The organism is Bacteroides sp. K03 (assembly GCF_019734355.1).
Classification (GTDB): Bacteria; Bacteroidota; Bacteroidia; order Bacteroidales; family Bacteroidaceae; genus Bacteroides; species Bacteroides nordii.
In genome coordinates this window covers 1-115,343 of the sequence record NZ_JAASHC010000005.1, presented here as the reverse complement: position 1 = coordinate 115,343, position 115,343 = coordinate 1, and the positions used below count along the sequence as shown (strand labels likewise).

General features: G+C 42.1%; 73 protein-coding genes and 2 pseudogenes (1 of these 75 running past the window's edge). 44 read left to right on the top strand and 31 right to left on the bottom strand.

The window, feature by feature from the left end:
* The 3 genes from HCG69_RS05970 to HCG69_RS05960 all read left to right on the top strand — a co-directional run.
* Positions 1 to 763 carry the 3' end of a sensor histidine kinase gene (locus tag HCG69_RS05970; RefSeq protein WP_221649287.1) on the top strand. It extends 1,280 nt beyond the left edge of the window, so 763 of the gene's 2,043 nt are visible here — the last part of the coding sequence; its start codon lies beyond the left edge, outside the window; its stop codon occupies positions 761 to 763.
* A gap of 128 nt (positions 764 to 891) precedes the next feature.
* Positions 892 to 3,402, top strand: a complete 2,511-nt coding sequence (locus HCG69_RS05965) for an AsmA-like C-terminal region-containing protein (protein ID WP_221649286.1) — start codon at positions 892 to 894, stop codon at positions 3,400 to 3,402.
* A gap of 170 nt (positions 3,403 to 3,572) precedes the next feature.
* Entirely contained in the window at positions 3,573 to 4,187 is a 615-nt protein-coding gene (locus HCG69_RS05960) for an L-threonylcarbamoyladenylate synthase (protein WP_196039631.1), read from the top strand.
* Between the two features lie 80 nt (positions 4,188 to 4,267).
* Here HCG69_RS05960 and nagB read toward each other — a convergent pair whose 3' ends face one another.
* The 5 genes from nagB to HCG69_RS05935 all read right to left on the bottom strand — a co-directional run bounded on the left by nagB (position 4,268) and on the right by HCG69_RS05935 (position 9,158).
* Positions 4,268 to 5,080, bottom strand: coding sequence for a glucosamine-6-phosphate deaminase (gene nagB / locus HCG69_RS05955; RefSeq protein WP_195349152.1), 813 nt, complete (start codon positions 5,078 to 5,080; stop codon positions 4,268 to 4,270).
* Between the two features lie 158 nt (positions 5,081 to 5,238).
* Entirely contained in the window at positions 5,239 to 6,432 is a 1,194-nt protein-coding gene (locus HCG69_RS05950; protein ID WP_221649285.1) for an FprA family A-type flavoprotein, read from the bottom strand.
* A gap of 132 nt (positions 6,433 to 6,564) precedes the next feature.
* Positions 6,565 to 7,539, bottom strand: coding sequence for a TIGR01212 family radical SAM protein (locus HCG69_RS05945; RefSeq protein ID WP_221649284.1), 975 nt, complete (start codon positions 7,537 to 7,539; stop codon positions 6,565 to 6,567).
* Positions 7,540 to 7,586: 47 nt separating this feature from the next.
* On the bottom strand, positions 7,587 to 8,411 hold the full coding sequence (locus tag HCG69_RS05940; protein WP_221649283.1) for a LytTR family DNA-binding domain-containing protein: 825 nt from the start codon (positions 8,409 to 8,411) through the stop codon (positions 7,587 to 7,589).
* Positions 8,412 to 8,420: 9 nt separating this feature from the next.
* On the bottom strand, positions 8,421 to 9,158 hold the full coding sequence (locus HCG69_RS05935) for a LiaI-LiaF-like domain-containing protein (RefSeq protein ID WP_221649282.1): 738 nt from the start codon (positions 9,156 to 9,158) through the stop codon (positions 8,421 to 8,423).
* Positions 9,159 to 9,753: 595 nt separating this feature from the next.
* On the opposite strand from HCG69_RS05935, the gene HCG69_RS05930 reads away from it, so the two are divergent.
* The 3 genes from HCG69_RS05930 to HCG69_RS05920 all read left to right on the top strand — a co-directional run bounded on the left by HCG69_RS05930 (position 9,754) and on the right by HCG69_RS05920 (position 14,197).
* Entirely contained in the window at positions 9,754 to 11,964 is a 2,211-nt protein-coding gene (locus HCG69_RS05930) for a S9 family peptidase (RefSeq protein ID WP_221649281.1), read from the top strand.
* Positions 11,965 to 12,169: 205 nt separating this feature from the next.
* Positions 12,170 to 13,012, top strand: a complete 843-nt coding sequence (gene lipA / locus HCG69_RS05925) for a lipoyl synthase (protein WP_255585471.1) — start codon at positions 12,170 to 12,172, stop codon at positions 13,010 to 13,012.
* A gap of 66 nt (positions 13,013 to 13,078) precedes the next feature.
* Entirely contained in the window at positions 13,079 to 14,197 is a 1,119-nt protein-coding gene (locus HCG69_RS05920; RefSeq protein WP_221649280.1) for a hypothetical protein, read from the top strand.
* Here HCG69_RS05920 and HCG69_RS05915 read toward each other — a convergent pair.
* The 3 genes from HCG69_RS05915 to HCG69_RS05905 form a co-directional block, all read right to left on the bottom strand.
* Positions 14,163 to 14,867, bottom strand: a complete 705-nt coding sequence (locus HCG69_RS05915) for an SAM-dependent methyltransferase (protein WP_221649279.1) — start codon at positions 14,865 to 14,867, stop codon at positions 14,163 to 14,165. The two genes, HCG69_RS05920 and HCG69_RS05915, sit on opposite strands and share 35 nt — an antisense overlap.
* A 125-nt stretch (positions 14,868 to 14,992) precedes the next feature.
* Positions 14,993 to 16,000: a gliding motility lipoprotein GldB gene (locus tag HCG69_RS05910; RefSeq protein WP_221649342.1), complete on the bottom strand. Its 1,008-nt coding sequence runs from the start codon at positions 15,998 to 16,000 to the stop codon at positions 14,993 to 14,995.
* A 24-nt stretch (positions 16,001 to 16,024) separates the two neighbouring features.
* Complete coding sequence (locus tag HCG69_RS05905; RefSeq protein WP_002559373.1) at positions 16,025 to 16,882, bottom strand: enoyl-ACP reductase; 858 nt, start codon at positions 16,880 to 16,882, stop codon at positions 16,025 to 16,027.
* A gap of 327 nt (positions 16,883 to 17,209) precedes the next feature.
* On the opposite strand from HCG69_RS05905, the gene HCG69_RS05900 reads away from it, so the two are divergent.
* The 5 genes from HCG69_RS05900 to HCG69_RS05880 all read left to right on the top strand — a co-directional run bounded on the left by HCG69_RS05900 (position 17,210) and on the right by HCG69_RS05880 (position 23,717).
* Positions 17,210 to 18,820: a glycoside hydrolase family 28 protein gene (locus HCG69_RS05900; RefSeq protein ID WP_221649278.1), complete on the top strand. Its 1,611-nt coding sequence runs from the start codon at positions 17,210 to 17,212 to the stop codon at positions 18,818 to 18,820.
* Positions 18,821 to 19,027: 207 nt separating this feature from the next.
* Positions 19,028 to 20,248 (top strand): DUF4861 domain-containing protein, encoded by a 1,221-nt coding sequence (locus HCG69_RS05895; protein ID WP_221649277.1) that lies wholly within the window; start codon positions 19,028 to 19,030, stop codon positions 20,246 to 20,248.
* Between the two features lie 114 nt (positions 20,249 to 20,362).
* Complete coding sequence (locus tag HCG69_RS05890) at positions 20,363 to 21,064, top strand: hypothetical protein (RefSeq protein ID WP_221649276.1); 702 nt, start codon at positions 20,363 to 20,365, stop codon at positions 21,062 to 21,064.
* A gap of 196 nt (positions 21,065 to 21,260) precedes the next feature.
* Positions 21,261 to 22,937 carry a glycoside hydrolase 43 family protein gene (locus HCG69_RS05885; protein ID WP_221649275.1) on the top strand — a complete coding sequence of 559 codons (1,677 nt, stop codon included), beginning with the start codon at positions 21,261 to 21,263 and terminating at the stop codon, positions 22,935 to 22,937.
* A 126-nt stretch (positions 22,938 to 23,063) separates the two neighbouring features.
* Positions 23,064 to 23,717 carry an HAD family hydrolase gene (locus tag HCG69_RS05880; RefSeq protein ID WP_221649274.1) on the top strand — a complete coding sequence of 218 codons (654 nt, stop codon included), beginning with the start codon at positions 23,064 to 23,066 and terminating at the stop codon, positions 23,715 to 23,717.
* Between the two features lie 93 nt (positions 23,718 to 23,810).
* Here HCG69_RS05880 and HCG69_RS05875 read toward each other — a convergent pair whose 3' ends face one another.
* On the bottom strand, positions 23,811 to 24,716 hold the full coding sequence (locus tag HCG69_RS05875; protein WP_221649273.1) for an alpha/beta hydrolase: 906 nt from the start codon (positions 24,714 to 24,716) through the stop codon (positions 23,811 to 23,813).
* Between the two features lie 159 nt (positions 24,717 to 24,875).
* Here HCG69_RS05875 and HCG69_RS05870 point away from each other — a divergent pair, with 159 nt between their 5' ends.
* From HCG69_RS05870 to HCG69_RS05840, 7 genes are all read left to right on the top strand, one after another.
* Positions 24,876 to 26,177 (top strand): acetylxylan esterase, encoded by a 1,302-nt coding sequence (locus tag HCG69_RS05870; RefSeq protein WP_221649272.1) that lies wholly within the window; start codon positions 24,876 to 24,878, stop codon positions 26,175 to 26,177.
* Positions 26,178 to 26,336: 159 nt separating this feature from the next.
* Positions 26,337 to 29,633, top strand: a complete 3,297-nt coding sequence (locus HCG69_RS05865; protein WP_221649271.1) for a TonB-dependent receptor — start codon at positions 26,337 to 26,339, stop codon at positions 29,631 to 29,633.
* Positions 29,634 to 29,647: 14 nt separating this feature from the next.
* Positions 29,648 to 31,537 carry a RagB/SusD family nutrient uptake outer membrane protein gene (locus tag HCG69_RS05860; RefSeq protein ID WP_221649270.1) on the top strand — a complete coding sequence of 630 codons (1,890 nt, stop codon included), beginning with the start codon at positions 29,648 to 29,650 and terminating at the stop codon, positions 31,535 to 31,537.
* Between the two features lie 22 nt (positions 31,538 to 31,559).
* The gene (locus HCG69_RS05855; protein WP_221649269.1) at positions 31,560 to 33,248 is read left to right on the top strand and encodes a DUF5123 domain-containing protein; all 1,689 of its coding nucleotides are present in this window, start codon (positions 31,560 to 31,562) and stop codon (positions 33,246 to 33,248) included.
* 206 nt (positions 33,249 to 33,454) lie between these two features.
* Complete coding sequence (locus HCG69_RS05850) at positions 33,455 to 35,941, top strand: tetratricopeptide repeat protein (RefSeq protein ID WP_221649268.1); 2,487 nt, start codon at positions 33,455 to 33,457, stop codon at positions 35,939 to 35,941.
* Positions 35,942 to 35,993: 52 nt separating this feature from the next.
* A complete protein-coding gene (locus tag HCG69_RS05845; protein ID WP_221649267.1) occupies positions 35,994 to 37,760 on the top strand; it encodes an HSP90 family protein in 1,767 nt (588 codons plus the stop codon).
* Between the two features lie 9 nt (positions 37,761 to 37,769).
* The gene (locus tag HCG69_RS05840; protein WP_221649266.1) at positions 37,770 to 38,828 is read left to right on the top strand and encodes a hypothetical protein; all 1,059 of its coding nucleotides are present in this window, start codon (positions 37,770 to 37,772) and stop codon (positions 38,826 to 38,828) included.
* 221 nt (positions 38,829 to 39,049) lie between these two features.
* Here the strand turns inward: HCG69_RS05840 and HCG69_RS05835 are convergent, their stop codons facing one another.
* Positions 39,050 to 40,579, bottom strand: coding sequence for a glycoside hydrolase family 28 protein (locus HCG69_RS05835; protein WP_221649265.1), 1,530 nt, complete (start codon positions 40,577 to 40,579; stop codon positions 39,050 to 39,052).
* A 204-nt stretch (positions 40,580 to 40,783) separates the two neighbouring features.
* Here HCG69_RS05835 and HCG69_RS05830 point away from each other — a divergent pair, with 204 nt between their 5' ends.
* Entirely contained in the window at positions 40,784 to 45,154 is a 4,371-nt protein-coding gene (locus HCG69_RS05830; RefSeq protein WP_221649264.1) for a hybrid sensor histidine kinase/response regulator transcription factor, read from the top strand.
* 137 nt (positions 45,155 to 45,291) lie between these two features.
* The gene (xyl3A, locus tag HCG69_RS05825; protein ID WP_221649263.1) at positions 45,292 to 47,895 is read left to right on the top strand and encodes a xylan 1,4-beta-xylosidase; all 2,604 of its coding nucleotides are present in this window, start codon (positions 45,292 to 45,294) and stop codon (positions 47,893 to 47,895) included.
* Between the two features lie 361 nt (positions 47,896 to 48,256).
* On the opposite strand, the gene HCG69_RS05820 is transcribed toward xyl3A, so the two are convergent.
* Both HCG69_RS05820 and HCG69_RS05815 read right to left on the bottom strand, forming a co-directional pair.
* The gene (locus tag HCG69_RS05820) at positions 48,257 to 48,595 is read right to left on the bottom strand and encodes a hypothetical protein (RefSeq protein WP_221649262.1); all 339 of its coding nucleotides are present in this window, start codon (positions 48,593 to 48,595) and stop codon (positions 48,257 to 48,259) included.
* On the bottom strand, positions 48,592 to 48,864 hold the full coding sequence (locus HCG69_RS05815; protein ID WP_221649261.1) for a hypothetical protein: 273 nt from the start codon (positions 48,862 to 48,864) through the stop codon (positions 48,592 to 48,594). The genes HCG69_RS05820 and HCG69_RS05815 overlap by 4 nt, the downstream gene beginning before the upstream one ends.
* A 520-nt stretch (positions 48,865 to 49,384) precedes the next feature.
* Here HCG69_RS05815 and HCG69_RS05810 point away from each other — a divergent pair.
* Complete coding sequence (locus HCG69_RS05810) at positions 49,385 to 50,293, top strand: Rpn family recombination-promoting nuclease/putative transposase (RefSeq protein ID WP_221649260.1); 909 nt, start codon at positions 49,385 to 49,387, stop codon at positions 50,291 to 50,293.
* A gap of 302 nt (positions 50,294 to 50,595) precedes the next feature.
* Here HCG69_RS05810 and HCG69_RS05805 read toward each other — a convergent pair whose 3' ends face one another.
* The 10 genes from HCG69_RS05805 to HCG69_RS05760 form a co-directional block, all read right to left on the bottom strand.
* The gene (locus tag HCG69_RS05805; RefSeq protein ID WP_221649259.1) at positions 50,596 to 53,925 is read right to left on the bottom strand and encodes a pectinesterase family protein; all 3,330 of its coding nucleotides are present in this window, start codon (positions 53,923 to 53,925) and stop codon (positions 50,596 to 50,598) included.
* A gap of 228 nt (positions 53,926 to 54,153) precedes the next feature.
* Positions 54,154 to 55,728, bottom strand: coding sequence for a polysaccharide lyase family 1 protein (locus HCG69_RS05800; protein ID WP_221649258.1), 1,575 nt, complete (start codon positions 55,726 to 55,728; stop codon positions 54,154 to 54,156).
* A gap of 21 nt (positions 55,729 to 55,749) precedes the next feature.
* The gene (locus HCG69_RS05795; protein ID WP_221649257.1) at positions 55,750 to 57,396 is read right to left on the bottom strand and encodes a DUF5123 domain-containing protein; all 1,647 of its coding nucleotides are present in this window, start codon (positions 57,394 to 57,396) and stop codon (positions 55,750 to 55,752) included.
* Positions 57,397 to 57,416: 20 nt separating this feature from the next.
* Positions 57,417 to 59,441, bottom strand: a complete 2,025-nt coding sequence (locus HCG69_RS05790) for a RagB/SusD family nutrient uptake outer membrane protein (protein ID WP_221649256.1) — start codon at positions 59,439 to 59,441, stop codon at positions 57,417 to 57,419.
* A gap of 12 nt (positions 59,442 to 59,453) precedes the next feature.
* A complete protein-coding gene (locus HCG69_RS05785; protein WP_255585466.1) occupies positions 59,454 to 62,654 on the bottom strand; it encodes a TonB-dependent receptor in 3,201 nt (1,066 codons plus the stop codon).
* Positions 62,655 to 63,272: 618 nt separating this feature from the next.
* Complete coding sequence (locus tag HCG69_RS05780; RefSeq protein ID WP_221649254.1) at positions 63,273 to 64,931, bottom strand: LA_2272 family surface repeat-containing protein; 1,659 nt, start codon at positions 64,929 to 64,931, stop codon at positions 63,273 to 63,275.
* Between the two features lie 14 nt (positions 64,932 to 64,945).
* Entirely contained in the window at positions 64,946 to 69,439 is a 4,494-nt protein-coding gene (locus tag HCG69_RS05775) for a two-component regulator propeller domain-containing protein (RefSeq protein ID WP_221649253.1), read from the bottom strand.
* A 151-nt stretch (positions 69,440 to 69,590) separates the two neighbouring features.
* A complete protein-coding gene (locus HCG69_RS05770; RefSeq protein WP_221649347.1) occupies positions 69,591 to 69,788 on the bottom strand; it encodes a hypothetical protein in 198 nt (65 codons plus the stop codon).
* A gap of 47 nt (positions 69,789 to 69,835) precedes the next feature.
* Positions 69,836 to 70,987, bottom strand: a complete 1,152-nt coding sequence (locus tag HCG69_RS05765; RefSeq protein WP_221649252.1) for a dienelactone hydrolase family protein — start codon at positions 70,985 to 70,987, stop codon at positions 69,836 to 69,838.
* A gap of 15 nt (positions 70,988 to 71,002) precedes the next feature.
* Positions 71,003 to 72,730 carry a pectinesterase family protein gene (locus tag HCG69_RS05760; RefSeq protein ID WP_221649251.1) on the bottom strand — a complete coding sequence of 576 codons (1,728 nt, stop codon included), beginning with the start codon at positions 72,728 to 72,730 and terminating at the stop codon, positions 71,003 to 71,005.
* 121 nt (positions 72,731 to 72,851) lie between these two features.
* Between HCG69_RS05760 and HCG69_RS05755 the strand changes: the two genes are divergently transcribed.
* Positions 72,852 to 73,193 (top strand): cupin domain-containing protein, encoded by a 342-nt coding sequence (locus tag HCG69_RS05755; RefSeq protein WP_221649250.1) that lies wholly within the window; start codon positions 72,852 to 72,854, stop codon positions 73,191 to 73,193.
* Positions 73,194 to 73,500: 307 nt separating this feature from the next.
* On the opposite strand, the gene HCG69_RS05750 is transcribed toward HCG69_RS05755, so the two are convergent.
* Together HCG69_RS05750 and HCG69_RS05745 are read right to left on the bottom strand one after the other, a co-directional pair.
* Positions 73,501 to 74,457: a pectinesterase family protein gene (locus HCG69_RS05750; RefSeq protein WP_221649249.1), complete on the bottom strand. Its 957-nt coding sequence runs from the start codon at positions 74,455 to 74,457 to the stop codon at positions 73,501 to 73,503.
* On the bottom strand, positions 74,454 to 75,656 hold the full coding sequence (locus HCG69_RS05745; protein ID WP_221649248.1) for a glycoside hydrolase family 105 protein: 1,203 nt from the start codon (positions 75,654 to 75,656) through the stop codon (positions 74,454 to 74,456). Before HCG69_RS05745 ends, HCG69_RS05750 begins: the two co-directional genes overlap by 4 nt.
* A 287-nt stretch (positions 75,657 to 75,943) precedes the next feature.
* On the opposite strand from HCG69_RS05745, the gene HCG69_RS05740 reads away from it, so the two are divergent.
* The 3 genes and pseudogenes from HCG69_RS05740 to HCG69_RS20830 form a co-directional block, all read left to right on the top strand.
* Positions 75,944 to 77,458: an MFS transporter gene (locus HCG69_RS05740; RefSeq protein ID WP_221649247.1), complete on the top strand. Its 1,515-nt coding sequence runs from the start codon at positions 75,944 to 75,946 to the stop codon at positions 77,456 to 77,458.
* A gap of 85 nt (positions 77,459 to 77,543) precedes the next feature.
* Positions 77,544 to 80,256: pseudogene (locus tag HCG69_RS05735) on the top strand (AAA domain-containing protein); the annotation flags it as partial.
* 134 nt (positions 80,257 to 80,390) lie between these two features.
* A pseudogene (locus HCG69_RS20830) lies at positions 80,391 to 81,014 on the top strand (DEAD/DEAH box helicase); the annotation flags it as partial.
* A gap of 306 nt (positions 81,015 to 81,320) precedes the next feature.
* On the opposite strand, the gene HCG69_RS05730 reads toward HCG69_RS20830, so the two are convergent.
* Positions 81,321 to 82,178, bottom strand: a complete 858-nt coding sequence (locus tag HCG69_RS05730; protein WP_221649245.1) for a GyrI-like domain-containing protein — start codon at positions 82,176 to 82,178, stop codon at positions 81,321 to 81,323.
* Between the two features lie 112 nt (positions 82,179 to 82,290).
* On the opposite strand from HCG69_RS05730, the gene HCG69_RS05725 reads away from it, so the two are divergent.
* The gene (locus HCG69_RS05725; protein WP_221649244.1) at positions 82,291 to 82,980 is read left to right on the top strand and encodes an HAD family hydrolase; all 690 of its coding nucleotides are present in this window, start codon (positions 82,291 to 82,293) and stop codon (positions 82,978 to 82,980) included.
* A gap of 82 nt (positions 82,981 to 83,062) precedes the next feature.
* Here HCG69_RS05725 and tatC read toward each other — a convergent pair whose 3' ends face one another.
* The 4 genes from tatC to HCG69_RS05705 form a co-directional block, all read right to left on the bottom strand.
* Positions 83,063 to 83,848, bottom strand: a complete 786-nt coding sequence (gene tatC / locus HCG69_RS05720; RefSeq protein ID WP_195349371.1) for a twin-arginine translocase subunit TatC — start codon at positions 83,846 to 83,848, stop codon at positions 83,063 to 83,065.
* A gap of 2 nt (positions 83,849 to 83,850) precedes the next feature.
* Complete coding sequence (locus tag HCG69_RS05715; RefSeq protein WP_002559342.1) at positions 83,851 to 84,081, bottom strand: twin-arginine translocase TatA/TatE family subunit; 231 nt, start codon at positions 84,079 to 84,081, stop codon at positions 83,851 to 83,853.
* Positions 84,082 to 84,257: 176 nt separating this feature from the next.
* On the bottom strand, positions 84,258 to 86,795 hold the full coding sequence (locus tag HCG69_RS05710; RefSeq protein WP_221649243.1) for a bifunctional UDP-N-acetylmuramoyl-tripeptide:D-alanyl-D-alanine ligase/alanine racemase: 2,538 nt from the start codon (positions 86,793 to 86,795) through the stop codon (positions 84,258 to 84,260).
* Positions 86,796 to 86,923: 128 nt separating this feature from the next.
* Positions 86,924 to 87,877, bottom strand: coding sequence for a GSCFA domain-containing protein (locus tag HCG69_RS05705; protein WP_221649242.1), 954 nt, complete (start codon positions 87,875 to 87,877; stop codon positions 86,924 to 86,926).
* A 240-nt stretch (positions 87,878 to 88,117) separates the two neighbouring features.
* On the opposite strand from HCG69_RS05705, the gene HCG69_RS05700 reads away from it, so the two are divergent.
* From HCG69_RS05700 to HCG69_RS05625, 16 genes are all read left to right on the top strand, one after another.
* A complete protein-coding gene (locus HCG69_RS05700) occupies positions 88,118 to 88,771 on the top strand; it encodes a DUF4840 domain-containing protein (RefSeq protein ID WP_221649241.1) in 654 nt (217 codons plus the stop codon).
* A gap of 1,105 nt (positions 88,772 to 89,876) precedes the next feature.
* Entirely contained in the window at positions 89,877 to 91,838 is a 1,962-nt protein-coding gene (gene dxs, locus HCG69_RS05695; RefSeq protein ID WP_221649240.1) for a 1-deoxy-D-xylulose-5-phosphate synthase, read from the top strand.
* Positions 91,807 to 91,977 (top strand): hypothetical protein, encoded by a 171-nt coding sequence (locus HCG69_RS05690; protein WP_221649239.1) that lies wholly within the window; start codon positions 91,807 to 91,809, stop codon positions 91,975 to 91,977. The genes dxs and HCG69_RS05690 overlap by 32 nt, the downstream gene beginning before the upstream one ends.
* Before the next feature lie 56 nt (positions 91,978 to 92,033).
* On the top strand, positions 92,034 to 93,374 hold the full coding sequence (gene trkA, locus HCG69_RS05685; RefSeq protein ID WP_221649238.1) for a Trk system potassium transporter TrkA: 1,341 nt from the start codon (positions 92,034 to 92,036) through the stop codon (positions 93,372 to 93,374).
* 99 nt (positions 93,375 to 93,473) lie between these two features.
* Positions 93,474 to 94,925, top strand: coding sequence for a TrkH family potassium uptake protein (locus tag HCG69_RS05680; RefSeq protein WP_221649237.1), 1,452 nt, complete (start codon positions 93,474 to 93,476; stop codon positions 94,923 to 94,925).
* A 249-nt stretch (positions 94,926 to 95,174) separates the two neighbouring features.
* Positions 95,175 to 95,549, top strand: a complete 375-nt coding sequence (locus HCG69_RS05675; protein ID WP_221649236.1) for a hypothetical protein — start codon at positions 95,175 to 95,177, stop codon at positions 95,547 to 95,549.
* Positions 95,550 to 95,697: 148 nt separating this feature from the next.
* Positions 95,698 to 96,048, top strand: a complete 351-nt coding sequence (locus tag HCG69_RS05670; RefSeq protein ID WP_221649235.1) for an NADH-quinone oxidoreductase subunit A — start codon at positions 95,698 to 95,700, stop codon at positions 96,046 to 96,048.
* The gene (locus HCG69_RS05665) at positions 96,039 to 96,626 is read left to right on the top strand and encodes an NADH-quinone oxidoreductase subunit B (protein ID WP_002559332.1); all 588 of its coding nucleotides are present in this window, start codon (positions 96,039 to 96,041) and stop codon (positions 96,624 to 96,626) included. Before HCG69_RS05670 ends, HCG69_RS05665 begins: the two co-directional genes overlap by 10 nt.
* 97 nt (positions 96,627 to 96,723) lie before the next feature.
* The gene (locus tag HCG69_RS05660) at positions 96,724 to 98,316 is read left to right on the top strand and encodes an NADH-quinone oxidoreductase subunit D (protein ID WP_221649234.1); all 1,593 of its coding nucleotides are present in this window, start codon (positions 96,724 to 96,726) and stop codon (positions 98,314 to 98,316) included.
* Between the two features lie 137 nt (positions 98,317 to 98,453).
* Entirely contained in the window at positions 98,454 to 99,530 is a 1,077-nt protein-coding gene (gene nuoH, locus HCG69_RS05655; protein ID WP_002559330.1) for an NADH-quinone oxidoreductase subunit NuoH, read from the top strand.
* A gap of 65 nt (positions 99,531 to 99,595) precedes the next feature.
* The gene (locus HCG69_RS05650) at positions 99,596 to 100,066 is read left to right on the top strand and encodes a 4Fe-4S binding protein (protein ID WP_002559329.1); all 471 of its coding nucleotides are present in this window, start codon (positions 99,596 to 99,598) and stop codon (positions 100,064 to 100,066) included.
* Between the two features lie 92 nt (positions 100,067 to 100,158).
* Complete coding sequence (locus tag HCG69_RS05645; RefSeq protein WP_221649233.1) at positions 100,159 to 100,671, top strand: NADH-quinone oxidoreductase subunit J; 513 nt, start codon at positions 100,159 to 100,161, stop codon at positions 100,669 to 100,671.
* A gap of 153 nt (positions 100,672 to 100,824) precedes the next feature.
* Positions 100,825 to 101,133, top strand: coding sequence for an NADH-quinone oxidoreductase subunit NuoK (gene nuoK / locus HCG69_RS05640; RefSeq protein WP_025818955.1), 309 nt, complete (start codon positions 100,825 to 100,827; stop codon positions 101,131 to 101,133).
* Positions 101,134 to 101,179: 46 nt separating this feature from the next.
* Positions 101,180 to 103,108, top strand: a complete 1,929-nt coding sequence (nuoL, locus tag HCG69_RS05635) for an NADH-quinone oxidoreductase subunit L (protein ID WP_221649232.1) — start codon at positions 101,180 to 101,182, stop codon at positions 103,106 to 103,108.
* Between the two features lie 97 nt (positions 103,109 to 103,205).
* Entirely contained in the window at positions 103,206 to 104,690 is a 1,485-nt protein-coding gene (locus HCG69_RS05630; protein ID WP_221649231.1) for a NuoM family protein, read from the top strand.
* A gap of 41 nt (positions 104,691 to 104,731) precedes the next feature.
* Positions 104,732 to 106,174, top strand: coding sequence for an NADH-quinone oxidoreductase subunit N (locus HCG69_RS05625; protein ID WP_221649230.1), 1,443 nt, complete (start codon positions 104,732 to 104,734; stop codon positions 106,172 to 106,174).
* A gap of 207 nt (positions 106,175 to 106,381) precedes the next feature.
* Here the strand turns inward: HCG69_RS05625 and HCG69_RS05620 are convergent, their stop codons facing one another.
* Positions 106,382 to 109,198 carry an ATP-binding protein gene (locus tag HCG69_RS05620; protein ID WP_221649229.1) on the bottom strand — a complete coding sequence of 939 codons (2,817 nt, stop codon included), beginning with the start codon at positions 109,196 to 109,198 and terminating at the stop codon, positions 106,382 to 106,384.
* A gap of 217 nt (positions 109,199 to 109,415) precedes the next feature.
* Here HCG69_RS05620 and HCG69_RS05615 point away from each other — a divergent pair, with 217 nt between their 5' ends.
* Together HCG69_RS05615 and HCG69_RS05610 are read left to right on the top strand one after the other, a co-directional pair.
* Positions 109,416 to 112,214, top strand: coding sequence for a TonB-dependent receptor (locus HCG69_RS05615; RefSeq protein ID WP_221649228.1), 2,799 nt, complete (start codon positions 109,416 to 109,418; stop codon positions 112,212 to 112,214).
* Between the two features lie 25 nt (positions 112,215 to 112,239).
* A complete protein-coding gene (locus HCG69_RS05610) occupies positions 112,240 to 113,751 on the top strand; it encodes a hypothetical protein (RefSeq protein ID WP_221649227.1) in 1,512 nt (503 codons plus the stop codon).
* A 197-nt stretch (positions 113,752 to 113,948) separates the two neighbouring features.
* Here HCG69_RS05610 and HCG69_RS05605 read toward each other — a convergent pair whose 3' ends face one another.
* Complete coding sequence (locus HCG69_RS05605) at positions 113,949 to 115,151, bottom strand: AGE family epimerase/isomerase (RefSeq protein WP_221649226.1); 1,203 nt, start codon at positions 115,149 to 115,151, stop codon at positions 113,949 to 113,951.
* Positions 115,152 to 115,343: the final 192 nt, after the last annotated feature.

Sequence of the window (115,343 nt, the reverse complement as noted above, 5' to 3'; positions counted from 1 at the left end):
TCATCGTTCACGTCAAAAGATGAATGCTCATTTATTGCAAATTGCAGAACTAAAACAACAGGAAGCAGATTTAATGATCGAACTCCAAAAATCCAAACTGGAAGAAAAAGAAAACGAGTTTCAAACCATTCTCAATGAATCCAAACAACGTCATGTACAATCTTATCTTGAAGGTCTGGAGGCAGAACGGGAACGACTGGCAACCGAACTTCACGATGATGTATGTAACAATCTTATGGCGCTTGAAATACAAATACGGGCACAGTATAAAGAGCAAGAGGGTGCAACACCAACGATAGTAGAGACGCTGACAGAAATTCGCAATCGGGTCCGTACAGTTTCACATGAACTGATGCCTCCCACATTTCAATATGCAACACTGGACGAAATGCTGGAAGATTTCATAACTCACCTCAATCTGCCTGAAAAAACAAAAGCTGAGTACCGATCAACTCCGGGCACGGATTGGAACAATATCCCTTCAGAGATTGGTTTTGAATTCTACAGAATAACCCAGGAAGCTATTAACAATGCAATAAAATACGCTTCGGCCCACAAAATATCAGTAGAACTGAAACTTGAAGATCATCAACTCTCTATTACAATAGAAGATGACGGTAAAGGATTCGATACTGAAAAGAAAACAAAAGGAATCGGGTTGCATACCATAGCACAGCGTATCCAATCTATCAAGGGTACGTTTGAATTGACATCTCACACAGGCGTCGGTACGAAGATAGTAGCAAAAATCTCGCTTGCATAGATACAATACAGTTTTTCTCCATCTCAAATTTATCAGTCTGTGACTTAAATTCATAAGTCACAGACTGATAAATGAAAAAAAATCAGTAGCTTTGCTATCTCAATACGTTTAATCAAAAACCTGCAAATATGAAAAAAGGTCTGAAAATTACAGCAATCACATTAGGAGTACTCCTGCTGCTGATGCTTATTCTTCCTTTTGCTTTCCGCGGTAAGATAGAAAGCATAGTAAAAACAGAAGGAAATAAAATGCTTAATGCACAGTTTGATTTCCGTAGTCTGGATATTAGTCTGTTTCGTAATTTCCCCAAGGCATCAGTTACTCTTAATGATTTCTGGTTGCGCGGTGTTGGTGAATTTGAAAAAGACACTCTCGTACAAGCGGGTGAAGTAACAGCCGCTATCAACCTTTTCTCTCTTTTCGGAGATAGCGGTTATGACATTTCTAAAGTACAGATAACAGACACCCGGCTACACGCCATTGTACTTGCAGATGGCCGGCCCAATTGGGACGTAATGAAGCCCGATAGTACAGTTACCGATACCGCAGAAGAGCCAAGCAGTTCTCCGTTTAAGATACAACTTCAACAGTTTGTCATCAAAAATATGAATCTCATATACGATGACCGTCAGGCAAATATGTATGCAGATATCCGTAATCTGAATGCACTTTGCTCCGGAGACCTGGGAAGCGATCGTACAACCTTACAATTGGAAGCAGAAACGGAAGCGCTTACCTATAAGATGAACGGCATCCCCTTCCTTTCTAATGCCAATATTTATGCGAAAATGGATGTAGATGCCGATCTTGCCAACAATAAATATACATTGAAAGAGAATGAATTCCGGTTGAATGCCATCAAAGCAGGTATCGATGGTTGGGTAGCCCTGAAAGATCCTGCCATAGATATGGACCTTAAACTGAACACCAACGAAGTAGGGTTCAAAGAAATTCTATCTCTGATCCCTGCCATTTATGCCAAAGATTTTGAAGGCTTAAAGACAGAGGGTATTGCCACACTTTCTGCCGACATAAAAGGTACGATGGCAGGTGACAGCATTGTACCCCAGTTCAATGTAGCAATGACAGTGAAAGACGCCATGTTCCGTTATCCTTCTCTCCCGGCAGGTGTAGATCAGATTAACATCAATGCAGAAATTAAAAATCCGGGAGGAGCTATTGACCTCACCACAGTGAGTATTCGCCCGTTTAGTTTCCGACTTGCCGGAAACCCATTCAGTGTGACAGCCGAGATAAAAACACCGATCAGTGATCCGGACTTTCATGCTGAAGCAAAAGGAGTACTCAATCTGGGCATGATCAAACAGGTATACCCATTGGAGGATATGGAACTAAACGGTACTATCAATGCAGACATGCAGCTCGCCGGAAAAATGTCGTACATCGAAAAAGAACAGTATGAACGTGTACAGGCTTCCGGAACAATCGGACTCACCTCAATGAAACTGAAGATGAAGGATATGCCGGATATAGATATCCACAAGTCACTCTTTACTTTCACTCCCAAGTACCTGCAACTAAGCGAAACAACTGTCAATATCGGTAAGAACGATCTGACTGCTGATAGCCGTTTTGAAAACTATCTGGGTTACGCACTGAAAGGAACAACATTGAAAGGGACGCTCAATATCCGCTCCAATCATCTTAACCTGAATGATTTCATGACAGCCACAGCAGATACCGTTACACAGGTGACAACTGCTCCGGCAGATAGTATAAGTGGTATCATTGAAGTGCCCCGTAATATTGATTTCCAAATGGATGCCAATCTGAAAGAGGTACTGTTTGATAAGATGGCTTTCACTAATATGAACGGAAAGTTGGTCGTTAAAGACGGGAAAGTGGATATGAAGAATCTTTCTATGAACACGATGGGTGGCAATGTGGTTATGAACGGCTATTACTCTACGGCTGATGTTAAAAAGCCGGAGATGAATGCAGGATTCAAACTCAATGGATTGAGCTTTGCCCAGACATACAAAGAGCTTGATATGGTGCAACAACTCGCACCTATCTTCGAAAATCTAAAAGGAAACTTCTCCGGTAGTATGAAGGTACAAACCATCCTGGATGCCGCTATGAGTCCTGTACTCGAAACAATGCAGGGTAACGGAAGCCTTTCTACCAAAGACCTCAGTCTGAGCGGAGTAAAGGTGATTGACCAAATAGCCGAAGCCGTGAATAAACCGGATTTGAAGGAGATGAAGGTTAAAGATATGACGTTGGATTTCACCATCAAAGACGGACGAGTGGCAACACAGCCATTTGACATCAAACTGGGCGACTATGTAATGAACCTCTCCGGAAGTACAGGATTGGATCAGACAATAGACTATTCTGGTAAAATCAAACTGCCCGCTTCTGCAGGTGACCTTGCCAAGTTAACAACACTCGACCTGAAAATCGGAGGATCGTTTACTTCACCCAAAGTGTCTATTGACACTAAGAGTATGGCAAACCAGGCGGTAGAAGCCGTAGCTGATAAAGCAATCAGTGAGTTAGGAAAGAAATTGGGACTGGACTCTGCCGCTACAAATAATAAAGAGGACCTGAAAGAGGCAGTAAAAGAAAAAGCTGCTGAAAAAGCACTGGACTTTTTAAAGAAAAAACTAAAATAGTGGTTAGTGATTAGTGATTAGTGGTTAGTGATTAGTGATTAGTGATTAGTGCCATGCGGTGTAGTGACATAACTCACTAATCACCATTGATTCTTCCACTATTCACTTATCACTAATCACTAACCACTTATCACTAACCACTTATCACTAACCACTAACCACTACTTATCATGCTTCTGAAACTTTACGAAAAGAATAATAATCCACAGGACCTGCAACAGGTGGTGGATATTTTGAATGATGGCGGCCTCATCATCTATCCTACCGATACGATGTATGCAATTGGTTGTCATGGATTGAAAGAGCGTGCCATTGAACGTATTTGCCGTATCAAAGAGATTGATCCGCGTAAGAATAATCTTTCTATTATCTGTTATGATCTGAGCAGTATCAGTGAATACGCGAAAGTTGATAATAATACGTTCAAACTGATGAAACGTAATTTGCCCGGACCATTCACCTTTATTCTGAACGGAACAAACCGGCTTCCCAAGATCTTTCGAAACAGGAAAGAAGTAGGTATCCGTATGCCGGATAACAATATCATTCGTGAGATAGCCCGCTTGCTTGATGCACCGATTATGACAACGACTCTACCGCACGAAGCACATGAAGACCTGGAATATGCAACAGATCCGGAACTGATAGATGAAAAGTTCGGAGAGATAGTAGACCTCGTGATTGACGGAGGAATAGGAGGAATAGAACCGTCAACAGTAGTTAGTTGTACAGAAGGAAGTCCAGAAATAATCCGGCAGGCCAAAGGAATACTGGAAGAGAATTAAAGCTGGAATACTAAAAATTAAAGCTGCGCAGTGGATAAATAATTCCTACTGCGCAGCTTTTAATTTTTAACTTCTAAATCTTATTTAATCAAAGATTTTGCATCCAGATGATCGGCTTCGATATCTTTAAAGTAGCGATATGTTCCTACTTTCAGTTCTTCTGTAGCAGCATCGTCACAAACGATGATACCTTTCTCATGCATCTGTAATGCACTGATTGTCCACATCTGAGTGATAGCTCCCTCTACTGCGTGATACAACGCACGAGCTTTGTTATGACCATTCACGATAATCATTACTTCTTTTGCAGACAATACAGTCCCTACACCTACCGTCAAAGCAGTCTTAGGCACTTTATTGATATCGTTGTCAAAGAAGCGTGAATTAGCAATGATTGTATCTGTAGTCAACGTTTTCTGACGGGTACGTGAAGTCAGTGATGATCCCGGCTCATTGAATGCAATGTGTCCATCCGGTCCGATACCACCCATAAAAAGATCTATACCACCATATGACTTTATTTTCTCTTCATAACGGGCACATTCAGCATCCAGGTCAGCAGCGTTTCCATTAAGGATATTCGTGTTTTCCGGTTTGATATCAATATGACTGAAGAAATTATTCCACATGAAAGAGTAGTAACTTTCCGGATGTTCTTTCGGCAATCCTACATATTCGTCCATATTGAAAGTGACTACATTCTCAAAAGAAACAATACCTTTCTTATTCAAATCAATAAGTCCTTTGTACATACCCAGAGGAGAAGAACCTGTAGGACATCCCAATACGAATGGTTTCTCTGCTGTAGGATTGGCTGCCTTAATTTTAGCGGCAACATAATGTGCTGCCCATGAAGAAACGGACTGATAGTCCGGCTGAATAATTAATCTCATAAGTTTATATTTTTAATCGGTTAGTAATAATGTTATAGGGTTATGGAGTTACAGGATTGCAGGGTGGTAAATAGACAGAAGGGTTAAATTGCTAATTTATAACTCTACAACTCCATAACCTTATAGCCTTACAACTTTATAACTCTATAATTCCTCCCTTAGTTCTTCTTTAAACGTTCCGCCATTGCCCGTGCCAGATTTTCACACTGCGCGTAGGTAATGTCTCTCATTGCCTGTTTCATCTCTACCGGATCTCCCACTACTTCAAACTTGCTCTTTTCAGCAAATTCAGCCATACGCTTCACGGCAGCACCTGCCCAGGTAAAAGAACCAAACAGACCAAGATAACGCCCTTTCAGCTCGCGTATCAATATCTTCGAAAGTAAAGACTCTATTTCCGGGAATATCTGGTTACTATATGTCGGTGAACCAATGATTAATCCTTTATATTTAAAGATATCTGCCAGAATATAAGACGCATTGGTCTTGCTTACGTTATGCATCACGATATTTTTAATACCTTGTGCCGATAGTTCCGCAGCAATAGCTTCGGCCATTTGCTCGGTATTGCCGTACATACTTCCATAGGCAATGACCACACCCTCATCGGCATCATAACGACTCAGCTTATCATAAACACCTATTACCTTCGGAATGTTATCAGTCCACACCGGACCATGAGTAGAGCAAATTACAGAGATAGGCAGTCCGCCCAGTTTTTGCAAAGCCTTTTGTACGGGGTTACCATATTTTCCCACTATATTAGAATAGTAACGCACCATTTCATCCCAATAATGATCCGTATTAATACGGGTATCAAGGAAGCCACCGTCCAAGGTACCAAAGCAACCAAATCCATCTCCGGAGAAAAGAATACCATCTGTTTCGTCAAAAGTCATCATTGTCTCCGGCCAATGCACCATTGGAGTGAGATAAAAACGAAGTTTGTGTTTTCCAAGCGCAAGGAAGTCACCATCTTTCACCAGATATTGTTCACCTGTTACCCCATAGAAGCCCTCAATCATTCCGAAGGTTTGCTTATTGCCTACAATTACGATATCAGGATAATGTTGTTTGATCAGCCGGATGGAGCCCGAATGATCCGGTTCCATATGATTTATAATTAAGTAGTTAATAGGACGGTCACCAATTACTTGCTTTATTTTATGAAGAAAAACCTCAAAATAGCAGATATCTACTGTATCGACCAAAGCTACCATTTCATCATCAATCAGATAAGAGTTATATGAAACTCCGTATGGCAGCGGCCACATCCCCTCAAAGAGATGTTTGTTACGGTCGTTTACTCCTACATAGTGGACGTTTCCTTTAATTCTTGTTTTCTGTTCCATCTTAAAATTAATGTTTAATGATTAACGATTAATGATTAATGTTTAATGATTAATGTTTAATGATCAATGTTTAATGATCAATGGGCTGTACTATTATGTACATGGCATTGATCATCAAACATTAATCATTATTTATCGATCATTATTCATTCTGTCCTGCAAAGATACTTTTTTTTTCGTAACTCCGTATCTCTTGCCTTGATATGCCCCCCTTTCTTTCATTCTTTTTTGAACTCGGGCTGTAAATTCATAATTTTTTAATCCCCAGTCGGGAGCTATTAGTAATTCACGGGGAGATTGTGAGACGAAGCGCTCTATGACAAGATCGGGACGCAGATGTTCTACATAATCTATTACAAGATCTATATATTCGTTCACATCATTAAAAAGGTGGAAATCAGAAGGGTTTTGTTCATATTCGTGAGCCATACGCGTACCACGGATCAACTGTAGCTGATGCATTTTCAAAGTGGTAAGCGGTAATTCCGAAAGCACGCCGGCTTGCGCCACAATAGCATCATGAGACTCTCCCGGGAGTCCTAAAATCACATGCCCGCCAGTAAGAATACCACAACCGGCTGTACGTTGTACCGCCTCCACAGTAGTGGCATAAGTATGCCCCCGGTTGATGCGCCTCAGCGTTTCATCACAAGTAGTTTCAATGCCGTACTCCACAAGAAGAAAAGTCTGGCGGTTGAGTGTTTCAAGATAACGAAGAAGATCCTCCGGCATACAATCCGGACGAGTGCCGATGACAAGTCCTACCACCCCGTCAACACTCAGTGCCTCTTCATATTTCCGCTTTAAACTTTCGAGTCCGGCATAAGTGTTGGTGTATGCTTGGAAATAGGCAAGGTATTTCATCGAAGGATATTTATGGGCAAAGAACTGTTTCCCCTCTTCTAACTGTACGGAAACCGTTTTTTCGGTCCGGCAGTATTCCGGATTAAACGTTTGATTGTTGCAATACGTGCAACCTCCCTGCCCCTTGGTTCCATCCCGATTGGGGCAGGTAAAACCGGCATTCAGGGATATTTTCTGTACTTTATAAGGGAAATAACGCCTCAGAAACTGCGGAAATTCGTTGTATAAAGGTTGCTCAGTCATATGCTTCGTTGCTTAGAGAGAACAAACATAAGAAAATCCAGGGAATACTACAAGTCTAATCGTGTTTTCAGCAGCTTATAACCGGAAAGGCTCACCCGGAGTTTATCTCCGTTCTTTAGCAGCAATCTGTAAGTCTCTTTCCCGAAAAGTTCTACACGTAGTATTTGCGTCACGTTTACGATGGTAGATCGATGTACCCGTACGAATTGGGTTGCAGGCAGATGTTTTTCAAGATACTTCATTGTCAGCTCCTTTACGAACTGCCCTTCAGGAGTAAATAATGTGACATAATCTCCACACGCCTGAACATAAATTAAGTCATTCGTTGCAACCAGATGAATACGCGCTCCATCCTTTACTGTGATGCGATCCAGATACTCTTCCACTGATTGAGAAGAAGTGTCCGCAGCTTCTTCTTCATTTTGCCGGTCTTCAACTTCCGCTATTTCCTCGGCAGGAAGACGAAGTGCCTGCAAGGAGTAATATTTGTACCACATCATTACATTCGTCCAGCACAATGCACCAACCAGTACCCGGAACGGCAGAGTATCGGCAAAAGGCAAATAAGAACTTCCGGCCATCGTCTCGATCCATCCCTGCAAAGCAAATCCGCCAGCCAGCCAAAAGAGTATCGCCAATACTGATACTATTATTTCTGTTTGCACCGATGATACAAAACCGATAACAAACCATGATAAATAAGCCAAGCCACAAAACAGTCCTACTGAAACCGCTCCGTCCACAAGTGCAGACAATAAGCCAACACCGGCATAAGCTGTCAACAGCCATGCCTGTACCCCTATTGCAACTAATACCATCAATAAAACAGGTATCCATCGTCGGGAAGATTCCATTATAGGATGTGCTTGCATCTTCGTTTATCAGCCTTTAATTTCTACTCCTCCGAAAGAGACATTTCCCATTACTACAAGGCTGCGGCTTTGGTCTATATTTACTCCCGGAATACGTTTATCTTCGCAACCTCCCAGAAAAGCATTGGCTTGTAAATCAACCCGCCAGTCGAGAGGCACATAAATTTCTATCCCACCAAAATTACATTCTACTTCAATGTAGGTTTCCCCTTCGGATATATTCGTACGCCGCAAGTCGAGCACAGTCCCACCAAAAGTATTACGGATCGTTGCCCCCTTGAATACCTCATCAAGCACTACCTGCTTTACGCCTCCGAATACATTGTCCGAGCGCACAAAACCATCGGCCGAACTAGTCTGCTTATTACCAAAAGTCTGTTCGCCCCGCGTTTTCCACTCTTTATGACGATTGGGACGATAAAAGAAGAAGATGCCCAAACATACCAATACAACAGGCCAAAGCACTGCACTCGCATTGACGGGCATCCAGGGCAACCACCCCAGACGGGGCATAATGAAACAAAGACCAACCACAAACAAGATCAATCCGGTGAACATCTGACGGCGAAGAATCGAATAGGCACCCAACACAATCAAAAGCATCGGCCAGGATACAACGATACGAAATAAATCATTGGGAATAAATCCCAGATTACGACCCAACAGCATAATTCCGGAGACTATAAAAATGCTGGCCACCAATTGCCTGCCCGTCAATCCCGAAGGAGATGTAGATTTCTTTTCCATAATTCTATTTTCTATTTTAATTCGATGATACGTTTTCGAGCTTTACTATTTGATGTTGCAAAGATAAACTGTTCAGGGACTTTCGGGAACACTTTACCGTTTATTTCCGTCCCAAAATCGATGAATACAGGAGTATATCCGGCGAAACAGGGAAATAAAGAAAGAAATCTGCTCCTCGTTCAGCCAATCTGTTAGGGGAGAATGACAAGATTCACTCGTTCCGGCATACATTCAGCGACGTTCGTTGGTTAGGTCACCGGTGAAGATTCCCTCTCTCACCGGGGAACATTGTTTTAGATGTACATGTAAAGCTACTCCACATGCACATGTCGTACTGCTCCACATGTACATGTCGTACTGCTTTACATGTACATCTAAAACAAAGAAGCACTACGACCTTCAATACATTCGATTACAACTAACCGGACGAAACCTCTAACAGAACACCAATATGCCTTACTATAATAAAATCTGTAAAAGGGAATTAATAAAGATAACGAGTACTGGCGAACGATAGATAAAAAAGTATCCTTTCTTTGACGAATTTCAGTTTATTACTAACTTTGCAGGAATAAGAAGCAAAAACTAAGAAATAATGAAAAAGATAACCCTTACCCTTCTACTTTTCCTTGCTTGCGTGGCAGGTATGGCACAAGGTAGTAAAAAACTCGACCTGAAGGATATAACTTCCGGTAAATATCGTCCGGCAAGCATTCGGAACGTAGTCCCAATGCCCAACGGTGAGCACTACACACAGATGAATGACGAAGGTACCCAAATCACCAAATACTCTTTCAAAACAGGAGAACCTGTAGAAGTAATCTTCGACGTGGCCAAAGCCCGCGAGTGTGATTTCAAACACTTTGACAGTTATCAGTTTTCTCCGGATGGGTCCAAACTGCTTATCGCAACTGAAACAACGCCCATTTACAGGCGTTCATATACAGCCGTACATTACTTATATCCCTTGAAACGTAATGATAAAGGGGTAACGACAAACAACATTATTGAACGGCTTTCTGACGGGGGCCCTCAACAAGCCCCCGTTTTTTCTCCTGATGGAACAATGATTGCTTTTGTACGGGATAACAACATCTTTCTGGTAAAAACACTCTATGGAAACAGTGAGAGCCAGGTGACGGAAGACGGCAAACAGAATGCAGTACTCAATGGCATTCCCGACTGGGTATATGAAGAAGAGTTCGGATTTAACCGGGCACTCGAATTCAGTGCCGACAACTCAATGCTGGCTTTTATCCGTTTTGATGAAACGGAAGTTCCTTCGTACCAGTTCCCACTCTTTGCCGGAGAATCACCGCGCATCAACGGGCTGGAAGATTATCCGGGAGAATACACTTACAAATATCCGAAAGCCGGATATCCGAACTCCAAGGTAGAAGTACGTACTTTCGATATCAAATCAAAAGTAACCCGCACGATGAAGTTGCCATTGGATGCCGACGGATACATCCCTCGTATCCGTTTCACGCAAGACCCTAACAAGCTTGCCATCATGACGCTGAACCGTCATCAGAATCGTTTCGACATGTACTTTGCCGATCCGCGTTCAACTGTTTGCAAACTGGCATTGCGCGATGAATCACCCTATTATATCAGCGAAAACGTATTCGACAATATTCAGTTCTACCCCGAAAACTTCAGTTTCCTCAGCGATAAAGACGGATACCCGCACCTCTATTGGTACAGCATGGGAGGGAACTTGGTAAAGCAAGTGACTAAAGGTGCTCATGAAGTAGAATCGTTTCTGGGATATGACGAGGCCGATGGTAGTTTCTACTTCATCAGCAACGAAGAAAGCCCTATGCAACAAGCTGTTTACAAAATAGACCGTAAAGGTAAAAAGACCAAGCTGTCTCAAAAAGCAGGTATGAACAGTGCTTTGTTCAGCCCCACAATGAAATACTACATCAATACATACACCAACCTTGACACTCCGGCTGTTATCACCTTGAATGACAACGAAGGTAAGACGCTGAAAACATTGGAAGCCAACAATGCACTTAAACAAAAACTGGCACAAGTAGCACTTCCCAAGAAAGAATTCTTCAAGTTTAAGACTTCCCAAGGAGTAGAATTAAACGGCTGGATGATGAAACCGGCAGACTTCTCTGCATCCAAAAAGTATCCGGTACTAATGTATCAGTACAGCGGTCCGGGATCACAACAGGTGTTGGATAACTTCGCCATCAGCTGGGAAACCTATATGGCAAGTTTAGGTTACATCGTTGCTTGTGTAGATGGACGTGGTACCGGTGGACGTGGTACAGAATTTCAAAAAAGTACTTACCTGAACCTGGGTGTAAAAGAGGCCAAAGATCAGGTGGAAGCAGCCAAATATCTGGGTACACTCCCTTATGTGGATAAAAACCGCATTGGCATCTGGGGCTGGAGTTACGGCGGATACATGGCAATAATGAGTATGAGCGAAGGAACTCCGGTATTCAAAGCAGGGGTAGCTGTGGCTGCACCAACCGACTGGAAATTCTATGATACCATCTATACAGAACGCTTTATGCGCACGCCAAAGGAAAACGCAGAAGGATACAAAGCTGCATCTGCTTTTACACGTGCCGATAAACTACACGGTAATCTCCTATTGGTACATGGTATGGCAGATGATAATGTTCATTTCCAGAATTGTGCCGAATATGCCGAACATCTGGTACAACTGGATAAACAATTCGACATGCAGGTCTACACCAATCGTAATCATGGTATTTATGGTGGCAATACCCGCCAACACTTGTACACGAAACTGACCAATTTCTTTTTAAATAACCTATAAAGTAATGAATTATGAGGGTGTCAAAAGCCGGATCAAGCTATCAATATGTAACTTTAGAAACACAGATTAACGCAGATCAGCGCAGATTTAACTTAATCTTTGCGTAAATTAGCGTTAATCCGCGTTCTAATAATGGCTGATTTTACTCTTGACACACCTTCCTAATTCATAAATCATAACTCTCAAACCATAAATCATACATCCAATGAGAAAGCCCGAATGGCTGAAGATAAATATCGGTGCCAATGCACGTTACACAGAAACAAAGCGTATTGTAGAAAGTCACTGTTTGCACACCATTTGTAGCAGTGGCCGTTGTCCGAACATGGGAGAATGCTGGGGAAAAGGTACAGCTACTTTTATGATAGCCGGTGACATCTGCACCCGTAGTTGTAAGTTCTGCAATACACAAACCGGTCGCCCGCTCCCGCTGGATGTCAACGAACCAACGCATGTAGCAGAATCCATCGCACTAATGAAGTTATCGCATGCCGTAGTAACCTCCGTGGATCGTGACGACCTCCCCGACCTTGGAGCTGCCCACTGGGTACGTACCATCACCGAAATAAAAAGAATAAACCCGGAAACAACTCTTGAAGTACTGATACCCGATTTTCAGGGACGGATGGAATTAATAGATCCTATTATTTCGGCGCATCCGGAAATCATTTCACACAATATGGAAACCGTACGACGTATCAGTCCGTTGGTACGCAGTGCAGCCAACTATGATACCAGCCTTAAAGTTATCCACCGGATAGCCAGTAGTAACACTACCGCAAAAAGTGGCATCATGGCAGGGTTGGGAGAAACTCCGGCAGAAGTAGAAGAACTCATGGATGACCTTTTGGCGGCCGGATGTAAAATTCTCACCATCGGACAATACCTGCAACCCAGCCATCGGCACTATCCGGTAGCAGAATACGTCACTCCCGAACAATTTGCCGCATATAAGAAAATCGGACTGGAGAAAGGCTTTGAGCAGGTAGAAAGCGCTCCGCTCGTACGTTCTTCCTATCATGCGGAAAAACATGTGAGCAAATTTTAACTTTCAACCCTCAACTTTAAGCCATATTAGTTTGTTTTATAGGAAACAGACAAAATGTATACTAAAATGAGTCATAAAGGAATATTGTCTTCCGCATTTAACATGTCATTGGGATACATCCCCGTTATCATTTCCATAGTTTTATGCGAATTTATAACGCAAGACACTGCAATCTATATCGGAACAGGTATCGGATTACTTTATTCGTATTGTTCAATGCATCGTAAGGGAGTGCGGATTCCTAACTTTATCCTTTACATTTCTACAGCCACCCTGGTATTACTAACCATAGCAGCGTTAATTCCAGGTGACTATGTTCCTCCCGGCGCTCTGCCAATGACAGTGGAGGTAAGCATTCTTATCCCGATGCTGATTCTTTACCTGCATAAAAAAAGATTCATCAATTATTTCTTGAAAAAGAAAGAGATTTGTTCCAAACGTCTGTTTGCCCAAGGTGCAGAATCAGCCATTGTATCTGCACACATCGTATTGATACTGGGAGTGTTACACTTTATCGCCATTAGTCTGGGAATATTTTTCGTACACCCTCTTGAAAATCCGGCAAAGTGGATCATATTCAATCTCCTTCCTCCCGCCATTTTTGTTTTGGCTATTATCTTCAACCAGATCAGCATCCATTACTTCAATAAGTTGATGGCGCATACCGAATACGTACCCATTGTCAATACTCAGGGAGATGTGATAGGGAAGAGTCCGGCGCTGGAAGCTCTTAATAATAAAAATAGCTATATCAATCCGGTGATACGTATCGCAGTGGCCTCGCACGGAAAACTATTTCTTTGTGAACGCCCTCAAACAGCTACGTTGGATAGAGGTAAAATGGATATTCCAATGGAATGTTACCTCGGCTTCGGAGAATCACTTGCCGAAGGTTGTCGAAGAATTTTACACAATACCTTTCCTGGTATCAACGGATTGAAACCGACATTCAGCATCATGTATCACTTTGAAAATGCCGTGACCAACAGGCTCGTCTATCTTTTTGTTCTTGATATAGAAGATGACTCTATCCTTTGCAATCCGCAATTTAAAGGTGGAAAGCTTTGGCAGTTCCAGCAGATAGAACAAAATTTAGAACGTAACTTCTTCAGTAAATGCTTTGAAGAAGAGTACGAACACTTGAAAGATATTATTGGTATAAGAGAAAAATACAGGGAATTTTAGATAGTTCGGGAACCTTTCCTTTCCATTCTTTCACTGTTTTAGTGCGAATGTATTCGCCTTCACAAGTTATATTGGCAGCAATGCAAAGCCGGGTCTGCGGACGACAGTTCTGCAAAATATCTTCAACCATTTTGTTATTGCGATAAGGCGTCTCAATAAAAAGCTGCGTCTGGTGCTCAGCATAGACACGTTGCTCAAGCATCTTTATTTTCTTTACGCGTTCGGTTGGTTCGATAGGTAAATAGCCATGGAATGCAAAACTTTGTCCATTAAAACCAGAAGCCATCACAGAAAGTATAATCGAGGAAGGTCCTACCAACGGAACTACTTTCAGATTCTTGCGCTGAGCAATGGCAACAACATCCGCCCCCGGATCTGCGACAGCCGGACAACCAGCTTCCGAAATCACTCCCATAGAAGCTCCCCCAATCAACGGTTTCAGATAGCCGGAAATGTCTTCAGGAGAAGTATGCTTATTCAACGTATAAAATGTCAGAGTATCAATATCAATCTCCCGGTCTACTTTCTTCAGAAAGCGACGCGCCGAACGAATATCTTCAACGATAAAATGACGGATATCAAGAATGATTTCTTTATTATAAGAAGGCAATACGGACTCGATAGTAGTATCACCCAAAGTTACAGGAATGAGATAAAGAGCAGTTTCCATGAGAAATAATGAATTAAATAATGTGCCAATATGCTAATATGCCAATGTGCCAATTGGCTGCGCTATATTTAACGAAGATATGCCGAATGGTAATTGGCACATTGGCATATTGGCACATTATTCTATTATTTATAACCTGATTCTTGTAGCATACGATGATAGTCAGTAGTCTCCAGCAATTGCTGTAAGCTGACATCTTTATGCTTTTTCATATACGAAGAAACAATACATGTACCCATCCAGGTACCAATCAATGCCGGAGCATTCTCACCAAAGAAGGCAGTAAACGGTGCAGGTTTCATATACTTACGCACTATCATCGGATCACGTGCATAGAGATGCTGATTTGCCAGCATATACTCCCATACATTCCTTTCGTTCTCCTTGCACCACTTTTCTTCTGCATCGCCATAGCCCATAGCCTCACCTGTAGAACGATATCCCAGTATTTTTTGCACTGCATAATTTATCTTACCAGAATGCAACATCATATCGAGCAGACAACTTCCTTCCTGAAAAGGAAAAGGATACTTACTCATCAGATAGAATACAAAACAATCGGGCACAATGCGGTCAGGTCGCATAGAACGGCACTGATAATCGTAATAAAAACGTTTATATAAAGGATAATCCTCCCCCATATACTTATCCAGACTAATGCCAAGTAAAGTATCCGAAAGAACTACCGATTCATTGAATGCCGAAATTTGTGAATAGACATTTGGGATTTTGATATCGGGAACCTCTTTCTTCAGTCTTTCAAAACCTTTGGTCAACCCTTTCTCTACATCTTCCAGATCAGGGAAACGAGCTTCCACATCTGCCATCAGTCGAAGCAAAGTAGTATCCGAATAAAAAGTCCGAAGCCGCAAAGAAATGGTATCATCATTAACCTGCCCCAACCCAAGAACCTCTTCAATCAAAATCTTGGTAGGCTGACGGTACTCCATATTCATTTTTTGCAGAGCGGAGAAACTATTGGAACGCACATACTCGTTCAGCAGCTTATCATAGCGAACTATGGAAATCCCATTCTCCTCATTATGCAATAGCGTATTCTCCCCCGTACCCATCCGACAGGCTACGGCGAATACACATAATATAATAAAGAGAAGAGGATTTCTTAGTCTTATCATTTTTATAACTTATAATGCTTCTTATCCGTAAATGATATTTCCTTCTTCATCTTTATACTCATCGAGTCCCTTCTCATAAGTAGCCATTGCACGAAGACTCATACCTACACTGGAGAAACCACCATCGTGATAGAGATTTTGCATAGTCACTTTACGAGTAAGATCAGAGAACATTACGATACAGTAGTCAGCACATTCATCAGCAGTAGCATTACCCAATGGAGACATACGATTAGAGAAATCGAAAAGTTTATCCATTCCCTTCACACCCGAACCTGCTGTAGTAAATGTGGGTGACTGGGAAATAGTATTTACACGCACACTATGTTCACGCCCGTAAATATAGCCAAAACTACGGGCGATAGACTCAAGCAGTGCTTTTGCATCCGCCATGTCATTATAACCATAGAATGTACGCTGAGCAGCCACATAACTCAAAGCAAGAATTGAACCATAATCTGCAATAGCGTTCAACTTTTTGGCAGCCTGAATCATTTTATGGAAAGAAACAGCTGATATATCCAACGTTTTCTCCAGCATTCCATAATCAAGATCATCATAAGTACGTTTTTTACGTACATTAGGAGACATGCCTATAGAATGAAGAACGAAATCAATCTGACCGTGCAACACATCCATAGAAGTTTTAAATACATTCTGCAAATCTTCTACACTGGTAGCATCAGCAGGGATAACTTCACAGTTCAATTTTTCGGCCAGAGCGTTTACTTCGCCCATACGTATGGCCATAGGAGTATTTGATAATGTAATAGTTGCACCTTCTTCTACGGCTTTCTCTGCTACCTTCCAGGCAATAGACTGGTCGTTCAGAGCACCGAAGATAATACCTCTTTTTCCTTTCAACAAATTGTAACTCATACCTTTTAAATAGTTAAATTAGGTTGCAAATATAGGAACTTTCTGCATAAAAACACGAGAAGTGTGCAAAGAAAAGCCGAAAATGACAAAAAATCCACCTAAACCAACAGATTGTACACATCTAACGGGATTATCGACTCTATATTTGCACCAGATAATTAAGAGGTTTTTTCATAATATTTATTTAAGGTTAGAATTAGGTTAACATGAATCTTATTATCCATTCCGGTAGATCGCTCGGGAGAGTAGTCTGCCAAAGGATAATAAACCTCTTCGGTTATCAAGTGAAGACAACCCTTAGTATTAATCCATAGAAAGATAATTTAAATGAACACATTAACGAAAAAGCTCCTGCTGTTAACAGCTATATGCCTCCCCCTCTCACAAGGGAATCGGACATGCGCTCAAGAAGGAAATGTAATTGACAACAGTATTTATAAGGATCTCCCTTTTGATATGCCTATTGTAGAGCAACCTGCATTTCCGGACTATACAATAAGCATTGTTGCATTCGGAGCTAAAAATGACGGGAAATTTCTAAACACAAAGGCCATCAATGAAGCAATTAAAGCTGTCAATGCCAAAGGCGGAGGTAAAGTTGTCATTCCGGAGGGATTGTGGCTAACGGGTCCTATCGAACTTCTGAGTAATGTAAACTTATATACAGAACGTAATGCAATGATTCTTTTCACAGATGACTTTGATGCATACCCTATAATAGAAACCTCCTTTGAAGGATTGGAAACACGGCGTTGCCAATCTCCCATCTCGGCACGCAATGCAGAAAACATAGCTATCACAGGATATGGAACATTCGACGGATCGGGAGATAGCTGGAGACCGGTTAAAAGAGACAAACTTACTGCTTCTCAATGGAGTAAGCTTGTCAAATCGGGCGGTGTAACGGACGCAGCCGAAAAGATATGGTATCCAACAGCCGGTGCATTGAAGGGTGCCTTAGCGTGTAAAGACTTCAATGTTCCCGAAGGGATAAACACTGATGAAGAATGGAATGAAATCCGTCCCTGGTTACGCCCGGTACTACTCAATATTGTAAAAAGTAAGAAAGTGTTGCTGGAAGGCGTTACATTCAAGAACTCTCCCAGCTGGTGTCTACATCCATTATCATGCGAACATATCACAATCAATAATGTAAAAGTATTCAATCCCTGGTATTCTCAGAACGGAGATGCACTTGATCTGGAATCCTGTAAGAATGCTCTTATCATCAACAGTTTGTTTGATGCCGGAGATGATGCGATCTGTATCAAATCCGGAAAAGATGAGGACGGTCGCCGCCGCGGAGAACCTTGCCAGAATGTATTAGTAAAAAACAATACAGTACTACACGGGCATGGTGGTTTCGTAGTGGGAAGTGAAATGTCCGGAGGTGTAAAAAATATATACGTAACAGATTGTACTTTCCTAGGTACAGACGTAGGTCTTCGTTTCAAAAGTACCCGTGGGCGTGGTGGAGTAGTAGAAGGAATTTACATCAATAATATTAACATGATTAACATTCCGAATGAACCATTGCTTTTCGATTTGTTCTATGGTGGTAAGGGGCCGGGAGAAGAAACAGAAGAAGAACGTGCAGCAAATACGAAAACAGATTTGCCACCCGTAACCGAAGAGACTCCTGCATTCAAAGATATCCATATTACAAATATTAATTGTAAAGGCTCCGGGCGTGCCATGTTTTTCAATGGGTTACCCGAAATGCCTATCCAGAATATAACAGTGAAAAATGTTGTAATTACAGATGCTGCCGAAGGCGCTGTTATCAGCCAGGCAGATGGCGTGACTTTAGACAACATCTACATCGAAACGCAAAGTAACGGCCCCACACTCCAAATAAAAAATGCAAAGAACATTCGGATAGATGGTAAACTACATAAGCAGGTAGGTGCTCAGGGCACCAATCTAACCCTAAAGTAAAACCACATTTACATAGATTAGATCAAAGCAGACAGTCCTTTTATCATCACTAACAGGGCTGTCTGCTTTTTTTAGCTTACATTTGCAGAGGAGTTCGCCACAGTAAAACTGAGTTTCTATTATTAACAACCAGGCAATTCTCTGTACAACTCTGTGATAAACAAACGACATTGACATTCACTCAACAATAAAACAATAAAGAAAAACATGAAAAGAAACCTTTTTACCGCTTTATTATTTCTATGTTCCTGCCCGTTAGTAGTTCTGGCACAGAGCAATGAAAAGACAATCACAGTAGAAGTGAGTAACCCCTGGAAACAGGCAAAATCTGATGAACCGGTAGTAATCAACCTAAAGGATATCAACCCCGGATTTCGCATTAAATCAGCAACAGTAATAGATGGTACTACAGAAATACCATCACAACTGGATGACCTGAATGGAGATCGCCGCGCAGATGAACTTGCATTTGTTATCGATTTGCCTGCCAAAGGTAAGAGAACACTGAAAATCACCCTGTCATCAGAAAAAAGTAATAAACAATACGAACCACGTGTATATGCAGAAATGATGGTAAGTGATAAAAAAGGAAAGCATGTTCCTGTTCATTCCGTGACTATCCCGGGTACTGCCAACATCTATAACCAGATGCACCACCATGGTCCTGCATTTGAATCGGAACTGGTAGCCTACCGTTTATACTTTGACCATAAACAAACCGTAGATATCTACGGAAAATTCAATAAAGGCTTTGAGATTAAAGAATCACAGTTTTATCCTACCGATGAACAATTGGCACGTGGTTTTGGTGATGATGTACTACGTGTAAGCGGTAGTTGCGGCGTAGGTGCACTAAAGGGTTGGAATGGAAAAAAAGCACTGCACATAGAACCTGTAAGTACACTCACAGAGAGTATCATTGCTTACGGTCCTGTCCGTACTATTGCTGAAATAAAAGTAACCGATTGGCAATATCAAGGTTCTGAATTGAATATGACTACCCGTTACACCCTCTATGCCGGGCACCGCGACATGAAAGTAGAAGCTCTTTTTGAAGAACCTCTGAAGGATGAAATATTCTGCACCGGTGTACAAGACATTGAAGGTTCCGTATCTTATTCTGATCATAAGGGGCTTATCGGTTGCTGGGGTACAGACTGGCCCGTAAATGATACTGTAAAATATGCAAAAGAAACTGTAGGGTTAGCTACTTGCATACCACAGAAATATGTAGTAAAAGAAGTGAAAGACAAACCCAACTATCTCTATACCCTAACAGCCAAAGGAGATAACCATTTCTCATATCACACCACATTTACTTCAATGAAAGAAACATTCGGCTACAAAACTCCGGAAGCATGGTTCGCCTATATTCGTGAGTGGAAAGAAGGGTTGGAACATCCTTGTGTGATCAAAATAAAGCAATAAAAACAAATATTACACCCTATTCGAACAAATATTACCCATTGCGAGAGGTAATACTTCATACTTTTGTACAGTAATAAACAAAGAACATTATTGTATAACTTAAAAATTATTATTATGAAGAAACAATTACTTCTCGCAATGGCTTTCGTAGCTGGCGTATTTACAGCGAATGCACAAGGAACTTATTCTGTAGGAGAACAATTCTTAGATACTGATGGCAATCTTACGGTATCTTCTATTAGTAGCGCCGATTTAGGTAGTATAACGTCTGTACCGGGTGTTACATTAACATTTGGAACCAATACTTATACTATAAAGAAACATGATAATCCATTTAATGAAGTATTCACTGCTCGTTTTGAAGGAGGTAATAATCCTGTCATAGCAGATGGAACAGGATGTCTTTACAAATTCGAGGTAAGTGAAGACGGAGAACTCGATTTAGCATATCAATTAGGTAATGCCAAGAAGATGTATGTTCTTGACAACGGAACAGACCTAACGGAAAATGTAATGGCTGGCTTTCCTTATGAAGTTGCAGAAAAAGTTACAGAAGGAAAAACGATCAAAGTACAAGCTGGACATACTTATTATTTCTTTGGTGCAGGAACTAAGTTAGGATTCTATGGTTTCACATTCCGCAAAGCTACCAGTGGCACAGGTATTTCAGATACAGCAGTTGAAAAACAAGTAATCGCTACAGAATATTATAATGTTCTTGGTATGAGACTGAGCGAACCTGCCAAAGGTTTGAACATTATCAAAAAGATTATGGATGATGGTTCTTCAGAAACAACCAAAGTATACATGGAATAAGTTTCTATTCAAAAATATAACTGCAAGTGCCCTTACCTGTTTAAATGCAAGTAGGGGCATTTTAGTATCTAATTATTCCACATTAATGCACAATAAATCCTCCAAAGCAATCGATTATTCATCACTGCTTTCATCTGGAAGACTTATATTTGTAACCAAGAATTCTATAACATAACTAAATAATAAAAAACAATCCATGAAAAGATTAGCACAGACCTTAGGCCTCTGCCTATTAATGACAACCCCGGCCATAGCACAGAAAAGTTATGTGTCCGAAGTATGGGTTGCAGACCAGGGAAACGGAACATATAAAAATCCAATCCTTTATGCCGATTATTCCGATCCGGATGCCTGCCGTGTAGGAGATGATTTCTATATGACTTCATCCAGCTTCAACTGCCTCCCCGGCCTGCAAATTCTTCATTCAAAGGATCTTGTAAACTGGAACATCATAGGTGCTGCTGTTCCTTACGCCCTCCCTCCCATCGAAACTCCCGAACATCCGGAACATGGCAATCGTGTATGGGCACCAGCCATCCGCCATCATAACGGAGAATTCTATATCTTTTGGGGAGATCCTGATCAAGGTGCATTCATGGTGAAAGCACGTGATCCGAAAGGCCCTTGGAGCGAACCAGTACTTGTAAAAGCAGGAAAAGGTATCATCGACACTTGCCCTTTATGGGATGAAGACGGTAAGGTATACCTCGTACACGCCTATGCAGGAAGTCGTGCCGGACTAAAAAGCGTCATTGCTATCTGTGAACTGAATGCAGATGCTACCAAGGCCATCACACAGTCAAGAATTGTATTTGACGGACATGAAGCCCACGAAACCTGTGAAGGACCTAAATTCTACAAACGAGGTGATTACTATTATATATTCCATCCGGCAGGTGGTGTACCAACAGGTTGGCAGGTTGTTCTTCGTTCTAAAAATGTCTACGGTCCATATGAGTGGAAAACGGTATTAGCACAAGGTAATACTCCGGTCAATGGTCCTCATCAGGGAGCATGGGTAGATACTCCAACGGGAGAAGACTGGTTCCTGCATTTTCAGGATGTAGGTGCATACGGTCGTATCGTACATCTTCAACCGATGAAATGGATAAACGACTGGCCAGTAATCGGTAATGATACAGACGGAGATGGTTGTGGCGAACCCGTACTAACCTATAAAAAACCAAATGTCGGTAAAACCTATCCTATCTGTACACCACAAGAAAGTGACGAATTTAATGAATACACACTTTCTCCACAATGGCAATGGCATGCCAATATCAATGAAAAATGGGCATACTATGCAGGTGATCATGGGTATGTACGTCTTTATTCTTATCCGGTAGTGAATGAGTATAAAAACCTTTGGGATGTAGCCAACTTACTACTACAGAAAACTCCTTCAAATAACTTCACTGCAACAATGAAGCTGACTTTCAAGCCTACAACCAAATACAAAGGTGAACGTACCGGACTTGTAGTTATGGGTCTGGATTATGCCGGATTAATTCTTGAAAACACGGATAAAGGGCTTGTGCTCTCACAGTTAAGTTGCAAGAAAGCAGATAAAGGAACACCGGAAGAAGTAAATGAAGCTATTGATTTACAAAACAACACAGTATATCTGAGAGTTAAATTCAGCAGTGACGGTAAGAAAATCGGTAAAAGTGAAGGTGGACATGACCTTATAGTAATGTGCGACTTCAGTTATAGCACCGATGGTAAAAAATTCCAGAAATTAGGAAAACCATTCCAAGCCAGAGAGGGCAAATGGATCGGAGCTAAAATAGGAACATTCTGCACCCGTCCTGCCTTGGTAACGAATGACGGTGGCTGGGCGGATGTTGACTGGTTCCGTATCACAAAGAGATGAAACGGGAAGCTTTAGAACTATAATAACTGTTTCAAGTAAATGCATTTATGCCTCTGCAAAAAGAAACTATTGCAGGGGCATATTTGTTTTCCTACATTTGCAGAACGATTACTAAAATAAAGAGAAATGAAGAAACTTGTTATATTCGATTTAGACGGAACACTACTAAATACGATCGCCGATCTGGCAAACAGTACGAACCATGCACTTAAAAAATTGGGATATCCTATACATAAAATAGAAGAATACAACTTCATGGTAGGTAACGGAATTAACAAACTCTTTGAGCGTGCCTTACCGGAAGGAGAAAAAACAGAAGAAAATGTACTCCGTGTACGCCAGGAATTCGTACCCTATTATGACAAACACAATGCGGATGAGAGCAAACCATACCCCGGAATTGCAGCCTTATTAGAAGCACTACAGACCCAAGGGATACAGTTGGCAGTTGCGTCCAATAAATATCAGGCAGCTACAGAGAAGCTCGTAGCCCATTATTTTCCAAACATCCGGTTCGTAGCTGTACTGGGACAACGGGATGGAGTGAAAGTAAAACCGGATCCAACAATTGTGGAAGATATCTTGCGAATAGCAAACGTTGAAAAAAAAGAAGTTCTCTATGTCGGAGATTCGGGCGTAGACATGCAGACTGCCATCAACGCAGGAATCACCTCTTGTGGAGTCACCTGGGGATTTCGTCCACGTACAGAATTGGAAAGCTTTCATCCGGATTACATTATAGACAAAGCAGAAGTAGTGAAATCAATGATTAATGATTAATGATTAATGATTAGCGGTTAGTGATTAGCGGTTAGTGATTAGTGATTAGTGCTATGCAGCGTGATTATAACGCAGTCCGCTAATCACTTATCACTAATCACTAATCACTCCCTCCAGCCATTTCTCAACCAGTATGGGCCATTGATTAGTTGTCCCCGGATTATTACGTAAAGCGATACTGTGTCCTCCTTCCGGAAAAATATGCAGAGTTGTTTTCTTTACATCAGCTCGTTTCAGTGCAGTATAGTAGAAAATACTGTTGAGAGAAGAGACAGACCGATCATCAGTAGCATGTACTATAAAAGCCGGTGGAGTCTGATTTGTCACACGTTCATCACAAGAAAACTGATGCAACAATTCCGGTGACGGTTCCTTTCCCAAGAGATTATCCCGACTTCCTTTATGAGCCGTTTCCCCCATTGAAATCACAGGAGAAATAAGTATCGTAAAATTAGGACGGAAAGACTCTTTATCCAGTGCATCTCCTCCAGCCCCCCAATCTTCTGAAAATGTAGAAAGACAAGCCGAAAGATGCCCTCCTGCCGAACACCCCATTACTCCTACCTTATCGACATCAATGCCATAATCTGCCGCATGAAAACGAATGTACCTCATTGCACGTTGTGCATCTTCCAAAGGAGCCTGATAACTCACTATCACATCCGGTGATTGCGGCATACGATGATTGAGAACAAAAGCAGTAACCCCAAACGTATTGAACCATTTAGCCAACTGCCATCCACTAATCTGATAAGCCAGACGTGCATATCCTCCACCTGGAATAATTAACACGGCAGTCTTCTTATTTTCTGCTTTCGAAGGTTCAAAAACATACACTCCAGGTGTACCTACCTGATATACCCGTTCATTAGCAATACTATCTTTCACAGTAATACCTTTACTGTTTGGCATGTTATTATTCCATATAGGATAAAAAGTCTGTGCAACACCTATTTGAAACATTCCTGCCAATAACCAAAAGCATAAGCCTCTTTTCATTTCATTTATACGATTAATAAACTCAGAGTGACAAAGATAGTATAGCTTTTTTATTTCAAGGTAGAATAATTGGTACATATACTCGTAAAAAGAAACATTATTTCTACAAAAAGCTACGCAAACTCCATTAACTTTGTTTCAACATTTAATAATTGTATCATGAACCAGAAAAGCATACTACTCATTCTTACTTTATTGTACTGTCACGTAGCATCTTTCGCTCAAAAGACAAATATCAAAGACTATGTCCATATCGAGATTACTCCCGATCACGACGATTGGACATACCGTACAGGCGAACAGGCATCATTTACTATTCGAGTTATACGTGGAAACATAATGCTCAAAAACATTCCACTCACCTATGAAATAGGTCCCGAAAAACTTCCTCCTAACCAAACAGGAAGTAGCGATCTGAAGAATGGTAGCTTTAAAGTGAAAGCCGGTACAATGAAAACGCCCGGTTTCATCACTTGTCTTTGCCGTACAAAGGTAGATGGTATTATCTACTCCAACTATGTAAATATAGGATTTAGCCCAGAAAAGCTACAAGCAACCACTACACTTCCCGAAGATTTCACCAAGTTCTGGGAACGTGCCAAAGCAGAAACAGCCAGCATACCGATGGAGCCTCTAATTACTCTGTTACCCGAACAATGTACTCCGGAAATAAATGTATACCATATCCGTTTACAACACTATCAGAAAGGAAGTTATCTTTATGGTATCCTCTGTATACCTAAAAAGTCAGGTAGATACCCGGCTGTTCTCCGTGTACCGGGAGCCGGAGTAAAGAAACAACCGGCAGAAATGAAACTTGCAGAAAAAGGAATGATCACCCTTGCCATCGGTATCCATGGCATTCCGCAAACACTACCGGATAACCTGTATGCCGATCTGAGTAAAGGTGCATTAAACAACTATGCCTTCTATAATCTCGATAGTAAAGATCACTATTACTATCGTCGCGTATATACCGGCTGCATACGTGCGCTCGATTTTCTGTGTAGCCTGCCCGAATATGATGGGGAGAACTTAGGTGTCATCGGTGGAAGTCAGGGCGGTGCATTGGCAATGGTTACTGCCGGATTAGACTCCCGAATAAAGGCACTCGTAGCTTTCTATCCTGCTCTTTGTGATGTGACCGGTTATCTTCATGGGCGTGCGGGAGGATGGCCAGCCATGTTTGCCCCTCAAAATCAGGTATTGAACAATAAACCCGAAAAGATTGAAACGTCCCGTTACTATGATGTCGTCAATTTCGCACGCTTTATTCAGGCACCCGGATATTATTCGTGGGGGTATAATGACCCGACCTGTCCTCCTACTTCCACTTTCTCTGCCTACAATGTCATCACTGCTCCCAAGCAGTTGTTCATTGCTCACGATACAGGTCACTGGCGTACAAAAGAGCAGGATATAGTGACCAATAATTGGTTCTGTAAACAGCTGATTAAGTAGTACATTTCGTCTTAAAACAAAAAATACTACCCTAAAAACAAATATTGCACATCTACTAATTCACATCCTCATACTTTTGTAGCGATCAAACTAACGCTCTATATGGGTGTAACTAAGAAAAACAATCATTTTAATAAACTAAAAGTAAACATGCAAAGAATGTCTAACCAAGTGAAAAACATGCGAATCGTGCTGCTTATGTTATTTGCAGCTCTATCGCTCAGCGTTTCCGCGCAAACAATTACTCTCACGGGTAATGTGAAAGATGCGACCGGCGAACCGGTAATCGGAGCCTCCGTCGTAGAAAAAGGAAATACCACCAACGGTACTATCACTGATTTGGATGGAAACTTTAACCTTAAAGTCCCTTCAAAAGCAACATTAGTCATATCTTATATAGGTATGAAAACACAGGAAATCACTCTGAAAGGACAAAGTAAAATTGATGTAACCCTACATGACGATGCACAAGCACTGGATGAAGTAGTCGTTATCGGTTATGGTACAGTAGCCAAAAGAGATCTAACCGGTTCAGTGGCATCTGTAAGTGCAAAACAGCTTGCAGCTGTCCCCGTATCCAGTGCCTCAGAAGCATTACAAGGGAAAATGGCTGGTGTACAAATCACAACTACTGAAGGTTCTCCAGATGCAGAAGTAAGAATTCGTGTTCGTGGAGGTGGTTCGTTATCACAAGATAACTCTCCACTTTATATTGTAGACGGCTTCCCAGTATCTTCAATCTCAGACATTGCACCAACGGATATACAATCTGTTGACGTATTGAAAGATGCTTCTTCTACTGCTATTTATGGAGCTAAAGGAGCAAATGGTGTAATTATCATTACAACAAAGTCTGGTAAAGAAGGGAAAACAGAAGTAAGTTTCGGTGCATCATATGGTATCAGAAATGTGACTAAAATGGTAGATGTACTTAACCCATATGAGTTTGCTCTGTGGCAACATGAAATACAACCGACCAGTTATACTTATGGTACATACGAGGACTTGGAAATCTACAAATCAAAAAAAGGAAATGATTATCAAGAAGAACTGTTCGGTCGTACTGGTAACCAACAAAATTATAATGTTAGTATTAGTGGCGGTAACAAGGATCTAAAATACTCTGTGAGCTATGCACGCAATGACGAAAAATCAATCATGCTTGGTTCCGGATTCACTAAAGATAACTTGAATGCCAAAATCAACTCAACAATCAACAAATGGCTGAGCTTTGACTTTAACGCACGTTTCTCCTATCAAACGATAGACGGACTTGCCGGAGGTGCTGATGCTAACCAATCTAACAAAGCATATTCGGCTGTTGCACGTAGTGCTATTTTCCGACCGGTACCTGCAATTTCTGGTTCAGGTGATGATGATGACGATAATGTTGTATCCTACTATACACCTGTAGAACAAACAAATGCTACTTACAAAAAGCAGTCTCGTTTCCAACAAAACTACAACGCAGGCTTAAATTGGGATCCGTTTAAAGGTTTGAAATTCCGTTCTGAATTCGGCTATGGCTATCGCTACAACAATACAGATCAAGTTTGGGATTATATGGCAACTTCTAATTCCAAATTGGGTATGTCAGGATTCCCACAAGCACAGATGACTCGTGACATTGTCAAGAACTGGCGTATAGCCAACACCGTAAGCTATGACACTAAAAAGTTAATGGATGGTGATATGCGCCTCAACATCATGCTAGGACAAGAGGTAACAAGTAGTCAGAACAACAAAACAACTTACAGTTCTGTAGGATATGAAGTAGGTACGAAGATTGAAGAAATTCTCGCTGCCATGGGAAATGGTACTCCGCAACCCACTAATACCTATATTGGAATCAAAGATAATATGAGTTCTTTCTTTGGTCGTTTTAATGCATCACTGAAAGACAAATACCTTCTCACAGTAACAATGCGTGCTGACGGTTCAAGTCGTTTTACAAAAGGAAATCGTTGGGGATATTTTCCTTCTGCCGCACTCGCATGGAGAGTTAGCGACGAAGCGTGGATGAAAGGTGCAGAGGAGTGGCTTTCTAATCTAAAGTTACGTCTTTCTTATGGTACAGCTGGTAATAACCGGATTGATCCGAAATACATGTATACTACTTACTCATTGAAAAGCGGTGTTAACAACAGTATTTATTTCGATGAAACGTATGGTACGACCAAAATTCTGGAACACGGTGATATCCTGTCCAATCCGTCTTTGAAATGGGAAACGACTTATACAAGAAACATCGGTGTAGACTTCGGATTCTGGAACAACCGTTTATCTGGTGCTGTTGATTTATACTGGAACACTACCAAAGACCTATTAATGCGTACAACTCTTCCGACAGCTACAGGGTATTCTTATCAATATAAGAATTTCGGTCAAACGTCTAATAAAGGAGTTGAACTTACTTTAGATGCAGTATTGGTTGAATCTAAAAACTTCAATCTGAACTTCAACTTTAACATAGCATACAATCGTGGTAAAATCGACTCAATGAAAGGCATGAATGGTTATTATGAATCATCAAGTACATGGTCGGGCAACGATATAGGTTGTAATAATGATTTCTACATTGAAGAAGGTGGCCGCTTAGGAGAAGTATACGGATATGTTTATGATGGTTACTATACTACCAATGATTTATATTATGATACAGCAGACAAAACTTGGAAAACCAGAGATGGTGTAATAAACAGTTCATCCTTGACAGGTGGAAACCTTACATTGGGAGGTATGAAGATTGTAGATCAGCTTACAGTAGATACAGATGGTGACGGCATACCTGATCAAGGTGACGGCGTTATCAACGAAAAAGATAAGGTACGCCTTGGAAATACAATTCATCCAGTAAACGGCGGTTTTGGTCTGAATGGTAACTGGAAGAATTTCGACTTCAACATTTTCTGTAACTATTCCATAGGAGGAAAAGTGATTAATCACACGAAATTGCGTTCCAGCTTCTACAGCGGTTCATCTAACAACTGGAACTTGAATGGTGACTTTACACTGGCAAATCGCTATTCTAATATCGATCCAACTACCGGAGAACGAATGACAGACCGTACTTATATTGATAACTATCTGGCCACAGGTAAGACATTAGAAGATTTGTACGGTTACATGAATGAAGTCAACGCAGGTAAATCACTTTATAACCCTGCAGCAGTTACTACTGCTCCATTGACTCAACTTGCTGTCGAAAACGGATCATTCCTTCGTATCAATACTGTTTCGTTAGGATATACTCTGCCTCAAGTCCTAACAAGTAAATGGTTGATCAAGAATATTCGTTTTTACGTAACAGGATACAACCTCTTTGTATTTACCAAATATAGCGGTGCAGATCCTGAAGTAGATAGTGCAACATCTACTCCTCTTACCCCGGGAGTCGACTATGCCTCTTATCCCAAGAGTCGTTCATTTGTTGGGGGTGTAAATCTTACATTTTAAATAGTATGAATATCATGAATAAAATTTTAAAAACAATCATATTCTGCACCGGAGCTTTTTCACTCGCTTCATGTTCAGACTTCCTGGATCAGACTTCACCTTCGGAAATGACACAGGAGAACGTTTTTCAATCTGCTGTATATACAAAACAAGCTGTTAATAAGATATATGCCGGACTTACCCGCGACCATATGTACGGATGTCGTCTGCCACTGAATTTCAGTACCAACTCGGATATTGAACTGGTAGATGCTACAACAGAAGCGAATATTACCAATACCGGTAACGAACGTGGTAACTGTAATTATTATACATCCGTTGACTGGAATCGTTTACCACAGACCTGGCAGTACATCTACGCTTCTATAGAAAGTGCCAATGAGTGTATCGAAGGTATACGTAATGCAGGAATGCAACCCGAAGTACTCCCCTCACTCGGTGAATCACTGACTTTACGTGCTATGTTATTCTATGACCTGATCAAAAACTATGGTGATGTACCCATGAAAATGGAAACAACCTCTAGTGACGGTTCTAATATTTATTTGTCAAAAACAGATCGTGATGTCATTTATGATTTGTTACTTGCAGATTTGCAAGAGGCTGCTGGTTATCTACCTTGGCAAGGTAGTAGTAGTTATACATCAGAACGTGTAAACAAAGGTTTTGCATTAGGTATGATAGCCCGAATAGCTTTGGCAGAAGCCGGATACTCTATCCGCGAAAGAGCTATACCTGGCTACGAAACCGCAGCTCACAGTGACGGCACCTATCCAACTCAGCGCCCGGGAGCAGAAAAAAGAAAAGCATTATATGAATTGGCTGCCACTGCTCTAAACGAACTGATCGGTTCTGGTCGTCACACGTTAAATCCTTCGTTCGAAAATGAATGGTATCGTTCTAATCAATTGGTTCTCGACCAAGAGTATAGAGAAAATCTTTACGAAGTAGCACATGGTCTGAACTACTCCGGGGAAATGGGATACACAGCTGGTGTACGTATGAACGGAGTTTCCAATTGGGGATTTAACAATTCTTCTGGAAAAGTAAAACTCACCGCTCCCTTCTTTTGGTCATTCGATCCTGAAGATCAGCGTCGTGATGTTACATGTGCTCCTTACGAATATCGTGCAACAGACAATGTATTAGTACAGACATTACAAGGAAATAAGCCTTGGGAGATTTATGTAGGTAAATGGGATTTCAGAAAGATGAGTGATGCGTGGAAATCTATGAACCAGAAAGTTACAGCAAAAACCGGTTATGGAATCAATTGGATTGTTATGCGTTATTCAGATGCTTTGTTAATGTATGCAGAAGTAATGAATGAATTATATGGAGCAGACCAAAAAGGATCATGTGGACTGTCAGCACGTGATGCATTGTATCAAGTACATTCACGCGCTTTCAGTGACAAAACTAAAGCACAGCAATATGTTAACAACTTAAATTCTGGTACAGAATTTTTCGAAGCAGTCGTTCAGGAACGTGCTTGGGAGTTAGCAGGAGAAGGTATCCGTAAATATGATCTGATACGTTGGGGGCTCTTAGCAGAAAAAATAGAGCAAATGCGTAATGATTATGTCAATAAGATTGTTCCTAATGCTCCAGCAAAACTTTGGTATAAAATGGCCGAGAATTCAACTACAGAAATTGATTACAGCAGTATCTGCTGGTATCAGGCTCCTGAAGGAACGGATGAAGAACTAACTGCTGCAGGTTGGCTATCAGTAAGTTATTACGGTGCCGATGCAAAAGAGATGGAAGCGGCAGCTAATATTATCGCTGGAAAATTAATTAGTTCCGGATTGGATGCAACAGTAATAAACCGTCACCTTTTCCCTATTGGTAGAAGTACAATCAGTGATTCAAATGGTACTTTGAGTAACTCCTATGGTTTTTGACTAAATTAAAATGACGAAGAAAATGAATAAATATTTTAATCTATTAATATCAGGAACTATAATGTTCCTGACAATCTCCGTCCTGTTTTCTTGTAAGGATGAAGACGATCTGGATATGACATACAATCGCAACTTCCAACCTATATCACTGGATGTTAGCGCAGAAGCCACAACAGCAGAAATAACATGGAAATCAACTCCTAATACAAGTCACTATGTTCTAGAATTGAGTCTGGACTCATTATATGACGGTTGCAACTCCGAGAATTCATTACTTTTCGGAGAAGACGGCTCTATCAAATCCACTTCTCTATCAGTTGAAAACCTTTATAGTGCAAGTTATTACTTTGTTCGCGTAAAATCTGTAGCAAAGGATGATACCCCCGATTCAAAATGGATGTATTATAAAAAGAATACTTACAGAAGTTTCAAAACAAAGAGTGAGAATATACTGAATGCTGTAGGAACAGATGATAAAGGTGAAGATTTTATTATTTTACGATGGACTATATCTCCTTCGGTAACTCATATTCAATATGCTCCAGTTACCGGAATGGATGAAAATAATAATCCTATATTAGGTGAGGCTAAAACAGTCACATTAAACGATGAGAATATAACAGCAGGAAATGCAACAATCACTGGATTGAAAGCATCTACCAGTTATCAGTTCACGATCTACAATAATGATCATGCCCGTGGTACACGTACAGCAACAACAAGAATCCAAATACCTGAAGCAAACCTAGTTGTTCGCATAAATTCCGGCGCCACCTTAACGCAAGAAATGCTTGATTCCTGGGCAGAAGAAGGTAGTGTTACTGTTAGGTTTGAAGAAGGAGCAGAATATACGTTAGTAGGTGTAGACCCTGCTACTGGTGATCCTGCCGGATTAACAATTCCAAGTAACCTATCTATCACCTTCTTTGGTGCTGAAGGCTCAGAAAAAGCCATTTTAAAAATAGCTAGAGAAATCATCATGGGTGGTACACATGCTTATGTGCGTTTCATAAATTTGACTATTAACGATGGAGGTGCTCAATACTTATTTAATCAGGGAGTAGATGCTACCGCAGCTGAAATCAGTTTTAAAGATTGTGAAATAAATAATTTCACACGCTCTGTAATTCGATTCAAAGATGAAAAATCAATATCCTCCGATCTAGTCTCCTTCGAAAATTGTATAATAGGTAATCAAGGGAGTGGCTCTTATGCATGTATTACTCTAGATTCAAAGGCATACACTGTAAGTAATATTGAATTCACGAATACAACATTCAATACATTACAACATAACTTAATCGCCTTGAATCACAGTAGCCGTGGATTAGCAGCAGTTAATACAATCAATTTCACTAACTGTACATTCTACAATCACATTGGTAGTACAAGGTACTTAGTTGATGCCGGAAACGATTCTCAAGGTCCTACTGTAACTTTACGTAACACTATCTTAGCAAAGACCTTTACAGCTGCTTTAGCAGATGGAATATGGTCATCAACGTCAAGAGGTATCCGTACGAAAGTAGTGAATGTATACGATACATATATTACAGTTGACGGTGTCTTTGGTTCAAATACAATTAAGAATTGCTTGAACTACGCAGGTACCTCTGAGGACCTCTTTACCGATCCTACAAAAGGAAATTTCACAATCAAAGATAGAAACTTCCCAGAAGGCATAGGTGATAAACGTTGGTATACTGAATAAATCTAAAAGAATTAATATACAAAATTAATTATAATAACTCAATCATAGAGCAGCAAGGTTTTCTCCTTACTGCTCTATCTTTTTATTGAGAACATTAATATACACAAAAATATACTTTCCTTTTCTTATAATTTATCACTTTGTTGGGTGCAATCCCATAATATTTGTACATTGCGACGACTAAAAACCTCAAAGACCCAATTATTATGGAAATGAATAAAGAAAATTTCGAAAAACTACTCAACCAGATCAAAGCATCCGGAAAGCCTGCTACCGAATGGTTTGGCAAATATACACACGATATATTAATGCATCCCGATAATTGGTGGGAAGCTCTTGCTATATGTGAATATGCATTAGATAGTAAAGAAGATGAGAAACAAATAGCCGAATTCTTTCACCACATATTTCAGGCCTATGATTGTAATGTAGAGGCAGACCTGAACGACGAAGAATACGCATTCTGGTGGGAAAAGGTACAGGAAACTTGTGACCGTGTAGGTGAGTTTGCAGGTGTAGGACTTGTGCAGAAAGGCTCGCAATATGCCGAAGCACGTTATGGCCTGCGCGATACCAGTAAGTTAGTAGCTTATTACGAAAAAGCTGCTGATATGGGAGACGAGAATGCACAAGCCACTTTTGCCTTTTGGAAATATATGGGTTATTACTGCGAAGCGGACAAAGCTGAAGGTGAACGCCGTTTTGCCACTCTTACCACTCCCGAAGGACTGCATTGGAAGAAATTCTACGAAGCTTGCATCGAGAATTGTGCCGGACATGAAGAAAAAGCATGGGAACTCCGCCAAGAGTTACTGAAGGAACTGCCTGAAGGAGATAAAATGCGTGCCAATATATATGCTATTATTGGCGATGAACTTGATAATGACGAAACAAAAGTTGCCGAGCAAGCTGAGTACTATAAAAAAGCATTAGCTGTAGTACCTAATTTCTATGTTCAGAAAAATCTGGGTACACTCTATTTTAGGAATCCGGAATTAGGGAAAACACAAGAACAAGCTTTCGAGTTATGGGAGGGTGCATGGAAAGCCGGCGTATGGTCAGCAGCCAACTTTTTGGGATATTACTATCAGGAAGAGCCCTGGTTAGATATCCCAAAAGCTATTGAATGGCTGGAAAAAGGAATGCTTTATTGTGAACCGTATTGTGCATATGAACTTGCATTAATCTACCTCTATAATGATGAGTATCAGAATATAGAACGTGGATTATACTGTCTCGAACGATGTGTGGAAGATAATTACATACAGGGAATTGAAAGTCTCGCCATGGTTTACTTTAATGGAGAACTGGTGGAAGAGGATATCGAACGTGCTCACGAACTATTACTGAAAGCTACCGAACTGAATTCCGGAAGTGCTGCATACCGCATCGGATGGATGTATGAACGTGGTATCCTCTCAGAAAATCCTGACTATGAAAAAGCTCTGGAATATTATGAAAAGTCCGCTGCATTGGAAAACAATGATGGATATTGCAGGGCCGCTCTCTATCTGGCAAACGGTTATGCCGGAATAACAGATAAAGCTAAATCCAAAGAGTATTATGAAAAAGCAGCAGCACAAGGTTCTCCTTATGCACTTGTGGAATTAGGTTTCCTCCAGGAGAATGAACAGAACTATGAACAGGCATTCGAATTATTCAATAAAGCTGCCGAACAGGAATATCCTTATGGCATGTACCGTGTGGGCTACTACCTGAGTGAAGGAATAAAAGGTGACGCCCAACCCGAAGAGGGGGCAGCCTGGTACCTCAAAGCTGCCGAAGCCGGTGATACAGATGCTATGTTTGCTATAGGGCGTTGTTATAAAAACGGATATGGTGTGGAAGAAGATCCCGACAAAGCACTCGCCTGGTATCAGAAAGGAGAAGAAAAAGAAGAGCCCCGCTGTATCACAGAACTGGGATTAGCATATGAAAACGGTTACGGTGTAGAAGAAAACCCGCATAAAGCAGTGGAATACATGACCAAAGCCGCCGGACTAAACTATGGGTATGCCCAGTTCAAAATGGGCGATTATTATTTCTATGGTTACGGTCCCTGCCTGGAAGATAACAAACAAGCAGTAGAATGGTACGAAAAAGCAATTGCCAACGGCAATGCACTTGCTATGCTCCGTCTAGGAGAATATTACCTTTACGATTATGACAAGCTAAATGAAAGTGAAAAAGCATTCACCTATTTCAAGCAGGCGGCAGAACAGGAATTCTATAATGAAGGAATGGGTATCTGCTATGAAATGGGCATCGGAGTAGAAGAAAATGAAACGGAGGCCTTCAAGTACTACACCCTTGCCGCAAACAATGGTAATACAATGAGTATGTATCGTACCGGCCTCTGCCATTATAATGGTGTAGGTGTTAAACAAAACCTTCAGGAAGCCTTCCGTTGGTTCAATGACGCTGCCGGAAATGAAAACATTCATGCCTGTTACTATGTAGGTAAAATGCTAATGTATGGCGAAGGATGTACTCCCAATGCAGAAAACGGCTTGCAATGGTTGCAGAAGGCAGCAGAAGCCGGTAGTGACAAAGCCCAGTTTGAGTTGGGAAATGCTTACCTGAGTGGAAATGGTGTAGAAGAGAACGATGAGATCGCCATGGAATGGTTTGAAAAAGCCGCTGAGAACGGAAACGAAAAAGCATTAAAAATAACAGGAAGAAGAAAAAGATGATGAGATTTATGAAGTATGACTTGACTTATAAATCCCATAAATCCTAAAAATCATGGAGAACGAAAATAATAATCTATTCCAGGTCAATCTAAAGGGGATGATTGCCCTGCTATCGGAACATATCTATAGTAACCCCAACACATTTGTCCGCGAACTGCTTCAAAACTGCGTAGATGCTATCACCGCCCTGCACAATATTGACGAAAATTATTCCGGACGTATTGATGTATATCTCAATGACGACGGCTCATTAACTTTCCAGGACAACGGTATCGGACTGAAAGAAGAAGAGGTATACCGCTTTCTGACCGTTATCGGTGAAAGCTCCAAACGAGAGACTCCCGATGCCGACGATTACATTGGTCGTTTTGGTATCGGTTTGCTGTCATGTTTCGTAGTAACCAATGAGATTACAGTAGAAAGTCGTTCGGCAATGGGCAAACAAGCCGTTCGCTGGTGTGGAAAAGTAGATGGGACCTATCAGACAACCCTTCCCGCTGAGGAATGGCCTATCGGTTCACGTGTCATTCTGATCCCGAAAAAAGAATGGAGCCATCTCTTTGAGTACGAAACTTTCAAAAAGATTCTTCAAAACTACGGAGAAGTACTGCCCCACCCTATTTATCTGCATAATCAAGGTAAAGAAGAGTTGGTAAACACCCCTGCTCCCGTCTGGCTGGATCCCAAAGCCACTCGTAAAGAACTTCTTGATCACGGAACCAAAGTATTTCAGTCATCTGCTCTCGACGTCTTCCACATTCATACAGAAAATGGTAAAGTGAACGGAGTACTCTATATACTTCCGTTTCGTACCCAGTTCTCTGTACGCAACTCCCATAAAGTCTATTTAAAACGTATGCTGTTGAGCGAAGATGATTGTAACCTATTACCTCCCTGGGCTTTCTTTATCCGTTGCCTCATCAATGCCGACGGCCTGTTGTCTACCGCTTCAAGAGAGTCTTTTGTCAGTAATGACCAGCTAAAAGATGCACGTAAAGAGATAGGCAACGCCATTAAAGAATATCTGAAAGGACTGATAGAAAACAACCGGGAAATGTTCAACAAGATTCTCGACGTACACTACTTTCATATTAAAGCAATTGCAGCGGAAGACAATGAACTTCTCCGGCTATTTATAGACTACCTACCGTTTGAAACAAGCAAAGGAATGCGCAACTTCGGAAATATTCGTTCTACGGACAACGTTATCCGTTACACCCGTAATCTTGAAGATTTTCGTCAGGTTCGTCGTATTGCAGGTTCGCAAGGTTGGTTGGTCATCAATGCGGCCTATACCTTTGACGAGACATTGCTGAAGAAATCGGCCCGTCTCTTCCCCGAACTGACTCTGGAAGAAGTCTCTCCCGCCCGTTTGCTCGAACAGTTCGCAGAAGTAGAGGCCAGTGCAGAACATATCGATTTTGAAAAGAAAGCCAGCGAGTTATTGAAGCCCTTCGGATGCATCTGCCGTTTAAAGCACTTCACTCCGGCCGATACTCCTGTTATCTTCGTTGCCGAAGAGAAAGAAACCGGTACAAAAGCGGCTAATAATCCGCTGGCAGCCGTATTAGGTGCTATTAACGCGCAAAAACAAACTCCTCCGACGCTGACATTCAATGCCGACAATGAAATGGTACAAACGTTACTGAAAATCAAAGGAGACAACAAACTGTTTCAGCATATCATACATATACTTTACGTACAGGCATTGTTACAAGGCCGCTATCCGGTAAATAGCGAAGAGATGACCCTCTTCAACCATTCACTCAGTGAGCTTATGACTACTAAAATGAATGACTTTATAAACTTCCTAAATTGAGAAAGCATTATGAAATACACCCTCGAAATACAAAAAAGATTACTACAAGTAGAAAATGGTAACCTGTCTCCTCACGAGAAAGTCCTTTTATTGAAAGAAGCTATCCGCATAGCCGATGAGAATGATGATCCACAGTGGGCAGTAGAGATGCGTCTGGACTTGATTTACGAACTGAATCTGCTCTCTCAGGCCGAAGAAGAGATAGCCGTATTCTCCCGTATACTGGACGATTACGAAAACAATAAAGATCTTATCTCTGAAAATGATATCCTTTGGAAATATAAGTGGATATGCGGAGCAGCTTTCGACATACCTGAGGTATCCCAATCACAGATAGATGCTATACTCGAAGATTTTAAAATCCGCACGTTGCGCAACGGATATTCGGCCCGTGCGTACTATCACCTGTTATTCCTGCACTACAACAGAATGCGGCAGTATGATCTGGCTAAAGAATATGCAGACAAAATGCTAAGCGAAAAGTTAGATGATATGATGTGCGAAGCTTGTGAACTGAATCTCCTGTTAGATTACTATCTGGAAACCGGACAATTTGATGAAGCCTATCATCGTGCACAACCGCTTATCAATAAACAAGTCACTTGTTACGAAGCTAATTTAAGAGCATTTCTGAAACTCGCTTATTATGCACAGAAAGCCGGAAAACCAGAAATAGCTTCCGATATGTGTGCCCGTGCAGAAGAGGCATTGGCAGGGCGCGAAAAAGACGAATACCTGCTACTTTACATCGGACAATTTATTACCTATAACTTCATGGTCAATCCGCAACGTGGCTGGGAGTATGCCGAACGTTGTATTCCCTGGAGTCTGAGAACAAGTAAATACAAGAAGTACCGTTTTGGTTGTGACATGACCGAAGCCCTGAAATATGAATCACGCCCGGAAGTAAAGCTGGAGTTACCGGAAGAATTCCCGCTTTATAATGATAGTGGGATATATAATGTAGAAGAATTGCGTACTTATTTCTATAACCAGGCAAAAGAGCTGGCACAACAATATGACGCACGCAATGGGAATAAAGGACATATGGAAAGGTTAGAATATTAATTTAATAATGTGGCAATATGCCAATTGGTATATCGGCATATTGCCACATTATTCACTAAGTAATCGTTCAAAATTATATGATACTATTATTGAAACGCAGAAATTCGCAGATTCACGCAAAGAATATCATCGCTCAAGTATAGCGCAGCTATTTAATCTGCGATCATTTGCGTTTTAATAAAATGCTGCCATAGTATGAATAAAATTTGAAGTAGTACTTATCAATTATTCACCTCATTGTACCCTTTCAAAACTTCACTATCTGATTCTTTCAGAAATTCCTTTACCAATTGCATCCCAAAGCAATTATTAACAACAGTATTCTTCACCTGTTCCAATTCAATTACCGACTGTCCGGGAAGAGATTTCTTTGAACGAACATCGTTCAACATAACCCCGTCACACAGTCTGAATCGAAATGAAGGACCCTTCTTTACTGTAAAATCCACATTATAGAAACGAAGATTCGTAGCCATCTCCGCCTCAAACCCTTCTTCCGCTTCCATATTTATATTCGAGAATGATAGTTCATCTATCGGCATTTCTTCAATACCCTTCACATATCCTACCCGTTTGATACCCGAACCCGTAATATTGCTCAAATGTATATTACGGAATACGGGAGTACGTTCGCTTACAGGTTCCGGCTTGGAATGTTTATCATAAAACAGATCAAAGATAAACGCATTACGCGAAATATTCTTCATCACAATATTGTCTACCCTGATATCTTCTACCACTCCACCACGTCCACGCGAAGCTTTCAAACGGATTCCGGCATCTGTTCCGTCAAAAATACAATTCGATATCACGACCTTTTTCACTCCACCGGACATCTCACTGCCGATAACAACCCCGCCATGCCCGGAGAGCATAATACAGTTGGTAATAGTCAGATTTTCACAAGGTCTTCCGTACTTACGTCCATCTGCATCGCGTCCCGATTTAATGGTAATACAATCATCTCCCACACTAATAAAACAATCAGAGATACGTACATTGCTGCAAGAGGTAGGATTGATACCGTCCGTATTGGGGCCTTTTGGGTTTGCCGAAGGATTTTTGATAGTCACCCCGTGTACTGTGATATTATCACAAAATGCGGGGTTGATAGTCCAGAAAGGAGAATTAATAATTTTCACATTCTCAATCACAATATTAGTACATTCAAAAAACTGGATGAAAGGAGGACGAAACATACGTCGTTCCAATGACGGCTTATAATACTCGGAAACCTCCAGGTCTTTATTAGCATCCACCCACATTTGTTGTAACTTTGTCAGAGAAGGCAGTTTACCGCCATTTTCTTTCAGTGTTTTCTTCGTATCACTTTCCCACGACCACCATTTGAATCCGTTCCCATCGAGCGTCCCTCTCCCGGTAATGGTGAGATTATCTGCACCGTCAGCATAAATCAAAGGAGACAGGGTATTCATCACCGTACCTTCCCAACGAATCCGTACAAACGGAAGATAATCCTCAAAATGATCGGAGAAACGAAGTGTTGCCCCCGATTCTATATTCAGTGTGATATTGCTTTTCATACGTATGGTGGCAGTAAGATATGTACCTGCCGGAAAATAGATTGTTCCACCTCCCTCTGCAGCCGCCTGCTCGATGGATTTATTAATCAAATCCGTACAAGGTTTCACACCGGTGAGGTCAGCCCCCAACTGTTTCATATCAAAAGTACGGGCGCCAGCCATGACAGTAACCCACAACAACAAGATACAAATAGATAATTGTTTCATTGACATACAAGTATTTCTTCATTGGTTTCGCACACAAAGATATGCGCTTATTTTCCCTGTAAGGAGGAATATCCGTGCAACATAGAGGAGACAAGGTGGAAAAAACGTGCAAAAGGTCGTATTTTTCGGTTAATGCGTCTCTCCACCTTCTTTATATAATACGTTTTCACTATTTTTGCTCAATTCATTTCAATCTGTAATAGTATGAAAAAGCACCTGTTATTTTTCTCGTTTCTGATAATCCTCTTCCCACTGACAGCCCAGCCACTCTGTCAGATAGAATACTTCACCGCAAATAACGGATTATCGCAGGGTGTAATCACCGCCATACTACAAGATCAGAAAGGTTTTATGTGGTTCAGTACCTGGAACGGACTGGATAAGTTCGACGGTTACAGCTTCAGGAATTACAAAGCATTTCCGGGAGACGGCTGTATGCTAACCAACAATCGTATCGTCTTTATCACCGAAAGTAAATACGGTAATATCTGGTGCCAGACTTATGATGGGCACATTTTTTTGTTCGATACCAAAGAAGAAAAGTTTATTGACGTATTGCAATCTATTGAGGAAGAAACCAAACATATAAACCTCGTCAAACAATTTTACGTATTATCTAAGGGGGTAACCTGGGTGGTGTGTGACAAGGGATTCAATTTTAGAATAGTAGAAGAGGAACTCTATAAAGAAAAAAGCAACAAAGCAGTGACACTTTACAGTCCTTTCAATCAGGGATTGAAAGGAGAAAACGTTTTCAGCATCTATCAGGATGCCGACGGAGACGAATGGATACTGACCGATAAGGGAGTATCCGTGGTTGGTAGAAAAAAAGCAGACAGTGATTTTCCATTCAACTTTATTAAGGAGGTAAACGGACGGATATATCTGGCCTCTACATCAGGTAAATTGGCTGTCTATGATTCTAAAACGGAAAAAGTGAAGTTTACGGATATCCCCTATTCCCTGCAAACAGTATACGCCCTGACTCCTATCGGAGCCAATACGCTTGCACTTGCCACAGATAACGGACTGATTCTGTTTGATACTCAAGAGAAACAGTTCAGCCAGATCAATCTACAAACACCCACACAACCCTCCAACACTGCACTGTCCGTTTATAAAGACCATACAGGAGAACTTTGGATATTCTCAATAACTCCGGGCATTATACGCATCAATCCCGCTAACGGTGAAAAACAACATCTCGCTACTCCACCGAATGAAGTCGTAAAACACGGACGTGCCAATCGTAATGTTCTTTTCGAGGACCGGGCAGGAGTACTATGGCTCATTCCATACAAGGGAAACTTCAGTTATTACGACCGGAAGACCCAACAACTGAAACCGTTTTATACCGCTCCAGGCGATTCACAATCTGCTTTTACTCCGAACATTCGTTACTACCATGCCGACCGGCAAGGAAACCTCTGGTTTGCCGACACACGGGGGGTGGAACGCATGTCCTTTTTCCCACATTCCTACCAACAAAGCCCCATCGACTTTGGAACAGAAATCCGGTCTTTCCTGTTAGACAGCCGAAAGCGCCTTTGGGTTGCATCGAAAAACAATCACATTCGCGTCTATTCTCCCGAAGGAGAACTACTGGGCTTCGTTTCTCCACAGGGAATTATCAGTCCCAACAAAGTACCATTCTTCAGTAGCGCCTATTGTATGATAGAAGACAAAGACGGAATCATCTGGATCGGAACCAAAGAGGAAGGATTGTTCCGCCTGAAAGCAACCTCCGGAGAACGCTTCACCGTACAACAATTTGTTCATCAACAAGAAGATAAATACAGTTTGAGTAATAACAGTATCTACTCAGTTTATCAGGATAGCCGGGGACGCATCTGGATCGGATGTTTCGGAGGAGGTATCAATCTGCTGACAGAATCACAGAGTGGCGAAATCCGTTTTATCCATAGTAACAATGAACTGAAAAACTTCCCCGGAAGCCATTTTATGAAAGTACGCTGCATCACCGAAGCTCCGGGAGGCATTATCATGGTAGGAACGACCGAAGGATTACTCACTTTCTCTAACAACTTCGAGCAGCCGGAAGAAATTAAATTCTACCGGAACGTACGGATACCGGGTACAGCTACCAGTCTGGGAAGTAATGATGTGATGAATATATACACCGATAGCCGAAAGACAACCTATATAGCAACCTTCACCGGAGGGGTCAGCAAAGCACTTTCTTCCAATCTACTCAGTGACAACATTGAGTTCAAGACTTATACCATCAGAGACGGGCTGGCATCGGACCTTGTACTTTCTATGATAGAAGATCAACAAAAAAATCTTTGGATTGTCTCTGAAAATGCTTTGTCAAGATTCAATCCGGAGCAAGAAACCTTTGAAAATTATGGAAGTAACTTCCTTCAACAAGAGTTCAACTTCTCGGAAGGTGTTCCTGTAACCAATGTCCGGCAGCAACTGGTATTCGGTTCAGACAAAGGTATCATCGAAATACATCCACAGGAAATAAAGAAAAACGATTATGTCCCTTCCATCGTTTTCACCGGTTTGAAAATACAAGGCAGTCAGTCACCTACCGGCATTGACGATCTGGAAGAACTACTCCTGACACCCTCGCAGAGGAATGTTACCTTTCAGTTTGCAGCACTCGATTATGTAGCTCCTCAAGAGATACACTACGCCTATCGGCTGGAAGGGTTGGAGACGGAATGGAATGATGCCGACAAAAACCGTTCGGCAAGTTACATCAATCTGCCGGCAGGAGAATACCGCCTGCAAGTACGTTCTACCAATAGTGACGGCGTATGGGTAAACAATGTACGTACATTAAGCGTAAAAGTATTGCCTACCTTCTGGGAAACTCCCTGGGCGTGGGTACTCTACATTGTGTTATTCATCGCATTTACCAGTACCATTGTTTACATTCTTTTTTATATCTACCGCCTGCGCCATCAGGTAGATATCGAGCAGCAACTTTCGGATATCAAACTCCGGTTCTTCACCGATATATCGCATGAACTACGTACGCCTCTCACCCTCATAGCCAGTCCGGTAACGGAAGTTCTGGAAAACGAACCACTCTCACCAACAGCACGGGGACACCTTACACTCGTACATAAAAACACAGAACGTATGCTCCGTCTGGTCAATCAGATACTGGACTTCCGTAAGATACAGAACAAGAAGATGAAATTACTGGTAGAAGAGAGTGACCTCATCCCGCTTTTACAGAAAGTCATGGAGAGCTTCCGGCTGATTGCCGAAGAAAAACAAATTAAGTACCGGATGGATACCGATATTAAAGGATTGCATATGTGGGTAGACCGTGATAAATTTGAAAAGATATTCTTCAACCTGCTATCTAACGCTTTTAAATATACGCCTGCCGGAAAGTCTGTCATCGTCCGCGTCATTGCAGATAAAGAAAATGTAACCCTGTCCGTAGTAGACGAAGGAATTGGTATTGATCCCAACAAACAAAAATCACTGTTTCAACGATTCGAGACATTGGCACGCTACAACATACTACAGCCCTCATCGGGCATCGGACTATCCTTAGTCAGAGAACTGGTCGAACTGCATCACGGAACAATCGAAGTAGACAGTCAGCCGGATAAAGGAAGCCGGTTCAGTGTAAAGCTACCTCTACGTCGCGAAATATTCGAACAAGATCCTCAGGTAGAATTCATCCTTGAAGACAGTAATTTTTCAACTCCATGCGAAGCGTTACCGGAGCAGCCCACAGAGCCGGAAACGGTTTCTCCGCCTGAGGGAAGTATACCGGATGACAGCGAATCTCTTTCTATCCTCATTGTAGAAGACAACCGGGAACTACGCACTTTCCTGCGGAATATCCTCATAGAAAAATACACCGTAATAGAAGCTACCAATGGGCAGGAAGGCTTTGAACGTGCACTGCAAACCGTACCGGATATCATCATCAGCGATGTCATGATGCCGGTTATGGACGGACTTGATATGGTAAAGAAGATAAAGGCTAACCGGGATATCTGTCATATTCCAATGATTCTATTATCTGCCAAATCATCTTTGGACGACCGCATTGCAGGACTTGAACAAGGCATTGACGACTATATAACGAAGCCATTCAGTGCCACCTATCTCAAAACCCGTATCACATCGCTGCTTCAGCAGCGGCAGTTACTACAAGAGATATACCTGAATAATCTTTCGAAAGAAAAGAGACTACCGGACAAAAACGAATTACTCCCGACACAGCCGCAAGTAACACCTTTCGACGAGCAGTTCATGCAACAGGTAATGCAGTATATAGAAGAACAGATGGATAACTCGGAACTGACCATAGATGATTTTGCTAATAAATTGTTGCTAAGCAGAACCGTATTTTACCGCAAACTGAAATCAATCGTAGGACTGACTCCGGTAGATTTCATTCGTGACATACGTATCAAGCGGGCGGCACAACTCATTGACAGTGGCGAGTTCAATGTATCGCAAGTGGCCTACATGACAGGATTCAGTGATCCGAAATACTTTAGTAAATGTTTCAAAAAACAAATGGGAGTGACTCCAACCGAATATAAGGACAAACAGAAAGTAACGGTTGCATAAGTAGAAAATGGTGGTTACACTTCGTCTGTCCCCCTTTTCTACCAGATATTCCCCCGCTATACGGCCAAAAGCGCGTACTATTGCAAAAGAATATAAACCCTATTACATAAAGTTCATTTAAAACAAAGTAACAGATTATGAAACACCCATTTACCGGCGGCCGTGCCGGAAGAACAGTGGCAATAATCATAGGTATTGGTTTTACTACCCTCCTATCTGCACAGTTGCCTTATCAGAATTCCAACCTGACTCCCGAGCAGAGAGCTACCGACCTTCTACAACGCCTTACTCTTGAAGAAAAAGTATCACTCATGCAAAATGCTTCACCCGCTATTCCCCGGTTAGGAATAAGGCCTTATGAATGGTGGAACGAAGCCCTTCACGGAGTGGCACGTGCCGGACTGGCAACTGTATTTCCGCAAACCATTGGTATGGCAGCCTCATTCAATGACTCATTATTATATAAAGTATTTAATGCTGTATCTGATGAAGCCAGAGCTAAAAACCGGGCCTTCAACGACCGGGAACAGTACAAGCGTTATCAGGGACTGACGATGTGGACGCCCAATGTCAATATCTTCCGTGATCCTCGTTGGGGACGTGGACAAGAGACGTATGGAGAAGACCCCTATCTGGCAAGCCGCATGGGGGTAGCGGTAGTGAAAGGATTGCAAGGTCCGGACACAGCCCGTTATGATAAGCTGCATGCCTGTGCCAAGCACTTTGCCGTACACTCCGGCCCTGAATGGAACCGCCACAGCTTCAATGCCGAAAATATAGCACCACGCGACTTATGGGAAACCTATCTGCCCGCATTCAAAGTACTGGTACAGGAAGCTGATGTAAAAGAGGTCATGTGTGCCTACAATCGTTTTGAAGGCGATCCTTGTTGTGGCAGTAATCGTCTACTGACACAGATACTCCGCAATGACTGGGGCTTTAAAGGTATCATTGTATCCGATTGTGGAGCCATCTCCGACTTTTTCGGGAAGAAGAAACACAATACCCATCCCGATGCTCCCCACGCCTCAGCCGATGCTGTTCTGAACGGAACGGATCTGGAATGTGGCGGCAATTACCGGACACTACCCGAAGCGGTCAAGGCAGGACTTATCAGCGAAGAACAAATAAACACCTCTGTCAAACGATTGCTGAAAGCCCGTTTCGAACTGGGTGAGATGGAAACAGACAATCACCCGTGGGCCCTCCCTTATAGTGTGGTAGATTGTCCCGAACACCGTCAGCTTGCCCTGCAAATGGCACGCGAAACGATGACTCTCCTGCAAAACAAAGACAATCTGTTGCCTCTGGATAAGAAAGTCAAAGTAGCCGTAATAGGTCCGAACGCCAACGACTCAGTAATGCAATGGGGTAATTACAACGGAGTACCTTCAAAAACAGCGACACTACTCTCGGCAATACAAACCAAATTACCCGCTTCGCAAATCTACTATGAACAAGTATGTGGTCTGACGGACGACATCACACTCAGTAGCTTGTTCAATCAATGCAGTGATGACGGCAAACCCGGATTTTCTGCCAGTTACTGGAACAATAAGGAATTCAAAGGCACTCCCGATGCAACTGCTCAACTCTCCACTCCTTTCCGCTTTACCACCTTGGGAGCCACTGCATTTGCTCCGGGAATAGAACTAACCGGTTTTGCTTCCCGCTATCATACCGTTTTCCGTCCTGTTAAGTCGGGAAGTGCCATTTTCCGTGTTCAGACCAACGGCAACATTAAAGCATCCGTGAACGGAGAAGAAGTACTGGACCAGACCAATATCAAGAACCCCGAAAACTTATATACCCTGCAAGTAGAAGCCGGCCAAAGCTATGACATCGACCTGCAATTCACACAAATAAAAGACGGTGCTTACTTCAACTTCGACTTGGTAGAAGAGACTCCCCTAAACCTGAATGCCACACTTGCCCGGTTGAAAGATGCCGACGTGGTCATCTTTGCCGGAGGCATATCACCTCTGCTCGAAGGAGAAGAGATGAAGGTATCGGCACCGGGATTCAAAGGAGGAGACCGTACAGATATCGAATTGCCCGCTGCACAACGCAATGTACTGGCTGCATTAAAAAAAGCAGGTAAGAAGATTGTATTTGTCAACTTCTCCGGTTCGGCTATGGCACTGGCCCCCGAAGCCGGGAACTGTGATGCCATTCTGCAAGCCTGGTATCCGGGACAGGCAGGTGGAACTGCAGTTGCCGATGTATTATTCGGAGACTATAACCCTGCCGGACGATTGCCAATCACCTTCTACAAACATACGGAACAGTTACCCGATTTTGAGGATTACTCTATGCAAGGACGCACTTACCGGTATATGAAAGAAACTCCTCTCTTCCCATTTGGATACGGACTAAGTTATACTACTTTCTCTTATGGTAAAGCCCAAGCAGATAAAAATCTACTGAGCAAAGGAGATAAACTGAACCTCAGCATCCCTGTTAAAAACACCGGGAAGAGAAACGGAGAAGAGATCGTGCAGGTGTATATCCGTCGCCCGGCAGACAAGGAAGGCCCGGCAAAAACACTTCGTGCTTTCAAAAGAGTAGAAATAGCCCAAGGGAAAACAGAAAATGTAATGATAGAATTGCCTTATTCGGCTTTTGAATGGTTTGATGCTACCACCAACACCATGCATCCTCTCAGTGGAATGTATGAGATACTATATGGTAGCAGTTCCAAAGCAGAAGATTTGCATTCCTTACAGGTACGTATACAATAAAATAGCTACTACCATAAATAAAAAGCCAAACGAGGATGTGTCTGATTTTTGAAGTACACTGTATCAGCACATCCTCTTGTTTTCCACAACACCCTCAATCTCAAATTATCAAAACAGGCATTATCTTCTCTATGGGAAATACCCGAAGAACTCTCTTACTACATTCCACAAGTTACAATTCAGTCTTTATAGCATTGATTAACAAGCCATTGAAAACATGCATTCTTTGTATTACAAAAGTACGTACTTAAGTATGTGTTAAATGTACACTTTTATACCCTAAAAGTACGTACTTTATGTATACAAAAGTGTACACTTTTGCATCGACAAAAGCAGAAGTTAAAATTTCCCGTTAACAATGTTAATGGGAAATGATTCTTTTTCCCCGTTTCTCTATCCATATATAAAGCCATTTTAATGGCCTATACTTAAAAAGTCTCTTTGATACAATGGATTTTGCAACAGCTAATTTAGTAACAGTTTCTTTCCCGTATTTTTCTTCATCTGCCCTGGCAAGTTCTAAGGCCGAACATAGCAGACAATAGCCACATTTCAGATTTAAGAAAGAAAGGTCTTTCCAATCTTCCTCAGAGTCTATTTCTTCATAGTAGACTCTCAAGAAATCATAAACATTCCCGGACTTTTCCATATCTGTTTTCATCAGACAGGGACAATCATGAATATCGGAAATCCATTTCATGGCATCTGATATATAGTGGAATGTTTCTTGTCTGAGTTGTCTATCCGTTCAAACAGTTCATGCAGACACATGATGCGAACCGCTTCTTTATCTGCTATTTTACAACACTCTATTTCAGATATTTTTACTCGGAGATTCCGGATTGTTTCATCCTGTCGCTCAATACGTATCCACATCATGGCGATGACAGGCAATAACATAAAGTATAATAGAATAGCTACTATGCCAACGATGTGAAGTTCTCCCGATAAAGAAAAGCTGTGCCTCATATTGTTTGTTTTTAAAGTTAGAAATGGGCACAAAAAAAACGTGCCACACCCAATATTAGCCAACCAGAGGTACAGCAACGAACCACGATACGCCTATATACTGAATGGGCACGCATATTGTTCGTTAAACAACATACATATCCCATTTCAGTTTGAGCGTATCGTTTTGAAAGTTGCTGTTTTCTGGTTGATACCAAACTGAATACTAATAAAAAAGTGATACTTAAATTAAGTATCACTGCAAATATAGCGAAAAGAAAATATACTGCAATAATAAAGAAGTATTTATGTGAGAGTTTTGAATATACTTCACCACAGAGTCTCATGTCGTTTTTTATTAGAAATTGTGGTTCTGTGTTCCCCTGTGGTAAATTTGTAATGGATTTGTTGTAGTGAGTTCAATACATTATTTCTCAAAAGCGATCTGAATTTTGATACGGTTATCCTGAATAAGATTACTTTCATCCACATTATCTAAAAAAAAGTCGTAGCTTTGCAATAACTTAAAAAACAGAATGATATGGTACAGCCGGACAAATACATACGGTTTGATTGGGCAATAAAGAGACTCCTCCGCCAAAAAGCCAACTTTGGTGTGTTAGAAGGTTTTTTAACCGTTTTATTGGGCGAAGAGGTGAAAATCATCGAGTTACTGGAAAGCGAAAGCAATCAGCAGACCAGTGATGATAAATTCAACCGTGTAGACATCAAAGCACGTAACAGCAAGGATGAGATTATCATTGTAGAGATTCAAAACACCCGTGAGCTCTATTATCTGGAACGCATTCTCTATGGAGTAGCAAAAGCGATCACAGAACATATCTCCCTTGGCGAACGCTATTATGAGGTGAAAAAGATTTATTCCATCAGCATCTTGTACTTCGACATCGGTAAAGGAAACGATTATCTGTACCACGGTCAGAACATCTTCACTGGAGTGCATACAGGAGACCGCCTTGAGGTGACCACTAAAGAGAAAGATGCCTTAGTACATAAGCTGCCTGCCGAAGTCTTTCCGGAATACTTCCTGATTCGTGTAAATGAATTCAATAAAGTAGCCGTCACTCCTTTGGAAGAGTGGATTGAATATCTGAAAACAGGATGTATCCGTGCCGATACCAAAGCTCCCGGTCTGGAAGAGGCTCGTGAAAAACTGATCTACTACAATATGTCTAAGGAAGAACGACATGCTTATGATGAACATCTGAGTGCCATGATGATACAAAATGACGTATTGGATGGGGCAAAACTGGAAGGACTCATAGAAGGGCGTGTAGAAGGACGTGTAGAAGGACGTATGGAAGGACGTGTAGAAGGGCGTATGGAAGGGTGTATGGATATGGCACGTAATTTAAAGAAATTAGGAGTCTCTACAGCTATTATCATGGAAAGTTCCGGGTTGTCAGAGCAAGAAATAGAAAAATTATAACCAATATAAAGCTGCCTTTTTACTATAAAGAAGGCGTATACAAATAACAGGTTCTTTTATTCTTCTGATTTAAGATTTGCAAGTGCTCAACTCAATAGTTACAGACTTGAGCACTTGCGAAAGTTAAGAGCCTGTTTAAATTTTCTTCAAATAGGATTTTTCAGCTTCTTTTGAGTTTATTTCCGGTCTATTTTTCCGTTTTTAGTCGTCACATAGCCCGCTATGCTCCTCGTAAAAACGAAAAAATATCCTCAAAAATAACTCTCAAAAGAATGCTGAACAAAATTTAAACAGGCTCTAAGTTATTTATTAAATATTTTCTCAGTATTCACACTGCCGTCGCTCTTATAATGCCGAACGATAGTAATCCCCTTGACCGGAGCCTGTATTTTCAAACCTTCTACTGTGTAATATTCGGTTCTGATAATATCAGTACCTACTAATGTATCTTCAATACCTACACCCGAAGAAGACACACCGCTCAGACCTCCGTATTCATTGACAGCCTGAACTGTATATTTAGCTATCGGATCGTAATCATAGGACGTTTCTGTGGTGAAACCAATAACATTGCCATCTTTGGATATTGCATAACAAATGGCAAAAGGAACAGCCTCCCAGGTTATTTTACCATTCGTAATCTTCACTACCGGAGCTGCACAAGCTTCGGTTCTCAAAACCGGTTGCCATGCATCCTCACCGGTCAGTATGTTCTTCACTGTATATTGGGCAGCTTCTTCGGCAGTCAATACAGCTTTGGAATAACCTTCTACTTTCTTGTCACCATCCATATAATAATAGTAAGTATTGCGGTTGCTCAGGTCTACCGGATTTCCATTCTTATCCATTGTGTTGTATTCGGCCCACAGAGTGGGAAGTCCACCCATTGTCTGATACCAGCCGGTTGCAGGGATAGACACTTCGGCGGTAGTATTGATAAAAACAGTTTTCGGATTATTATGCCAGGGACGGCCCAGCCAGATGGAATAAGTAGAGGGATCACTGACACGGTCAGTAGTAATCTTATTATTCATAAATACATATCCCCACTTCGTAGATGCACCATGGCTGGGTGCTACAATGTATCCACCTGCCGGACGGACAATATTCAGAATACAATCGTCAAAGTATGCATCACCACCTCCATAAATAAAGTCGACAGCACCTTCTATGAAGCAGTTCTTCAGGTAATGGCGATGTGCATTATTCTTAGTTGAAGTAAGATAAGTATCCTGATAGCTCAACAGTCTGCACTTATTTAAGATAATACGGTCATTGTTAGTGTACAAAGCCAATGCCTGCGGTCCCCCGTTCTTTTCAACACCCCAGGAATTCTCTAAAGTGATATTTTCGAAATAACAATCGGCTGCCTGACAGACTACGGTAGCACCGTCGGCTACTCCATAAGTGGGAATCGAAGGATCTGATGTACCCCCACAAAGGCGATCATCTGAGATGATAACCTCATCGGCACTCTGGCCAATAAAATGTAAGTACGGTTTTGAATCCGGAATATTAACGTGTCCCTTGTAAGTACCCTTCTTTATAAAAATCAGGTAAGGTTTCACTTGTCCGGCAGGCGCTGCATCGATCGCTTCCTGTACAGTAGTATAATCACCTGTACCATCTTGTGCGATAACAACATCAAAGATACGTGCCTCCGGCTGAATACGTTCCATAGTTGTGAAAGTCAGTGTGCAACCTTTGAAAACATTGCCATGTTTGTCAGTCACTGCACCTTCGGGCATAGTGAATGTATAAGTGGTATTATAATCCAGCGCACTGTAAGGAAAAACAACTGTTTTACCACTGAATGTTCCTTTCAGAACTTCACCTCCTAAAGTACAATCACCCGTACCTGCCTGGACTCTCTTGTCAAAGGTCAGAATGATAGATCCTCCGGCCGACACACCTGTATCGTTTTTCTGCGGAATGGAAGCTACCAATACCGGAGGTGTAGGATCGATGATACCGTCCTCGTCTCCCGTTACAAAAACATCTGTTATACAGGTTCCGTCAAGACCGGAAGGAGTACCTACAATAGCAGATGTCACATCGGGACGGAAACGAACATACACTTTTTCTTTTCCATCGCACTCTGAAGGTAAATTAAAATGACCCGTATACCAAGACTTCGCTGCTTCAAGGGTGATAGTTCCCAAACGAGTGTAGGTAACACCATCTACAGAATACTCGACATTCTGAACAGAGAAAGCGTTGTAGTTGCAACCCATTGTTGCCGATACTTTCACGTTGCTGTAACCCAATGTCTTAAATGATACTTCATAATAATACAATTCACTCAAAGGCAACGGGGCATTTTCGGTCACTGTATTTACACGCAACGCTTTCCAGCAGACAGCACAATACATATCGTTGTAAGGACCATTGGCGACTCCCTTCGGCAACCAGCTTGAAGTCGTTTTATCTTCTTTGTGCAAAGAGAGTAAACCGGCATTTTCCGTATCACTCTTATAGTCGGCAGGACGTTCGCTGCCCGGTTCATCCTGATACATGTCCCACCCCACTATAAAGTCACAGGCACTGAACTTAGCAGTAACATTCTGATCCTGATGCATGGTAATTGTACGAACTTTAGCAGTAGAATTGTCTTCCCAGTTCAGAAAAGTAAAAATCGGATTATTTATAGCTGTCAAAGAAATCTCGGTTCCTTCTTCATACATCATTTTACCATTAATCTCAGTACCGGCCGGAGAGATTGTAACCAGATTAGTATTTGCTCCGCCTTCGAGATTCACATTCAGTGAATAAGTATTCGTTTTGCTATAATTTGCAATCAAAACAGTATTCTTCTCTATCCTGAAGTTATAAGGATTGGAATCGGATATAATAGTTCCTTCTGTATCCGTCCAATGCAGAAAATGATAACCAAAGTTCTCTGTTGCAAAAGCCGTAATAGCCGTACCTTCATCATAACGTTCGGCAATCGGGTTTAAAGTGACCTGTCCTGCATTCACATCAGAAAGTGATAGTGCGCAAGTATAAGACTCTACATCCTCTGCCTCTCCGGAAACAATACCTTCCAACAGAATGCCGGTCAAGCCAATTGTTTTGTTATTGGCCAAAGTGTAGACAGAAATTGAAATATCAAAGGCCCCTTCTTTTACCTCATATCCCTTGATGTCATAAGACAATTCAGTATAAGGAATGTCTTGTCCGCTACGCCCCAGTGTGGTGACATCAGCCAATGTGGTAACATTATCTCCGTTCGCACACCTGATAATTAAATTACCTCCGCTCGTACCAAAGCGGCAAGCCGCAAAACTGATTCTTGTCGGTGTGAAAGTGAGTCCTTTCTTAGGTATTACAGTAAACGTCACATCATCCGAACCATCTGTAGCCGCAGTACCATGTTGTTCTCCCGGTCTGATTTGAGAGAATGTCAGGTTCCCGGATGTCCCTGTGGATGGCATGGAGAGGTTGCTACCTAATTTAAAAGAGGTGGCAGAGAATATATTATCGTGAGAGACAGTAGCAGAAGTTTCATTGGCCGGACCACTTGTAAAAGGCCATACAGCTGTCAGAGTGACTTCATCTGCTCTTAACCCTATTGGGATACAGAACAAACAGCTTAAAAGAACAAAAGCTTTCAATAGGAATACTCTTTTCATGATTTTCATTTTTTAGTTAAACAAAAGTTTGATTATCAGACACAAAATTAAGTTCTTCCTATAACCCGCAGGGGGACAATTGTACGCAAATGGAGGAAAATACGACACCAATGAATAAAAAAGATCCGGACTCATCCCAAGCCCGGACCTTACACATGCAAAAGTTAGCTGATCAAGCTATTACTTTAGTTAAACACGGTTTTACTGAACCACAAACTTTTTACCTTTCTATTCATTGACTTTATTCTGCTTTTCGGTAATATCACTAACCAGACTATTCATATAAACTTCAAGATTAGTGTATCCTTCTTTACTCAAAGTCTTTGCGTTACCATCAGAAGTATTATTCGAATCCAATCCGTTTTTAGTCTCCCATACATCGGGCATACCATCCCCATCCGAATCTTTCAACTCATCGGCTGTCACACCTCCGTCAGACAACGTAGGCCAGGGACTGGTTGCCCCTTCAGGCATTACGTCCGAAGGTAAATCGATCAAACCGGGAGCGTCGGCAGCACCTTCGGTCACAGTTCCGGTATAGGTGGCAGTTCCTTCCTTAGTCTCTTTTGCGATACGTTCGTCGATGATGTCTCTTTGTTTTGAACATCCGGCATACGCCAGTACCAGGTCAAATGCCTGTTTTGCAGTATGTGTGGTAATCACATCAGCATCAAGCGGGAGTGTTAGGCGAATCGTGTCACGGGTTACCGCAGTGAACAGTCCGTCATTTCTTGAATCGTCAACCTGCTCATACATACCTTTTGTCCAGTTGTCGTTGGTCACCTCATCCGTACCTTCCATCACGTTTCCGTCTACATAATATTTCCCCCATACATGCAGCATCGGGGCAAATGCCGGATAGGTAGCCACATATTCCGCAGTACGGATACCAACTCCGGCAATACGATAGCGAACCGCCTTTTTGGCAGGAGTGGCAGGACCCGGTTTATAGTAGTTGTTTACAATATTCACCTTCATACCTTCGCCGCCATAGCATCCGTTGCCTGCCCAGTTATAAATCACATTGTTTCTCATATCCATGTGTTCACGTTCCTGAGTAAACGGGCGCGGGCCAAGGCGTGGCGCACGGCTCTCATGATGTGCCAGCAAGTTATGATGGTAGGAAGCGCCGGCACCACCCCAGTTACCACCATATCCGTGTTTACCTTTTCCATGACCGGCTGTACGCAGGCTCTCGGAAATGATACACCATTGAACAGTCAGATTCTCACCTCCGTATACGGAACAGCACTCATCTACCGACCAACTGATGGAACAATGATCTACAATGACATTTTTGTTTTCCATACCTCCCAGTCCATCGGGTTCACCGCCTCCTTCATTACCTACGCGAAAACGCAGATAACGGAGAATAACGTTACTGGCTTTGATCGTCACCGGATAGGTAGCAATACAGATCCCCTGTCCCGGAGCTGTCTGACCGGCAATGGTCAGATCTCCGTTAGTGATATTCAGATCACTTGTCAGGAAGATCGTTCCGGCTACGTCAAACACAATGGTTCTTGCACCACTTTGCGAGATTGCATAACGCAACGTTCCCGCCTTTGTACCGTCTTCCAAAGTGGTCACATGATACACTTTTCCTCCCCGTCCGCCAGTGGTCATCCGTCCGAATCCTTCGGCACCCGGAAAGGCACAGGGATTTCCGGTAGGTTCCGGTTCAGGCTCTGGTTCAGGGATTACTGCTCCTGTAGGAGGATTAAAAAACTGTTCTGTTTCGGAGCATCCTCCCAATAGGAACGGGAGGAATGCACACAAGTATATAAAATTCATTTTATTCATAACGTATCTGTTATTTTAGATTTAATTAGACTTGTTCCATCTGGGATCTCCTGCCACCCCTTCACCGGGGAATTTAACACCGGGTTTAAAATGGAAATCACCATTGACAGGATCGGTAAACAGATCCTCCGCCGTACCGGAGAAGGTATTGATATTGGCAAACGGACGACTTGTATTCAACTTCACTTCGGAAGTGAGGTAACAAGTGGCAAAATCCAAATATTTGTAATTACTATATCCGCAACCCAGTTCTGTGTTTTTATTAGGACCGGCAATGATCAGATTGGTCACAGCTATCTCCGTAGGTTGTATCTGGAAACGGAAGAAATTGCTGGCTCCGAACTCGTTATTGTAAATGGTGCATTTATCAAATGTTATATCGTCCACTACACCCCTCGCATCAATCAATGAACCCATCTCTATAAATGTACAGTTGGAGACGGTTACAGTCCCGAGATCTGCCGGATTAGCAACAATCAGTGCATAACCATTGTTGGATACGTGGTCGATGATACAATTATTGAATACTACAGCGTCCAGTTTTACCCCCGATGTTGTGCAACGTACCACTGAACGATTATAATTGGATATATTACATCCTGTGAAGCTGACCGTCTTAAACTGATTAGCACCAAAACTGAAAAGATAGTTACTCAGTTCACCATCTAAGGCAAGCTTATCAAACGAAACGGATTGTACAATCTCATTCAAGGATACAGCCCCTAATTTCAATAAAGGTAATTCGCCTGTTGCCGAAAGTGTACCCGCAAACGCCAGATTCTCAATACCACCCGGAATGATAATACCGTCAGGATCGCTCTCGCTTTCTTTTATACCGATATAGTTATAAGTTTGTCCACCTTCAAAGATTAAAGTCAGACTGGTTGCACCTTCTTCTGCACATCTTCTTAATTCAGCATTAATCGGAGTATCGGGCATAATAGTAAGAACCACTGAATTGGGAATACCGGAAGTACGGAAGGAGACTTCTCCACGCTTGTTCTCTCCGTTGAATGCATAAACAGTATAAGGAGTACCACCTTTCAAACCTCCCAGAACGTACATACCTGCACTCAAATCGACTCCTGCTTCCTGCAGATTGATACGTCGTTCTGTCTCCATTATCAGTTCACCTGTACTGCTATTCCTCTCCCAAATTACAAATTCCGTCAGCTCATTAACCGGAGTCCAATAAAGAGTTACTTTGTCAATCTCCGGAACATTACTTGTGAATATCTGTTCTTTGGGAGTTTCAAAGAAAAAACTTACATAGCCCGATTCAACCAACGCTCTACTGATTGCTTTCATACGAACGGAATACTTGGTTACTCCTTTCAGATTATTAAACCAAGTACGGTATTCTACTTTCGTCTGGTTAGAATCATCCGAATAGACAGTCAGCGTATCAGCTAAAATCGTATCGGTACGCACAATGTGATTAAACTGCAAACTATCTTCACTAAACTCGAATATATATACGGAAGCATTCACTACCTTGTTGTAACTGATCTCGACAGCAGTTGCCTTTACTGATTTACTTTCAAATGCCAACGGACGAAACAGTCGGTCGTGACTCGAATCTATACCCCAATCATTGATCTCGTCATCACAACTCACCATAAGAGTGCATGATAAGAGGGCGAACAGCAGACTTATTATATTTTTCATATTCATTCTTCTTAAAATAATTAATAACCGTAAGAATTGCTCACATGGCCCTTACTTTCATAAACATCCTGATTATAGATAGCAAACAAATGTCTGTTATTACATTTACCGTTACCCATTGTCTTGGTCACCATGATATCGCGGATATCCGCGCCGTATTGGAGCTGGCTGTAGAAAGAAGAGTAGTCATAGTTTGCCATCAAACCGGATGCTGCACATAATACACTGACATATGCACCCAGATGGGCTGTGGGTTTCTTCTCACTGTATTGATGACGTCCCGATCCCCATTGAACCTCCGTATAAATGCTCTCATCGGGATTACCAGGTAATTCTTTGTAAAACTCAATCGACTTATAATCTATAAACTCGGGCAATGCAGGATCTTCATATTTATAGTAGACGCTTGTGGGAATATCGCCCGGATTAAAATTCTTATCAAAAATGGTAAATGGCTGAGTACCGTCCATCATCAGGCAAAGCGTTTGCTTCATCTCTTCAATCTTTTCATCCAGCATTCCCCAACGGATCAAATCCATTTTACGTACTGCTTCTCCTCCAAATTCCCATGCACGCTCATTTACAATGGCATTGAAAAAGTTAGTATCATATTGTTTGATTTTAGGAGAACCTGCACCAAATGCACGTTCGCGTACCTGTTCCAGTGCTTCGCGGGCACTGATATGAGCTACTTCACTTTTAGACTCAGGACCATAGAGTTCATTCCGTGCCTCGGCATACATCAGCAGAATGTCCGGATAGCGCATGATAATCCAGTTAATACCATTGCCAAGACGGTTGGTTGCCGTACTTAGAAGCGATTTCCAGCCGTCTGATGTCCAGAAGAAGTTCCATTTATTGAGTGACATATTGAGCATATCACCTTTGATGGTTTCTTTCGTATCATTGTTGGGATAAGAGGCCCAGGTCACTGCATAGTCTCTGCGCAAATCATCCCGGTCAAATGAATAAAAGTAATAGGCATGTGAAGAGACATAATTTCCGCCCATACTACGACCATTTGTATATTTGGTATTGGTACCCATACCGTACCCCATCAGGTTACCGATGTCACCAACCTGTCCCATCCCCATGGCTACTTCAAACAGGTTTTCATTATAACTGTTCAAATCTAAGCGGCATACTGTTTTCCAGATATCTCCATAATCAGGATCAAGTTTATGAGGGTTATCTGCACTGCCTATAACACTAGCACATGCCTGCTCGGCTATCTCATAATATTTTTTCCAGTCTTTGCGGCGTCCTGTATAGTAACCGTTCAAATCGGCAATTCTTGGATGATGCTCTACGTTTGCATCCGAGAACTGATTGGCATCACGTACAGACCATCCTCCGGCAAACAAAGCGACACGTGCCAGCAAACCTTGAGCAAAGCCTTTCGTAACGCGTTCACTGGTATAACCATCCTGCCCCATCCACGGCAGATATTCGGCTGCTTCCTGCAAATCTTCTATAATCTTGTCATAGATAACGTCGCGGTCCGCCTTTCCAATGTACACATTAGACAAGTCGGAATTCGCCGTTTGTTCCTTATAAGGAACATCTCCCCAATAACGAACCAGCTCAAAATAGGCCAATGCACGCAATGTCAATGCCTCTCCCAGATAAACCTGCATTGCCTTCTTTTCAGTCTCCATCAACGGGGAATTACGAATGCCTTCAACAGCAGTAGCAGCCAACTCTGCCATACGGAAACCATCCGTCCAGCGACAACGATATTCATAGATATCACACCAGAAGTGTTGGAATCCGGTTTCTCCAGAGTTGTAACCGGTCTCGGCAAATCCTCTATACCCTTCGATATCCGAATATCCCTGCCAGTTGATAGACATACGTCCTTTATATAAATTATCGCTGGCAAGCGTAGCATATACTCCCATCAATGCGGCTTCCGTCATAGACTTTGTGGTATATACGGTTTCGGGGCTCAATACAGAAGGAGATTCTGTATTCAGATAATCCTCGCATGAGCTGAATAAAAGCACCACACACAGGAATAAAGTATATATATTAATTCTTTTCATGGTTTGTTTAAATTAAAATGTGACATTAAGACCAAAAATATAACTATGACATTTCGGATAAGCTGAGATATCCTTACCAGGAGTCAGATTGTTGCCGGAAGTACTGACCTCTGGATCTTGCCCGCTGTAAGCAGTCCACGTTTTCAGGTTATTGGCTGTAAAATAAACACGAAGATTCTGTACGGCGAACTTTTGAGTGAACAGTTTGGGTAATGTATAACCGATTGTCAGGTTACTGAAACGGAGGAAAGAACCATCTTCTACCGCCCAGTCAGTAATGATGGTAGAATTAGTAAGCGGATGCCAGATACGTGCATTCTGATTCAACTCCATCAGACGTTGCGGATTGGCATCATTTCCATAATAAATGTTTTTGCCGGTTTCGGGATCAACTGTAAGGAATCGGTTTTCCATAGACATGATTGAACTTAGATTCTGGTACTTCTTACTTCCGGCATAGGTTGTATAATCAATCTTACCGGCATTAAGAATATCATTACCATATACCCAGTTGAACATGGCAGAAAGGTCGAATCCTTTCCAAGTTGCATTCAGGCTGAAGCCACCGGTATGTTTTGGTAATGCATTACCAATCACCTGACGGTCGTTCTCAGCAGTAATCTTTTTATCGCCATCAAGGTCTTTCAATTTGATATGACCGGGACCGTAATACTTTTCACTTCGTGACATCAGCTCGTAGCAGTCTACCACTCCCGGATTAATCTCCCATGATTTAGTAACCTCATTGAAAGTAAAATCATCAAATCCATACATACCCTCTGCCACATATCCATAGATCAATCCGAGCTGTCTGCCCACGATAACGCGGTAGTCGTCTTTACCTATATCGGCCGTATTGGATGAAACGATCATTTCGTTATTTCCGTCCAATGCATCTACACGATTTTTATTGAAAGAGATATTGAAGTTGGCACTCAGGCTAAAATTCCGGGTCTCGATAATTGTTCCGTTCACAGTTAATTCCAGACCTTTATTAGTAGTCTGGCCAAGATTCTGGTACTGGCTTTCATAACCGGAATGTGAAGGCAACGGTACTTTCAGGATCAAATCTTTGGTAATGTCTTTATAGAAATCCAAAGTCACATTCAGCCGGTTGTTGAAAAATCCCAGGTCGAAACCTAAATTAGAAGAATACTTGGTTTCCCAGGTCAAGTTCTCATTACGAAGTACCGTTGAAGTCTTTAATGAGCCGGTTGATTCTTCTCCCGGATAATAAATCTTATTGGCAGATGTTTCAAAAGCATAATTCTGACGCCAGTAAGAGCCTACACGGGCATTACCGGCAAGACCATAACTTAAACGAAGTTTCAAGTTACTCAACCAGTCCTGGGTGGGCTCCATAAAGTCCTCTTCGGAGATTCTCCATGCCAAAGCGGTTCCTGGAAAAAATCCCCACTTTTTGCCGGGGGAAAATACGTTGGTACCATCTTCACGGGCAGTGACCGTAATATAATAACGGTCGTTGTAAGAATAGTTGGCACGCCCAAAGAAAGAACTGGTACGGGCCGGTTCATTGATTGTGGTATAGGTAGGTTGTTCCTTACCCATATTCCACATAGCCAGAATATCTTGTGCTGTAAAATCATTTGGATAGAACATAGACTTTATACTCATATCTATCTTCTGGCTATGGTTAAGTTCGGTACCAAGCAATGCGTCAAAGCGGTGTTTCTTTTTCTTTAGTTTGTATTCCAAAGTTGCAGTACCTCCATAGCTGTTCCCCTTCATCGTTGAACGATTGGCTACCGGCATACCACCGTTATTCTTAGCCTCTCCGGTATTGTTGGTGTAGATGTCATCCGTATCATCATACATATAGGTATAAGAACCTTGTGCACGGAACCTCAACCCCTTTATGATATCCCAGTTGAAAGCAGCATTATATACATTGGAGAAGCGGTTCTGCTTTTTGTAGTTATTCACAATATTATAATAGGGGTCATTCAGGTCGGTCAGGTCTTCCGAATTATAGATATCCCCTCCCATGTCATCTTCGGATAGTGCGCTTAAAGTACCGATCGGTGCATATTTCACAATGTTGCGCAAGCGGTTTCCGGTAGATACTTTCGGACCGTCAATCGTAGTCTTGGACAAGCGCATGCCCAACTCTACAGATAGTTTTTTACCTATATTCTTATTGATTTTTGCGTTTACATTGTCACGAGAAAAGTTAGAGGTCTTCATGATATACGATTCATCATCGTGAACATAACTTACACTATATTTCAGATCTTCCGTACCCCCTTTGATGCTTACATTATAATTCTGTTTGACACCGGTATTACCGAACATTACATCCTGCCAGTCGGTACCTGCTTTAGAAAGATAAATATCAATGTCCTCCCACCGGCCGAAACGGCCAAACCATCCGGCACTTGCACTCGGATCCAGTTCACGCTGATAGAATACATATTCATAAGGTGAAAGCATGTCGTTCATATTATACACATTGCTGAATCCGACCGAAGCGCCAAACTGGATTTCCGTTTTACCGGCTTTCCCGCTTTTGGTTGTCACCAGCACAACACCATTTGCTCCTTTAGCTCCATAGATGGCTGTTGAAGAAGCATCCTTCAAAACATCAATTGTTTCAATATCGGTAGGAGAAATATCATTGATATTTTCCACCTGAAATCCATCGACTATAAAAAGAGGTGAGTTATCCTGCGTAACAGAACCACCACCACGCACAAGTATTTTGATTTCGGCATCCGGAGATCCTTCGGTAGTGGTTACATTTACACCGGCAAGGCGTCCGGTGATAGCTGATGCGGCAGAGGTTACAGGAATATCTTTCAATGTTTTTTCACCTACCGAAGCAATTGAACCTGTCAAATCCCCTCGTTTACTCGTACCGTAACCGATAACAACCACTTCATCCAATGCCTGGGCATCATCACGAAGTACTATTTTCAATACCTTTCCGGCCACTGCATCTACCTCGTGGGTAGTCATACCAATGTAAGATATAACCAGTTTTTTCCCCTTCCCGGAAACATTCAAAGAGAAATTACCATCCAAATCAGTAATGGTACCATTGCTTGTTTTTCCCTTTTCAACAACGGAAGCACCAATGACCGGTTCTCCGTCCGAATCGGTCACAATTCCTTTTACAGAAATGCCTTGTGCTAAAACTCCCAGAGGGATTATCAACAGCATAGCCAACAGCCATGCTATTCGTCTGTTTTTCATTTTGTAAGACTTTTGTTTCATGTTAACAATACTAAAGTTGATTATGGGGCAAAGTTCTGTAATTTAGGACTCTTAATAGGGTAATATTTAGTTGAAAAGGGGAACTATTTCGACTGCTATGCACAAAAAACGCTTCCTGCACGGGGAGATACGCCAAGCGATGGTTTATTGAAACGCAGATGAACGCAGATTTTCACAAAAGAAAACAAATAAATGATAAAGAATTACAGTCTTTTAATCTGCGTTCATCCGCGTTTCATCAAAGATTTAAAACTCTGTGGTGAGTTTAGCTCATTATTATTCAAATATGAGCTAAATAGCTTTGTGTTTTCTATGGCACACGGATAAGGCAAACCGAACGAATGACAACGGATAAGATTTTCTTCTTCCCTGATCACCAATAAACAGGGACATTTACTGAATACCCCTGATTAAAGATGAAAAAAGGCAACTAACTCGCAATGAATTAGTTGCCTTATGTTTTTTTTTATTTAAAGAGTATCCCTTTTATACCCTTTTCTGTAGAAGATAAGATACCAAAAACAAACGACCTCTTTTATCGTAGTAAGAAATATCTTTCTGACAAGTTTTTATAAACACTAAATGATTCTCTATAAATTAAAAACCCCAATTAAAAAGAGGGAAACTACGTCTGTCACTCTTATTCCAAAGCCCTATTTGCAATCCCTTTAGCCTCTTTGCACTGTTGAACAAACCTATCTGGAGACCATGAACATGATCCGTTGCAAAGTTAAACATACCAATCTGTACACCTCGCACTTTCATTCCCGAATTCCCCAAAACACTAATTTGCAACCCAGTCAGTTTATGAGTATACGTCCAGCAACCACCTACCTGTAATCCATTACTATAAAACGTTCCATTACTAAGTCCTGCAATAGATATCCCATTGGTACGATAATTAGTTGTTACTAACCCACCAAAACCCAGGCCGTTGACAATATGACTGTCCAAAAGAGAACCTGCTATCGAAAAAGAAATCCCATTGGTAGTACTAAAACGATTTTTATATAGTATTGCTACATCCTCCTCCGTCCGATGCCTCCTGCTTTCCATCATCAAAGAAGGAGGCATAAGAAGAAATGGAGGCATTAAAGCCAAAGTAAGAGACGAACCTATCACATCCAACTTTATACCATTGGTTGTAACGTTTCTCAAACCATCAATTTCTCCAATACCAAGTGAAAGACCTGTAATGCGTGTATTCTTATGATAATAGGTCCATATAGGCAGTCTGTTTTTTTTAGCTATAAAAATGGTATCTGAGACGGGGATACTGTCTTCAACAATAGGTGGAGTATGAGGTATGTGTTTCAATTGAAAAATATTCTCTTCGATAAAAACGGGCAGTGGTATTTCATTGCTAATACTGTCCGTAGCGAACTCCAGATTAATAAGAGTGGGCATGCCTGTTATCTCCGCCTTTACAAAATAATTCGTTCTTATTCTATATTTATCATAATAATACGTAGGAAGTTGCCACACAATCCTGTCTGCAAGCATTTCCTCACCTCTGAATATGATTGTATCCTTCCCTTCAAATAAAACGGTTTTATATCCCTTTTTATAATTAAGTATCAGATCTTGTCTTGCCTTCTCAGCTTCCTCATCCGAGAAATAAGAATCCCAGGAACAATTCAAAGATTCATAGTTACCTGCCAGCTTACGATAATTATTCCTAAAAGACTTCAGCCCAAGAGTATAGGCAAACATAATTTTTCGTCCTTTATCATCAGAGATTCGGGGGTTCTCTATTTTCTGTCCCAAAAAACAAATTGTGTCATTACCAGCAGGCATAAAAACAGATTGAGGTATGCCGTTAGTACAAATCTCGTCAACCAAACGTCTCTGAAATAAGGAATCTACCTCTCCGTGCTTGGAGAAGGAAATGGCAGAAAGTAAATTCTCAGCCACCAAGTACACATATACTGTACGTAGATTCGGAATGCTGTCTATATAAGGTTGATAATTCCAGGAATACACAGAAAACATTCCGTCTTGGGATATACTGACCCGTTTCTTCGTATAGCATCCAAGTAATGAACTGGCCAATTCCCACGAATATTTTTCTTTTACTTTTCTATCTTTAGAATTCTGAATATCAAGACTTCTAGTCTCTATTTTATATCCATTACCTTGAAGTTCAATGCTATTTTCGCTGGCTTTAGCCTGAAAAGGCTTCCAGATATTATTGGTCTGTGCCATACCCCAATGGCATAACAGAAAAAAGCTCAATAGTAAAAGTCCCCTTTTCATTATCCGCCTAACAATTAATTATACTTTTTCCCAAGATTGTCTCTATACTCGGTTGGTGTCATACCAAGTTTAGACTTAAAGCATTTACTGAAATAGCGCGGATCATTAATACCTACCATATAGGAAATCTGCGTCATATTGAACTCACCTGTTTCTATCAATTGAGCGGCACGGTTGATGCGCATCTCTTTTATAAACTCAATCGGAGCCAGGCCCGTCAATGTCTTCAGTTTTTTGAAGAAAACAGAACGGCTGACTGCAACTTCTCGCACCAGATCATCCACCACCAGATCACCATTATCCATATTTGCTTCCATAAGTTCAACCAGTTTATCCATAAACTTACGGTCGTTGGGAGACATATCCGGAAGCTTTTCTTCCTCCGTAGCAGCTTCTTCTGAGGTTGATAAAGAAGAAACATGCGTATTATTCATCAGATTGTCTCTATAAAGACTTTGCAGTTTCCGACGCTGGGAAAGCAAATTCTCAACACGTGCCTTCAGATAAGTAGCACTGAAAGGCTTCGTTATATAATCGTCTGCACCATACTCCAACCCTTCCAACTTACTTTCGATAGAAGTCTTAGCCGTCAGCAAAACAATAGGAATGTGACTGGTAGTCATATCGGCACGCAATTCTTTAGTCATTTCGATACCGTCTTTCTCGGGCATCATAACATCGCTGATAATAATATCCGGCACAAACTTGAGTGCTTTACTCCAACCCTCCATGCCATCTGCAGCTTCTACCACCCGATACATTGAGGAGAAAATAGTACGCAGGAATGCACGCAGCTCCTGATTATCTTCTACCAGCAACATTACTTCCTTATTGGAGCTTTCCTCCGGCTCTTCATCCTGCATCCCGGTTTCCGGATTTACAATCGGAATAACGGAAGCCGTTGCATCCATCACAGGGACAGGAATAGTCATGGATGTAGTAGTAACAGCATCTTCGAGAATAAATTCAACCGTTTCGTCATAATGTTCCTTTCCTTTGAGGAAATCTACCTTGAAACAACTACCTTCACCCAGTTTGCTATCAACAGAAATAACAGCTTTATGCATCTCTACCAACTCTTTCACTAATGAAAGGCCGATGCCGGTACTTGCCTGATTGAACAGATTTTTATCTACCAGGTTTTCAAAACGAACAAAGAGAGATTTCTTCTTATTCTCAGCAATACCAATGCCCTGATCCTGTACTCCTACAGAAACAGTTCCTTCATCTTCATGAATAAACACACGGATCAATTTTCCGCCCGGTGTGTATTTAAAAGCATTGGAAAGCAGGTTAAAGACGATCTTCTCCAATTTATCTTCATCTACCCAAAGGTAAAGTTCATCCTTTTCTGTTTCAAACAGGAAATCAATGTTGTGCTCCTCGGCCAGTGATTCAAAATTATCCATCACCTTACGTACGAAAGCTACTATATTGACACGCTGTACCTGCATCTTCATCTTCTTATTCTGAATCTTCCGGAAGTCAAGAATCTGATTAACCAGGTGAAGCATACGATTCGTGTTACGCTCTACAACTACCAACTGTTCGCGGGCATCTTCCGGTAATTTAGAATTCTTCAATACATACTCTACAGGGCCGGCAATAAGTGTCAGCGGAGTACGAAGTTCGTGAGATATATTGGTAAAGAAACGCAGCTTAATATCCGAAACCTGCTGTTCTACAGACACTTCATGCTTCAACCGGTAAATGGTAAAGAGGATATAAACAGCCACAAAGATCACAAGCAGAATAAACAATACATAAAGGAAATAGGCCAGTGGGGTTTCCCAGAATGACGGCAGTACTACGATGTCGAGAAACCGGGTATTGTCCACCCACACACCGTCACTATTGGTAGAACGTACTTTAAATGTATAGTGTCCCTTCGGCAAGTTAGTATAGGTGGCATTGCGTAGCCGGTCGGCATACGTCCACTGATTTTCAAAACCTTCAAGAATATAGGCATACTGAATATTCTGCGGATTCGTATAATCGAGTGCTGCATACTGAATGGCAAAAATATTTTCTTTATGAGAAAGTACCAGTTCTTTGGTATCGTCCAAGCCTACCTTCAATACTGATCCTTCGCCCGGAACAATGTCCTGATTGGCTATCACCAACTTAGATAATACAATAGGAGGTACAAAGCTACTCTTATTGATAGAATCGGGAGCAAACATGAAAATACCATTACTGGCACCAAAAAGCATATCCCCCGTGGAAGTTACTGCTGAAGCTGCTTCACTGAAACGTACACGGAAAGTAATACTACGGTCGTCATAATTCTCAAAACGCTCTTCACCGGGAATGAATTTACTGATTCCATTCTCTGTACTCATCCATAAATTCTGCTTCTTATCCTCACGAATGGAAAGCAACACATCAGAAGGTAGCCCATCAAGTACGGAATAAGATTTGAACACTCCGTTTCCATCTTTATCAATAGAAAGAAGTTTATTGAGACCTCCTCCAAAAGTAGCAAGGTAAAGCTCCTTCTTCTTTGTGGCAATAATCCAGTGCACATCATTATTACTCAAGCTCTTTGCGTCATTCGGATTACGAGAGAAGTGATGGAACTGAATCTCTTCGGGAGTTTTAAAATTCTCATCAAAGGCAACTGCCCCGGCTGTGGTTCCCACCCAGAGATACCCATTGTTGTCCGATGTAATGAAACGGGTTTTATAGCAAAGGTCAATCGGATATCCTTTCAGGTTATTACGGTGATTGACAAAAATAGTATTGCCGGCTTTATCTTTTGATATATAGTTAATTCCGTTGGCAAAGGTTGCTACCCAGATTCTCCCGTTATGATCCTCGTAAACGCAATACACATTATCATTACTCAGACTATACATATCATCTTCATCATACTGATAACGGGATAATTTGTAAGATAATCCATTGGGTGCAACCGGCTCGGCACGTACCAATCCATCACCCTTTGTAGCAATCCAGAGTATTCCTTTCGAATCCTGAGTTATATCATAGACCGTACCTTTCATTGGTACACCGGAAAGTGAAACATTACCTGCTTCGGTCAGGAAACCCATATATTTATGGTTTTCATCATACACTCGAAGACGCCCATCTTTCAATCCAACCCATATATTTTTATGCTTATCCTCACATAGTGCACGTACTTCATTGCTTAATGATTCATAACTATGCTCTTCGGGAGTCAGCATACTAAACTGAACTGAACGAAAAGTAACCTTTTCCAATCCCTTTGAATGAGTACAAATCCACAAATTGCCCTGCTTGTCCGAAAAAGTAGAGTGAATTTTATTGGAGAAACGCCAGTCGCTACTTCCTAACTCATCATAAAAAGGCACAAGGCTCTGTTCCTTACGGTCGTAAAAAGAGAAGCCTCCACCATAGGGATGCACCCAAAGGTATCCGTTAGTATCTTCGTGAATATGAAAAGAAGGGCGCGAACGGTCGGCAGCAGTAGGCTCTACACGCATCTGCTCCCGTTTTAAGATCCCGGTAGTCGGATTGAAATGAACTACTACTCCGGGTTCTTCCTGCTCAAACCATACTTCGGAAGATTTATCTACATAAGCCGAAATAATAGGTGCGGAAGGCAAATTACGACAAGTAATATGGGAATAATGTATGTGTTCTTTGGTTTTCAAATTGTAGGTAAAGAAACCATCAGTAGAAGTGGCTATAACGACCTTATCTCCTCCTACCGCACTGATAGCAGCAATACGCGAACGAGTAGGAAGTTCAAGTAACTCAAACTGACCGTTCTTTTTCTGGTAACGCCACACGCGCCCCCTATCCGAACCAAAACAAATCTCCGCATCATCCTCCTGTACAGCATAGAATGCCTGTTTGGGATCAGAAAACCGTTCTTTAGTCTCTACAAAATAGGAAACCGGATTTTTCTCTCCCGGACGAATTAGCCCTAAGCCATTATCCGTCAGTATCCATTCATTATTGTTAGCATCCTGATATACTTTAAAAACTTTTGTAGCAGGGAAAAGACCGGATTTTGCCGAATAAATGTCAGTAGAGAGATGGTTTGTCCCAGCAGGAGTAGTCACACGGATGGCACCATCATTCTCGGTAAGCAACCAAACGGTCCCGCAAGGAAGTACAGTGATGGTATTTACATTGGAAGTACTACCCGGTTGGCCGGCAGCAGGCACTTGTTCGAAAGTCTCCGTACGCGGATCAAAACGATGAGCACGGTTATCATAAGTCAGCAACCACAAAAAACCGCTGGGGTCTTCGTACATTCGGTCGACACGATTGTTAGTCAGGCTGATAAAACTTCCCTGGCGTGCTTTATAAGTCTTAAAAGAGTATCCATTAAAGCGGTTTATTCCATCCCAGGTAGAAAACCAGAGATTCCCTTTATGATCTTGTAAAATGCTCATTACAGTGTTCTGAGACAGACCGTCCTCCGAAGAATAATGGGTGAAGAAACAGCTACGCTGGGCATCAGTCGCCAGCGCGATACTCAAAAATGCTATCAGAAATAAGATTCTTCTCATCATTTTATAAACTTCCATGCTGTAAAGATACAAATTAAACCGAATTTCACTGTGTTTTTGTATCCTTTTTAACAAGGTATTAGCATGAAAAGGAATAGATAATGTGGTAAGCTACAAGCTAAAGTTTGTTAGTTTAGGGTTTATTTTATACTGGCTAAGGTCCAAAGGTTATTATCAGTGTGCCATAGATTGTCCGGTGTTGTACTTTGTCTTTCTCAGAAAGGAACGTTTCCTTTCCCGGTGTACAGTCTTGTTTTACATGTACATCTAAAACAATGTTACATACCGGGACTTCATACGTTCCTCTACGAGAGGAAGCTTTATCGATGCCGGAGAAAGAAACTGATGGCAATGACAAACACTATTTAATAGAAGACTGATTAAAATCTAAGCAGGAATTTAATTTGTAAGTTGCTTATTAAAGAATGCCAGTATCTCCTCCTGCATCTCTTTACTACAGAAGTGAGGTAAATCCCATAGTCTGGTAATCAGTTTATCATCGGCTGACTGGTTCTTCCAAACCCGGTGCAACTGTGCATAAGCATCTTCTACAGCCGGAACCGGGAAGAGTTTATCCTTCCGTCCGTTAAAAAAAAGCATCGCTTTGGGACAGGCTATAGAAGCAATGTGAGGATAATCCAGATAACGCCTTAATCCGGGAAGTACATTGGCATAATTGGAATCTCCTTTACCACGCCCATAGTCAGGAGAAAGTTGATACTCCGTCGTAGTAAGCCAACAAACAGCCGCTCCGGCTTTTATTTTATCAGACAGAGCCGAAAGCATCCAGGATCGATAGGCACCCATCGAGAATCCCATACAACCGATTCGATTGGCATCTACTTCTCCCAAAGAAGCCAGAAAATCTGTGGTATAGATATCTTCATAAGAAATAAATCCACTCCAGCTACGCCCCAACATCTCAAAGCTACAAGCCAATGCCTGCTGACTTTCATAACGTACGCCTTCCTTGCGCCCGCGTTCTCCCCAGAAAAGGGCATCAATGGAAATCACCACATAGCCTTTGGAAGCCAGGTAATCACCTACATACTGATCATCATAACATTGATGTACCCATTTGTCAGCGTCCGACAACACAAGAGAATCGACACCGAAAGGACGAATCATTTTCTCTTTTCCAATGGAGAAATGCGCTCCGTGGTCGTGGAGTAATACAATGGCAGGAAAAGGTCCTTCCCCCTCAGGTACCAATAAATAGGCAGGTACACGAGAATAGGCAGAAAGATTGAAACAAATCTTACGGGCTTCATATCCGGAACGATACTCTATAGACACTACCTCCATATTATATTCGCTGGCAACAGGAGGTGGAGTCAACATGGCATCCAATACAGTAGCACGAGCGGTTTTCCGCCAAATGGAAAAATCCTTCAACGGACTATTTCCCCAAGCCATAGGATAGGTAAGCTCCTGTTTTATCTGATCGAGGAAAACAGGATACTCTTTCTCTATTTCATAAGAAGACACCTCTTGTGCCGTACTTGCTAATGAAACAAAGATCAATAAGCAAAAGCAGATTCGTTTCAACATTCGCATTTACTTTTATTATCGCACTACTTTTACCAACGCATTTCCATTCTTTACCGGATTCCATCCATCTTCTCCAACTAAGATTTCTTCTATCTGGTATCCTTTCAGTTTTTTAAGCTGATGGGAGAAAGTGGCACGAGCCTTTGGATTGGCGCCCTCTCCAAAGCTCTCATATTCGGCATAGAATACCGTTTTCTCTGCATCCTTTTTCCCCCAGTTATGCCATCCGGCAGGTTGTATGTGTTTGCCTAAATTGCAACGAATAAATACTGCCTGTGCATAGGGACGCCATGGACGGGAAAGATAAACACCTTTCACACCATCATCGGCAGTGAGCGTACAGTCATAGAACACATAGCCATACTTCTTTCCTGCCTCCGTAGAAGGGGCTGTAACATACCCATCTCTCTTGCTATGAATATGGCAACGATTGAAGACAGCAGTAGACCAGCCAAATATGAAATCGACAGAACCTTCTATATAACAGTCTTCATAATACTGACGACTGTTTTTTCCGTATGTATAAAGGGTATCCTGGAAACCAAGAAACCGGCAGTTTTTAAAAAAGATCCGATCAGCAGAAACAAAACAAGCTACGGCTTGCCCAACAGGTCCGGCAGTATTTTCAAAGGTGATGTTCTCTGCATAAAAATCAGGAGCATAAATATAGCAGGTAGATGATCCGGAAGTTCCTTTGGTCTCTCCGAAAACATTCTTCTTATTGGCATAATCATCATAAGAAATCACAGCACCTTCCTGTCCTATCAGTGAAATATTAATCTTACTCTCGGGTACTACGACCTTTTCTTTGTATATACCTTTGCGAACAAGAATAGTAGTACGCACATCCTTACGGAAATCAGGCACTGCATCTATAGCCTCCTGGATAGTGAAGAAATCACCACTGCCATCCTGCGCCACCACATAATTGTAATGACGGACATACTTTGCCAGTTCAGGAACTACTTTTGCAATGGCATCTACCGCCAAACCGGCTACTACACGTCCCCCATATACATTGAGATGCGTATTATCTTCACGTCCTTTCGGGAAAGCCGGTACTTTATCGGGAGATACCCACATGAATAGTTTTTTAGATTCTACCGGTCCCAATCCCTGCACCAGATCATGAGTAATCTTATTCATGTCAATGAAAGGCACTCCCAACTCTTTTGCCACATTGCGGGGAGACTCAAGATAGGCACCATGTGTATCAAATAAAGTATCACCTTCCTGAACCGGTTCTGTTTCTCCGGCATCGTGACGTGTATCCTTGGCTATACTTTCATCCAACGGACGGACAAAATTACGGCGTACAATTGCATTGCAAAGGATGGGTATTCCTCCTTTAGCCCGAGTTTCATTTACAAAACGGCGCAGATTAGCGTCAAAAGTTGTTCCTGGTACAGTGTGCCGATCCTCTTTGGGCTTTTCATCGTTATGTCCGAACTGAATAATAACATAATCGCCTTTATTCACCTGGGAAATCACTTTGTCCCAACGCCCTTCATCAATAAAGCTTTTAGAACTGCGTCCGTTTACCGCATGATTGTCAATACGTACTTCTTGACTGAAGAATCCGGGTAACATCATCCCCCACCCACGTTCCGGATTACCACCTGTGATATTTTTGTTAGCCATTGTAGAGTCGCCTATCATAAATATGGTAAGCACTGGTTTATCTGCTCTGAAGGCAGATAGAAGAAAAAATAAACTCAATAGAGCTACCAGTTTCTTTTTCATTTTTGTCGAACTTATTTATATTGTTGTGCAAACTTACAGAGTTTTTAATTGAATGGCGTATAAAAACCGTTGTTTTAGGTGGAATAATTGTATATTTGGACAGGTTTTTAAAATTTGAAGTATGAAAACAAGAAGTAAAACATTCATTTTAGAAAAGGAAAAAGTATGGGAACCGGCAGGCGAAGGGGTTGTTCGCCAAATTATGGGATACGACGGACAAGTAATGCTGGTAAAGGTAAAGTTTGAAACGGGAGCTATAGGAACACCGCATACTCACTATCATACTCAGACTACATACGTGGCAAGTGGTAAATTTGAATTCACCGTAAATGGTGAAAAACAGATAGTAGAAACCGGAGACGGTGTTTATATTGAACCTGATGCAGAACACGGATGCGTTTGTCTGGAAGCCGGAATACTGATTGACTGCTTCAGTCCAATGCGGGCAGACTTCTTAAAATAAAAAGAAATAGAGGGTGCACAGGGAAACTGGTACACCCTCTTCTGCAAAGAACATCATCCCCGTAAGTCATCACGACTTTACTGCGGAGGGGAGACTTCTCTTTTATTCTATAATTACCATTTTTTGATTTTCCACCAATACGGAATTGTATGGGTATAAGAGTAAGAATCTGTTTTCTATGTTTCTTATAGTTATCAAAAAGGTAACAATGGATTCTCATACCACCATCGGATACAAATCTATGGGAGATATCGTTCTATGTTGTGTAGAAACTGATTAATTATGTGGAAATATTGTGTTCTTTCAACTATTTATACGGATACCAATTGCTACTATCGGTGAAAATATTCTCAATAGTGTAACGCAAAGCTTCTTTAGGGGTCAATTGTTTTGCCCACTTCACTCTCCCGGTGGTTATAGCGCCCTCACCGGTATTTCCAAACTCAGCATAACGGGCTGTCTTTTCATTTGCTTCATTGCGCCAATTGTCCCACCCTTCAGGACGGATATGACTTCCAAACTCACAATTGAGGAAAGTAGTAGATGCGTATGGACGCCAGGGACGCCCCAAATACACTTTAGTTACTCCGGGAGCAGCGGTCAGTTTACAACTTTTGAATACATAACCGAACGCTACATTTTCAGGAGTAGAAGCTGCTGTTATATAAGAATTTCGCTTACTATGGATAGTGCAACGCTCAAAGAGAGCCGTAGCAGGACCAAAAATAAAATCGGTAGTCCCTTCTATATAACAACTGGTAAACAGTAAACGCGCCCCTTCTCTACCGGTATATATCGTATCCTGATTCCCCAGAAAACGACAATGGATAAACATTAACCTGTCACCTTCTGTATGCAGCGCTACCGCCTGCCCAAGCGGAGCCGCATTATTCTCGATGGTCAGGTTCTTGAAAGTTATATCGTTCCCTTCTACCTTAATAGTATAAGTACGAAAAGTACCCATCTTATTAATATTGGCATGATCATCATACGTAATAATAGTACCCTCGGCACTCTCACCTACCAGTTGTACATTCTTAACCCACGAAGGAATAACCAGCTTTTCTTTATAAACCCCATCCTTTATATATATAGTAACGGTGTAATCCATAAAAGCACGAACAGCCTCCACCGCCTCCTGAATAGTACGATATTCTCCGGTACCATCACGTGCCACTACAATCGTATCTTGTTTCTGCTGTGCTTGTACCGTTCCGATACAAGCCAACAGCAGCAACAGACTTATTCTCACTAACCTTCTCATTGTTTCTTCTGCAAACGTTCATACTCAAGACTCGCCATAATGAATGGCCCTACAGCTTTCGGGTCATTATCACGAATCGTCTCATTAATATAATAATCATAATCTCCCGAACGATAGTTCTTTCCACCCAGTCCGGCAACGGCACAAGCTTTCGTTATAGTCACCAAACCGTCATTGTCTACTTCAATAAAGTTATCCAGAATACCTTTATACCCCTTCAATGCCACATCCAAATAAGACTGATCAATATATCCCATACGTACCGCTTTAAATAAAGCATATACAAACATAGTTGAGCAGGAAGATTCAAGATAATTTCCTTTCTCGCCACTCTTGTCGAGCACCTGATACCACAATCCGGTTTTCGGATCCTGAATTCGTTTCACCTGAGTTGCTATATTATTAAGAATGACAAGCATTGAATCACGTCCTGCTTCATGTTTCGGAATAAAGTCGAGTGCGTCTACAAAAGCCATCGCATACCATCCCATAGCACGTCCCCAGCTATGTTTAGATTGTCCTGTTACGGGATCGGCCCAACGTTCTTTGCGACTCACATCACAAGCATGGCGATACAACCCATTCTGCGGATCATAAGTGTGACGGGCTACAGTAATAAACTGATTCACTACATCTGCATAATCCTTCACCTGATTGTTGCGAAAAGCATATTCTGCGTAAAAAGGAGAAGCCATGTAGATACCATCAAGCCACATCTGATTGGGATAAATCTTTTTATGCCAGAAACCACCATCCTCATTGCGTGGATGCGTGTCAAGCTGACTACGCAACAAATCAATTGCTTTCTTATACTTCTCATCTTTAGACTCTTCATAAATACGGAAAAGGAATTTCCCGGAATTCAGACGGTCAATATTGTATTCTTGCAATTTATAAGTAACAATGCTACCATCATTATGAATCATCGTATCAGCATATGCCAGTGCATAATCAACTATTTTTTTATCACCATATGTATCATATACATCAAGCATTGCCTGAAGCTCCAGTCCATGACAGTAGTCCCATTTCAGTTTAGGCTGAAAATCAAGTTGCCAGGATTCGGGACAACGAATCATCTCCGACTCCGTCATTCGAACGGACCAAGGCAGTTTATCACTTACTTTCTGAGCAGACAGAGAAACAGAACTGAGCAAAGTTCCCAGGACAAAAATTTTACAAATCGAATTCTTCTTCATTCTCATTTTGGTTATCGGTAATTAGATTTATTCCTTGAATGGGACAAAGATAGCGAGTCTTTTTTTATACGGTGTGTAGATTTCGATTCAAATAGTGTATTTATAAGTTTTCGTGCGCGCAAACATTAAATTCGTGTGCGATAACGTAGTTTTTTAGCGTTTTTGGACAATTTTGGTAGTATTCAGACAAAATTTACAGCAAAAGAGACAATAAATATGTTGATTTACATCAAATAATGTGTATTTTTGACCCCAGAATCAGAACTAATAATTTTAAATCATTTATCATGAGTACAATTCAAAATGCGATGGGTAAAATGACAAACTACAGATGGACCATCTGCGCTATGTTATTTTTCGCGACAACAGTTAACTACCTCGACCGTCAGGTGCTATCGCTGACGTGGGATGAATTTATCAAACCTGAATTCCACTGGGACGAATCACATTACGGTACTATTACCTCTGTATTTTCCATTGTATATGCAATCTGCATGTTATTTGCAGGACGTTTCGTTGATTGGATGGGAACAAAGAAAGGTTTCCTTTGGGCTATCGGTGTATGGTCACTAGGTGCATGTCTTCATGCAGTCTGCGGTATAGTAACTGAGCATGTAGTGGGTCTTCACAGTGCTGCAGAACTGGCTGCTGCAACAGGTACTGTTGTAGTTACTATTGCTACTGTCAGTATGTATTGCTTCCTGGCTGCCCGCTGCGTATTAGCACTCGGTGAAGCCGGTAACTTCCCGGCAGCTATTAAAGTAACAGCTGAATACTTCCCTAAGAAGGACCGCGCTTATGCAACTTCTATCTTTAACGCCGGTGCTTCTATCGGTGCGTTGATTGCTCCGTTAACCATTCCTGTTCTTGCCAAATTCTGGGGTTGGGAAATGGCATTTATTGTTATTGGTGCCCTCGGTTTCATCTGGATGGGTTTCTGGGTGTTCATGTATACTCCTCCCGCAAAGAGCAAACACGTGAACAAAGCTGAGTTGGAATACATCGAACAGGACAAACACGAAGTAGGTGGCACTTATGTAGAGGAAAAGAACGAAAAGAAGATGAAATTCTGGCAGTGTTTCAGCTACAAACAGACTTGGGCATTCGCTTTCGGTAAGTTTATGACAGACGGCGTATGGTGGTTCTTCCTCTTCTGGACTCCTTCTTATCTGTTCACACAGTTCGGCATTAAGACTTCAAGCGGTCTGGGGATGGGATTGATTTTCACGCTGTATGCAATCACCATGTTATCTATCTATGGAGGTAAACTTCCTACTATCTTTATTAATAAAACAGGTATGAATCCGTATGCAGCCCGTATGAAAGCGATGCTGATTTTCGCATTCTTCCCGCTGGTGGTATTGCTGGCTCAACCGCTGGGTACTATTTCTCCATGGCTTCCTGTTATTATGATCGGTATAGGTGGTGCTGCTCACCAGTCCTGGTCGGCAAATATCTTCTCTACCGTAAGTGATATGTTCCCCAAAACAGCTATTGCAAGTATTACCGGTATCGGTGGTATGGCCGGTGGTTTCGGTTCTATGATCCTTCAGAAAGTAGCAGGTAACTTATTTGTATATGCTTCCGGTTCAACAATAGTAGACGGAAATGAAGTGGAAATGACTCCTGACTTACTGGCCCAGGGTGCACAGTTCGTACGTCCGGCTATGGAATTTATGGGATTCTCGGGTAAACCAGCTGGTTATTTCATTATCTTCTGCGTTTGTGCAGTAGCTTACCTCATTGGCTGGATTGTAATGAAAGCACTGGTTCCGAAATACAAACCTATCGTACTGGAATAATCTTTCACACACAAGATTTATAAATAGCAAAGAGCTGTATCAACGAATGGTTGATGCAGCTCTTTTTTTTCCTTATCTTTGCCCCATGGAAAAAGAGGAAATCACAGAGTCTTTCGACATCCTGCTTACTGCTTGTCGTACTCAGGACGACAAACTTGGCGTAGCTTATAAGCAAATGCGCGACCTGCTCGAGCGTCTTTGTCGCAGCCAGATGCCAAACGAAAGTCTGCAAATGACCGATCTATCTGCACGGATTAGTTTCGTAGCAGCACGTACCGAATTATCCGTTGTAGAACAGAACCGTCTGCATACCTTCCGTCTCACCTCAAATGCCGTATTAAACCGAAGAGAAGAACCCAAACGAGAGAAACTACTACGTGATGTAAAAACTCTTGCCTTTTTCTTGAAGAAACTCTCCGGAACTGATATCCCCGAAACATTGTACCGGCTACTCCCTAAAGCAGATGCTACTTATATCGTTGCTCCACCGGCTCACAAACGAGTAGAAAGAATGCGGGTTTGTTTTCAATATTCGGATGAATTCTTTTTGTATGTCAATCCGCTGGATAGTATTGCGGACGAGCCACTGCGAGTGCACTACAATATTCCACAAATAAATGAAGAGTTTGCAGAGACCTGTAAACTTCTCTGGCGACATGCACAAATCAATCTGCTCGATGTAGCCATCGACAAGGAAGGAATACTCACTCCCTCTTTCATCGTTCTTGAACCGGATTATCTGATAGATATCAGCTCGTTGGCAGAATGCTTTCGCGACTACGGGCACCATCCTGCCAACTATCTGCTGGCCCGTTTGCAGCCTATAGAGAATGCACGTCCTCTACTCCTGGGAAATATTGCCAACCTCTTTCTGGACGAATGGATCCATGCGGATGGAGAAGTGGACTATCTTTCGTGTATGCAGAAAGCTTTCCGCCGTTACCCTATCGAACTGGCAGCTTGTGCCGATTTACAGGATAAGGAAAAAGAGCGGCAGTTCTTTGACGATTGCAAAAAACATTTTGAACATATCCGGGAGATAGTAACCGATACTTTCCATGCCCCCGGTTATGAAATGGATAAGACAGATGCCGTACTGGAACCTTCTTATATTTGCGAAGCATTGGGGTTACAGGGACGTCTGGACTACATGCAGCGGGATATGTCATCATTCATCGAAATGAAATCCGGAAAAGGTGACGAATACAGTATCCGTAACAAGGTAGAGCCCAAAGAAAATAATAAGGTACAGATGCTTCTCTACCAGGCAGTACTCCAATATTCGATGAAAATGGATCACCACCGGGTAAGAGCTTATCTGCTATATACGCGTTATCCGCTACTTTATCCTGCCCGCCCGTCATGGGCAATGGTACGCCGGGTTATCGATTTGCGCAATCGCATTGTAGCCGACGAATATGGTATCCAGCTACGCAACAGTCCGGAATATACAGCCGAAAAGTTACAGTCAATCAATGCCAAAACACTAAATGAACGAGGACTTCAGGGACGTTTCTGGGAACAATTCCTTCGTCCTTCCATTGACATATTTGCCCAGCGCCTCGCTACACTCTCCTCTTTGGAACAGGCCTATTTTTACACAATCTACAACTTCATCACCAAAGAACTATATACCTCCAAATCGGGTGATGTAGATTATGAAGGCCGCACAGGAGCTGCTGCTTTATGGCTTTCAACACTAGCAGAAAAATGTGAGGCCGGAGAAATTCTATATGACCTTCGTATTAAAGAAAACCATGCCGCCGATGAGCACAAAGCGAGTATTATCCTATCCAGAGGAGACATTCGGGAAGAAGCCTTACCTAATTTCCGCCAGGGTGATGCCATCGTTTTATATGAACGCAACACGGATACAGACAACGTCACCAACAAAATGGTATTCAAAGCCAACATAGAATCTCTCACCGAAAATGAAATACACATCCGGCTGAGAGCTACTCAGCAAAACACTTCCGTTCTTCCTCATGAAAGTCTGTATGCCATTGAGCATGACACAATGGATACTACTTTCCGGAGCATGTATCAGGGATTGTCTGCTTTTGCATCGGCCACCCAAAAGCGCAGAGATTTACTGCTTGCCCAGCGCCTTCCCGCTTTCGATGAAACTTTTTCCACCCGTATTTCTGCTGCACCGGATGACTTCAGCCGTGTTGCCCTTAAAGCACAGGCAGCACAGGATTACTTTCTGCTGATAGGACCTCCGGGTACGGGAAAAACCTCTTGTGCCCTAAAAAAAATGGTGGAGACTTTCTATCAGGAAGAAAATACGCAAATTCTCCTCCTGTCATATACCAATCGTGCCGTAGACGAAATCTGTAAATCCCTCTCTTCTATAAAGCCTGAGGTAGATTTTATCCGTGTTGGTAGTGAACTCTCCTGTGACGAAGCCTATCGCAACCACCTGATAGAAAATGAACTTGCCCTCTGCAGCCGCCGCTCTGAAGTGGTGGAGAGAATCACCCGTTGCCGGATATTCGTAGGTACAGTAGCCTCTATCTCCGGCAAACCGGAATTGTTCAGACTAAAAACTTTTGATGTAGCCATTATTGACGAAGCCACTCAAATACTTGAACCACAGTTATTAGGCATCCTCTGTGCACGTAGCACAACAGGCAACGATGCCATTGGCAAATTCATCCTTATCGGAGACCATAAGCAGCTGCCGGCCGTAGTTCTTCAACGAGAAGAGCAGTCAGAAGTACATAACGAACAGTTACGTGCCATCGGGTTGACAAATCTCAAAGATTCTCTCTTTGAGCGTCTTTACCGAACCGTTAGACAATGGACAATGGACAGTGGACAGTGGACAGTGGTCAATTGCGATGCAGCATGCAAACAGCGCAGCAACTGTCCACTGTCAATTGTCAACTGTCAACTGCCTAACTGTCAACAGTCCACTGTCAATTGTCAATTCTCCTTCGACATGCTCTGCCGGCAAGGACGTATGCACCCGGAAGTAGCTCTCTTTGCCAATCGTACTTTCTACGAAGGACGTCTGCTCCCTGTAGGACTCCCTCACCAACAGGAAAATTCACCAGCCATTACCCGCCTTGCTTTTTATCCCTCTGAGCCGGAGCCTGCTGGTGCTTCAGCCAAAATAAATCATTCCGAGGCACGTATTGCAGCCCGTTTGGCTCTGACAATCTATCAAAGAGAAGGAACAGAAAACTTTAATACGACACGTACTTTGGGGATTATCACCCCCTATCGTAGTCAGATAGCGCTTATCAAACAAGAAATAGCCCGGCTGAACATCCCTGCGCTCAATGAAATATTGATTGATACCGTAGAACGGTTTCAGGGAAGTGAACGGGATATTATTATTTATTCATTCTGCGTTAACTACCCTTATCAGCTCAGATTCCTCTCAAATCTGACAGAAGATAATGGAATATTAATAGACCGTAAACTGAACGTAGCCATGACCCGTGCCCGAAAACAAATGTTTATCACCGGAGTTCCTAATCTACTGAAACTAAACCCGATCTACCTAAGCTTAATAAAACTGGCAAATGAACAAGTTTGTTTTAAATAACGTTTGCAATCATTAGCCTTTATTTTTTCTTTATGCGGTTTATTAACACCTAAATAGCGAACAAACCGCTATATTTGCGCTACGTTTTTTTCATAGAGATTTAGATTTAAGGTTAGAAGAATTGCGGAAGTCGTGAGACTTCCCTTTTTTTCGCTTTAACGTTTACTGCCACCAAGAATTCAATCTATATTGAATTCGCTTCAATCTAGGCAAGTAAACAAGAAAAGCCCCTTCGAGAGAAGAGGCTTTTTATGCTTCCTGCAGAGAGAAGTATGCCAGATGGCATTTATCATCCATTCGGATAGGCTATTCTACCGGTATACATATTTCCGTCAATAACTCTTCCGGAGGAGTCGATTCCGGACTATTCAGATAGGATTCATACCCACGTGAATTGCTGACTGTATAGCCACCCTGTGGTATCCAATGCCCATAAATGGTGTCATACACAGCACCCAAATTAGCATAAGGCCCTTTGTAGCGAAATACCAGGTACTTCCCTCCCGAAATCTCTTTCACACCGATCTCTCCTTTGGGCTGCACAGGTGAGGGTACAGTAAAACAGACATCCGTCCGTAGATTCTTCGGCTCGGTCACCTTCGGATCATCATGGTAGATACAAATATATTCCATATAGCGGGTATCTATTTTCTCTTCACTCACATAAGCATATAGTTTCTTCCATGCTTCGCAATATGCCAAAGCCATATACGCTCCTGTCAATCGGACATAAATTACCTGTTTCGGTTGCTGTTCGCGTACCTCCATTGTCACATCCAGTGCCAGGTTTATTTCTAATGGTTTCATAATAACGTGGTCTTTATTGTTTCTATACTCATTGGGTGAAATACCATAGAACTGCTTAAAGATTTTCGACAACGAAGAAGGAGAACCATAACCTATCTGATAAGCAATATCACTCACAGACATTGTACTGTAACGTAGTAACCGGGCTGCAGTCTCGATCCTTGTGCGTACAATAAATGCTCCTAACGGTTCATGCAAAAACGCTTTCATAATACGGTGGAAATGATAGGGTGAGAAATGGGAAATTTCGGCCAGTTTTTCCAGGTCAATCTCTTCACCCAAATGATTGTTAATGTACTCCACCACAATGTTGACACATCTGTGATACTCTTCGGTTGTTGATGTTCTTTGCTCCATATTCTTTGATTATTTCACACTGCAAAGATAGACGTACTTATCAAAGGAATCTTTTCCAATCTTGCTAATTTAGAAGATTATTATGTACTTTTGCCATAAACATACAAAAAAGATGAAAGATATAGAGATTATAGCATTCGACGCTGACGACACACTATGGAGCAACGAACCTTTCTTCCAGGAGATTGAACGGAAATTTGCCAATTTATTAAGTATATACAGAGACACAAAAGAAATTTCTGCCGAACTATTCAAAACAGAAATGAATAACCTGGAAAGTTATGGCTATGGAGCAAAAGGATTTACGCTGTCGATGATAGAAACTGCCCTACGTATCAGTAATCACAAAGTATCAGCCGAAATAATAAACGAGATCCTGTCTTTGGGCAAGTCGCTGCTCAATATGCCGATAGAATTATTGCCAGGAGTAGAAGAAACCCTCCGAACATTAAAACAAAGCAATCGCTACCGGTTAATAGTAGCTACCAAAGGAGACCTGCTCGACCAGCAACGGAAACTGCAACGTTCAGGGCTGGCTTCTTATTTCGATTATGTAGAAATCATGTCGGACAAAACTGAAAAAGAATATACTAAGTTAATAAATACACTGCAAGTAACCCCCGAAAAATTCATGATGATAGGTAACTCCCTAAAATCAGATATCCAGCCGGTATTAGCCATTGGCGGATACGCGGTGCATATACCGTTTGAGGTGATGTGGCAGCACGAAGTTGTAGAAAACTTTGAGCATCCCAGACTCCGAAAAGTAAAAAGGATGGGGGAGATAGTGAGCAGTGATTAGTAATTAGTGATTAGTGAGCAGTGATTAGTGATTAGTAAGCTGCGCTATGATCCGCATGGCACTAATCACTAATCACTGCTCACTAATCACTCTTTTTGTCCTTAATCATCAAGATACTCATTTCATAAAGCAGATAGAGAGGAATAGCCACAACGCTTAATGTAAACGGATCACCTGTAGGAGTAATGATGGCAGCAGCTATTACAATCACAACAATTGCATGCCGACGATATTTCCGGAGAAATGTTTTATTGACAAGCCCCAACAGTGATAGCAACCATGTGACCAAAGGCAATTCAAATGCCAGTCCCATACAGAGTACCAGCATCATAAAATTGTCTATATAAGAATTTAATGAGATTACATTTTCGATCTCCGCACTAAGCTGATAGGTAGAAAGAAAACGAAGTGTAAGCGGATAAACCATAAAGTATCCCAGCAATACACCTAGAAAAAACATAACTGTACCTATACTAAGCGCTTTCCTCACTCCACGCCTCTCTTTGGGATAAAGCGCCGGATTGATAAAACGCCATATTTCAAAGAAGATATAGGGCATAGCAGTCACTACCGACATCCAGAAGGCGGTAGACATATGTATAAAGAAAGGAGCTGCCAAATTGATATTTACCAGCTTTACTTGAAATTCCTGCGTAAAAAAGTCATCCGTCAGGTCAAACTTCTCGCCAATATACCTCAACAGATCATAGAACACGAAGTCATTGTGGCAAGGAGCCAGCACTACGCTGTCAAACAAATAAGGCATAGCGATGAAATATCCCACCGCCAACACAAACCAGACTCCAATGACACGAAACAACACCCGGCGCAGTTCATCCAGATGGTCCCAGAAAGTCATTTCAGCCATGGTTATTTCTTATCCTTGTCCGTTGTTTTAGCCGGTTCGTCAATCTCGTCCTTCGCTTTATTGATTTCATCTTTCGCTTCATTCACACCGTCTTTGAAGCTTTTCACACCTTTGCCAAGGCCACGCATCAGCTCAGGTATCTTCTTTCCACCAAAAAGTAACAGAATTACGAGTGCAATAATAATCCATTCGGAACCACTGGGCAGGAAGCCTAATAATAACAAGTTTATCATAAGATATATAGTATATATAAGTTTTTCGGGACAAATATAGTGATTTCACCACAGAGGACAAAACCTTTAACTCCTTTATGGAGTTAAAGAAAAGGAAGAAGGGAAAAGAGTGGAGAGGGGAAAAGTGCCATGTGGCATAATAGCGCAGCCTCTTTCCTTCTCCCCTCTCCATTCTCTTATTCTTGATAATACACCCTCTTCACCCGCGTAGAGATGCTTGTGAGGATTTCATAAGGAATAGTATCCAACGTATCCGAAAGCACAGTTATAGGCAGTTCATCACCAAAAATAATGGCTGCATCACCCTCCTGGCAATCGATACCGGTTACATCAATCATACAGACATCCATGCAAATATTACCTACATAAGGAGCTTTCTTCCCATTCACCATACAATAAGCATGTCCACACCCTAAATGACGGTTCAACCCGTCTGCATAACCGATTGGAATAGCAGCAATACGCGAAGCCCGGGTCAGATGTCCTTTCCGGCTATATCCCACCGTATCTTCTGCAGGCACATCCCGTATCTGCAGAATAGTAGTTTTAAGCGTACTGACATTATTTATAATAGAGTTATCAATCGGGCTGACTCCATAAAGTCCTATACCCAACCGAACCATATCAAATTGTGCATCAGGAAAACGTTCTATTCCTGCCGTATTGCAGATATGTCTCAGGATTTTATGCGGAAAAGCAGCCTGCAGCTCTTTGGAAGCCCGTTCGAATATCTCAATCTGCCCACGTGTAAAAACATCGAACTGAGGAGAATCACTCCCTACAAAATGGGAGAATACCGAACGCGGAATCAGCGCATTCTGATTCTTCAACCGACGTATCAGCACAGGCACTTCTTCTTCGGAGAAACCCAAACGATGCATGCCCGTATCAAGTTTGATATGTACCGGGAAGTTTGTAATGCCTTCTTTCTCCGCCGCTTTTACCAGCGCATCGAGCAAGTGGAAGTTATAAACTTCGGGCTCGAGCTTGTAATCAAACATTGTCTTGAATGCAGTCAATTCCGGATCCATAATCATAATAGAAGAAGTAATACCCGCTTTACGCAGTTCCGCTCCTTCATCGGCCACGGCCACGGCCAAGTAATCCACCTGGTGTTCCTGCAATGTTTTGGCTATCTCATAAGAACCGGCTCCATAGGCCGAAGCCTTAACCATACATACCATTTTCGTTGCAGGCTGAAGCATAGAGCGATAATGGTTCAGATTGGCTACCATGGCTCCTAAATTTACCTCCAGTATTGTTTCGTGTACTTTCAGCTCCAACCTGTCAGAAACAAGATCAAAATTGAATGTACGTGAACCTTTAATCAGTATCACCTCATCATGCAGATTCTGAAACACATCCGACTCCATCAACTCTTCCGTAGTATGGAAGAAATACTTCTCTATCTCAAAACGGGCAGCACTGGAAAATATCTCCGGTCCCACGCCTATTATTTTGTCAATGCCACGGCTTTGTACCAATTGAGCTACTTTGCGATAGAGAGTAGTGGTACTTTGTCCGGTCTCTAATATATCCGACAAGATGAGCGTACGTTTCATCCCTTTTCCTTTTACTTCAGAACGCCTTACTAAGAAGTCAAGAGCAATATCAAGTGATGCCAGATCAGAATTATAACTATCATTGATAAGTACACATCCATGTTTCCCCTCTTTCACTTCAAGACGCATAGCCACAGGTTCGAGCCGCACCATTCGTTCTGTGATCTGATCGGCAGGCATCATCAGATAAAGGCAGGCAGCAAGGCAATTCAGTGAGTTTTCAATAGAAGCATCATCTATAAAGGGGATACAGAAAGTATTATCCATCTCCAGATAACGATAAGAAATAACTGTATGATCTTCCTTTTTCAGTATCCTGCTTATATACAAAGGACGTTCTGCATCCCGGCAGCTCCATGCTATCTCACGGGCAGTGAGCATTGACTTGCTCACACAATTGCTTATCAGCTCATTGTCGGCATTGTAAATTACGACATCACAATTTTTAAAAAGGCTCAGTTTTTCCATACACTTCTCCTGCAAAGAAAAGAAGTTCTCCTGATGTGCCCCGCCAATATTGGTCAGGATGCCAATAGTTGGCTTTATCATATTCTGTAAAGCACGCATCTCTCCCATCTCAGAGATACCAGCCTCAAAAATTGCCAATTCAGCTTCTTCATTCATCTGCCATACGGAGAGAGGAACGCCAATCTGAGAATTATAACTACGAGGCGAACGTACAATCACCCGATCCGGACTCAACAATTGATGCAACCACTCCTTTACAATCGTTTTTCCATTACTTCCGGTAATACCGATAACCGGTATCTGAAACCGTTCACGATGTAGTTCCGCCAGCTTCTGAAGAGCCTTCAGAGGATTACTGACGATTAGAAAATTGACAGTTGACAGTTGACAATTGACAGTTGCTGCGTTGCCCGCATGCTGCATAGCAATTGTCAATTGTCCATTGTCAACTGTCAATTCATTAAACTCTTCCTGAGTAACAACAAAATTTCGTACACCACGTTCATAAAGATCAGGAATATAGCGTGCTCCTTTATTTCGTTTGGTAGTCAGGGCAAAAAAAAGAGTTTCTTCGGGGAAGCTGAGAGAGCGACTGTCAGTCAACAGCCAGTCAATAGTTGCTTCAAGAGTACCCACCCTGCGGGCACCTATACATTCGGTTATAGTTTCAATCGTATACAACATAATAATTATTCAATTTAATAATGTGCTAATATGACAATGGCCAATTGGCTGCGCTATATTTTCCGAAGACATGCCGAATGGTACATTGGCATATTGGCACATTGTCATATTAGCACATTATTCCTACATTATTCAAACTCTAAGTACGGGTATTTTCGGTTAAGTCGTTCTATTTTTAACACAATTTGTCCTAAAAATCTTTTATGTTCCTCTGAGCCCGGATGAAGGGGGCGGTGTGCCTGCGCTTTGCGGATACTTTCACATTCTTCCATAATCTTTTTTGTTTCGTCAGAGAAGAAAGCTTCGGAAAAACGCTCCCACAAATAACGGATAGCCACGGGAGACGGATGCAACATGTCATCGGCATAAAAGCGATAGTCGCGAAGCTCGTCAAGTACAATCTCATAAGAAGGAAAATAGAAAACGAACTCAGGGAAAAGAGTTTGTAGTTGTTCGGTAGCCAGCAACAGGGTGGCTTTACTAATCTGATTGGCATGCATACCATCCCGTATATGCCGGATGGGACTAACAGTAAGAAGTACCTTCAAGCCGGGATTCTGTTCCCGAAGTTCACGAAGCAAGCATGTATATTCATTCACGATCTCTTCAACTGTAAGCTTTCGGCGTACAAATAACTTTTCCGGCTGTTTATGGCAGTTTGATACAATGCGCTTATCTTCTCCCTGTTCATACACCCAGGCTGTTCCCCAGGTGAGCAGCAGCCAATCGACATTCTTTATTCGGGCATGAGCCTGTTGCAAGCGCGTATTGATATTCTGTAATACATCATTCGGCGATGCCGCCGAAAATGCTCCGTGATGCATCGCACTATGCCAGCAGTCGCGAAAGAAAAATAAATCGGAAGTCGCATATGTTTTTCCCGAAAGTATTTGTCTTAATGCCTCCGAGACAGATAATGGGTTATATAGTATCCCAAAAGGGTTGATATCACAACGAAAGAAATTATCTTTCAGCAAATTGCCGATATTCTCTGCAAAACAGGACCCTAACAGTAATAATTGCCGGGCATGAGTGATAGGTGGCAATCCTTTGGGTAATTCAACGAGGGTGGTAAAGTTCATAATAATATGCCAATTGAATAATATGCTAATGTGCCAATTGGCTGCGCTGTATTTTACGAAACCACACCAAATGATAATTGGCACATTATTAATACGGCGAAAATATAGAAAAACTCCGAAACAGAGAAGAGGCAAATAAGTTTTTTAGCCGATAAGGTGCAGTATTTCTTCAAAACCAACATTTATATAATCGTACGTACACCTTAATTTATTGAAATAATAATCTAATTTTTTATCCAAATGAAAATCGTAAATAACTCGAAAAGCATAAGAGTAAACCATCTCCTGAGAGTAACCAATTATAGCAAAACTGTTATTGCCGCTCTGACATTGACATTCGGTATAACGACATTTACTGCCTGCAGTAACGACGGAGATACGCCCGAGGTGATATCCGTAAAGGATGTAGAAGGTAACTATGTGGGTAAAGCAAGCATTACATTCATTGAATCGAGCACTTCGCCAACCCCAATTCCCCAAATAGAAGTGGAGGCCACGCTCAAAGAAGATACAATCTACTTCGGAAAATTCCCGACTGATGTCTTGATAACCAGCATTGTGGGAGAAGAGAAAGCACCCGATATCATTGAACTCGCAGGTGATATCAGCTATAAAGTAGGTTACAAACCGGCATTCAATGAAGGTTACACGCAAATATTGCAGACTTTAGATCCTAAACCTCTGATATTTACAATCGAAATTCCTTCTGAAGAAGAAGGCCAACCGGATGTTATGGAAATAGAAGCAACGATTTCTGCTACGGACAAAGGAGTATTCACCTATCAGGGCAAGACACTGAAATTCAAATTGATAGTTGAAAAAGCTAAACTCAATGGAGAACCTTGCGAGGGTATCTCAGTGGAAGATATAGTATTCGAAATGAATAAGAAATAGGATTCTTCGTCAATTTAATTAAAAACAGAACCTTAATGGACTGATGAGCCGACCTTGTTAACCCTAAATGTAATGTCAGGATGGAATTAATAAATGTTTCAAAAAAATGCAGTTATACTGTCTTTTTATTCTTATATAACTGATTTTCATGACATCTTTATTCTAATTATTGCTATAACTGGAGAATAAACTGCATAACAATATTAATTATTATGCGTGTTCCGTTGTATAATCTTTCTCTTTTGGATAGTTATGCACATTTAATCGGCATGTTATCCTGATTTTCCCGGTATGATAAGTTCGGTTTCTCTACGAGGAACAATCCGAACCTCGTAGAGAAACGCCCCGAGACTCTACGAGAAAAAAATAAAACCGTCTTAAATAACGTTTTCCGACGCTAACTGACGAGTAAATTCGCTCCAATCTAAACTATTAAAAGTATAATCAAAAAATTCATAAAGCTATATTATGTAATGAATATCCCAAGAAATAAGATATTTTCATCATGTAATCCTCCGTAAACCGTACAATGGGAATAATCAAAGCCGGAAATGACGAAGATTTTTATCACTTGTGAGAAACCGTCCCTTAATTAGAGGATTACAGAGAATCAGAAATATCACTTTGTCAAATTGTAAATAGGCATGCACTGTATTTTTCCAACATTCAGAACCATACAAAAATAAATCTTTCAACTAAATTGCCAAAGAACCACAAATAGCATAGAAAAAGGATTGCCGAAAAGTAAAGTCCCCGCCCCTACCAGATAGAGGTCAATAAATAATTCAACTCATATTCTTTTATACCTCTTTCAATAACATGACTGGTATCATACCAAAGTATTCTGTTCTGATCGGAGCGAAGGGGTATGTAAAAATCCCGTTTGGAATCTTGTATAAAAGAGCACGCTAAGCCTGTTTCGTTTTTCATGTCATTTTATTGTTTCTATTTGTAAAAGAGCTGTATTACAAGAGTATATTTGCAGAAATCTCCGGCACGTATTTACAATAATTTATACAAAAATACATCATTTCTGCTTTTTCCAATTAAAAAAGAACGTCTTTCCTTTTCTTTTCGTATTTTTGCATACCAATTCAGTCAGAACATGAAAAATGAACCCACATATAACTTGCTAAACGCCCTGAATACTCCCGAAGATTTGCGACGGCTCACGCCTGAACAATTGCCTGAGGTATGTGACGAACTAAGGCAAGACATTATCAAAGAAGTTTCCTGCAACCCGGGCCATTTTGCCGCCAGCCTGGGAGTGGTGGAGCTCACGGTGGCTCTGCATTATGTATTCAATACACCTTATGACCGCATCGTCTGGGATGTGGGGCATCAGGCTTACGGACACAAAATTCTCACCGGACGCCGCGACACCTTCTCCACCAACCGGAAACTGGGAGGCATTCGTCCCTTCCCATCGCCCGAAGAGAGCGAATATGATACGTTTACTTGTGGACACGCCTCAAACTCCATTTCGGCAGCGTTGGGCATGGCAGTAGCAGCCATGAAAAAAGGAGAACTGGGCCGCCACGTAGTAGCTGTCATCGGCGATGGTTCAATGAGTGGCGGACTGGCTTTTGAAGGGCTCAACAATGCATCGGCTACCCCAAACAACCTGCTTATCATACTGAATGATAACGACATGGCTATTGACCGTAGCGTAGGTGGAATGAAACAATACCTGTTCAATCTGACCACCTCTAACCGTTACAATCAACTACGGTTTAAAATTTCACGCCTGCTCTTCAAAATAGGACTGCTGAACGAAGATCGTCGGAAAGCACTCATCCGCCTGGGAAATAGCCTAAAATCACTTGTTGCCCAGCAACAAAATATTTTTGAAGGGATGAATATCCGTTATTTCGGTCCGGTGGACGGACATGATGTGAAAAATATTGCCCGCATCCTACGGGATATCAAAGATATGCAAGGACCTAAAGTACTCCACCTGCATACCCTGAAAGGGAAAGGATTCGAACCGGCAGAAAAGCATCCGGGTATCTGGCATGCACCCGGTAAGTTTAATCCGAAAACAGGAGAACGCCTGGTTGCCGACACAAACGGATTACCGCCACTCTTCCAGGATGTCTTCGGACATACCCTGATTGAGCTAGCACAGCAAAATCCACGCATCGTAGGAGTTACTCCTGCCATGCCTACAGGATGTTCCATGAACTACATGATGGAGCAGATGCCGGACCGTGCATTCGATGTCGGTATAGCCGAAGGACATGCCGTGACCTTCTCCGGCGGAATGGCAAAGGACGGCATGCTGCCTTTCTGTAATATCTACTCCTCTTTTATGCAACGGGCTTATGACAATGTAATTCATGATGTAGCTATTCAGAAACTGCCGGTGGTGCTGTGTCTCGACCGCGCCGGTCTGGTAGGCGAAGACGGCCCAACGCATCACGGTATGTTCGATCTGGCGTATATGCGTCCGATACCCAACCTGACTGTAGCGTCGCCCATGAACGAACACGAATTACGCAGACTGATGTATACCGCCCAACTGCCCAATAAAGGCCCATTCGTGATACGATATCCACGCGGACGAGGAGTATTGGTAGACTGGAAATGTCCATTGGAGGAAATTCCTGTAGGACGTGGAAGGAAACTGAAAGAAGGAAACGACTTGGCTGTCATCACCATTGGCCCCATAGGCAACACAGCCGCCAAAGCCATAGCGCGGGTAGAGAAAGAACAACCCGGAAGAAGCATCGCTCACTATGACCTGCGTTTTCTTAAGCCACTGGATGAAGAGCTACTTCATGAAATAGGGAAACAATTCAGACACATCGTGACCATAGAAGACGGAATCAGAGCCGGAGGTATGGGCAGTGCGGTGTTGGAGTTTATGGCAGATCACGAATACACTCCCGAAATACGACGCATAGGTATACAAGATCATTTCGTAGAACATGGAACAGTTGCACAGTTGTATGCACTCTGCGGATTGGATGAAGAAGGAATAGTGAAGGAGTTAGAGAAGGGAGAAGTAGAAAAAATGAAAAAGTGGGAGAAAGATGACAAAGAAAGAAGCTATCAAGCTGTTTGAAGAGAAAAAGGTACGTGCCATGATGGAATATAAAGTAAGTGCTGGAAATAAATTAAAACGCAGATTAACGCAAATTTTCGCAGACGGTAAGGCTACGCTATATTTGAGAAAAGATATTCTTTGCGTTAATCTGAGTTAATCTGAGTTTCAAGACTTGTTTAATACTTAGAACAAAAAAAACAGCAATAAGTAGAAATGAAAATAATCATAGCCGGTGCCGGTAATGTAGGCACACACCTCGCCAAATTATTATCCCGCGAGAAGCAGGATATCATATTGATGGACGACGACGAAGAGAAACTCAGCGCGTTGAGTAATAACTTTGACCTCATGACTGTCACCGCCTCCCCTTCTTCCATCTCGGGACTGAAAGAGGTAGGAGTAAAGGAAGCCGATCTGTTTGTAGCTGTCACCCCGGACGAGAGCCGGAACATGACAGCCTGTATGCTGGCTCATAACCTGGGAGCGCTGAAAACAGTAGCCCGCATTGATAACTACGAATACTTGTTGCCCAAAAACAAAGAGTTTTTCAAGAAACTGGGCGTAGACTCATTGATTTACCCCGAAATGCTGGCAGCCAAAGAAATAGTATCATCTATGAGAATGAGCTGGGTGCGCCAGTGGTGGGAGTTCTGTGGCGGAGCGCTCATCTTGATCGGTGCCAAGATGCGTGAAAAGGCCGAAATTCTGAATATACCGCTTCATCAGTTGGGTGGCCCCACAATTCCTTATCACGTGGTTGCCATCAAACGAGGTACGGATACAATCATCCCCCGGGGAGATGATGTTATTAAACTGAATGACATCGTCTATTTCACTACTACCCGTAAATACATTCCCTACATACGTAAGATAGCGGGTAAGGAAGATTACGCCGATGTGCGTAATGTAATGATTATGGGTGGAAGCCGTATTGCCGTACGTACAGCCCAATATGTGCCGGATTACATGCAAGTGAAAATCGTAGATAATGATATCAGTCGTTGTAACCGACTCACAGAATTGCTGGACGACCGTACCATGATTATCAACGGAGACGGACGCGACATGGATCTGCTTATCGAAGAAGGATTAAAAAACACAGAGGCTTTCGTAGCACTGACCGGAAATTCGGAAACGAATATTCTGGCTTGTCTGGCAGCTAAACGTATGGGTGTTGACAAAACAGTAGCAGAGGTAGAGAACATCGACTATATCGGTATGGCAGAGAGCCTGGATATCGGTACAGTCATCAATAAAAAGATGATTGCCGCCAGCCATATCTATCAAATGATGCTGGACGCAGATGTCAGTAATGTAAAATGCCTTACATTTGCCAACGCAGATGTAGCTGAATTTACAGTTAAAGCTGGTTCTAAAATAACCAAACATCTCATCAAAGATTTAGGATTGCCCAAAGGAACCACCATTGGAGGTATGATCCGTAACGGGGAAGGTATATTAGTGACCGGTGACACACAAGTAAATGCAGGAGATCACGTAGTGGTGTTCTGCTTGAGTATGATGATAAAGAAAATCGAGAAATACTTTAATTAATGGACAGTTGACAATTGACAATTGACAGTTACTATGCAGGATGATAACGCAGTCAACTATTAATTGTCAACTGTCAATTGTCAACTGTCAACTAAAGAAATGATTAATTCAAAAATGATATATCGCATCATAGGGTTTCTGTTATTAATAGAGACTGCTATGTTGTTGTGCTGCGGAGGAGTGTCATTGCTCTATCGGGAAGACGATCTGCCAAGCTTCCTGCAATCGGCAGGTATTACGGCATGTGTAGGATTTCTGTTGCTTCTTATCGGACGGGGAGCAGAAAAACGTCTGGGACGTCGTGACGGATATGTCATTGTCAGTGTAGCCTGGGTAGCTTTTTCACTTTTCGGCATGTTGCCATTTTATCTGAGTAGCTATATACCCTCTGTTACAAATGCTTTCTTTGAAACGATGTCCGGTTTCAGCAGCACAGGAGCAACCATACTGAATGACATCGAGCGCCTGCCACACGGACTTCTTTTCTGGCGCAGCATGACGCAGTGGATCGGAGGATTGGGAATCGTATTTTTTACAATCGCCGTACTTCCCATTTTCGGAGTAGGCGGTATTCAGGTATTTGCAGCCGAAGCCAGTGGCCCCACACACGATAAGGTACATCCGCGTATTGGTATCACAGCCAAATGGATCTGGAGTATTTATGCCGGACTGACAGGGGCACTTATCATTTTGCTGATGCTGGGAGGTATGGATGTGTTCGACAGTATTTGCCATGCATTTGCTACTACGGGAACAGGCGGTTTCTCTACTAAACAGGCCAGCATTGAATTTTATCATTCTCCTTATATAGAATATGTAATCTCTATATTCATGTTTGTATCGGGTATAAACTTCACCTTATTATTATTGTTTGTCAACGGTAAATTCAGGAAGTTTATTCATGATGCCGAATTAAAATGGTATCTCTGGTCGGTCATAGGTTTTACCGCTTTCATCGCAATAGTACTTTACTACAATAGTTCAATGGGAGTTGAAGAGGCTTTTCGTAAGTCGCTTTTTCAGGTAGCCTCCCTGCACACTTCTACCGGCTTTGCAACAGCAGACTATATGACATGGCCTTCTGTGCTGTGGGGCACACTAACCGTTATTATGATTATAGGAGCTTGCGCAGGAAGTACTACAGGAGGAATGAAATGTATCCGTTTATTGATATTGGCAAAGATATCCAGAAATGAATTCAAACATATTACACATCCCAATGCAGTGCTTCCGGTGCGTGTAAACAAACAGGTAATATCACCTTCCATACGCTCCACGGTACTGGCATTTTCTTTCTTGTATGCAGTGCTGATTGTTGTCGGTACTCTGGCAATGATGGGCATGGGAGTAGGTTTATTAGAGTCATTGGGATGTACTATATCGAGTCTGGGAAACATGGGGCCGGGCCTCGGTCTGTGTGGCCCTGCTTATTCGTGGAATGAACTGCCCGACATGGGAAAATGGTTAATGTCATTCTTTATGTTACTTGGACGACTCGAATTGTTCACCGTATTATTATTGTTTAGTTCGGATTTCTGGAAAAAGAATTAGAACCTGTTCATATCAGTGAACCAACGTCGCGCTATGTTCTCATGGTACACGAATAAAACGGATAACAACAGAATTTTTTATTTATTGGTTATCAAAGAGAAAGAATATCTTATCTGTTATCATCCATTTATTCATCTTATCCGTGTGCCATAGAAATTTGTAGTGAGTTAAAAAAACCTTTTTTGTCATGCGGAGATTGCAAAAAGAATGAATTTAAATCCTATATTTGCAGCCGTTTAAGGAAGAAACATGAAACAAAGCTTAAAATATGGTATATTTTTAATATTTGCTTTGTTACTCCATTCAGCTATGATGGATGTAACAAAGGAGATTGTTATACCTGATATTCACAGCTACGAAGAATGTTCTGTTTCACAGGCGCGCCCCGTGCGAAATGCTATTGAAAAAATTTATCATTTCTATTCTGTACTTTCCTGCGAAATGGGTTATAGCGACCTTTCACACGTGCCTACCGATAAAAATTTTATCAGGCTGACTGTACGCCAGTGTGAATACAAAGGTCTTATTCCTCCCGATTGTATCTATTCATCGCATCAATATACGCACAATCCTGCAGACCCGATAGTGTTCTACATATACGGGCAGAGGAAAATCTTAATTTAGTTTTACCTCCGGATTACACAGGTACGCAATGTCATTGTGCAATGTATTCTATTTCACTTATCTGTGTCAGTCTGCGTAATCTACGGTGAATTTCACCTTCCGTTTAGTTTCAGAAAAACGTTTCTCAATCTAAATATATACTTGGATTATGAATTTTACATTGTTAGTTGTTGTTTTGCTAACGGCAATTGCATTTGTCGGCGTGGTTATAGCTCTATCAAGAGCCATATCTCCACGGTCATATAATGCACAAAAGTTCGAAGCTTATGAATGTGGTATTCCTACACGTGGAAAATCATGGATGCAATTCCGTGTGGGTTACTACCTGTTTGCTATCCTGTTTCTGATGTTCGACGTAGAAACAGTATTCCTCTTTCCATGGGCTGTAGTAGTACGCGACATGGGCGTACAGGCACTCGTAAGCGTCATCTTCTTTTTAGTAATATTAGTGCTGGGACTTGCTTATGCCTGGCGGAAAGGAGCTTTGGAATGGAAATAACCAAAAAACCAAAAATAAAATCTATCCCGTATGAGGAATTTATCGACAACGAATCGTTGGAGAAGCTGGTTCAGGAACTCAATGCAGGCGGAGCAAACGTCTTCGTGGGAGTGTTGGACGACCTCATCAACTGGGGACGCAGCAACTCGCTGTGGCCACTTACTTTCGCAACCAGTTGTTGTGGTATCGAATTCATGGCACTGGGTGCCGCGCGTTATGACATGGCCCGTTTCGGGTTTGAAGTAGCCCGTGCCAGTCCGCGTCAGGCAGATATGATCATGGTATGTGGTACTATCACAAACAAAATGGCACCGGTACTGAAACGTCTGTACGATCAGATGGCAGATCCGAAATACGTGATTGCCGTAGGTGGATGTGCCGTTAGCGGCGGACCATTTAAGAAGTCTTATCATGTACTGAACGGAGTTGACAAAATCTTACCGGTAGATGTGTATATTCCCGGATGTCCGCCCCGCCCTGAAGCTTTTTATTATGGCATGATGCAGTTGCAGCGCAAGGTGAAGATTGAAAAATTCTTCGGCGGAACAAATAGAAAGGAAAAGAGAAACAGTGAGTAGTGGTTAATGATTAGTGATTAGTACCATGCGGCGTATATTCATTCACTAATCACTACTCACTTATCATTAATCACTTATCACTTATCACTAATATAGTATGCAAGAAATTAAATATATTGAACCCGCAGCGTTGCGTAAAGAAATGACACGCTTGCGAAACGAACGGAAAATGGATTTCCTCGAGAGCCTCACCGGTATGGACTGGGGAGAGCCTAATGAAGGTGATGCATCGGACGCAATCCGTGGATTGGGAGTGGTCTACCATCTGGAATCTACAACAACCGGAGAACGCATCACTATAAAAACATCTACTCTCAACCGGGAAAATCCGGAAATTCCTTCTGTATGCGATCTTTGGAAAGCAGCAGAGATGAATGAACGTGAGGTGTACGATTTCTTTGGTATTGTCTTTTCAGGTCATCCAGACATGAGACGTCTTTTCCTGCGTAATGACTGGATAGGCTATCCGTTACGCAAGGATAATGATCCGGAAAAGGACAATCCGCTCTGCATGACAAACGAGGACACCATTGATACTACAACAGAAATAGAACTAAACCCGGACGGAACGATTAAAAACAAAGAAACCATTCTCTTTGGAGACGAAGAGTATGTAGTAAACATCGGCCCACAGCACCCGGCAACACATGGTGTACTCCGTTTTCGCGTATCACTGGAAGGTGAAATTATCCACAAGATAGATGCCAACTGTGGTTACATCCACCGGGGTATCGAAAAAATGAACGAAAGCCTCACCTATCCGCAGACACTGGCGTTAACGGATCGTCTCGACTATTTAGGAGCACATCAGAACCGACATGCCCTGTGTATGTGTATTGAGAAGGCAATGGGGATCGAAGTAAGTGATCGTGTGAAATACATCCGCACCATTATGGACGAATTGCAACGCATTGACTCTCACTTGTTGTTTTACGCCTGCCTATGTATGGACCTGGGAGCACTGACTGCTTTCTTCTACGGTTTTCGCGACAGAGAAAAGATACTGGATATTTTTGAGGAGACCTGTGGCGGCCGACTAATTATGAACTACAACACCATTGGTGGTGTACAGGCCGATCTGCATCCGAATTTCGTAAAACGGGTAAAAGAATTCATTCCTTATATGAGAGGGATCATTCACGAATATCATGACGTATTTACAGGCAATATAATCGCTCAAAGCCGCTTGAAAGGTGTAGGTGTATTGAGTCGCGAAGATGCAATTTCATTTGGTGCTACCGGTGGTACGGGACGTGCCAGCGGATGGGCTTGTGATGTTCGTAAACGTATCCCTTACGGAGTATATGACAAAGTAGATTTCAAAGAAATTGTCTATACGGAAGGCGATTCTTTTGCCCGCTACATGGTACGTATGGATGAGATCATGGAAAGTCTTAACATCATAGAGCAATTGATTGACAACATCCCCGAAGGTCCTTTCCAGGAGAAGATGAAACCAATCATCCGTGTCCCCGAAGGTTCATACTATGCTGCTGTAGAGGGGAGCCGTGGTGAGTTCGGTGTTTATCTTGAAAGCCGGGGAGACAAAACTCCTTACCGTCTGCACTATCGCTCAACAGGATTGCCATTGGTAAGTGTAGTCGATACCATCTGCCGTGGAGCAAAGATAGCCGACCTGATTGCTATCGGAGGAACATTGGATTATGTGGTACCGGATATTGACAGATAAAGAAATTTACGATTGGACGATTTACAATTTACGATTTGGCTGTGCAAAAACGGGAAGAGTAAATGGTAAATGGAAAAATCGTAAACAAAGAGTGTTTTAAATCGTAAATCGTAAATCGTCAAATTGTAACTATAAATATGTTTGACTTTAGTATTGTAACAAACTGGATACACCAAATGCTGACTTCTGTCATGTCGGAAGGGTGGGCTGTATTCATCGAATGTGTGGCAATAGGGGTATGCATCATACTGATGTATGCGGTATTGGCCATTGTACTTATATATATGGAACGCAAGGTGTGCGGATTCTTCCAATGCCGTCTTGGTCCGATGCGTGTAGGTCCCTGGGGCTCTATACAAGTAATATGCGACGTGTTGAAAATGCTCACCAAAGAAATTTTCAATCCGAAAGGAGCAGACCAGTTTCTCTATAATCTGGCTCCGTTCATGGTGATTATCGCCTCTTTCCTCACCTTTGCATGTTTACCTATCAATAAAGGTATGGAGGTACTCAACTTTAATGTGGGCGTATTCTTCCTGTTGGCAGCTTCAAGTGTAGGCGTGGTAGGTATCTTACTTGCCGGATGGGGCTCCAACAATAAATTCTCTCTTATCGGAGCAATGCGTAGCGGTGCACAAATCATCAGTTACGAACTCTCCGTAGGATTGAGCATCCTGACAATGGTAGTACTGATGGGTACAATGCAATTCTCTGAAATAGTAGAAAGCCAGGCCAATGGCTGGTTCATTTTCAAAGGACACATTCCGGCAGTAATTGCATTTATCATCTATCTGATTGCCGGTAATGCCGAATGTAACCGTGGTCCATTTGACCTTCCCGAAGCGGAAAGTGAATTGACGGCTGGTTATCATACAGAATATTCGGGTATGCACTTCGGATTCTTCTATCTGGCAGAATACCTGAATCTCTTTATCGTATCGGCTGTAGCTGCTACTATCTTCCTCGGAGGATGGATGCCGTTGCACATTTCAGGACTGGACGGATTTAATGCAGTAATGGATTATATACCGGGATTTATCTGGTTTTTCGCAAAGGCATTCTTTGTAGTATTCCTACTGATGTGGGTGAAATGGACTTTCCCGCGTCTGCGTATCGACCAGATTCTGGCATTGGAATGGAAATACCTGGTACCTATCTCATTATTGAACCTGCTACTAATGGTATTAATCGTAGTCTTTGGCCTCCACTTCTAGTGCTTCCCGCACGGGGAGGTGCGCCAAGCGATAAGAGCAATAAGTTAAATAAGAACTATAGAAGAATGAAAAAAGAAGAATATACATATTTAGGAGGTCTGTTTAATGGTATCGGCACGCTGCTGACCGGTATGAAGACCACTATGAAGGTGTACTTCCGCAAGAAGATTACAGAGCAATATCCGGAAAACCGGAAGGAGCTGAAGATGTTCGACCGTTTTCGCGGCACACTGAATATGCCACATAACGAAAACAATGAACATCATTGTATAGCCTGCGGATTGTGTCAGAACGCCTGCCCGAACGATACGATAAGTATCACTACCGAAACAATCGAAACAGCAGAGGGCAAAAAGAAAAAAATACTTGCCAAATACGAATACGACCTCGGTGCATGCATGTTTTGCCAGCTTTGTGTAAACGCTTGTCCACATGATGCTATTACGTTCGACCAGAACTTTGAACATGCCGTATTTGATCGTTCAAAGCTCGTCCTACAGCTAAATCACGAAGGCAGTAAAGTAATAAGTAAATAACGATTAACGTTTAGTTATTAGTGATTAGCAAGTTGCGGTATCTTCTCACTTCCTTATTAATCACTTATCACTGAACACTAAACACTAAATTCATGGAATTTACACTTGAAACAGTAGTATTCTACTTTCTGGCCGTATTCATCTCAGTGATGTGTATCATGACGGTGACAACACAACGCATCGTGCGTTCGGCCACTTACCTGCTTTTCGTACTATTTGGTACGGCAGGTATCTATTTTCTGCTGGGATACACATTCCTGGCTTCGGTGCAGATAATGGTTTATGCCGGCGGTATTGTGGTACTCTATGTATTCTCCATCCTGCTAACCAGTGGAGAAGGCGACCGTGCCGAAAAGCTGAAACGAAGTAAACTCGTAGCCGGATTGGGGACAACAGTAGTAGGAGCAATCATTGTGCTGTTTATTACACTTAGCCACCGCTTTGTATCTGTAGGCAATCCTGAACCTGTAGAGATAACAATCAAAACAATAGGACATGCATTGCTATCAGGAGACAAGTACGGATATATTCTACCATTCGAAGCAGTCAGTATCCTATTATTGGCCTGCATCGTGGGTGGATTGTTAATTGCACGTAAAAGATAAAAAGATTGACGATTGGACGATTGACGATTAGACAATTGAAGTAAGCCCTTCATAGCCTCGTAAATCAGAGGTAGTTTCAATCGTAAATAGTAAATCGTAAATCAAAGTAATCTCAATCGTAAATAGTAAATCGTAAAATCGTAAATAGATATGATGATACACATGGAATATTATCTGGTGGTTTCAACCATCATGATGTTTGCAGGAATTTACGGATTCTTTACACGCCGCAACACGTTGGCTATACTGATATCCGTAGAACTAATGCTGAATGCAACAGATATCAACTTCGCTGTATTCAACCGTTTCCTTTTTCCGGATGGTCTGGAAGGATATTTCTTCGCACTGTTCTCTATTGCTATCTCAGCCGCAGAAACAGCAGTCGCTATCGCGATCATGATCAATATCTACCGTAATATCCGAAGTATCCAGGTGAAGAAACTGGATGATATGAAATGGTAAGAGGGAGAACTTTTAATTTTTAATCTTCAATTTTTAATTTAATCAAATGGAATATACAATATTAATACTTCTCCTGCCTTTCCTCTCTTTCCTGTTATTAGGAATCGGAGGTAAATGGATGACACATCGCACAGCGGGTATCATTGGCACTACTGTGCTGGGAGTGGTAGCTGTGCTGTCATACGTCACTGCAGTGCAATACTTCTCGGCTCCACGCCTGGAAGATGGTACGTTTGCTACATGGATACCTTATAACGTTGAATGGCTTCCTTTCACAGAAACACTGACATTCAATCTGGGAATTTTGCTCGATCCTATTTCAGTAATGATGCTCATTGTCATCTCTACTGTATCACTGATGGTACACATCTACTCCTTCGGCTACATGAAAGGAGAAAAAGGATTCCAGCGTTATTATGCCTTTCTGAGCCTGTTTACCATGTCAATGCTGGGTCTGGTAGTAGCTACCAACATTTTCCAGATGTATCTGTTCTGGGAGCTGGTAGGTGTTTCTTCTTATCTGCTCATAGGTTTCTACTATACCAAACCAGCAGCTATTGCAGCAAGTAAAAAAGCATTTATCGTTACCCGCTTTGCCGATCTGGGCTTCCTGATTGGTATCCTTATCTACGGATATTATGGAGGTACATTCGGTTTCACTCCCGACACGGTTTCACTGATCAGCGGAGGAGCTTCCATGCTGCCTTTAGCACTGGGACTGATGTTTGTGGGTGGTGCCGGTAAGAGTGCCATGTTCCCGTTACATATCTGGTTGCCGGATGCGATGGAAGGCCCAACACCTGTATCCGCCCTGATTCACGCTGCAACCATGGTGGTAGCCGGAGTATATCTGGTGGCACGTATGTTCCCATTATTCATTGCCTATGCACCGGATGTATTGCACTGGATAGCTTACGTAGGTGCATTCACTGCATTTTATGCAGCGAGCGTAGCTTGTGTGCAGAGCGATATCAAGCGCGTACTTGCTTTTTCTACTATCTCACAGATAGGATTTATGATTGTTGCCCTCGGAGTTTGTACTTCTGCCGATCCGCATCATGGAGGGCTGGGTTACATGGCTTCTATGTTCCACCTGTTCACACATGCTATGTTTAAAGCATTGTTGTTCCTCGGTGCAGGTAGCATTATCCATGCGGTACACTCCAACGAAATGTCGGCTATGGGCGGATTGCGCAAATATATGCCTGTGACGCATATCACATTCCTGATTGCATGTCTGGCCATTGCCGGTATACCTCCTTTCTCCGGTTTCTTCTCTAAAGATGAGATTCTGGCAGCCTGCTTCGCTTTCAGCCCGGTTATGGGTTGGATTATGACTGTGATTGCGGCAATGACAGCGTTTTACATGTTCCGCCTTTACTACGGTATTTTCTGGGGCGGCGAGGCGCCGAACCGGGTTTCGTCAAGCGATGATAGCCACCACACTCCACATGGAACCGGAGGAGTTCACCCTCATGAGAGTCCGTTGGCTATGACTATCCCTTTGATATTCCTGGCACTTGTCACCTGTGGAGCTGGATTCATTCCTTTCGGACATTTTATCTCGTCCAACGGGGAATCCTATACCATCCATCTGGATTGGACGGTGGCAGGAACAAGTATTATTGTTGCCCTTTTGTCTATCGCACTTGCCACATTTATGTACAAAGGCAAGAGCCAGCCGCTTGCCGACAGTTTACAACACCGCTTCTCCGGTCTGTGGACAGCTGCTTATCATCGCTTCTACATTGATGATGTGTATCAGTTCGTCACTCACCGGATTATTTTCCGTTGCATCAGCAAGCCCATTGCCTGGTTTGACCGTCATGTGATAGATGGTACATTCAATTTCATTGCCTGGGCCGCTAACGCAGCAAGTGATTCGATCCGTGGCTTACAAAGTGGTCAGATACAACAGTATGCTTACGTATTCCTTTGTGGAGCGTTGGCACTTATCCTGTTGCTTATTCTCTGAGAGTAATTTCAATCGTAAATAGTAAATCGTCAACGTTCCTATGTGTTAAAGATTAGATAATGGTCATGACCGTAGGAAATAAATTGTAAATATAAAGATGAATTTCTTATCAATTTTCGTACTAATTCCCCTTCTGATGCTGTTTGCTCTCTGGCTCAGCCGTAGCATCGCGCAGATACGCACGGTAATGGTAGTCGGCTCTTCGGCACTGTTGATTTCGGCTATTGCGCTAACAGTAGGGTATTTGCAGGCACGCGCCGGTGGAGACACCTCCGAGATGCTTTTCCGGGCCGACACCGTCTGGTATGCACCCCTTCACATAGCTTATTCCGTGGGTGTCGATGGTATCTCCGTAGCTATGTTGCTACTTTCGGCAGTCATCGTGTTTACCGGTACATTCGCTTCCTGGCGTTTGCAACCACTCACCAAAGAGTATTTTCTATGGTTCACCTTGTTGTCTATGGGGGTATTCGGGTTCTTTATCTCAATAGACCTGTTCACAATGTTCATGTTCTATGAAATAGCACTTATTCCGATGTACCTGCTTATTGGTGTATGGGGATCGGGACGCAAAGAATATGCAGCCATGAAGCTGACGCTGATGCTGATGGGCGGTTCTGCCTTTCTGTTGATAGGTATTTTAGGCATCTTCTTCGGATCAGGTGGAACAACAATGAACCTCCTTGAGATAGCACAGTTACACAACATCCCCTTCTCACAACAATGTATCTGGTTCCCGCTTACGTTCCTCGGATTTGGTGTACTGGGAGCTCTTTTCCCGTTCCATACATGGAGTCCCGACGGTCATGCTTCGGCACCGACAGCTGTATCTATGCTCCACGCCGGAGTTTTGATGAAACTGGGAGGTTACGGTTGTTTCCGTATTGCCATGTATCTGATGCCGGAAGCTGCCAACGAACTAAGTTGGATATTCCTGATTCTGACGGGTATCTCTGTTGTGTATGGTGCCTTCTCGGCTTGTGTTCAGACAGACCTGAAATACATCAATGCCTACTCTTCCGTAAGCCACTGCGGCCTGGTGCTTTTCGCTATCCTGATGATGAATCAGACAGCCTGCACAGGTGCTGTACTCCAAATGCTTTCGCACGGATTGATGACAGCCCTGTTCTTTGCTCTTATCGGTATGATTTACGGACGTACCCACACACGTGACGTCCGCGAGTTGAGCGGGTTAATGAAAGTAATGCCGTTTCTTTCGGTATGTTATGTTATTGCCGGTCTTGCCAATCTGGGACTCCCGGGGCTAAGTGGCTTCGTGGCCGAGATGACTATCTTTGTTGGCTCTTTCCAAAATGCCGGTGTATTCTATCGCACCATGACAATCATTGCTTGTACAAGTATTGTTATCACGGCAGTATACATTCTGCGTCTCGTAGGTAAAATACTCTACGGAACCTGTACCAACAAACATCATCTGGCGTTGACAGATGCTACCTGGGATGAACGCTTCGCAGTGATCTGCCTCATCATTAGTGTAGCAGGTCTGGGATTGGCTCCGTTCTGGATAAGTGATATGATATCCGGCAGTGTTCTGCCTGTAGTATCCAACTTAATCCCGTGATCTCCCTTTAATTTTTAATTATTAATTTAGATTTGATAGAAATGGACTATTCACAATTTCTATATATGAAAGAGGAGTTATCACTGATAGCGGTTATCCTCATTGTATTCCTGGCCGACTTGTTTATGGATCCGGAAAAGCGAAATACTCCCGGACATGCACGTTTTGCAACTCTGCTTCCTATCGCGTTGCTGATCATTCATACGGTTATCAACCTGGTACCTGCAGCCGGTAACGCGGAAGCTTTTGGCGGAATGTATCAATATACGCCGATGCAAACCATCATCAAAGCAGTGCTTAACATCGGCACGATTATCGTATTCTTCATGGCTGCCGAATGGCTGAAGCTGGAAGATACAGCAATCAAACGCGGTGAATTTTATATCATGACACTCTCCACTTTATTAGGTATGTATCTCATGATATCTGCCGGACACTTCCTGATGTTCTTCATCGGCCTGGAAACAGCCAGTATTCCGATGGCAGCACTGGTTGCCTTCGACAAATACCGTCACCACTCTGCCGAGGCTGGTGCCAAATACATTTTGACAGCCTTATTTTCCAGCGCTTTATTGCTGTTTGGCTTATCGATGATTTATGGTACTTGCGGTACTCTTTACTTCAACGACCTGCCTGCACACATTGATGGTAATATGTTGCAGGTAATGGCATTTGTATTCTTCTTTTCCGGTATGGGATTCAAACTCTCTCTGGTTCCTTTCCATCTCTGGACGGCAGACGTATATGAAGGTGCACCAAGTGTGGTAACAGCCTATTTAAGTGTAATCTCGAAAGGTTCGGCGGCCTTCGTACTTCTCACAGTACTGATTAAGGTATTTGCCCCGATGATAGCAGACTGGCAAGAGGTTCTTTACTGGATCACAATTGTATCTATTACAATAGCTAACCTGTTTGCGATCCGCCAGCAGAACCTGAAACGTCTGATGGCATTTTCCAGTATCTCTCAGGCAGGATATATTATGCTGGGTGTGATTGGTGGTACAGCTTCCGGAATGTCTTCACTCGTATACTACGTGTTGGTTTATGCAGTAGCCAATCTGGGTGTATTTGCAGTGATTACTATTGTAGCACTCCGCAGCCAAAGATTTACGCTCGAAGATTATGCAGGACTTTATAAGACAAACCCGAAACTGGCATTCATCATGACCTTGTCTCTATTCTCATTGGCAGGCATTCCACCGTTTGCGGGATTCTTCTCTAAATTCTTCATCTTCATGTCAGCATTCCAGGCAGGTTTCCATCTGTTGGTGTTCATAGCGCTGATCAACACTGTAATTTCATTATATTATTACCTGTTGATAGTGAAAGCCATGTACATTACTCCTTCAGACAATCCTGCACCGACATTCCGCAGTGACAACTGTACAAGAATAGGTTTGGCACTTTGTGTATTGGGTATTGTAGGCTTAGGTATTGCAAGTGTAGTTTACCAGACAATAGATAAGTTCGCATTCGGACTGTAAAGGCCGGATGATCATCTTTCAAAGCAGAATATCAGAAGCCTGAGAAAGTTATCAACATATAACTTCTAAACGCAGATTACACAGATGGTCGCAAATTAAATCTAAGTTTTGCGATAATCTGTGTAATCTGCGTTTTTTAATGCAACCGTCATTCCGTGTAAGTGTAACCATCACTTCGGGGTAAGTGCCGATAGCTTCAAGCTGTCCTTACACTATCGGCAATATAAACCAGAAACAGGAACCTTTACCCGGTTCAGACTCCACTCCTATCTCACCATGCAACTGATCTATAATACTCCGGCAAATAGAAAGCCCCAAACCGGTACCATGAACAAATGAATTCAGCTTCACAAAACGATCAAAAATCTGTACCCGGTATTCTTCTTCTATCCCAATACCGGTATCAGATACATAAAAACGAATTCTGCTATCTTCCAATTGTTCATATCCCACTTTAATAGTCCCTTCCGAAGTAAACTTAGCTGCATTATTCACAAAGTTAGAGATAACCTGGTGCAGACGATTACGATCACTCATAATATAACATTCCGGCAAATGTTTATCAAATACCAGCTTTACTGTTCCGGTGGTCTTTCCTTTCATACTACGTACAATGTCCTCACATAATAAGTTTACATTCACCTCTGTAATGGTAAATTCAAAAGTACCAGCTTCTATCTTCGACAAATCAAGGATATCCGAAATCAACTGCAACAATAATTCATTGTTCTCTTCAACAATACCTATGTACTGTTTACGTTCTTCCACATCCTCAGTCTCTACCAGTAATCCGGAGAAACCCACAATCGCATTCAGCGGAGTACGTATTTCATGGCTCATATTGGCAAGGAAAGCACTTTTCAAATGGTCAGCTTCTTCTGCCTTTTCTTTGGCATCAATCAATTTGACCTCAATCTCTTTCATTTCCGTGATATCGTAATTGATACCTATTATCTCTATCAATCCTTCTTCGGGAGCATAATGAGACATCATAATGTTCATACGCACCCAATTCCATTCAGAAAACTCCGGAGCTTTAGAATCCAACATTTCTTCTGCTGTCTTATGCACGCGGACTTCACTACGAAAACTTTTACTGCGTCCTTCTATTACCTCCTGATAGAAATTAAGAATCTGCTTTCTATCATCCGGATGTATTTTACTATATACGCCCACAATATCTGTCAAGGGAGTATCTTCTTCCTCTCCCATATTCTTAAACCACTGCTTTATAGCATACCCTTGCTTATCAAGAAGATTAAGCTTCGCATAGCCCACTTTTGCATAGTCAGAAATCAAAAGGAAGAAGTTTTCAAAGTCCTGTATCTTTTTAATAGCATCCAGTTGCTCGGTATTATCCATATTCAAGAATATATACCCGAGAAACTTACCATCCTTGCCAAAGAACTTACTGACCTTGGTATAGAGAGCTATATATCCTTTTCTTTCAGATTCATAATATTCTCGTATGCTGGTAAACGTATAATTCATACGAAAATCCAGCTTTTCTTCACTGCGCATCCTTTCTCTGATTTCATCCGATATATTCGGATTATCAAATACATTAACGCCCAATACATCTGCTTTGTCACGAACTCCGAATATTTCCATGTCTTTATTGTTAATATCAATCATGAAACCATTCTGATCATAGATTTCTATACCAACAGGTATATTAGCAAAAACTATACTCAAGAGTTTCTCACTACGATCCAATGCCTTGTGTGCCTGTTCAGTCTCTGTTATATCAACAAAAAGTGCCACTATCTCATCTTTTTCTGGAGAATAAACAATACAACGGCTATTTTTACCGGACACAGGAAAAGAGACCTCTAATTCTTTATAACCGTTCCCATCTATAATATCAGCAATGTAGTTCAACTTATGCTGATAGTTGGTATGCAGTTCACTGGCATATTTTCCTATATAATCAGTGTTCGGAATCCCCATCAGATCAGTACACATCTGATTCGTATCAGTGACCAGATAATCTACCGGTTTACCGTCAACACCACGCACAATACTTATATGAATATATCCGATAGGCATATAATGAAACAAATTATGCATGAAAGTCTGCTCGTGTTTAGCCTCATCCCGTGCATTACGCAGTTCGGTACAAATACTAATTATATTGGCCAATGAAGAGAGCCACTGGCAATCGTCATTGCTCCACACGCGAATACGCTTGACTAAGTCTATCCCCAGATATCCACGTATTCTTTCACCAGATTTAAGAGGAACAACCAGTAATGATTTAATATTCTGCCGGCTAAGAATATCAAATTCAGCCGGGGCTTCTTCCTTCAGGTCTTCAACAGAATTAAGGACAATTGGCTGCCCGGAAAGAATTCTCTCCGTCCACCATGGAAGTTGCTGAGCCGGGATATTCTGCAAAATATCAATTTCCGGTTTTACTCCTTCTGCCAGGACCTCAAAAATGCAACTATGATGTTTACACTCCTCGTCGTACTCAAAGATATAGGCACGATCTCCCTGGAAAAACTGAAGTATATCATTCAATATATTATTGATACCAGGCGTAGCATCTGTTTCCTGAATAAAATAATAGAGTGACTGAGATATAGAGTTTTGCCTGGCCAGTTGCTCATTAGTACGTATGGCAAGTCGTACCGCCAAGTCTTTTTCTGCCCCTTCTACCTGACGAATATAACCAAAGGCAATTAACTCACCAGTCTCATTCATTTTCTTAGAACCCAGATGTGAATGAATCCAGATTTCCTTTCCATCAATAAGAAAAGGATAGGTCTGATCATATGCATCAATATACGACAAAGAGATAAACTCACGTTTCGTGCGTTCATAATAATCCTGCCGGATCAGACGAGAAAACGAATTAAAACTTATTTCATCGTTTTCCAGTTTAAGTAAATCGCAAATATACTCAGAACAACGAAAAGTTCTGGTAGTAAAATTGGCCTCCCACCAGCCTATTTGTGCTAAAAAAGTAAGCTCACGCAAACGGTCGTAATCGTCGCATTGAAAGTTTGTAGAAACGGGCATATTATACAATTATCTATATCCGGCAAAAGTAATTAATTAATTATATATTATAGCACTAAAAGTATTTTTTTGCATACAACATTCTCGTATATCGAAAAACCCATAAAGACACCTGATTGTAACAGAAGTGCAAACCAATTGTATTTCAAGTGTATTACCCATGTAATCCCTTCTCCGCAACTTTGCAACGTCAAAAGAAATACATCAATTAATGAATATGAAACAAGCATTTAGAACAGCAATTTCGTTCTTCTTTTTACTCACCGTACTGGCTTTTGCAGCACAAGCAGGTAACATTCACGGTACAATCACAGACCGAACTACAAACGAGCCACTGACCGGAGCAACCATACAACTTTTAGGGACCACACTCGGAACTGTTGCCGACATAGACGGCAAATACCAATTCAACAATCTCAAGAGTGGTGTATATACACTCGAAATAAGATATATAGGTTATAAAGACATCATACAGAAAGAGATAAAGGTCACCCATGCACCACTCATACTTAATTTTGAGATGGAGTCTGATGCACAGACGTTGAATGACGTCACCGTTGTGGCACGCATGAAAAGAAATACCGATGTAGCAATGATGACCGACCAACGCCGAAGCCTGGTAGTACAAAGCGGAGTATCGGCCCAGCAAATCAGTAAAACACAAGACAAAGACGCTTCGGAAGTTATCAAGCGGGTACCGGGTGTATCCATTATCGATGAGAAGTTTGTTATGGTACGCGGACTCTCGCAAAGATATAATAATGTATGGATAAACGGAGGGGCTGTGCCCAGTTCGGAAGCCGATTCACGTGCTTTCTCATTTGACATCATTCCCAGTTCACAACTTGACAACATGGTGATCGTGAAAAGTCCTGCACCGGAATATCCCTCGGACTTCACAGGAGGTTTTATTCTGATCAATACCAAAGATATGCCAAGTGAAAACAGCTTTAACCTCTCTGTGGGTGCGGCAGTAAATGACAATACCCATTTCAGGGATTTCTACTATAATAAGGGAAGCAAAACCGATCTGCTTGGTTTCGACAACGGGCTACGTTCACTACAAGGAGGTATCGACAAAATAATGAATACTTTCGATGGTAAGGCCGTGGACCTGATGAATAACGGATTGAACAATGACTGGACCGTAAAAAGCAAAAAGCCCCTGCCCGATTTGAAACTAAATACTTCCTACAGCCACATCTGGGATACGGAAAGCGGACGTAAATACGGTCTATTGGTTACACTGAACTATAGTAACACCTATAAAACTTACAAGGATATGGAGAATTCCCTGTTCGGAGCTTATGACGTAACTCACGACCACTCAGTATATCTACGCAGAAGCATAGACAACCAATACAATAACGATGTGCGCCTCGGAGCCATGGCAAATCTTACTTTCCAACCCAAAGACAGCCGTCATCATTTTGAATTCAAGAACATTTTCAACCAGCTTGGCAAGAGTCGGTACACCACCCGCGAAGGTATAGATGCACAAAGCAATAATGAACGGAGCATGGAATATTACTACTCCAGCCGGACTACCTACAATGGGCAATTCACCGGGAAACATACCTTTGACAACGGCAAACTGGATTGGAGTACCGGATATGCATACGCCAACCGTAATATGCCCGACCGTCGCCGCATCCTGTTGAATGATGAACTTGAAAAGGACAGGATAGGGCTAACCAGTGGTTCGGATATCAGCCGTGAGTTCTACAAGCTGGACGAACACATTGCTTCGGCCAACATCAACTATCAGCACGAATATTCTTTCGGTACATTCAATCCGACACTGAAAGCCGGTGCTTACAGCGAATACCGCACACGTGAGTTTACCACCCGCCGCTTCTATTATAACTGGAATCAGGCAAGCAACACACTTCCGGCTGACTTTCGCTATATGGATATGATAAATACCGTATTACGTCCGGAGAATTATGGTTTAGACAAACTTCACCTCTTTGAAGAACCCAACAAGCTGAACGATTACAGTGGAAATAATATCCTGGCAGCCGGATACATAGGGGCTAATCTGCCTTTGGGAGCTTTCAATATCTACGCGGGAGTACGTTATGAGTACAATCAAATGGAATTGATCAGCAATACCCGCTCTACAGCCAAAAGCCCCCAAAGCAAATACTATACCAATAATGACCTGTTCCCGTCTCTGAACATCAGCTATGAGCTAACGGAAAAGCAACAATTGCGTCTGGCTTACGGAAAGTCCGTCAACCGTGCCGAATTCCGTGAAGTTTCCAGTTCCGTATATTATGACTTCGATCTGGCAAGTCCGGTAGAAGGAAACCCGGACTTAAAATCTGCGTATATTCAGAATATAGACTTCCGTTATGAGTATTATCCTTCCGGCGGAGAGGTGATCTCAGTAGCACTTTTCTACAAGAACTTCCAGAATCCGATAGAGTGGACTTACACCGTAAACGGAGGAACAGACCTCACCTATTCTTATAAGAATGCCAAAGCAGCCAACAACTATGGTATCGAACTTGATATCCGTAAGAACCTCGGCTTTATCGGCCTGAAAGATTTAAGCTGGACTTTCAACGGAGCATGGATCAAGAGTAAAGTAGAATTCGACAAGAACAGCATTGAGCTTGACCGCCCCATGCAGGGACAATCTCCTTACCTCATCAATACAGGCCTTTTCTATCAGAATGAAAAGCTGGGACTGAATGCTGCCGTACTTTACAACCGCATCGGAAAACGCATCATCGGAGTAGGCCGCAGTGTAGGAAGTGCCGGGAGTGAAAACACCAACAACTTACCCAATTCCTATGAGATGCCACGCAACACGATAGACCTTTCTCTAAGTAAGAAGTTCGGCCGCTGGGAAGTGAAAGCCGGTGTACGCGATCTGCTTGCCGAAAAAGTTTACTTCAAACAGGTCTCGGAGGTACGCAAAGGTGACGTGAAGTCCGAACACGAAGAAATCACCCGCGCTTATCAGCCCGGAAGAAATATTAATCTGAGTATTAGTTTTAATCTATAATTCATCACTTAAACAAAGAATGACAATGAAAAAGAGTATGTTTGCAGCCCTTTGCCTCTCATCTATATTGGCACTTGGCACCATAACAAGTTGTAGCGATAACGAAAGTGCTCCTTCTTACTTTATCGATCCGAATGAAGACACCAACATTAAAGATCTGGAAGTACTCTTCGGCAATAATGAGGGTGCACAACAATGGGAAGTGAAACAGAACGTACACATCACCAAAGGTACGTATCTCATGAAAGGCTGGTGTTACATCACTGACGGAGTAACGGTAACCATTGACCCGGGTACGGTAATCCGTGGCGACAAGAGTACAAAAGCCGCTTTGATTGTAGAGCGTGGTGGTAAACTGATTGCCGAAGGTACAGCCCAAGAACCGATTGTAATGACTTCCATGATGAAAAAAGGTCTCCGTCGCCCGGGTGACTGGGGTGGACTCATCATTTGCGGAAAAGCAAATAACAATCAGAAAGAGCAGCAAATAGAAGGTGGCCCCAGAACCAAACATGGAGGCAATGACGATAACGATAACTCCGGTATCTTCAAATATATCCGTGTAGAGTTTGCCGGTTTCCCTTTTGAAAAGGATAAGGAAATCAACGGTATCACTTTCGGTTCGGTAGGTAAAGGTACGGTAGTAGACCACCTGCAGGTTTCCTATTCTAATGACGATTCTTTTGAATGGTTCGGCGGAAGCGTAGCCTGCAAGCACCTGATTGCTTACAAAGGCTGGGACGACGATTTTGATACAGACAATGGATTCTCCGGAAACGTACAATTCTGCCTGGGCGTGCGTGACCCGAAAATTGCAGACGTATCACAGAGTAACGGATTTGAGTCGGACAACTGTGCTGACGGTAATATCGCAGCCACCCCTACCACAACAGCTGTATTCAGTAATGTTACCTTTGTAGGCCCGGCCACAAAACTCAACGCTGACTTCCAGAATACTTCGGACTACATCAATGCCGGTGATCTCTACCCCAATAACAACTCCGGTCTTGGTAAATTCCAATCGGCTATGCAGATACGTCGCAGCAGTAACCTGAATTGCGTTAATTCCGTAGCCATCGGCTGGCCTATCGGACTGATCATTGACGGTGAAAAAGGAAATACGGTTGAATCGGCCAAAGAAGGGAAGATCGTATTGCAAAACATCTATCTGGCTTTGGGCAAGAACTCGGTTGTGGGTACGGATGCTAACAAGAAGTACGAAGATGTACTTGGTACATACAGCGACGGCAAGATTACTTACGACGAAACAAAACCATCTTATTCCAGTACTTTCTTCAAAGCACAGAAAGGAAATACAGTGTTTGAAAACGAAGACGATCTGAAACTAACCGACACGAAAAACGTAGGACAGAAGTATGCACCAACAAGCGAAAGCCCACTGCTGGGTAAAGCTTCGTTCAATGCCGTACCCAATGCTACCCAACTGGAAAAGGTTACTTATATCGGTGCTTTCTCCGCACAAGACAACTGGATGGATAACTGGACCAACTTTGATCCGGAAAATACAGACTATTAGTGCTTCCCGCACGGGGAGGTACGCCAGGCGATGAGACTATTTAAATATTAGATAGATAGGATTGCCCGGTGTAGGGAGTTGTTTTACATGTACATGTAAAGCAGTACGACATGTACATGTGGGACAGTACAACATGTACATGTGGAGCAGCTTTACATGTACATGTAAAACAACTCCGCATGCCGGGCAACAAACCATTACTCTACGAGGCAAAGCCTCATCAGTACTTCCATACACATACGCCCGTTATGATAAGGGCATTTCCAGAAACCGGCTTTATCGTCTTCGCGGTTCACTGTGCCATCGGCACGGATACTCCAATACCATTCACCATTCTCCCGGTCTATGAGATACTTCCTGATAAAATCCCAGCAGGCAATGGCCTTTTGCAAAGCCTCCTTATCATTGAAATGCTGGAAAAGGTTCATATAGCCAACCACTGTCTCAGCTTGTACCCACCAATGACGGTCGGCATCTACCCGGTAAGTATCGGGATTCTTTTCATAAATCATCCCTCCTTCCGAAGTAAACCCTTCAGAAGCTGCTATCGCTATTTGTTTCACAATCGGTTCTACCTTTGCCAGCAAGTCTTTGTCGCCCAGCTCCAGTGCGGCCTCATGAATAAGCCAGGAAGCTTCAATATCATGACCGTAAGAAACAATCCGGTATTTGCTATTCCAGTCATCATCAAAAAAGAGTTGCAGGTGACCTGTTTCCCGATTTAGTATTTTATCGGTAAAAATCAGGATAAGATTATACAGTTGCTTTTTCAGTCGTTCATCTTTCCACACCCGGTAAAGGTTGGTATAGGGTTCGAGAATATGAAGATGAGTGTTCATCGTTTTACGCTCATTGGCATCTTTCTCGCTGAGACGCATGTCTTCTATTTCATCCCACTCGCGGGTGAGGGCTTCACAATAACCATTTTTCACAGCGTCAAAGCTATGCGCTTCAATGCTCTCAAAGAGGCGTACGGCATAGTCAAGAGCTTCCTTATCTTCGGTAGCGCGATTATATTCACTCAGCCCATAAATAGCAAAGCCGAGGGCATAAATCTGTTTCTTTGTATCGAGCGGCGCTCCTTTGCAGTCAAGACTCCAATAAATACCACCAAACTCTTTATCGTAAAAGTGGTGAATAATGTACTCTTTGGCACGGGTGGCCATAGCAAGGTATTCTTCTTTTTTCAACAAACGATATGCGGCGGAGTAAGTCCACAAAATGCGGGCATTAAGGATAGCTCCTTTCTCTGCTTCGGGCACCCGTTGTTCCATGCCGGTGATACGCCCGTAGAAACCACCGTTCTCTTCGTCCACCATTCGGTTCATCCAATAGGGCAGGATATTGGTAGTAAGTACCTCCTGCACCTCTTGCTTCAAAGTTGATATAGATTGATTCATATTTGTATGATTTTGAGTGTATTTCACCACAGAGGACACAGAGGACACAGAGCTTTAAATCTTTATTGAAACGCAGAATTCTAAGACCTGCGCAAATATTTGTGCAAGAAAAAACAGTTAAATAAGTTAAATGGGTTGCTATCTAGTGTAGCAGCCTGTTTAACTTTTATATGTATTCAACTCCACAAACGG

Excerpts from the sequence above, each read along its gene's own strand:
- HCG69_RS05965 (WP_221649286.1), top strand. The coding sequence starts at position 892 with ATGAAAAAAGGTCTGAAAATTACAGCAATCACATTAGGAGTACTCCTG.
- HCG69_RS05960 (WP_196039631.1), top strand. The coding sequence starts at position 3,573 with ATGCTTCTGAAACTTTACGAAAAGAATAATAATCCACAGGACCTGCAA.
- nagB (WP_195349152.1), bottom strand. The coding sequence starts at position 5,080 with ATGAGATTAATTATTCAGCCGGACTATCAGTCCGTTTCTTCATGGGCA.
- HCG69_RS05950 (WP_221649285.1), bottom strand. The coding sequence starts at position 6,432 with ATGGAACAGAAAACAAGAATTAAAGGAAACGTCCACTATGTAGGAGTA.
- HCG69_RS05945 (WP_221649284.1), bottom strand. The coding sequence starts at position 7,539 with ATGACTGAGCAACCTTTATACAACGAATTTCCGCAGTTTCTGAGGCGT.
- HCG69_RS05940 (WP_221649283.1), bottom strand. The coding sequence starts at position 8,411 with ATGCAAGCACATCCTATAATGGAATCTTCCCGACGATGGATACCTGTT.
- HCG69_RS05935 (WP_221649282.1), bottom strand. The coding sequence starts at position 9,158 with ATGGAAAAGAAATCTACATCTCCTTCGGGATTGACGGGCAGGCAATTG.
- HCG69_RS05930 (WP_221649281.1), top strand. The coding sequence starts at position 9,754 with ATGAAAAAGATAACCCTTACCCTTCTACTTTTCCTTGCTTGCGTGGCA.
- lipA (WP_255585471.1), top strand. The coding sequence starts at position 12,170 with ATGAGAAAGCCCGAATGGCTGAAGATAAATATCGGTGCCAATGCACGT.
- HCG69_RS05920 (WP_221649280.1), top strand. The coding sequence starts at position 13,079 with ATGAGTCATAAAGGAATATTGTCTTCCGCATTTAACATGTCATTGGGA.
- HCG69_RS05915 (WP_221649279.1), bottom strand. The coding sequence starts at position 14,867 with ATGGAAACTGCTCTTTATCTCATTCCTGTAACTTTGGGTGATACTACT.
- HCG69_RS05905 (WP_002559373.1), bottom strand. The coding sequence starts at position 16,882 with ATGAGTTACAATTTGTTGAAAGGAAAAAGAGGTATTATCTTCGGTGCT.
- HCG69_RS05900 (WP_221649278.1), top strand. The coding sequence starts at position 17,210 with ATGAACACATTAACGAAAAAGCTCCTGCTGTTAACAGCTATATGCCTC.
- HCG69_RS05895 (WP_221649277.1), top strand. The coding sequence starts at position 19,028 with ATGAAAAGAAACCTTTTTACCGCTTTATTATTTCTATGTTCCTGCCCG.
- HCG69_RS05890 (WP_221649276.1), top strand. The coding sequence starts at position 20,363 with ATGAAGAAACAATTACTTCTCGCAATGGCTTTCGTAGCTGGCGTATTT.
- HCG69_RS05885 (WP_221649275.1), top strand. The coding sequence starts at position 21,261 with ATGAAAAGATTAGCACAGACCTTAGGCCTCTGCCTATTAATGACAACC.
- HCG69_RS05880 (WP_221649274.1), top strand. The coding sequence starts at position 23,064 with ATGAAGAAACTTGTTATATTCGATTTAGACGGAACACTACTAAATACG.
- HCG69_RS05875 (WP_221649273.1), bottom strand. The coding sequence starts at position 24,716 with ATGAAAAGAGGCTTATGCTTTTGGTTATTGGCAGGAATGTTTCAAATA.
- HCG69_RS05870 (WP_221649272.1), top strand. The coding sequence starts at position 24,876 with ATGAACCAGAAAAGCATACTACTCATTCTTACTTTATTGTACTGTCAC.
- HCG69_RS05865 (WP_221649271.1), top strand. The coding sequence starts at position 26,337 with ATGTCTAACCAAGTGAAAAACATGCGAATCGTGCTGCTTATGTTATTT.
- HCG69_RS05860 (WP_221649270.1), top strand. The coding sequence starts at position 29,648 with ATGAATAAAATTTTAAAAACAATCATATTCTGCACCGGAGCTTTTTCA.
- HCG69_RS05855 (WP_221649269.1), top strand. The coding sequence starts at position 31,560 with ATGAATAAATATTTTAATCTATTAATATCAGGAACTATAATGTTCCTG.
- HCG69_RS05850 (WP_221649268.1), top strand. The coding sequence starts at position 33,455 with ATGGAAATGAATAAAGAAAATTTCGAAAAACTACTCAACCAGATCAAA.
- HCG69_RS05845 (WP_221649267.1), top strand. The coding sequence starts at position 35,994 with ATGGAGAACGAAAATAATAATCTATTCCAGGTCAATCTAAAGGGGATG.
- HCG69_RS05840 (WP_221649266.1), top strand. The coding sequence starts at position 37,770 with ATGAAATACACCCTCGAAATACAAAAAAGATTACTACAAGTAGAAAAT.
- HCG69_RS05835 (WP_221649265.1), bottom strand. The coding sequence starts at position 40,579 with ATGAAACAATTATCTATTTGTATCTTGTTGTTGTGGGTTACTGTCATG.
- HCG69_RS05830 (WP_221649264.1), top strand. The coding sequence starts at position 40,784 with ATGAAAAAGCACCTGTTATTTTTCTCGTTTCTGATAATCCTCTTCCCA.
- xyl3A (WP_221649263.1), top strand. The coding sequence starts at position 45,292 with ATGAAACACCCATTTACCGGCGGCCGTGCCGGAAGAACAGTGGCAATA.
- HCG69_RS05820 (WP_221649262.1), bottom strand. The coding sequence starts at position 48,595 with ATGAAATGGATTTCCGATATTCATGATTGTCCCTGTCTGATGAAAACA.
- HCG69_RS05815 (WP_221649261.1), bottom strand. The coding sequence starts at position 48,864 with ATGAGGCACAGCTTTTCTTTATCGGGAGAACTTCACATCGTTGGCATA.
- HCG69_RS05810 (WP_221649260.1), top strand. The coding sequence starts at position 49,385 with ATGGTACAGCCGGACAAATACATACGGTTTGATTGGGCAATAAAGAGA.
- HCG69_RS05805 (WP_221649259.1), bottom strand. The coding sequence starts at position 53,925 with ATGAAAAGAGTATTCCTATTGAAAGCTTTTGTTCTTTTAAGCTGTTTG.
- HCG69_RS05800 (WP_221649258.1), bottom strand. The coding sequence starts at position 55,728 with ATGAATAAAATGAATTTTATATACTTGTGTGCATTCCTCCCGTTCCTA.
- HCG69_RS05795 (WP_221649257.1), bottom strand. The coding sequence starts at position 57,396 with ATGAAAAATATAATAAGTCTGCTGTTCGCCCTCTTATCATGCACTCTT.
- HCG69_RS05790 (WP_221649256.1), bottom strand. The coding sequence starts at position 59,441 with ATGAAAAGAATTAATATATATACTTTATTCCTGTGTGTGGTGCTTTTA.
- HCG69_RS05785 (WP_255585466.1), bottom strand. The coding sequence starts at position 62,654 with ATGAAAAACAGACGAATAGCATGGCTGTTGGCTATGCTGTTGATAATC.
- HCG69_RS05780 (WP_221649254.1), bottom strand. The coding sequence starts at position 64,931 with ATGAAAAGGGGACTTTTACTATTGAGCTTTTTTCTGTTATGCCATTGG.
- HCG69_RS05775 (WP_221649253.1), bottom strand. The coding sequence starts at position 69,439 with ATGATGAGAAGAATCTTATTTCTGATAGCATTTTTGAGTATCGCGCTG.
- HCG69_RS05765 (WP_221649252.1), bottom strand. The coding sequence starts at position 70,987 with ATGTTGAAACGAATCTGCTTTTGCTTATTGATCTTTGTTTCATTAGCA.
- HCG69_RS05760 (WP_221649251.1), bottom strand. The coding sequence starts at position 72,730 with ATGAAAAAGAAACTGGTAGCTCTATTGAGTTTATTTTTTCTTCTATCT.
- HCG69_RS05755 (WP_221649250.1), top strand. The coding sequence starts at position 72,852 with ATGAAAACAAGAAGTAAAACATTCATTTTAGAAAAGGAAAAAGTATGG.
- HCG69_RS05750 (WP_221649249.1), bottom strand. The coding sequence starts at position 74,457 with ATGAGAAGGTTAGTGAGAATAAGTCTGTTGCTGCTGTTGGCTTGTATC.
- HCG69_RS05745 (WP_221649248.1), bottom strand. The coding sequence starts at position 75,656 with ATGAAGAAGAATTCGATTTGTAAAATTTTTGTCCTGGGAACTTTGCTC.
- HCG69_RS05740 (WP_221649247.1), top strand. The coding sequence starts at position 75,944 with ATGAGTACAATTCAAAATGCGATGGGTAAAATGACAAACTACAGATGG.
- HCG69_RS05730 (WP_221649245.1), bottom strand. The coding sequence starts at position 82,178 with ATGGAGCAAAGAACATCAACAACCGAAGAGTATCACAGATGTGTCAAC.
- HCG69_RS05725 (WP_221649244.1), top strand. The coding sequence starts at position 82,291 with ATGAAAGATATAGAGATTATAGCATTCGACGCTGACGACACACTATGG.
- tatC (WP_195349371.1), bottom strand. The coding sequence starts at position 83,848 with ATGGCTGAAATGACTTTCTGGGACCATCTGGATGAACTGCGCCGGGTG.
- HCG69_RS05715 (WP_002559342.1), bottom strand. The coding sequence starts at position 84,081 with ATGATAAACTTGTTATTATTAGGCTTCCTGCCCAGTGGTTCCGAATGG.
- HCG69_RS05710 (WP_221649243.1), bottom strand. The coding sequence starts at position 86,795 with ATGTTGTATACGATTGAAACTATAACCGAATGTATAGGTGCCCGCAGG.
- HCG69_RS05705 (WP_221649242.1), bottom strand. The coding sequence starts at position 87,877 with ATGAACTTTACCACCCTCGTTGAATTACCCAAAGGATTGCCACCTATC.
- HCG69_RS05700 (WP_221649241.1), top strand. The coding sequence starts at position 88,118 with ATGAAAATCGTAAATAACTCGAAAAGCATAAGAGTAAACCATCTCCTG.
- dxs (WP_221649240.1), top strand. The coding sequence starts at position 89,877 with ATGAAAAATGAACCCACATATAACTTGCTAAACGCCCTGAATACTCCC.
- HCG69_RS05690 (WP_221649239.1), top strand. The coding sequence starts at position 91,807 with ATGACAAAGAAAGAAGCTATCAAGCTGTTTGAAGAGAAAAAGGTACGT.
- trkA (WP_221649238.1), top strand. The coding sequence starts at position 92,034 with ATGAAAATAATCATAGCCGGTGCCGGTAATGTAGGCACACACCTCGCC.
- HCG69_RS05680 (WP_221649237.1), top strand. The coding sequence starts at position 93,474 with ATGATTAATTCAAAAATGATATATCGCATCATAGGGTTTCTGTTATTA.
- HCG69_RS05675 (WP_221649236.1), top strand. The coding sequence starts at position 95,175 with ATGAAACAAAGCTTAAAATATGGTATATTTTTAATATTTGCTTTGTTA.
- HCG69_RS05670 (WP_221649235.1), top strand. The coding sequence starts at position 95,698 with ATGAATTTTACATTGTTAGTTGTTGTTTTGCTAACGGCAATTGCATTT.
- HCG69_RS05665 (WP_002559332.1), top strand. The coding sequence starts at position 96,039 with ATGGAAATAACCAAAAAACCAAAAATAAAATCTATCCCGTATGAGGAA.
- HCG69_RS05660 (WP_221649234.1), top strand. The coding sequence starts at position 96,724 with ATGCAAGAAATTAAATATATTGAACCCGCAGCGTTGCGTAAAGAAATG.
- nuoH (WP_002559330.1), top strand. The coding sequence starts at position 98,454 with ATGTTTGACTTTAGTATTGTAACAAACTGGATACACCAAATGCTGACT.
- HCG69_RS05650 (WP_002559329.1), top strand. The coding sequence starts at position 99,596 with ATGAAAAAAGAAGAATATACATATTTAGGAGGTCTGTTTAATGGTATC.
- HCG69_RS05645 (WP_221649233.1), top strand. The coding sequence starts at position 100,159 with ATGGAATTTACACTTGAAACAGTAGTATTCTACTTTCTGGCCGTATTC.
- nuoK (WP_025818955.1), top strand. The coding sequence starts at position 100,825 with ATGATACACATGGAATATTATCTGGTGGTTTCAACCATCATGATGTTT.
- nuoL (WP_221649232.1), top strand. The coding sequence starts at position 101,180 with ATGGAATATACAATATTAATACTTCTCCTGCCTTTCCTCTCTTTCCTG.
- HCG69_RS05630 (WP_221649231.1), top strand. The coding sequence starts at position 103,206 with ATGAATTTCTTATCAATTTTCGTACTAATTCCCCTTCTGATGCTGTTT.
- HCG69_RS05625 (WP_221649230.1), top strand. The coding sequence starts at position 104,732 with ATGGACTATTCACAATTTCTATATATGAAAGAGGAGTTATCACTGATA.
- HCG69_RS05620 (WP_221649229.1), bottom strand. The coding sequence starts at position 109,198 with ATGCCCGTTTCTACAAACTTTCAATGCGACGATTACGACCGTTTGCGT.
- HCG69_RS05615 (WP_221649228.1), top strand. The coding sequence starts at position 109,416 with ATGAAACAAGCATTTAGAACAGCAATTTCGTTCTTCTTTTTACTCACC.
- HCG69_RS05610 (WP_221649227.1), top strand. The coding sequence starts at position 112,240 with ATGAAAAAGAGTATGTTTGCAGCCCTTTGCCTCTCATCTATATTGGCA.
- HCG69_RS05605 (WP_221649226.1), bottom strand. The coding sequence starts at position 115,151 with ATGAATCAATCTATATCAACTTTGAAGCAAGAGGTGCAGGAGGTACTT.